Origin of the sequence: Streptococcus varani, from assembly GCF_001375655.1 — a bacterium.
Lineage (GTDB): Bacteria > Bacillota > Bacilli > Lactobacillales > Streptococcaceae > Streptococcus > Streptococcus varani.
On the sequence record NZ_CTEN01000003.1, the window covers coordinates 1 to 115,343 of the forward strand.

Sequence of the window (115,343 nt, forward strand, 5' to 3'; positions counted from 1 at the left end):
ACCAACAAAGAGATTCTTAAAAAACTACTTTCTTACTCGCAGGAACTTCGAGAACACTATGAACTTTACCAACTATTGCTTTTTCATTTTCAAAAGAAGCAAGCTGAACATTTCTTTGACCTCATTGAGGAGCTGCTTCCCAGCGTAAATCCCATCTTTCAAACTATTTTTAAAACCTTTTTGAAGGATAAGGACAAGATCATTAACGCATTAGAACTCCCCTATTCAAACGCCAAACTAGACGCTACTAACAACCTCATCAAAGTCATTAAGCGTAATGCCTTTGGTTTCCGGAACTTTGACAACTTTAAATTAAGAATTCTCATCGCTTTGAACATCAAAAAGAAGAGAACCAAGTTGGTCCTCTCCAGGTTATGACTTTTCAGCAACCCACTACAGTTGACAAAGAGCCTTTTATAATGGAAAAGAATAGAAAAAATAGAGTTTTATTCTTCCTGATCAGCCAACCATCCTTGGTAAGCTTCAACAAGGTTTACAGCCATCTGGCTTGCCATAGCAACTGAAAAAGCTTCTGTTCCTTCTGCATGGTCATCTGCAATTTCTAGCTTTGTTTCTTCGTAAATTGCCTTTAAGCTTTGTGGACTAAGTGTCTTCTTGAAGGCTTCAAATCCTTTATTCATAGTATTACCTCCTCTATAGTGCATTTTACTACCTCTATTTTACCAGATTATCGTTCAAATAGCTGAAAGATATTAAAAAACCTTAAAATTTCTTTCAAGGTTTCTATTTTCTCGATGAAGATTTGCACATTACGAGACAAAGTGACACAGGCATACCTAAAGGTCGGCAAGGAGCTTTAACAGAGTAAGGTGTGAATCTTCAAAGAAAATTAATCTACATCAATGTATTCTTTAGCCAGAGCAAGCACTTCTTCCGCTGTTCCACATTCTGTGATAGCACGGTTAGCGTATTCTTGCATCTTAGCTGTGTCCAATTTCTTCATGAGGCTACGTGTACGAAGTACAGAGGTTGCTGACATAGAGAATTCATCCAAACCAAGACCCATCAAGAGTGGAACGGCTTGTTGATCACCAGCCATCTCACCACACATACCAGCCCATTTGCCTTCTGCATGAGCAGCTTTGATCACGTTAGCAATCAAACGAAGGATAGCTGGGTTATATGGTTGGTAGAGGTATGAAACTTGTTCGTTCATACGGTCTGCAGCCATAGTGTATTGGATGAGGTCGTTTGTACCAATTGAGAAGAAGTCAACTTCTTTTGCAAATTGATCAGCAAGCATCGCTGCTGCTGGAATCTCAATCATGATACCAACTTGGATATCATCTGCTACCGCCACGCCTTCTGCGAGAAGGTTAGCTTTTTCTTCGTCAAAGACCTTCTTAGCAGCACGGAACTCTGTCAAAAGAGCAACCATTGGGAACATGATGCGGAGTTGTCCATGAACAGATGAACGAAGAAGAGCACGAATCTGTGTACGGAACATGGCATCGCCCGTTTCAGAGATAGAGATCCGCAAAGCACGGTAACCAAGGAATGGGTTCATTTCATGGGGCATATCGAAGTAAGGAAGTTCCTTATCACCACCGATGTCCATTGTACGAACCACGACAGGTTTACCGTTCATACCTTCAAGCACTGCTTTGTAAGCTTGGTATTGTTCATCTTCAGTTGGGAAGTCTTGAGAATCCATGTAAAGGAACTCAGTACGGTAGAGACCAACAGCTTCCGCACCGTTTTCATTAACACCCTCAACATCTTTTGGAGTACCGATATTGGCAGCCAATTCGAAGTGTTTGCCATCAGCAGTAACCGTTTGAGCATCTTTCAAAAGAGCCCATTCAGCTTTTTGTGCCGCATAAGCTTCACCAGCTGCTGTAAATTCTGCAATGATTTCTTCAGACGGGTTAATCACTACTTCACCTGTAATACCATTAACAGCCAAAACATCGCCGTTTTTTACGATTTCAGTGATATTGTTTGTACCAAGTACGGCAGCAATTTCAAGAGTACGTGCCATGATTGCTGAGTGACTTGTGCGACCACCAATGTTGGTAACAAAGGCTTTAACAAAGTTCTTATCCAACTGAGCTGTATCTGAAGGAGTCAAGTCATGCGCAATGACAATCGATTCTTCTGAAATAGCAGCTGGGTTTGGCAAACGTACGCCAAGCAAGTGAGCTAATACACGTTTGGTGACGTCACGGATATCTGCAGCACGTTCTTGCATGTATGGGTTGTCGTCCATACCTTCAAAAATCGCGATGAACATATCTGTTACTTCTTTCAAACCAGTTTCTGCATTGGTTTTCTTAGCACGGATTGTTTCTTTAATTTGACCAACCATTTCTGGGTCAGCCAATACCATCAAGTGAGCATCGAATACGGCTGCAGCTTCTTCGCCTAGGCTAGCTACTGCATTCTCGCGGATAACAGAAAGCTCGTCTTGCGATGCTTGTAACGCAACATCAAGGCGAGCTTCTTCTGCATTTGTATCTTCAACTGTTACAGTTTCAAATGACAAATCCGGTTGAACAAGTAGGTATGCCTTTGCAACAGCAACACCGTCCGATGCTGCGATTCCTTTGAGCATATCTGTCATGTCTTATGCCAATCCTTCTTTATCCATTGTTTCAGTGATAGCTGCGATTGCATCGTCTGCATCAGCACCTTCAGCAGTGATTGTAACGTCAGCACCTTGACCAACACCAAGGCTCATAACGCCCATGATAGATTTCAAGTTTACAGACTTGTCTTTGTAGTTCAAAGTGATGTCTGAAGCGAATTTGCTAGCTGTTTGAACGAGCAAAGTTGCTGGACGTGCGTGGATACCTGTTTCTGCCACAATGTGGAAATCTTTTGAAGCCATAGTTTGGTTTCTCCTTTGTTTTTCAAAATTATGGGTTAGTGATAACCCTTACAAAGGAGATTATACCATTTATTGAAATCATTTTCAAGAATTTTTTGCTATACTTTCAAAATCATCGATAAGATATGCAGAAAAAAACTAGGAAGTCTATCTTTCTCCAATAGAATCGATTAACCTTTGGCTAAACTGGCTGGTGGACAGGGCTTCTACCCCTTTTCCAAAGGCTAAATCAGCTGTGAAATAACCTCTAGAAAAATTTGTCTCAATCGCTTTGGTAATTAGATCTGAAACAGCTGTCCAACCGATGTAGTCAAAGAGCATGCATCCGGATAACAATACTGAACACGGATTAGCCTTATCTTGACCTGCAATATCTGGTGCGGTTCCATGAGTCGCCTCAAAGATAGCATGCCCTGTTCGGTAGTTAATATTGGCACCAGGAGCAATCCCTATACCGCCGACTTGTGCCGCTAAAGCATCACTGGCATAATCACCGTTCAGATTGGTTAGAGCGACTACGTCAAATCGATCTGGATTAAGGAGAATCTGCTGGAGAAAATTATCCGCGATGATATCCGAAATCACTAGCTGACCTGATGCTAACTCTTTGGCATATTCTCTTTGAGCCAATTCATAACCCCACTTACGAAAACCACCTTCAGTAAATTTCTGTATATTGCCCTTGTGGACAAGAGTAACATTGGTCAGTTTATTTTCCAGAGCGTAGTCAATCGCTGCTCGAATCAAGCGTTGGCTTCCTTCTATCGAAATGGGCTTAATTCCAATGCTTGACGTCTCTGGGAAACGGATTTTTTGGACACCCATGTCCTCTTGAAGGAAATTAATGATTTTTTGGACATCCTGGCTACCAGCTTCCCATTCGATACCCGCATAGATATCTTCCGTATTTTCACGGAAGATGGTGATATTGGTTTTTTCGGGATGCTTGAGCGGGCTCTCAATGCCCTTGAAATAGCGGACAGGACGGACACAGGCATAGAGGTCTAGCTCTTGGCGAAGTGCCACATTCAGTGAACGGATACCACCGCCGACTGGTGTTTCCAACGGTCCCTTGATGGCCACTAAATGATCCTTTATGGTTTCCACTGTTTCATCTGGCAACCAAGAGCCGGTTTGATCAAAGGATTTTTTCCCAGCCAAAACTTCTGTCCAAGCAACTTTCTTCTGACCAGCAAAAGCTTTTTCAACTGCTGCATCAAAGACTGACTGGGCACTCTTCCAGATGTCTTTTCCAACTCCATCCCCCTCAATAAAAGGAATAATGGGATGATCACTTACTCGTAACTGGCCATTTTCTAATACAATCTTTTCTGCCATAACAACTCCTTAGCGTTTTCCGATTGGTAAGTATTCCAAGTTCATTTGTCCCATATAATTGGAACGCGGACGTATTAATTTATTATTTTTTTGTTGCTCCTGGATATGGGCAATCCAACCAGATACCCGACTCATCGCAAAAATGAGGGTAAAAATGGAGGAATCAATTCCTAAAACATGGTAGACAGTCGCTGAATAGAAATCCACATTTGGAATCAGCCCCTTCGTATGTTTCATGTAATCTTCAATCTCACGAGATAGCTTGTACCAAACTTCATTTTCGGTCCCCAGAGTCAACTCTTTAGCCATCTGACGGAGGTATTTTTCCCTTGGATCCTGCGTTTTATAGACTCGGTGACCAAAGCCCATGATTTTTGTTTGTGAATTTAGTTTTTCCTGCAAGTAAGCCTTCGTATCTCCGTATGCACGGATTTCTTGCAGCATGTCAAAAACTTTTTCATTGGCTCCACCATGAAGAGGTCCTTTAAGGGTTCCGATGGCCGTTGTGACACAGGAATAGATATCCGAGAGCGTCGAGGCACAAACACGAGCCGCAAAGGTTGAGGCGTTGAGTTCATGATCAGCATGCAAAATCAGCGCTTTATTGAGAGCTTTCACTTCTAATTCTGTAGGCTCTCTACCATTTAGCATATAGAGGAAATTGGCTGCAAAATCCAAATCCTCACGTGGCTCAATGGGTGTTTGTCCTGTCCGCAGTCTGGCAAACGTTGCAATGATCGTCGGCATCTTGGCCATGAGCTGAATAGACTGCTCGTAGGTAGCTTCGACCGAATTGTCTTCCGCATTGACATTATATACTCCAAGGAGGCTGACAGTTGATCGCAAGACACTCATAGGATGCAGGTGTCGACGAGACTGAATAAGAATACACTGCTCTACCGCATCGCTAATAGCATAGTTAGCCCGTAGCTCCTTGGTAAAATTTTTCAATTCCATTTGCGTTGGCAAGTGCAAATTCCAAAGGAGATAGATGACCTCCTCAAAACTGGCATTATTGTCCATGAGTTCAGAAATATTGTAACCTGCATAAGCTAAATCATCATCCATGATAGAACTGATTCGGGTATTGCAGGCGATTAAATCTTTTAATCCACTTTCTTCTGCCATTTTAAGCTCCTTCTAACTTTTTACGCACTACCATTGGCAAGATTCCCCCATTTTTGTAGTAACGAATGTCTGCATCCGCATCAAATCGCACAATGGCCTGGAAGTGTTTCTCCCCACTTTTATCGCAGGCAACAATGTCCACGATATCATTGATTCCAGGATTTTCTGATAAGTGGATGTCATAGCTTTCAAAGCCTGTCAAACCTAGACTATCAGCTGTTTGCCCCTCAAGAAATTGGAGAGGAAGCAGGCCCATCATGACTAAGTTGGAACGGTGAATCCGCTCAAAACTCTCTGCTAACACTGCTTTGACACCAAGCAGATTGGATCCCTTTGCAGCCCAATCACGACTGGAGCCCATACCATAGTCTTTCCCAGCGATAATTAGAGTGCCGACATTGGTATCCTTGTAGTTCATAGCTGCGTCATAGATGGTTAAAATCTCATCTTTATACTTGGTATAGCCACCAATTTTGCCATCTGCTAATTGATTGTTGATACGGATATTGGCAAAGGTTCCACGCATCATGACCTCGTGGTTCCCACGACGGCTTCCGTAAGAATTAAAATCAAGATAGTCCACACCATGTTCATCTAAATAGCGAGCTGCTGGGCTGTTTTTGGCAATATTTCCTGCTGGAGAGATATGGTCTGTTGTAACCGTGTCCCCAAATTTCGCCAAAACTTTCAAGTTTTTCAAAGGTTTGATAGTTAAATCTTCGCCCAAAGCATCGAAGTAAGGTGGATTTTGGATATAGGTCGAATCCGCATTCCACTTGTAAATCTTGCTCTCTTCTGTTGGAATCTGGTTCCATTTTTCGCTATCTGAGAAGACATGTTCATATTCTTTTTCAAACAGTTGACGGGTCACATACTTATCCACATATTCAGCTACTTGATCATTACTTGGCATGATATCGTTGAGATATACGGCTTGTCCGTCCGTTCCAGTTCCGAGTAGTTCAGTCGTCAAATCAATATTGGTATTGCTAGCCAAGGCATAGGCCACAACCAAAGGCGGACTGGCTAAGAAATTGGCTTTAACCAGCGGGTTAATTCGTCCTTCGAAATTACGATTCCCAGATAGGACACCGGAAACCAAGAGATCTGATTCCACCACCGCTCGAGCCACTTCTGGGCGGAGATTTCCTGAGTTACCAATACAGGTGGTGCATCCATAACCAACCAGGTTGAACCCTAGTTCATCTAGATAAGCTTGGAGACCCGAATTTTCCAAATAACCCGTAACGACCTTGGATCCTGGCGCTAAGGATGTTTTAACAGTTGGTGAGACTCGCAAGCCTTTCTCCACTGCGTTTTTGGCTAGAAGACCCGCCGACATGAGGACATAGGGATTTGACGTATTGGTACAAGAAGTGATGGCTGCAATGGCCACATGGCCCGTCTTGATTTCTTCCTCACGACCTGCAATAGTAAGGGTTGCTGTCTTATCCAGTTCTCCTCTTGACAAACCAAAGCCTTGCACTCCTGCTTCACGGACGATAGCATCTTGGAAGCTTTGTTTCGCTTCTGTCAAATCAATCAAATCTTGTGGTCGCTTGGGTCCTGAAATAGATGGTGCAATAGTGGAAAGATCTAATTCGACAATTTTTGTATAAGTCGCCTGAGTATTTGGATCATAAAACAGGTGGTTTTTCTTGGCATAACTTTCCGTCAAGGCGATGTGATCTTCATCTCTGTTGGTCAAGCGCATGTAATTAAGGGTTTCCTCATCAATGGGGAAGTAACCACAGGTTGCACCGTACTCAGGTGCCATATTGGCAACAGTTGCCCGATCAGCCAAGGTTAGGTTTGCAAGACCTGGACCAAAGAACTCAACAAATTTACCAACCACCTGTTGTTGACGGAGGAGCTGCGTCACTTTGAGAGCTAAATCCGTAGCGGTTGCGATTTTCGGTAGTTTACCGGTCAGGCGAACACCGATGACTTCTGGAACAGGGAAATAAGAAGCTTCTCCTAGCATAGCTGCCTCTGCTTCGATACCACCAACTCCCCAACCAAGGACACCAATCCCATTGATCATGGTTGTATGACTATCTGTACCAAACATCGAATCTGGATAAAGAAAGCCGTTTTTTTCAATCACCACATCACTCAGAAACTCGATGTTTACTTGATGAATAATACCCGTTGCTGGTGGAACAGCCCGGTAGTTATCAAAAGATTTCTCAGCCCATTTTAGGAATTCGTAGCGCTCATTGTTGCGTTGGAATTCCAATTCAATGTTTTCTTCTAAGGCAGAATCTGTCCCATAGGCATCAACCTGAACAGAGTGGTCAATGACCAAATCGACTGGTATTTCTGGATTGATGAGGTCTGGATTGCCACCATTTTTGACGATGGCATCCCGCATAGAGGCCAAATCGACAACTACTGGTACACCGGTAAAATCTTGTAAGATAACACGACTAGGTTTAAAAGGAACTTCTCCCTTGGGAGTTGACGCAGAATAGGTCACAAGATTTTTAATGTGACTTTTAATGACATCTACCCCGTCGTATTTACGTAACAGACTTTCCAATAGAATACGAATCGTATAGGGTAATGTATGAATAGTTACAGACTCCTCTTGACATGCAGTCGCAATATCATAGTAATGATACGTTTCATTCTTGAACTTATAAGATTTACTGTGCATTTTTTCCATACAGATACCTCATCTTTCTTTGTGGATTATTATACATTAAATTTTCTGACAAATCAAGAAAAAATAAATCCAATGTTAGGTTTTATAACATCTCGTTTGTTTTTGTTTTGTAATGAAAAATACTTCTTATTTTCATGTTTTTTACAGATTGCTCGCGAAGCTCATAAGGACAGGGTTTTGCACAATATGTGGTGTTTACATAGCGAACAAAACACAAAATATTGTGCCGGATGTTTGACTTTTCTTCTCTTTCATTGTATCCTTATGGTTGATTATATTTATAAGGAGAAAATCATGGTAACTATCTACTCAAAAAACAACTGCGTTCAATGTAAGATGACAAAACGATTTTTAGAGCAACATAAGGTCACTTTTAAAGAAATTAATCTGGACGAACAACCAGAATTTATTGACCATGTCAAAGACTTGGGCTTCTCAGCCGCACCTGTCATTGAAACGGTTTCTGAAGCTTTTTCTGGTTTCCAACCTGCTAAATTAAAAGCTTTGGTCTAAAGAGTAACCTACGCGATATGAAAACTACTAGATAGAAGAAAGAAAAGTAATTATGAGTTTGAAAGATTTAGGCGACGTTTCCTACTTCCGCCTCAATAATGAGATTAACCGTCCAGTTAATGGACAAATCCCCCTCCACAAGGACCAAGAAGCCTTAGAGGCCTTTTTTAAGGAAAATGTCATCCCAAATACCCTGACGTTCGACAGTATGAACGCTAAAATTGATTACCTACTAAAAGAGAATTACATTGAAAAAGAATTTTTGGAACAATATAGTCCTGAATTCATCGAAAAACTGGCACAATTTTTGAAAGACCAAAACTTCAAATTTAAATCTTTCATGGCAGCCTATAAATTTTATAACCAGTATGCCCTAAAAACCAACGATGGCAATTTCTACTTGGAAAGTATGGAAGATCGTGTTTTCTTCAATGCTCTCTACTTTGCAGAAGGCAATGAAGAATTAGCGCTTGATTTGGCCAATGAAATGATTCATTTGCGCTACCAGCCTGCTACTCCAAGCTTCCTAAATGCTGGTCGTGCCCGCCGTGGTGAGTTAGTTTCTTGTTTCCTCCTTCAAGTAACAGATGATATGAATGCTATCGGTCGTTCTATCAACTCAGCCCTTCAGTTATCTCGTATCGGTGGTGGTGTTGGTATTTCTCTAAGCAATCTTCGTGAAGCTGGTGCTCCGATTAAAGGGTATGAGGGAGCTGCATCTGGTGTGGTTCCAGTTATGAAACTCTTTGAAGACAGCTTCTCTTACTCCAACCAACTTGGCCAACGCCAAGGAGCTGGTGTTGTGTATTTGGATGTCTTCCACCCAGATATTATTTCCTTCCTTTCTACTAAGAAAGAAAATGCTGATGAAAAAGTGCGTGTAAAAACCCTTTCTCTGGGTATCACAGTACCGGATAAGTTCTACGAACTAGCACGTAAAAACGAAGACATGTATCTCTTCAGTCCATATTCTCTCGAAAAAGAATACGGTGTCCCATATAGTTACATTGACATCACTGAAAAATACGATGAATTGGTCGCAAACCCAAGGATTCGTAAAACGAAAATCAAAGCTCGCGATTTGGAAACGGAAATCTCAAAACTCCAACAAGAATCTGGCTATCCTTACATCATCAATATTGATACTGTAAACCGCCAAAACCCAGTTGACGGTAAAGTTATCATGTCCAACCTCTGTTCAGAGATTCTCCAAGTTCAAACTCCAAGCATCATCAATGATTCCCAAGAATACTTGACCATGGGAACAGATGTTTCATGTAACCTTGGTTCAACCAACGTTGTGAACTTGATGAAGTCACCTGACTTTGGTTGTTCTGTCAAAACCATGACACGCGCATTGACTTATGTTACGGATCACTCTCATATCTCTGCTGTTCCATCTATTGAACACGGAAATGAACAAGCTCATTCTATCGGTTTAGGGGCGATGGGACTCCATTCTTACCTAGCTCAAAACCTCATGGATTATGGTTCTGCTGCTGCAGTTGAATTTACCAACATCTACTTCATGCTCCTCAACTACTGGACGTTGGTAGAATCAAACAATATTGCCCGCGAACGCAAGACCACATTCCACAATTTTGAAAAATCAAAATATGCTGACGGAACCTACTTCGATAAGTACGTAACTGGTGACTACCAACCAAGTTCAGATAAAGTAAAAGCCCTCTTTGAAGGTATCTTTATTCCGACTGGTCAAGATTGGGCAGAATTACGTAGCAAGGTTCAGGCAGATGGTCTTTATCACCAAAACCGCCTAGCTGTTGCACCAAATGGATCCATCTCTTATATCAACGACGTTTCTGCTTCAATTCATCCGATTACACAACGGATTGAAGAACGCCAGGAGAAAAAAATCGGTAAGATTTACTATCCAGCATCTGGTTTGGCAACAGAAACGATTCCTTTTTACCAATCAGCCTATGATATGGACATGCGTAAGGTTATCGATGTCTATGCAGCAGCGACTGAACACGTAGACCAAGGTTTGTCTCTTACTCTCTTCCTTCGCAGTGAATTGCCTAAAGCAATCTACGAGTGGAAAACAGAGAACAAACAAACTACACGCGACCTTTCCATCTTACGGAACTATGCTTACAACAAGGGCATCAAGTCTATCTACTACGTCCGCACCTTTACAGATGACGGTGAAGAAGTCGGCGCCAACCAATGTGAGAGTTGTGTCATTTAGGCGGTAAGTCAGCTAAAAATATCTGGGAGATATTTTTAGCTTGGAAATGAATGAAGCGAAGCTTCTGTCAAAATTGATTTCGTTTTGCCACCTACTTATTTCATAGCGTCAATCTCAAACAATCTATCCGTAGACTGTTTGAGCCCCGCAAGGCTGATGAGATCGGTGGCAAGTTCGTTGAACGCAGACAACTTTCCATCAGCTACTGCGCCTCTACACATTGGTAAAACCTCTGAAAGCTAGCCTCGTCAGCTTGGCTAGTTTTTCTTTTATGTTATAATTAGATAAAACTACTCTTAGGAGAAAAACATGTCACAAATCTACTACAAAGCCATAAACTGGAATGAAATTGAAGATGTCATTGACAAGTCAACTTGGGAAAAGTTGACGGAACAATTCTGGTTAGACACCCGTATCCCGCTTTCAAACGACTTGGATGACTGGCGCAAACTTTCTGCCGTTGAAAAAGATCTAGTCGGTAAAGTTTTCGGCGGTTTGACCCTTCTCGATACCATGCAGTCTGAATCTGGTATTGAAGCCATCCGTGCAGATGTTCGCACACCCCACGAGGAAGCTGTCCTCAACAACATCCAATTTATGGAATCTGTCCATGCCAAATCATACTCTTCTATCTTCTCAACTTTGAACACCAAGAAAGAGATTGAAGACATCTTTGAATGGACCAACACCAACGAATACTTGCAGAAAAAGGCTGAAATCATCAATGAGATTTATCTCAATGGTTCTGCTTTGCAGAAGAAAGTTGCATCTACTTACCTTGAAACTTTCCTCTTCTACTCTGGTTTCTTCACACCACTTTACTACTTGGGTAACAACAAGTTGGCCAACGTGGCTGAAATCATCAAGTTGATTATCCGTGATGAATCTGTTCACGGAACCTATATCGGTTACAAATTCCAACTTGGTTTTAATGAATTGTCAGAGCAAGAACAAGATGAAATGCGCGATTGGATGTATGACCTCCTCTACCAACTCTATGAAAATGAAGAGGGCTATACTAAGTCACTATATGACCAGGTTGGCTGGACGGAGGAAGTCTTGACTTTCTTACGTTACAATGCGAACAAAGCTCTCATGAACCTGGGGCAAGATCCGCTCTTTCCAGATTCAGCAGATGATGTGAACCCGATTGTCATGAACGGTATCTCAACTGGTACATCTAACCATGATTTCTTCTCACAAGTTGGGAATGGTTACCTGCTCGGTACTGTTGAGGCTATGCAAGAAGACGATTATAATTACGGGTTGTAATTTGTTCGAAGGCTAAAAGGGTCTAGCCCCAGATCCTTTTACACTAATTGTTACCTTCTGGGTAGTGTTGAATCCATGACCGACGATGATTATAATTATGGTCTATAAACAAAAATGGCTAGAACTTTTCGTTCTGGCCATTTTTGGGTCTATTTTTACTTTTCTAACAAAATATAGTCTTTTGAATTAACTTCAATACGTTGTCACTATCGGCCTGCCGTACTCCAGTACTGCCTGCACCTCAGTTCCTAGTCCTAAAGCTAATTCATTCGACTATACAATTCTAATTTCTCTCTGAGTACTCTAAATAGGAATTCAAATCACCACAGTTTATAAACAATTTTTCCTCAAGAGAGTATGAGGTAGAGTAAATAGAGGGCTGGTGGCAGATTGTTCAGTATATGCAAGCAGATGGAATCTTTGATATTGCCACGACGAACGTAAGCCAGGTAAAGTAGTCCTCCGATTCCAAAATACATGATAGCTTCCACAAGATTGCTAGAGTGAGGAAGAGCGAAGAGGATAGACGTCACAATTCCTGCTAGCCAAGTTTTGCCTCTAGGAAAGAGTAATTTGCTAGCTAAGCCTCGAAAAACCAATTCTTCAATAAGAGGGGCAATGAAAGAGATGGTTAGTAAAAATAGAAAAGCAAAAGGAAGAAACCCCTCTTTCATACGATCCAAAAGACCAAAAATAGCTTGGTCATTCATACTCATGGCATTTCCACTCAGCATTTGATTGACTACTGTCCCTACAACTGCTACTATCCGTCCGGCTAAATAGAGCAAAAAGACAATGCCCATATCTTTCCAGCCTATCTTCTGGTTTTTGATGTCAAGTGGTACTTTCTTTTGGTACCATTTCCAGAGCCACAGAATGACAATGATAACGAGAGCTATGTAGACAAGGACTGCCAACCATTTTAAGACAGGATTCAAGTTCTCTTCTATCCCCATTAACACAATCGAACCACTATTTATAGCCAGAACCAAGGCTATTAGTCCAAGGACAATAAGGGCATTGATCAGTATTTTTTTCATATTAGGTACTCTTTCTTCTTTAGTTAAATTTCCACACAATTACAATCAACTTACTTATAATATTCCTTAACCACTCTAAAATTCATAATCATAATATAGAAATGTACAGAAGCCACAGCTAAGTATCCAGTTAGTTCTACTCTGTGCGTTATAGCTGAAATCAATAACAAGAGGCCATAGAAACAAGGAAGAATCAAGCCACTCAAGTTCATAACAATATCAAAACTCATCTTATAATAAGCTAGCAGTTCTGCCTCATCTTGTTGTAAAATATTATTTTTCAACTCTTTTAGGGTCGGCTGGGTAGTCACATCGATTCCTCGAATTTGACCATAAAATTTCAAGAGCCTGGACTGAACGATCGCAATGAGAATAATGACAATAAATTCAATTACAGAGAAAAACAGTTCAAAGGACTGTGAGCCGTATTTTGGGTTGATTCCGATACAAAAAGCTAGGATCGCTAGAATAACAGAAACCCCTAAAAAGATACTAGCATAACCATATTTGATATTTAATGATCGATAAAGTTGGTCATTTTCGTCGCCTTCATCCAATTGATATTCTTTAAATTCCTTTTTACTTCGATAGAAATAATAAAGACCAATTCCTAACGCTAAGATAGCGGTATATCTAAAAACAGGAGCTATGAAATAGATAATCGTTTCTTGAGAAATGCCTATCCCTCCTTTATCGAGACCAAAATAGCCTACAGCCATACCAATCGGACCTCCAATCAAGGCACCAATTCCCATTTGTTTAAAAATACGTTTTAAATCTCCTTTTTTCATTCGTCAACCTCCTCTAATCGAAATACATTCTCTAGTTGCTCATTGAAAACCTGAGCAATCTTCATTGCAATAATCACTGACGGCGTATATTCACCACGTTCAATCAAACTGATGGTTTGGCGGGAGACTCCTGCTAATTTTGCCATTTCTGTCTGATTGACGCCATCTCTGGCCCGCAGTTCTTTGAGTCGATTCTTTAGTATCAGCGTCATATCCTTTCCTCCTATAGAATAATCTCTTACTTAATGATTTGTTTTTGACGAGTCAGCCAAATAACGCCTAATAGGGCGACCATTAGCCAAATAATCAGAAAGAAGAACGACTTATCCATAATTTGGTAATGACTCATTTCTTTGCTATAAGCAGAATAAGCTCCTAGATAAGTAAAATCGATTATTTTTTCAACGGTCTTATCCATCATTGCAAACATAGGAAGAAATGAACTGACCATCATAACCGGCATGGCTACAATAGATGCCCGTGCCTGAGTATCGGTCATTAGGGCAAGGGCCATAAAAATCAGGAAGACAATCAGAGAGGTTAGGAGCATGACAGGAATATATTGCCAACCTAGTTCAGATAGATTGATTCGCAAGTAAAAAGGGAGAAAGACCAGATAAATAACGGCTACCACAAATGGCAAAAGGAGACTCGCTAAGACATATTCCCAACTTTTCACCCCAGCCAAGCGCAAGCTACGTTGGTTATTTTTTTCTGCTTCTTCAGCGACTACCGTTGGTAAGAGATAACCCAAAAAAGCAGGTATCATAGGCAAGACCATAAAGAAAATCATTTTCCCAGCATCTTCCATACTTTTAAACATATATTGGTAGAGGACAACCATCAAAGCAGGTATCAGTAGATTCATCATAACCATCTTGTTGGCCATCATCATTTCTTTTCGGCTCCATAGCAAAGCCATTATTCGTTTAAGCATTTAATCGTCCTCCTGTCAGTGAGATAAAGATATCTTCTAAGGTTGGCTCGCAAGAATGAATGGTTTCAATTTCTTCTACTCTCTCCAAGCCAACTAAATCGTCATAAGCCATGACTTTTTCTTGGCCATCTTGGTAGCCAACACGGACACACTTGTCTGTATAATACTTGCTAATTAAATTAGCTGGTCGGTCAGTCTCTACTAGTTTTCCTTGATAAAGAAGGGCTACACGATCACAAAGTAGGGTCGCTTCTTGCATATCATGGGTCGTCAGAAAGATAGTAGTTCCTTGGGCTTTCAATTCTAACAGCCATTCGTGAATCATGCGTGAAGTCGCCGGGTCCAAACCGCTGGTTGGTTCATCCAGAAAAAGAAATTTAGGCTTATTGATGAGGGCGCGGGCCAAAAGCATGCGTTGCTTCATGCCTGTCGAGAGTTTTTCAGCTGGTTTTTGACGGCTTTCATAGAGCCCAACGCGGTGCAGCAATTCATCAACACGCTCATTGGAAACACCGTGCCACTTGCTGTACACCTGAACGTTCTTATATAGGCTCATCTTTTCATAAAAACCACTGGTATCACTAAGGATACCAATCTGTGCCAAATCTTCACTGGTCAGATTAGCAGCTGCTTTGCCAAAAATCTTGCTAGAACCTTCATTGGCTAAGAGCTGTCCAGTCAAAATATTAATCGTTGTGGTTTTCCCAGATCCAGATGGACCTAAGAACCCGAAAATTTCACCCTGAGCAATTTCAAATGAAATGCCATCTAAGGCTGTTTGGTCACCAAAACGTTTGACCAAGTTTTGTACTTCAATCATGTTTGTCATGTTCATCCTTCTTTCCTACAATAAATAAAGAGTCCCGTTTCTGTATCTTCTACTAAAATCTCTTCCTTATCTGATAAAGGAATAGTGAAGATTGCGATAATGAAAATCATCATATCAAAATATTGTATCTTACTTCTGCGTCTTCTTTTTACTATCTAAAACTGTGCTTGTAGCAACTAAAGAAGAAATAAGAAGTACCATGTTATCGCTATTCATTGCTCTCACTTTAAAAATATCTAGAACAAGGATAGTTAATAGAGTGGTTATAATAAGATATTCCACAGCTTTCAAGACCCCATTCCCTCTAATAAGCAACGTTTTCTTCTCTGGTTTCATATATCTATTCCTCTCTTATCCATTTTCATCTTTATTATCCATAACTCCTTTAAAGAAAGAATAAGCAAGAAATAGAGCAAGCAGGCTGAGTATAACTTCCAAAACGCTCTTGAATATAAGGTAAGCAACTAGACCGACAGTAATCCCTATAATAAATTGTTTTAATGGTTTGTTCATACTATTCCTCCACATATCATTCTGTTTCTTTCCATTTACAAAGACATTGTAACACTTCTTTTTCTTTTTGACAACTATATTTGTCAAAATTTTTATGATTTTTGTCAAAATTGCTAAGATAATAGGCAAAAAGGCAGAAAAAAACCAGCAGCTAGGCTGCTAGTTCATACTTCATAGATTAATCGTACTCAATTTTTGCTCCAAAGGGAAAAAGACTGATGACAGTCAGTTTAACTGATTGGAAGGCAAAGGGAATACCGATGATGCTGACGCAGAGAAAGAACGCTGAGGCAAGATGCATAAGGGCTAACTCCCACCCGAAGAAAAGAATCCAGAGGATGTTGAGGAGGAGACTACCAAGTCCAGTCCCGGCTTCAATTCGCTTGCCAAAAGGAAAAAGACCAAAACTGCCAATTTTAAAGCATTGCAAACCAAAAGGAATCCCTACAATGGTAATACAGAGTAAGAGCCCCGCAATGCTCCAAGCTAACCAAGACCAAAATCCTGCTAAAAGAAACCATATTATATTTCCAAGTATTCGCATCTATTTCCAAACTTTCTATTTGTCTTCTTATCCTAACATAAATGTCCAAAAAAACCAAGCTCCAGCTGGGGCATCCTTGACTACTGGAAGAGTTCAGCTTGATCTTTTAAGGCCTTTTCTCTGCTAAATAGTTTAAACAGACCAAAACCAAAGGAAAGAAATACTAAAATTTGTAGAATGGCTGTTGTCCAATAAATGATTTGGATGAAATCATCTTTTCCTACAAACAATCGTGGCAGTATGAGGAGTAAAAAGGAAGATAGATTAGCAAGAGCAACTAGCATGATGGTATTTTTGATTTTCTTCAAATAAGTGATTTTTGATTCGATATCAGAATACAGTTCAAAATCTCCCAACTCACTTTTTTGGCGGAAATAATACCAATTGTTGATCTGGGTAACATATTGAGCCCCTGCATCTTCCAGAATCTGCCTATATTCAGCGATTTGCTCCTCATCCTTATTGCCCATGTAGTCTAATCGATAAATGTATTCTCCTTTTTGACAAGGTTCAAAGCGATATTTCATCCAATGAACTGACTTGAGCGCCCAGCCTTGCTCTACCATTGCATTGAGCCAGACTTCCTCTTCATCAAAGTCTCCAAATGTGAATAGTTTATAAGCAATCTTTTCCATGTCATTTTCCTCCTAAAATCTGGCGTCCGTTTTGGCTTAACTCTTCTAAGCGAGCTAGTTCTGCTTTCAAAATTTCCAGACCAGTAGATGTAATCAGATAAGTTTTCTTATCCTTATCTTCTTCTTCTAACTCAATCCAGCCTTTCTTTTTTAGATTGGTTAAAGCTCCGTAAAGAGTCCCTGCAGCCAATTTGACACGGTTATTCGATAACTCTGCCACATGTTGCATAATACCATAACCATGCTTAGCTTCTGTTAAAGAAAGCAAGATATAAAAAATACCCTCTGTCAATGCTTGTTGCATATTTCTCTCCTTATCGTTCATCGTTATATCGTTTGACGATATAACGATTGTATCGCATGTCGATATAGTTGTCAAGAAATAATAATATTTCCCTCTTGTAAATTTTAAAAATTTTGCTATACTATTGTTAAGTTATAAATTAACAAAGGAGGTTTCTATGTTCTCAGAAAATCGTCTAAAAGAAAAAAGACTGCAAAAGGGTTACTCACAAGCCCAAATGGCCAAGTGGATGGGTATCAGTCGAACAGCCTACCACCACTGGGAATCCGGTAAAACAAAACCCAATCAAGCCAATTTACTCTTACTTTCTCAGATCTTGTCTGTTCCCAAAACCTATTTTGAATCAGAGCACAGTATTGTATCCAATTTTCTTCAGCTAAACACCAGTAATAAGTTACTAGCGGAAGAATATGTTGAAGATTTACTCTTAGGCCAACAAAGACTTGAGGAGAACGTTCTCTCTCTTTTTCCTATTCAAGTCAAGGCCGATATCGCTTTGTCTGCCGGACCTGGTAATTCTTTCTTTGACGAATTTGAAACGGAGACTGTTTATTCTGATCAAGATTGGGATGGCTTCGATGTAGCAACCTGGATAAAAGGTGATTCTATGGAGCCAACTTATCAATCTGGCCAAGTGGCTCTTATCCGTGAATCCGGCTTTGATTATGACGGAGCTGTCTATGCCATTGTTTGGAACGAGGAGGTCTTTATCAAGAAAGTCTACTTAGAAGAAGATGGTTTCCGACTAGTCTCATTAAATAAAGACTACCAAGATCGTCTTGCTCCTTTTGAAGATCAACCAAAAATTGTCGGCAAAATCATCGGTCATTTCATGCCAGTGATAGGAAACTAGTCATAGTAAAGTAAAATATAGGAGGAATTGTTTCATGGGTTATATCGATTATTCCAAAGAGCCTCGTTCAGATATTGCCTTTATTGACATGAAATCTTTTTATGCTAGTGTAGAATGCGTGGATAGGGGACTCAATCCCTTGCGAACTTCACTCTGTGTCATGAGTCGGGCAGATAATACTAGCGGACTGATTCTGGCTTCTTCTCCTCTTTTCAAAAAGGTATTTGGACGCTCCAATGTGGGCCGTGCCTATGGCCTGCCTTTTGATATCAAGACCAGAAAATTTAATTACTACAATGCGCAAGAGCAAGGAATTAAAGTTAGTCCTCAATACATTGCCTATATTGAAAATTGGGCCAAGCGAACTCTAATTGTAGCGCCACGTATGGATTATTATATCGAGAAAAATATTGAAATCCAAAACATCCTTCTCAATTATGCTAGCTCAGCAGATATTCTTCCTTATTCCATTGATGAAGGTTTTATCGACCTAACGTCTTCTCTTAACTACTTCATTCAGGAAAAAGACCTTTCCCCTGAAGTAAAATTAGATCTCTTATCTGCACGAATACAATATGATATTCACAAACAGACAGGTATTGTACCTACTATCGGTATGAGCAACAGCAATCCTCTACTAGCCAAATTAGCTTTGGATAACGAAGCCAAGAACAAGAAAAACTTCCGCGCCAACTGGTCTTACCAGGATGTAGAAAGCAAGGTCTGGACCATTCCCAAAATGACTGATTTTTGGGGTATTGGCTATCGTATGGAAAAAAGACTCCATCAACTTGGAATCACTTCCATTTGTGATTTAGCTAATTTTAATCCGGATATTCTAAAAAAAGAACTAGGGGCAAATGGCTTACAACTCTGGTTTCATGCCAATGGTGTCGACGAAAGCAACGTTCATCAACCCTATAAAGCAAAGTCGCAAGGCTTGGGTAATTCTCAAATATTGCCCCATGACTATGTCCATCAAGTTGATATTGAACTGGTTCTCAGCGAAATGGCCGAACAAGTTGCCATTCGCTTACGAAGAGCACACAAGAAGGCTAGCAAGGTGTCAATCCATGTTTCCTATTCTCGTACAGAGATGAAAAAAGCTATCCAAGGACAGGTGAAGATTGACCCAAGCAACAGCACCCGCATTCTAACCCAAGCCGTTCTTACACTCTTTCGAGATAGATATACTTCTGGTGCTGTTCGAAGAATCGGAGTTTTCTATAGTGGTTTTGTAGATGAGCATTTCAGTCTCATTTCTCTTTTTGATCAAGTAGAGATGATTGAAAAAGAAGAACAATTACAGTCTAGCATTGACCAGATTCGGGACCAATTTGGTTTTTTGGCTCTGCAAAAAGGAAGTGCTCTCTTGGACGCTTCCCGTAATATTGCCAGAAGTAAATTAGTTGGTGGACACTCAGCTGGTGGCTTGGAGGGGCTAAAATGATTGATCGCTCTTATTTACCGTTTCAATCGGCTCGCGAATACCAGGATAGCAAGATGCAAAAATGGATGGGTTTCTTTTTATCTGAGCACACGTCTGCCTTAGCTGATAATAGTCTAACAATTGATTTTTCGATGGATTTTCCCCTAGAGGAAAAATTACTTTTGCTGGGACAGGCCTATGCCAGCCAAGAAATGATTCGTATCACTATAAAGGATAGAAAGCAAGTAGGCAGCCTAGTAGGTCAAGTTAAGCAAGTCAGACAAAGAACTTGCCTTCTGAGAACAGTGGCGAGATTTGAAACGATTGAGATAAGAAAAATTGTAAGTATTGAAGCATTGGAGGAAGAAGAGGATGAATCAGATTGCATTTGACAGAAATCAATTACAGATTAATTTTCTCAGTTATAGTTATCATCAATTTGAAAGTGATTTTTATCGCTATTCGAATTTCGATATTCCTCTGGTTTTTCTAATCGATGATATCCTTTTCAGCATGGCTAAGTCACAAAAGAACTATTTTAAACTCAACAAGAAAAATACTACTGATCATCAAGATCACTACTTTCTTTTTGAAATTGAAACTCTACACGAAAGTCAATTAGTCCGGAAATATAGTTATCTCAAAACTATGACTAGCATTCCATAACCCTCATATTTCAAATAATTACTAGCCATATCTAATCAATAAAAAGGACTGACTGTGACCAGCTAGAAAACATGCTCTCATTAGTATTCGCTTTGTTTTCCTTGTCAGAAAAAGAATGATTTTTTTGGAACTTGTGCATTCTATAAGGCGAACAAATTAGGATGATGGGAGGATGGATCCTTTGATGTTCTGCCTGTTTTAGGAATGAACACCTTACCAAAAGGGGACTAATCAGTAGGATATTATAAATCAAATGATATTTTGTTAAAGCTCCTTGCCTACCACTAAGTATGCCTGCATTGCTTTACCTCATCTATTTTTGTTTTTTTTTTGAGTATTGGGCCATTGAGACAATGAAATGAGATGTCAAAAAGTCTAGAACAGCATCTTGCCCTAGACTTTTCTTCTATCTTTTTATAACATCTTAATTCATAAGTCCTAGAACAAGATTGTAAATCAATGCTCCTGCTACACCGCCAAGGATTGGACCAAGGACAGGAATCCAAGCATAAGACCAATCATTGTCTCCCTTGTTAGGAATCGGTAAGATGGCGTGCATCAAGCGTGGGCCGAGGTCACGAGCAGGATTTATAGCATAGCCAGTTGTTCCTCCTAGTGAAAAACCAATTGCGAAGACAACCAAACCAACAATAACTGGGCCAAGACCAGCGGCCACATTGTTTGGACCAATAGACATGACTGCAATGACTAAAACTGCTGTTCCCAATGCTTCACCGAAAACATTGGATGCTGTGTGACGGATAGCTGGGCCAGTAGAGAAACAAGCAAGAATAGTTCCTGCATCTTTTGTTTCTGCCCAATGTGGGTAATAGTGAATATAAAGGGCCACTGAAGCTAGCATAGCACCAAGAAATTGAGCAGCAATATAACTTGGTACCAAACTCCATGAAAAGTTACCAATCACGGCCATAGCAATGGTCACAGCAGGATTTAGGTGAGCCCCACTTAAAAATCCAGATGCATAAACCCCAATCATAACAGCCATACCCCAGCCAAGTACGATAGCGATCCAACCACTATTTTGCGCTTTTGTTTTGTTCAAGATGCAGGCTGATACTACACCATTTCCTAATAGAACCAATAGAAAGGTCCCAATGAATTCTCCTATAAAAGCTGACATATTCACTTCTCCTTATTTTGTAATTTCTAATTCGGCCAACTGGGATAGAATCGTATCCTTATCTGCACTTGCTTGTAAGAGAGCAGCGGCCGTGTAAGTCCCTTCTACAACGGGAACGTTTTGTATATGAATGACTTTGTCCGAAAAATCGGTCACCATTTCCAAATTCAAGCGTGCAGAACCTAGGTCGTAAAAAGCCAGCAATTCGTGAGCTGGATTGGCGTCTACGATATCTTGAACTTGATCAAAGCTGGTTCCGATTCCGCCATCTTCTGTTCCACCAACATAGGTGAATGCGACATCTTTTGCCACTTCAGCAATCAAATCGGCAATTCCTTGAGCTAGATTTTTTGAGTGAGATACTAATATAATTCCAAGATTGCTCATCCGATCACCTCAGCTTCTATCATGGCTTTAAATAAGAGGCCTGAAGAGAAAGAACCCGGATCAATATGACCAAGAGAGCGTTCTCCCACATAAGAGGCACGACCCTTAGTAGCTAGCAATTCTTCTGTTGCTTTAACATATTGATCAATCTTTTCTGCTGTTAAGTCATCATTCTTTAAATCTTCAATAACTGGTGACCAGACATCTACCATGGTTTTTTCACCAACTGTCGCCTTCCCACGTTTGACAATCATGTCCAAACCAGCCTGTAAAGCAGCAGCCAAATCATCATTTTCAACGCCTTTACTGATACCAACAAAAGCTGAACCATAAAGAGGACCAGATGCTCCTCCTACTTTACTCAGGAGTTGCATACTAACTGTTTTAAAGACATCAGCTAATGTTTCATAGTTTTTGCTGGACAATTCTTCCATAACGGCTGCCATGCCACGAGACATATTTCCTCCATGATCACCATCGCCAATAGGCGTGTCCAATTCACTCAGATAATCCTTTTCTTCCTGAATCTTTTCATTAAAAAGTTTCATCCATTTGATTGCATCTTTTACTTGCATTTCTTCCTCCTTACCAAGCTGGTGTTGTCACCGCAGAGTTCAAGGCTGTCAGCCAATCTTCGTTATCGAGTTTGATCAAGGTCAGAGACAAACCTGCCATATCAATAGAGGTCATATAATCGCCCAATTTTTTAAAGCTTACTTCAATGCCTTTTTCCGCTAAAAGGTTAGCAACATCATTAGCAAATACATACTGTTCCATGAGTGGAGTAGATCCCAAGCCGTTAATCAGAACACCGAATTTTTCTCCTGATTTTATCTCAAAATCAGCGACTAATTTTTCAACTAATTCAGTAGCGAGAGCAGCTGATGGTTGTAATTTTTCTTTTTTATAGCCAGGCTCACCATGGATACCTACACCATATTCAAATTCATCTTCTTCTAGAACAAAACCTGGTTTACCAACTTCAGGAACTGTAGCACCTGAAAGAGCCAAACCGATGGTTTTAATCTTGCCAACCACTTCATCGGCTAGTGCCTTAATATCAGCCAATGATTTTCCTTCACGTGCGGCATGACCAAGAATTTTATGTACCAAAATAGTACCTGCTACACCACGTTTTCCTTGTGTGTAGAGACTGTTTTCAACTGCAATATCATCGTCGACAACGACGCTTGCTACATCAATTCCTTCCATCTCAGCTAATTCTTGAGCCATTTCAAAGTTCATAATGTCGCCAGAGTAGTTCTTGATGATCATGAAAACACCAGCACCCTCATCAGCTGCTTTAATCGCCTCCAAAATTTGGTCTGGGGTTGGAGAAGTGAAAACTGCCCCACAGATAGCTGCGGATAACATTCCCTCGCCCACAAAACCAGCATGAGAAGGTTCATGTCCTGAACCACCTCCGGAAATCAAGGCAACTTTGCCTGTTTTCTCTGCCTTTCGAACAATGACATCAAAGCCATCCAGGCGTTCAACTAAATCAGAGTGGATAAAAGAAATGCCTTTGAGCATTTCGTCAACGATGTGAACAGGATTATTGATAATTTTTTTCATGATAAGAATTCCTTTCTTCATGTTCTTATTTTTTCTAATTTTAGTATAATCCATCTTTTCCCAAAAAATAAGGGACAGATTTTCTTATCTGTCCTATTTTTATATTTTAAGGCATTTTTTCTGATACAATAGAGCTATCAAGGAAGCGAGGAATCCAATGGCAACTTCGATTATTACCAAAAAAAGAATCGCCAAAGCCTTTAAAGAATTGCTCCAAGAAATGGAGTTTGATAAGATTTCTATTGTAGAGATTATGGAATTGGCTCAAATCAGAAGACAGACTTTTTATAATCATTTTTTAGATAAGTACCAACTCTTGGACTGGATTTTTGAAAATGACCTCAAGGAGCAGGTGGCTGATAACTTAGACTTTATCTCTGGACGCCAACTTTTAAAGGAACTTTTTTTCTACTTCGAGGAGCAGCACGATTTTTATGTCAAACTATTTGATATCAAAGGGCAAAATGATTTCTTCTCCTATTTTACTGATTATTGCCGTATTGTCATCCAAAAGATTTTCGATGAATATTATATAGAAAAAGAATGTCATTTCAAAGAGGAATTCATCGAATTTCATATCCAATACCATTCACATGCCTTGGCAGAAATTGTTAAAGCCTATGTCAACCATAGGACAGCCATGCCCAATCCAGATCATTTGATTATCGAAATTTCAGGAAGAAAGATTTAGGAGTTCCGACCATGACATTTATTATGAACCAAAAACGGGAAGCCATTGACAGCTACATCCAAGCTAGTGTTGCCATCCATCCTCATTTAGAAAAACATCCTAACCTACCTCTTGTTTATCTAAAAGACTGGGATGAGACTAAAGTTCCCATTTTATCCGGAGGTGGATCCGGACATGAGCCTGCCCATATTGGTTACGTGGGGCAGGGCATGCTGACTGCTGCCATCTACGGTCAACTCTTTCTGCCGCCAACTACACCAGATATTTTGGAGGCCATCCGCTTTTTGGACAAGGGAAAAGGCGTCTTTATTATTGTCAAAAATTTTGAAGCAGACCTGAAAGAATTTAGCAACGCTATCACTCAAGCAAGATTAGAAGGACACCATGTTAGGTATGTTCTTTCTCATGATGACATTTCTATTGAGCCCAAGAAGAAATTTCAAATCCGCGGTCGCGGCTTAGCTGGCACGATTCTACTTCATAAAAGGCTGGGTTATGCTTCTCAAGAGGGAGCTTCTCTTCAAGAACTTGAAAAAATTGGCTTTGATTTGGCACCTCAGATTGCAACTATTGGTTTTGCCACTAAATCAGCAACACTTTTTAATGCCGCTCTTCCACTTTTTGATTTAGGTCAGAATGAAATTTCTTACGGCATCGGTATCCATGGTGAAGAAGGTTACCGTGTTGTTCCATTTCAATACTCAGAATTGCTGGCAAATGAAATTATCAACAAACTGCGACTACACTTCCACTGGAAAAAAGGGGATGAATTTGTCCTTCTGGTTAATAACCTGGGAACAACAACTGAAATGGAGATGGGAATCTTTACTCAGGACATCTTGCAATTACTTGAAATAGAAGGCATCAAAGTCATTTTTGTCAAAAGTGGTCATTTCATGACAAGTCTAGATATGACTGGTATTTCTGTGACACTTTGTCGAAACAAATCGCTTCTCGAAGTGCTACAAGCTCCGACAAATGCCTTCGCTTGGTAAATAGTGACAGAAAAACCTCCTTATATGAGTGAAAGTATTCGACTCATAAAGAGGCTTTTCTTATTCTCAAACTTTCATTCATCCTCAAAGAAAATCAACAGTAGATAAGACAAGGACGATCACCGCTTTGAAGTTTCTTTGTTCACATCTGATTTTTATTTTGGTAAAATAAGGAATCGTATTAAAAATTAGAAATTGGATAGAATACCATGTCAGAGCAACTCTTTAAAAAATTAAAATTAGAAAAATTCCAAGAGATTTCTATGCTGAAACCTGCCAAAGAAGCTAGCCCTTTTGACCACTTTACCAATCAGCTCTTTCCAGCGGACCTTGTTCTTGCCTACGTTTATAGCTTAGAAGAAATGAAAGAAATCATTCTTGATGTTTATAAGAATAAAAAAATAAGGATGGATGGTTAACTCTTCATTCTTTATCCCAAAAATAAGAACAAGTTAGGTCACGAGCCAATCGGTCGAGACAGTATCTTTCCTTTCTTAGAGGTGGATAAAGCGACTGGCTATGTTGAAGACATGACGATCAAATTCAATCGCATGAACGCCCTAGACAGTAACTATACTCTTCTCGGCCTCAAATACACTAGTCAGATTGAAGAGCGATCTAAAACAGCAGCTAGCCAAAAATCAGCTGATTACCAAGATAAAATTTCCCTGGTAGTTGATTTCCTTTCTAGGTATCCTTCTGAAAAAGATTTCTTTATCGGTCTTACTCCAGGTTATCAGAGAGGTTGGGCCCGCTACATCTACTCTGCTAAGTCTGTGGTCACTCAGGAAAAACGCCAAAAAGAAATGGTCCATATTCTCAAGCTAGGTTTCAAATCCAGAGAATTGTATCGTTCCAGTTTAAAATAGACATCAAAAACAACTTCATTTGAAAAATAATGAAGTTGTTTTTTTGATGGTAACAAGTCAGTCCTCTAATAAGGCTCACGGAAAATCAATCCAGGTGAGACAAATTGATTTTCAGACTACAAAAGCTTCTACTCTGCCAATCCATTTCTGGAAAATTTTACAAAGGAGAAAACAGTTTAAAGGGCCAGTGATCAACCGTAATTGTCAAATCTGATGCCTTTAATCCTGACATCTCAAGAAATTTTCTTTGAAATTCCTCCATTGTATCATCCGAATGACAGATCCACTTACTACCAGAGTGTTTAAACCATTTGCCTAAGCTAGCCAATTCTTGCTCTGAGAGAATAGAAAGATCCGGTTCCGACTCAAAAGAGAGAATATAGATTTTCTTAAAGGATGCAGCATAAGCCTTTGTCAATTTTTCAAACATAATCAAACTCCTTAATATACAAAATGTTGCTTTCAAATCTCTTATCATTTCTTGAGAAGATGATAAACCTGTCTTTATCCTTTGTCAATAGATTTTTTGAATAGATTAGTCAAACCAACCTTCATCTATCAGCATCTGCAGAACCCTAGCTTCTCTTTCAAACATAACTTTATTATAAGGGCTCGTCTTTACTTGATCATTTTTCCGGATGGCTTCTCTAGGATCAACAAAGTGCAAAATATGTCCTTCTTCTGCTTCATAAGCATCTAAATTTTGGGGAAAGATATGATCTTCAACTTGACAAAAATAGTAATAATTATCCTGAATAAAACACTGATTCTCATCCCGATCGCTTTTCTGAATGCGATGGACTAGGCCAAATTCTCTGATACTATCCGGTTTGACAATGAGTCCAGTTTCCTCTAATGTTTCTCGAATCATTGCTTTCTCTGGTTTTTCTCTATTTTCAATGCCTCCACCGGGAAACTTATAATAATCATATTTTTGACTGTAGACCATGGCTACTTTGCCTTGTGACAAGATAATCGACCTCGCTGAATCGCGTTGAAAAATAGTCTTACAACTTGCGTAATCCTTGGCGTCCATTTCAAATAACAATCGCATCTACTCACTACTTTCTATCCTTGTCTTACTCAAAGGCAATTTTGGGATGTTTCTCCTCTGCTGTTTGCAGAATGATTTTTTTATCTGTGGCTTTCATCTGGCTAAAGGGTTTGATATAGGTCACTCCCTTTTCTTTGCGCCAAGTGGCAACTAACTGTCCATCTAACATAATGGTTGGTTTCAGGATACCGGTCATGGTGTAGATGTTTCGGATAAACCGAGGATCAAAAAAAGGATTGTCGCGTTTTTCCAAACTTAATAAGAGGGCATCAAAACCTGCAATAAAGAGAACTCTTGGAATAGCCACTGGATCATGAAGTTCTCCACTATAGAATCTAGTTTTGCCGTCAACTTCAATACTAGTAAGATCTAATTTTTTCATCCAAGTTTCAATGACACTGTTATTCTCCTTGAAATAGTATCTGGCATCCCTTAGGCTAACCGGTCCGAAACCTGAAAAATAACGTCTGGCGATTTCCAGTTCTGCAGCTTCTTTTGCCATAGGAGTGTAGTTTTCCAAAAGTCCAAAAACTCTCTGTCCATATTCTTGGTAAATCAAACCTTGAGCAACCAGTGAGAAAAAAATACCACCCCAAGCATTAAAAAGTGTTTTTTCCTTTTCAAGACTAAGTCCATCTTCGCGACAGATCATTTTTAAGTCTTCTCGTTTCTTATTCCCAGACTTGAAACTATGGAGAATGAGTTGAGCATAGTAGTTTTTCTCTTCCGCAGAGAGGATGCCATCCCAAGACGCTTGATGGAGGTTGGGTTTGCAATAATTTCTTCCCTCATACAAGTAGAGGGGGATTTCTTCTTTCAGATAGGCATGAACAGTCCCACGGATAGACCACTGTCTGACTAAGTTTTGGCTCCAATCACTGGCAAAATCTTCTGAACTAAGCCTCGTTTTAAATCCCTCAGTGGCATAGGTCTGGAACTGAGCCTGAACGCCGTTATGCTTTCTGCAAATCTCATTGACTGTCATGGGTTCTATCAAGCCCATTTTTTGTAAGACAATGGATTTCCATTCTAATGTATTCATCTACATACTCTCTCCATGGTATCAATTCATTTTTCCTAAAATACTCTTAAAGGTATTATATAACTTAAAGATGAAAATAGCGATTTTCTGATAGAGAGAAGTACCATAAACTCTTTGTCATGGACTAAGGTTCCTTAGCTTTGTGCTATAATATTAGTTAGAAGAGAGTTTTGAAAAGTGAAATATGTCGTCTTCTTATTATTTTGATAAAAAGAGAGCATTTTCAGAGAAAGCGGGCTTGAAAGATGAAAAAAACAAAGAAAGGCTATCTCTCCTTAAGGGATGAAAGTAAAATTTACTACGAAATAGCAGGACAGGGTGATATCCTTTTTCTACTTCATGGAAACAACAGTGACTTGACCTATTTTGATAGCCAGCTACCGGCATTTCAGGAACATTTTCAAGTTATCCGCTTTGACTACCGTGACCATGGTAAGTCACAAAATGCCCGAGACAAGTTAACTTTTTCAATTTTAGTAGAGGACTTAAAGGAGATTATGGATCATTTTGCGATTGAAAAAGCTACCCTATTGGGTTTTTCAGATGGAGCTAACTTGGCTGTTAAATTCGCTACTTCCTATCCTGAAAGAATCAACCGCTTGATTTTAAACGCACCCAATTTAAGCTTTGAAGGCTTGCATACCATAGCTCAGATAGGTTCCATCCTATGGCACGGTATCACTAAATACTTGCCTTTCATGGAGAAAGAACACCGTGTTGCTGGACTCCTAGTAGAAGACCTTAAGATTAGTAAGCGGGACCTACGTCAGATCACTGCCCCGACCTTATTCTTAGTGGGACAATTCGATGTGATTCGCCTGGAACATATTCTATTTCTGGCTCACTTGGTAAAAAACTCGACTTATCATATTTTGATAGGCCAAGGACACCAAGCCTCCCAGAAGAAACCACAATATTTTAATCGCTTGGTTTTAACTTTCTTAGAAAAATCAACCAAAGGAGGACCTGATGGAGAAAATTAGAAAATACAAATGGCTCTTGCGATTCGTACTAGCTGCTATCATTTTTATCATGGTTTTCCTTGATTCTGGTAAATTTCTTGATAACTTGTCCCTTGAAAGAGTCCGACAGTATCTAAATTCCTATGGAATTACTCAGCTTTTAGCCATTGGTCTGCTAGGGATAATAAGCACTATTCCGAGCATTGGTTATGACTTAGTCTTGAGTCGGAAAACGAAAATCAAAGAAAAGTGGAAAAAGATTATCACAATTTCTTACGCCATCAATGCGTATAACAAAACAGTCAGTCTGATTGAAACCATTTATGTTGGACTTAGGTATTTCTTCTTTTATAAAAAAGCTGAAAAAAAGGCAGAATTCCCCAAAACGATTGATAGTATTCTCCCCTTTCAAATCATCGGCTTGTCCATTCTAGCCTTTATAACTAGTCTGCTCGTCTTGTCGGGCCATTGGACAGGCTATGCAGACAGATATGTTCTCATTATCCATAGCTTTTCCCTCTACTTTATTGGACTTCTTGTTCTAGTGAATCTGACTTCTTTTAAAGTATTTGAGGGACTCTCCATGAAAGATCAACTGACCTTAGCAGCAACTTCGATACTCGAATGGGCAACGCTCTGTTCTTCTTTTCTTTTAGTTGGGCTGGTGATTGGTATTGACTTTAACCTTTTATCAGTGGCTATCTTAGTGATTGTTGCTAGTCTTATAGGTATCTTGTCCGCTGTTCCAGGAGGCTGGGGATCTTTTGATTTGGTCACTCTAGCTGGTTTGATGTCCATGGGTCTGTCAGGAGAATTGGCACTGACCTGGTTGATTGTTTATCGGCTTGGAATTTTCATTTTACCCTTCTTCTTGGCTACCGGCATCTTCTTTCAACAACTTGTTTCAGATACTAAAAATAAACTAGCTCATGATGTGGGTAATATTTTAAGAAGCTTGTTGCATAAAGCAAATGCTAGCTTTATTTATCTTTACGGTCTGATTTTTATTGCTCCTATTGTGGATCTGACTGAAGTCAAATTAGTCAATAAGATGACAAATCTATTGTTCCAAACCCATCTCAACCTAATCAATAACTTCCTATCCATTGCTATTGGTATCCTCTATGTCTTTATAGGTCGGTTGGTATTTTGCAAACAGGAGAAGGCTCTCAACATACTAATTCCGAGCTCCTTGGTTACAGTCCTTTATTTACTGGTCAATGGTGGTGGCTGGTGGTCTATTTTACCACACATTCTCATGATTGCTCTGACTTATCTAACCCAGAAGCAGCACTTCCGTATTCAATTTTTATATGCTTGGGAAGATTTGACTGTCGATTTGATTATCATTTCTTTGGTGAGTATCATCAATTTTAATCAAATTGGAAAAGACATTATGAGAAAACCACAATTATCCATTAGTATTTCTTTGATTTATATTGTCCTTTTTATCTTTTTTATGATTTTGCTTCTCAAAGCTTTGCTTAGTTATTTGAAAAGTGACCAGGATAATCTGAAATTAAAAACGGATACCCTTACTTTCATTGATTTTAAGATAAAATATGGAACAAGTTTGGAAGGTAATTTGTATTTCACTGGAGATAAGTCTATCTTTTATTATGAAAACGAAAGAGGTGAAAAAACTATTGCTTTTCAGTACGCCATTGAAGGCAACAAACTTCTAGTTTTGTCAGAGCCTTTCGGTCTGGAATCCGATCAACATGCTGCATTAGAAGCGTTCATTGAGATTAGTGATCGATTGAGTTACCAGCCTGTTTTTTATGAGGTTGGTGAAAAAACCACTTTGAAACTACATGACTATGGTTATCACTTTTTGAAGTTGGGTGAATTAGCCTTAGTAGCTGCACAAAAGTTCTCTTTACAAGGACATGGAATGAAAAATCAACGCTATGTCTTGTCTCGTTTCGAAAAAGATGGCTTGAGTTTCCAAGTTTTGAAGGCACCTCATAAGGAAGAGACCTTGGCTAAGTTAAAAGAAATCTCCGACAAATGGTTAGGGTCTCGAAAAGAAATGGGTTATTCACTTGGATTCTTTCAGAGAGATTATCTGCAAGCTTGTGATTTGGCCATCGTTACTAACTCCGATGGTAGGATCATCGCCTTCGCAAATTTGCTTCGTGATGAGCTCGGACAGAAATTGGGCATCGACCTCATGCGCTTTGATAAAAATTCTTCTCCCAATGCGACCATGGATTTCATGTTTATCAAACTCTTCTTGTATGCACAAAAAGAGGGTTACCACTTCTTCAGTCTTGGTATGGCACCTCTGTCCAATGTTGGACTCAAACCCACAGCTCCTATTCTTGAGCGCTTTGTACATCTGGTTTATAAGTATGGAAATAAATTTTATTCATTTTCTGGACTCAGGCGTTATAAAGCAAAGTACGCCAGCAAATGGCTTCCCCATTATATTTCCTATTCTCCACACAGTTGGCTAATTTACGACATCATTGCACTTCTTATCGTTTCAAAAAGACCAGTAGACAATGAGTTTTAAATTCTGCTACTTCTCTCTTTATTTTCTAGATCAGCTAGTCTTTGATCTCTGACCTACCCTATTAGATAGAATCCTTTACTTACGAATCACTTTTATTGACAAGTTAGAACAGGAAAACTTATCATTATTTTAAAAGACATAGGGAGGAAATACCTTGCCGTTCAAGAAAAAATTATCGCTTTCTATCTCAGCCAGTCTCTTGGTCCTTTTATTGGTAGCCTGTGGAGCAAAGGAATCTGAAACAAATAGTCCCGAAAGCACAACTAATCAAGTTCAAAATGAACAAGGTAGCCATGCATCATCCGCTCAGAAAGACAACCTAGTTGTTGCAAGGACAAAAGTCATTGATAATCCTAGACCGCAAACACCTAGCGATCTAGTTGAGCGCCTAAAAGAAGGAGGCCTGGTGATTTTTCATCGCTATACTGGTGCCACACGTGGCAATTCTGATGTTGAGGCTGTCCCAGGAACTTATGATGATGGACAAAGAATCAGTGAACAGAGTATTCAAGCCATGCAGGATTTAGGGTATAAATACCAAGAATTAGGCATCCCTGTCGAAACGGTTTACAGCAGTGAGTATTTCTTTGTATGGCAACACGCAATCGAAGCATTCAAGAGCCTTAATCAACCCATTCAAATTCACAGAGACTTTACTGGTTCTCTCTTCTTTACGGATCAAAATGAACTGGAAGTTTCCTTGCAAGGACTTCGTAATCGAACAGTAACTCCTCCATCTCCGCATACCAATACTGTCTTTTTCACCCATCAAGGAAAATTTGATAAGGCATTTGGTTACTATCCAGATGCCGGCTGGACCATGATTTTTCAACCAGATGGCTCGGGTATTCCAAAGGTCATCGCCAACATGCCACTGGAAGAATTTTTAATGTTACAATAAATTCTAGAATCGAGTAGAGACTAATTCCTAGCCCCTCTCACACCACCGTGCGTGCCGTTCGGCACACGGCGGTTCAACTAACTTTTAACGCATGTCGTTCAAGATAATAATCTAGGCATGAAACTAGTCCACGTTTAGCGAGGACTGGTTTTGATATAGCTCGTTTTAGAATTGACTTTTGTGCCACTAATTGATAGTGGTCACCCCAGCCAGATACCTTATCAGCTATCCATTTGGGAGTCCCTAGTTTAAGTAGTCCCCAAAGTCGCCTTGACTTCTTCTTCCATTGTTTCCAAATAATAACTCTAATTCGTGTCCTCAATCGTTTATCAATTTCTCCCATGACTGACTTCATGTTAGTCAATGCGAAGTAGTTTATCCATCTGCGAATAAGCCAGTTGAGTTTCTCAATACGGCTACCCAAGTCAGTGCTCCATTTGCGTGTTGTGAGCTTCCTAAGTTTCCTCTTGAAACTCTGGATACTCTCTTGATGTGGACGACTTTTCCAACCTTCAGCTGATTTCCAGAATCCGAATCCAAGGTACTTCAGTTGACTCGGTCTGGTAATCTTAGTCTTGGTCATATTGACTTTCAATCCCAGTCGCTTCTCAATGAATCGGCTAACTGAATACATGATACGTTTGGCAGATACTTCGCTCCCAACTGTGATGACACAGTCATCTGCGTACCGGACGAAACGAAGCCCTCGATTTTCCAATTCCTTGTCCAGCTCATTGAGCGTGATATTGGACAGGAGGGGAGATAGATTCCCACCTTGTGGTGTTCCCACCAGCGTTTTATGGCGCTGTCCATTGATAACTACACCCGAATGAAGATACCTACGAATCAGAGACTCTGTATCTCCATCTTGGATAATGTTATGGACAAGAGACATCAATCTATCTTGGGGAACTGTGTCGAAGAATTTCTCAAGGTCAATGTCCACAATCCACTCATAGCCATCATTAAGGTATTCTAGTAACTTGATGATGGCTTTTTCGCATGACCGTTTCGGTCTAAACCCATAGCTCGTTTCGGAGAAATGAGGTTCACACAGAGGGCTGATAACTTGGACGATGGCCTGTTGAATCATTCTGTCCATTACTGTTGGGATGCCAAGCTGGCGGACTCCTCCATTGGGCTTTGGGATTTCAACGCGTAGGACTGGTTGAGGTTTGTATTTTCTCTGTTTTATCAACTCTTTGGTTGGTCGCCAATATTGGCGGAGATATTCATCCATTTGGTCAATGGTAATGCCATCAATTCCAGCTGAACCCTTGTTGACTTTCACTTGATTGTAGGCTTCCACCATGTTGGAGCGAGATAGAATAGTATCTAGTAACTGTGACATGTGCGTATTCCTTTCTTGTTTCGGTGTCTGAGGGACATCTTATATTGGTGAACCTTCCTCTAGTCAATACATGACCGCATCCAGTTCTATCAGACCGCTAGTTTTACAGACACAAGTGAAGTAGGATTACTTCGGTTAATTGTTAAGCCCTTCGCTCCACTTCCATTACTCTCGTGATTTACGCATATAGGTTACGACTACCTATTTGGACTTTAGAGCTTTCAGCCCCCTCATCCGCTATATACGCCTTAATATCACGTTTCTGTTCGTAGAGCCACGATTTCGCTATCCCTTCCTCTCCCCGCTACCTCGCGATAGTCAGGCTTGGGAGTCGCTATTGGGTTCACCGGTAGCGGGTGCCCACGGAGGACTTGCACCTCAGATGTACGACATGCCCGTCGTACTGCAAAAAGTGCTTATTCTCAGGAAATAGGCACTTTTTTTGATTTTGCTTGTACATTCAAGGCTGGATGTTTATAAAATAATACGATTCCAAGAGGTAGTGCACGTGATATTTTTTGGTTAATGCATATAGGAAGGCTTTCATTTCGCTTAACTCTATTTCATCGCCAATAAAACTGTCCAGCATATTCTTGTAGATTTCTTTTTCTTCTTGTGTCGCTGTATTTTTAAAATATCCCCAAACATGATCAATAGAATTTACCTTTGTCAGACGATCGGTTTTCTCTTGGAGTGCCTGGCAGATTAAGATTAAAAATTCTTGCCCTGGAAAGGCCTGCTTATCCTTTAACAAGTGTCTAATTTGCAGATAAATCTTGTGTGAATGCTCTAAGATTAAGTATTTGTACTTAGCCCACTCTTGCTCTATCGCTTTCATTTCTCCAAGAGAGTGTATATACTGATAGGATTGTCTAATCTGTTCTTGGTAAACTTCGTCAAGATTCAAGAACAATTCTTGCTGAAATATATCCTGCTGACTCATAACTTCCCCTTCTCTACTGAAGCAATCCGATAGGGATTACAAAAATGCTATCTAAAAAAATGCCCTACTCTCTACTTGTATTATACCTTAAAAATGCTTTATTGTAAGGAGGCAATGCGATGCAAATATACCCACGTTTTCATCAATATCGTTTTGATTTGCAATAGTAAAAAGCCACACAAGACTATCATCTCATGTGGCTGCATCGATGGTTATAGTCTTTTGAATTACCTCTGATACACCGTCACTATCGGCTTGCCGTACTACAGTTGAGAGAAACTTAGTTTCTTCTATTTCCAACCTCCAACAGTCACTCCCCTGACTGTTGGAGCTACCTGCGCCTTAGTTTCTAGTCTGAAAGCGAATTTATTTGACTCTATATTGTATTTCAATTGTCCTTAAAACAATTCTTTGTAGAAGGCAATGGTTTCTTCTAGTGTTGGCATGAATGGGTTGCCTGGTGCGCAGGCATCAACCAGAGCGTTCTTAGACAGGTATTCAAAGTCAAAGTTTGCTTCCTGAATATCCAGTTCTGTCAATTTCTTAGGAATACCAACTGTTTCAGAGAGTTTTTCAATTTCAGAGATGGCATAAGTTGCGCATTCTTCATCTGATTTGCCATCAACTTGAAGTCCGAGTGCCTTGGCTACATTACGAAAGGCAGCTGGAACCCGTTTGGCATTTTCTTTTTCAATGATTGGCAATAACATGGCACAGCAAACACCATGTGGCAAGTGGTAAACCGCTCCTAATTGGTGGGCCATAGAGTGTACATAACCAAGACCAGCATTGTTGAAGGCCATACCACCGAGGAAAATCGCATTGACCATAGCTTCACGCGCTTCGGTGTCATGCCCATCTTCAACGGCACGTGGCAAATACTCCTTGATGAGCTCGATAGCACCGATAGACAGTTTTTTGGTGACCCCATAGGCACCAGGTGTTACCAAGGCTTCAATAGCATGAGTCAGAGCATCCATACCAGTTGCAGCAGTCAAGTCGGCTGGTTTAGACATCATGAGTTCCGGGTCATTGACAGACATGAGGGCTAGACTATTCTTATCCACCATGACCATCTTAACCTTGCGGTCTTCATCTGTAATCACATAGTTGATGGTAATTTCTGCTGAAGTGCCTGCGGTGGTATTGATAGCTACGACTGGCAAGCCCTTATTGACTGACTTATGGAGCCCTTCCAGTTCTTGCGGTGTCATATCGTTTGTCGCCATGACAGAGATACAACTAGCCGCATCCTGTGGAGAGCCACTAATTGATAGTGGTCACCCCAGCCAGATACCTTATCAGCTATCCATTTGGGAGTCCCTAGTTTAAGTAGTCCCCAAAGTCGCCTTGACTTCTTCTTCCATTGTTTCCAAATAATAACTCTAATTCGTGTCCTCAATCGTTTATCAATTTCTCCCATGACTGACTTCATGTTAGTCAATGCGAAGTAGTTTATCCATCCGCGAATAAGCCAGTTGAGTTTCTCAATACGGCTACCCAAGTCAGTGCTCCATTTGCGTGTTGTGAGCTTCCTAAGTTTCCTCTTGAAACTCTGGATACTCTCTTGATGTGGACGACTTTTCCACCCTTCAGCTGATTTCCAGAATCCGAATCCAAGGTACTTCAGTTGACTCGGTCTGGTAATCTTAGTCTTGGTCATATTGACTTTCAATCCCAGTCGCTTCTTAATGAATCGGCTAACTTAATACATGATACGTTTGGCAGATGCTTCGCTCCCAACTGTGATGACACAGTCATCTGCGTACCGGACGAAACGAAGCCCTCGATTTTCCAATTCCTTGTCCAGCTCATTGAGCGTGATATTGGACAGGAGGGGAGATAGATTCCCACCTTGTGGTGTTCCCACCAGCGTTTTATGGCGCTGTCCATTGATAACTACACCCGAATGAAGATACCTACGAATCAGAGACTCTGTATCTCCATCTTGGATAATGTTATGGACAAGAGACATCAATCTATCTTGGGGAACTGTGTCGAAGAATTTCTCAAGGTCAATGTCCACAATCCACTCATAGCCATCATTAAGGTATTCTAGTAACTTGATGATGGCTTTTTCGCATGACCGTTTCGGTCTAAACCCATAGCTCGTTTCGGAGAAATGAGGTTCACACAGAGGGCTGATAACTTGGACGATGGCCTGTTGAATCATTCTGTCCATTACTGTTGGGATGCCATCAATTCCAGCTGAACCCTTGTTGACTTTCACTTGATTGTAGGCTTCCACCATGTTGGAGCGAGATAGAATAGTATCTAGTAACTGTGACATGTGCGTATTCCTTTCTTGTTTCGGTGTCTGAGGGACATCTTATATTGGTGAACCTTCCTCTAGTCAATACATGACCGCATCCAGTTCTATCAGACCGCTAGTTTTACAGACACAAGTGAAGTAGGATTACTTCGGTTAATTGTTAAGCCCTTCGCTCCACTTCCATTACTCTCGTGATTTACGCATATAGGTTACGACTACCTATTTGGACTTTAGAGCTTTCAGCCCCCTCATCCGCTATATACGCCTTAATATCACGTTTCTGTTCGTAGAGCCACGATTTCGCTATCCCTTCCTCTCCCCGCTACCTCGCGATAGTCAGGCTTGGGAGTCGCTATTGGGTTCACCGGTAGCGGGTGCCCACGGAGGACTTGCACCTCAGATGTACGACATGCCCGTCGTACTGCAAAAAGTGCTTATTCTCAGGAAATAGGCACTTTTTTTGATTTTGCTTGTACATTCAAGGCTGGATGTTTATAAAATAATACGATTCCAAGAGGTAGTGCACGTGATATTTTTTGGTTAATGCATATAGGAAGGCTTTCATTTCGCTTAACTCTATTTCATCGCCAATAAAACTGTCCAGCATATTCTTGTAGATTTCTTTTTCTTCTTGTGTCGCTGTATTTTTAAAATATCCCCAAACATGATCAATAGAATTTACCTTTGTCAGACGATCGGTTTTCTCTTGGAGTGCCTGGCAGATTAAGATTAAAAATTCTTGCCCTGGAAAGGCCTGCTTATCCTTTAACAAGTGTCTAATTTGCAGATAAATCTTGTGTGAATGCTCTAAGATTAAGTATTTGTACTTAGCCCACTCTTGCTCTATCGCTTTCATTTCTCCAAGAGAGTGTATATACTGATAGGATTGTCTAATCTGTTCTTGGTAAACTTCGTCAAGATTCAAGAACAATTCTTGCTGAAATATATCCTGCTGACTCATAACTTCCCCTTCTCTACTGAAGCAATCCGATAGGGATTACAAAAATGCTATCTAAAAAAATGCCCTACTCTCTACTTGTATTATACCTTAAAAATGCTTTATTGTAAGGAGGCAATGCGATGCAAATATACCCACGTTTTCATCAATATCGTTTTGATTTGCAATAGTAAAAAGCCACACAAGACTATCATCTCATGTGGCTGCATCGATGGTTATAGTCTTTTGAATTACCTCTGATACACCGTCACTATCGGCTTGCCGTACTACAGTTGAGAGAAACTTAGTTTCTTCTATTTCCAACCTCCAACAGTCACTCCCCTGACTGTTGGAGCTACCTGCGCCTTAGTTTCTAGTCTGAAAGCGAATTTATTTGACTCTATATTGTATTTCAATTGTCCTTAAAACAATTCTTTGTAGAAGGCAATGGTTTCTTCTAGTGTTGGCATGAATGGGTTGCCTGGTGCGCAGGCATCAACCAGAGCGTTCTTAGACAGGTATTCAAAGTCAAAGTTTGCTTCCTGAATATCCAGTTCTGTCAATTTCTTAGGAATACCAACTGTTTCAGAGAGTTTTTCAATTTCAGAGATGGCATAAGTTGCGCATTCTTCATCTGATTTGCCATCAACTTGAAGTCCGAGTGCCTTGGCTACATTACGAAAGGCAGCTGGAACCCGTTTGGCATTTTCTTTTTCAATGATTGGCAATAACATGGCACAGCAAACACCATGTGGCAAGTGGTAAACCGCTCCTAATTGGTGGGCCATAGAGTGTACATAACCAAGACCAGCATTGTTGAAGGCCATACCACCGAGGAAAATCGCATTGACCATAGCTTCACGCGCTTCGGTGTCATGCCCATCTTCAACGGCACGTGGCAAATACTCCTTGATGAGCTCGATAGCACCGATAGACAGTTTTTTGGTGACCCCATAGGCACCAGGTGTTACCAAGGCTTCAATAGCATGAGTCAGAGCATCCATACCAGTTGCAGCAGTCAAGTCGGCTGGTTTAGACATCATGAGTTCCGGGTCATTGACAGACATGAGGGCTAGACTATTCTTATCCACCATGACCATCTTAACCTTGCGGTCTTCATCTGTAATCACATAGTTGATGGTAATTTCTGCTGAAGTGCCTGCGGTGGTATTGATAGCTACGACTGGCAAGCCCTTATTGACTGACTTATGGAGCCCTTCCAGTTCTTGCGGTGTCATATCGTTTGTCGCCATGACAGAGATACAACTAGCCGCATCCTGTGGAGAGCCACCACCGACAGAAACGATAAAGTCGCAGTCATTTTCCTTCAATACTGCAAGACCATCATACACATTCTTACAAGATGGGTTTGGGTCTACATCTTCAAAGACCACATACTCGATACCTGCTTGTTCAAGAGGTCCTGTCACTTTAGGTAAAATATCTGATGATGCGATAAAGTGGTCTGTCACAAGAAGAGCCTTCTTATAGCCTAATTCCTTGACATGACTCCCGATTTCATTGATCACTCCGCGACCAATCAGGTTCGTTGATGGAACATAAAATGTTGACATAATTTTCTCCTTAATTTGAGTTAATTTTTTGTGCTTACGTTAATTAGTAGTTTATATTGAAATCAACATTACCATTAGTAATAATCTTTATAGTAGTTGTTTTAGTAGTTGCATTATATTCTATTACCGGTGGTTTCATATTTGAATCTGAACTGGAAAGAATGTTCACAGTTGGTTTTTGTAGACTATTTTTCAATAAAATGACTGTTTCTTGTTGTTCAGATGCAGGTGTGTTGTGAATGTAGACTTCGTCCACCCATTTAATAGCATCTTCTTTACTTAAAGTTGGCATCAAACTAGCTGCGAGCGCACTATTTGCTGTACCCCATAAACTATCTTTGTTTATTCTGAAGTTGTTTAGTTTGATGCTGAGACCATTTTCCGTATCTGTTACAATTGCATACGAATGTGATTTAAGTGTAAGATCAAATGGTTTCCCATTTAATTCAAAGTTTCCTTTTTGATCTCTATCCTTATTGTATTCATAATTATAAACAAATAATCTATTGTCTATCTTATCTGCAAAGATATCTCCCTCGTATTCCTTTTTGTAAAGAGAATCTAATGTCGTTTTACGATTAGCTGTTGATGCCATTTCTGCTGTATTAACCCCCTCAAAGAAATGACCATTTTTATTTTGAGAATAATTTCCTCGTAAAAGGACTGCTGTATTTGCTAATACTTCATCCTTAGAAGGAGCTGGATGTTCAACAATATATTTGAAGAAATTTTTAATAACTGTGTCAAATAACGGACTAGCTTGATTTTTGACCCCATATGTATAAGCTGGGTGTTCAAAATTATAAACAGTCCCACCATTCAAATAGATATTCATAGCCTCCGCACCCAACATAGCTTCTGGTTCTGTTAACCATTGGCGATTCCCTTGAGTTTTCCCGATATTCCCATCAGCAAATAGTTTCCATTTACCTGTTTCATACCATTTCCACGTATCCATCAATCCGCCCCATTGATGTGCATAATTAGCAAGCCATAATCCTTTCATATAACTTGCTGTAGGAGCATCATTCCCTTCAGCAGCTGGGGTATTCTTGTACATGAAAATGAAATTATCTGAGTATTTCTCAACTGTTTTTTTGAAGATATCTTTTCCTTGTGTCCCTAGTGCTTTCTCAATTGAAGCTCCATTATAAGGAAATATCTGCAGCATAAGTCAGCTTACTCATCAAAAGGCAACAAGCTATTGTTACAGTCGAAAGTAGCGTATATTTAATATTCTTAATCTTCATTGATACACCTCAATAAAACCGGAGAACTCTCTTGTTATTCTCCTTAGTTAAATGTCTGCCTGTAATCATCTATAAAACTAAAAGATAGAGAATAAGTAATTAGGAACTATTCATCTGAATACCTCACGTATCTATAAAACTAAAAATGCAGAACCAATAACGCCGTTATTTCCTTCTATCTTCGAGATAACTATATTATTCAAGATATGTGCCTGCTCTTTATGCAATCTAGTTTTTAAAACAGTTAGAATACTTTCAACAAAATCTGGATTTTGAATGGCGACGCTACCTCCTAACACAATAACTTGTGGATCCAGTAAACATACCATATTTTGTATAGCATCTGCTAGACCATTTATTGTATTTTCAACAATAACAGTTGCCGAATGGTCTCCATTTCTCCAATTGTCAAAAACTTTTTCTGCGTTTATACTCTCATCAACATAAAGCTGTTGACCATATCGTGCAATAGCTGGGCCTGCACATGAAAATTCTAAAGAACTCGTTCTACCAAAGCTCCTTACTGGCATAAAACCGATTTCGCCAGCGAAGCCACTACCTCTCAAAATGTGATTGTTGATGATATTGGTTGCAGCGATTCCAGTTGACACAGTGATATAACCAAACATAGCATCTGCTGGTAATTGTAACAATCGATATTCTGCATAAGCTGCTACTTTGACATCATTATCAATCTTGATGGGTAAATCACCAAAAACTGCCCGAAATCGTTCTACAAGAGGAAATTGTTCCCAAGGGATATTGTTTTGGAATACTGCAATTCCATTTGTAACATTCACTTTTCCCGGTAAGCCAACTCCGATACCAATAATCTGTTTTATCGAGAGGTGGTTGTTTTTTAAGATCGTTTCTACTGCTTCAACTACGCAAGCAAATAGGCTTTCCGCATCGGATACATCACTAGGAACTTTCACCGTATCTGCCACTTGTCCTTCTGGTGTCACCAGACCCACTGCAACCTTAGTACCACCGATATCAATTCCAATCGCAAATTTCTTATCCATTCAACTGCCTACTTTCTCAATAGTAAAATAGAATAGGGTGGAAGTTCCATTTCATCGTGAACCAAAATATTCCCAACGCCCTTGATAATCTGATAAGACGTAAAATCGATATCCGCTAGACGAACCGCTTTCGGGGTATCAGACGGATTGCGTAATGATAGAATTTCTTCTCCACTTATTGGATGTTGGCATCTGTACCCATAAACTTCCAATTGTTCTGGATCTCCACCGATGCGATGACTGTGTTTTAGGGTTGAATAGTGTTCTTCAATCCATTTCACAGCTCTAGCATTTGCTTCCCATCTAGCTTCATCAAACATACTGTAAGAATAATGGAATTCCCAGAAGGCATTCCCACGTGTTGCAATAAACATGAGGTAGTCTTCAAATTCTTCCACTGAAGCATACATTTGATGGTCCATATACCAAGTATGGGCAGTTGTAGCATAAACCGGCTCATGATTATAGAGCGCCCAAAGTGGCAATTGAATATCTCGTTTGTCAAGGAATTCCTTGTACTGGATATCACGATAGGTAATCATGCGGTTAATGTCATTACCGGCATTTTCTGTGAAGCCCACATCTTGTGAAATCTGAATCCACAAACTATTGACCCACTGCAGGAACCAAGGACTTGGATTGACATAAGACGTCAAATTTAGCCAACAGTCTCTATCACTTCGTTCTGCTCGTAAATCCGTCAAGAGTCCGATCAAAAACTCATAGACAGGTGTCATGGTGTGCATGGCAAAGTTACCACTACAATCATTTTTATCTGGTTTAAGAAGCCACCCATCAATTTTCCAATAACTAATGTCGTACTCTTTCTGATAATCTAGCATCTTCTGCTTCATTTTCTTCAAGTAGTTGAAATCAGCAATATTGACATCATTTGATAGAGCATTTTTACTACCAAATTCTGGGTGTTCTGATAACCAGTCACTCATGATGACTTCAGTCCCATTGTAACCGCCACGAGGACCAATCCAAAGCCCCAAACTAGACCCGAGTTTATTGACTAAGTTCTTGACATTCTTCAATTCACTTGGAAATTTCTCATTAAATTCCCAAACGCTTTGATAATCGCACCAACCATCATCAACGACATAAGCATCCAAATGAACCCCGTGATCCTCGAATCCATGATAAATCTCAGAGAAACTCTTGAGAATAATATCCTCATCTATGGCTGTCATATGGTCATACCAAGAATTGTACTGCTTACGGAAATAGCTCGGTTGGGCAATCCCGTCAATATACAAGAAGAAGTCTTTTTGAATAGAAGTCTTACAACTATCCTTAGAAGCTCCAATAATGGTCGGCCAAACTCTTTTTGGTTCTGTAATCTCATGACCAATGTAGTAGCGAGAAAAATAGTGTTTATCCTGTACACGGTTCTCGCTCATAGGAAATTCCATCCCCAAAAACAGAGATTTGGCATAAACTGGCTGACCAAGTTCCACATAATAACCTGGAAAATCTGACATTTCTTTTATGTTTTCTTGCTGTTTTGGATAGAAAATGCCATCTGTCGTTTCAAAGTCCAACGTTTCAACATCTATATAATTGATGGTTTTATCACTTTGATAGATAGTGACTTCTTTGGCAATGACATCTTCACGAGCAGAATAGAGGATATTCAATTTGACATCTTCACGACAAAAATGAACAAGGAGTGTCGCATCTGTTTCTTCCACAACGTGAGCCGCAAACTCCTCCGAACCATACTCTTCTCCATCACAGAAAACCAGCTTAAATTCTTGTTGACCCAGATTAGTAATCGTCATATCTCTTTGCTTGTTTACAATATGACTGGTATAAAAGTTCTTATCTCGCAACACAAAGTAGCGAGATAAGAGTTGATTTTCAATTTTCATCTCTTCACCCTTTCAATTCAATTTTAATGACACTGTCAATCGGATTTGGTAAAGGATAGGTGAAATGAGGAACCTCCCCATATTGAGCAAAGCAGATTCCTTCATAAGCAAAGGTTGTCCAGCTCTTAGAAATCTTGACTTCGCTACCATCATGTAAAAAGCTCATTCGTTTGATATTGTCTTCTGAAAGACCTATTAGAGCTAGTGGCCCAATCGGTTGTTCCAAGACATGAGCATAGATAGTATTCCCTTTTCGACTATAATATCCCCATTCTGGCTTTGGCAATCCTGCATAGCCATTACCATAGATAGCCTCGCTATTTTTGTCCATCCATCTACCAAAATCAGCTAAAATTGACTGGCTCTCCTCATTGATACAGCCTAGAGCATCTGGTCCAACATTGAGTATCATATTCCCATTTTTGCTGACACACTCTACTAACTTACGAATCAATACGCTTGATGGTTTGTAGAGCTTGTCGGTGGGATTGTAGGCCCAATTGTTGTTCATGGTCAAACACAACTCCCAAGGGATAAATTCTCCCTTATAGTTACGGATGCCCTCATGGGGAACAATCTGCTCGGGACTGACAAAATCGCCCGAATAGAGATTAATATTGTCCGTCACGATACTGCCAAAACCTTCTCCAGATGTTTCCAAACGATTATCAACAACAACATCTGGCTGGTGCTTACGAACCATCTTAATCAGTTCCGTCGCCCGCCATTTTTCACCAAATAACGCTTCATAAGAATAATCAAACCAAAGAATATCAAGCTTGCCATAATTGGTCACAATTTCTTCTACCTGATTGTGCATAAAGGTCAAATAATTATCAAAATCAATTTCTTCATCCTTGAAATCAAGATTGTCTCTCATCGGATGATTCAAGTCCCCAAATTTTGGAAAGTCCTTGTGATACCAGTCAATCAAACTGAAATACAGACCAACTTTTAGTCCTTCTTCTCTAACTGCTTCTACAAATTCTTTCACTAAATCACGACCAGCAGGAGTGTTCGTCACCTTGTAGTCTGTATAAGCAGAGTCAAATAGACAAAAACCATCATGGTGCTTGGCCGTCAAGACGACGTATTTCATGCCTGCTTTTTTTGCTGCTTTTGCCCAGTCACGTGGATTATATTTGGTCGGGTTAAAAGATTCAAAATAAGGTTGGTAGTCTTCGATAGATAGTTTTTGGTGGCTACGAATCCATTCCCCTTTTCCTAGAATAGAATAGAGCCCCCAATGGATGAACATGCCAAAGCGTGCATCTCTAAACCACTCTGTTCGTTAATTAATAACTTCTAGTGTATTTTTCATTAGCCTTTTACTGCTCCTCCCCCTAAAGCTTCAATAAAGTACTTGCTAGAAAATGCAAATAAGATAATTGGTGGCAAGATAATCACTACAATAGCTGAGAATAAACCATTATAATTGGTATTGAAACTAGTTGTAAACTGACCCAAGAGCGCCGGAACAGTCAATTCATTCTTGTCAATAATCAGCATCGAAGCCCAGTAATACTCATTCCAGTTATTGATAAAAGCTAAAATAGCAGCAGTCAAGATACCTGGACGAGCAATCGGTAACATAATTTGCCAGAAAATTTGTGCATAACTAGCCCCATCAATTTCTGCCGCTTCTTCAAGATCTTTAGGTATAATTGCGAAGTAGTTTTTTATAATAAAGAAACTCATGGCAATACCACTACAAGAATAAACAAAAATTAAGGCTGCAGGCGTGTTATAAATCCCCAAGGCATTAACCAAGCGATAAACGGGGAAAGTCATAGCTGTCGCCGGGATAAAAAGCGTGGAGTATAGCATGGCCGTCACAATCTTTTTGCCACGGAAATCCATTCTAGCAATCACATAGGAAGACATTGAAATCATGATAATGCTCAAAGCGACTGAAACAGATACAACTTTGAAACTATTCCAGAAATAATCTAAGACATGTAATTCTGTAAAGACATTAATATATCCTTCAAAACTCCAATCTGTCGGCAAACTAATTCCGGGATTCTTCATGGGATCTGCTTTCATAGAAGATAGAAATATCCATAAGATTGGGAAAACCGAAAGCACACAAGTCAAGGCCATATAAAGATAAATGATTAGTTTTCCTGTTTTTGTTAATCCATTTAATTTACTATCCATTTCTTACCCCTTTCTAGTTTTTCTATCAGAATAGATGAGATTGATACAAAGAATAATCAACATCCCACCCAAAATTTGAATCACACCAATGGTAGTTGCTCGAGCATATTGTGTCCGAGAACTGGATACCGCCAACTCACGAATGATAAAACTGATGCTCTTGGTCCCAGCTGCACCATTGGTCAGAAAGAACACTTCATTATACAAGAGGAAACCAGATGTAGCCGCCATGACTGAAACTGTTTTGATGGTGTCTTTAATCATAGGAATAGTGATATACCATTCCCGTCTCCAACCAGTAATATTATCTAAAATAGCAGCTTCCTGTATCTCTTGGGGTATAGCAAAAATCTGGCCCAATATCATAATTGTTGCCGCACCAGCAAAGAATATGTATGCGCATGTCATGGCAATGATGTTAATACCAGGAGTTAATAGAACCGCATCTGTAAAATTAGGGTTAAAAATACGAATAAGCTGATTCACCACCCCATAGTTTGGATTATAAATTTGTAAAAAAATCAATCCCATTGCAGCACTAGAAATGATACTTGGAATAATATAAAGATTTCGTGAAATCTTCCAGCCTGGTAATTTTTTTGATAGGGCAATGGCGACTGTAACAGCCAACGGTACCTGAAACACAACACCAATAATGGCCCAAGTAACCGAGTTTTTGAGCGCTTCTTTAAAAAATGGGTATTCTTTAAAGATATACTTATAATTATCAAAAAGATGATCTAACCCTAAAAATCCTGGATTGGTCAGATTTGTATAATCCCACTTTGTAAATGACGTTGCAAAAATGGTGACTACCGAATAAAAATAAAATAGGAAGAAACAAACCAAAGTCGGCAACAAGAAGAGAAAAATAAACCGTTGTTTTTGTGCCTTCCTAGTTTTCAGGCTTGAGTTTTGTTTTTTCATAATGCAATTCGCTTTCTAACTAAGGAAAGGCTAGGGAGTAGTTCCCCAGCCCCTTTATTTTTAGCCAATGAGGGCTTTCAAGATATCTTGAGTCTCTTTGACTTTTTGATCAATATTCACACCATCAGCAGCACTTTCAGTCAAAGCATTGATAATGGCTGTACGAACATCACCACCCCATACTGATAGGACTGTTGGAACGGTCACTTTAGCATTATTAGCTTGAGAAGTTGCTTCACCAAGTAGTTTCACAGTCGCATCTGACGAACCAGAGGCAATTTTAGCTGTATCAATGGTTTGGCTAGCTGGGTTTGAACCGACTTTTTCAAAGATTGTCTTTTGCACATCATCACTAGTCATATATTTGACAAATTCAAGAGCCAATTCCTCTTCTTCTTTAGATAATTTGCTAGAAACGGTCAAACCACCACCTGCTGCACTGATTGCTATGTTACCAGCATAAAGACCTGGTTTCAAAGATTTATTATCTTTCAAACCACCTGCTGCCCAAACACCATTGAAGAAGACTGCTGATTTATTAGCTGTAAAGTCAGTTGAGTAGGTATTCGCATCTCCACCAGCATTAGCAGAGCCGTTGGCTTGAACTTCTGTCATCACCACTTTCAGTGCTTCTGCAAATTCTTTTGATTCAATGCCTTCTTTTGTCAATGGTCCATCCAACAATTTGCGTCCAGCTTCTGATGAACCTAGGACTGTATTAAAGAGTCGAATGGCTGGTTCCCCTGCACCAAATGCATAGACACCTTGTTTACGAACAAGAGCCATTGCATCTGTGAAATCGCTCCATTTTTCCCATTTATCAGGTGTTTTCGCGCCAGCCTTAGCAAAAATATCTGTATTATACCAAAGACCTAGTGTTAACAGTTGATCATGAACGGTATAAATTTTTCCATTGACATCATTTTGAGTATAGTTGAGACCAACATTCTTTTCAAGACCATTTTTATCAATATATGGTTTCAAGTCTAATACAAGACCTTGTTCAATAGCAGCTAATGACACATCATTACCAGCCAAATCAATCATGTCTGGAAATTCACCACTTGCAACTTTGTTTTTCATGACATCTGTAATGCTACCATCAACAGGAACTGCTTTAAATTCAACTTTTCCGTTAGCATGATCCTTAGCAAATTTATCATATAAATCACGCATCACTTGTGCTGCTGGCCATTCCTTCTCACTTTGGTAATAACCATGATAAAATTCTAGAACAGCTTCTTCTCCACCTTTTGCTGAACTTGTTTCAGAGGTTTTTCCTCCACAAGCAGCCAGCATAGTTGAAGCAGCAAGACAGATAAGTGCTGATGTTAAGAGACGTTTTTTCATTGTTTTTTCCTCCATTTGGATAAAAATTTTTTTATTTTTTACTTCCTTTGTCCATAGGTTTTGAATTTTTCAGCCATGAGTTCCATTTCTTCATCTGGAAGTACGACTGGTTCTCCAAAACTTTTTGCTACACAGTAGATTTTGGCACAATACTCAACTTCTTCAATGACATTGAAGGCATTTAATAAATCGTGAGCACCGGCTAAAATACCATGATTGGCTAAGAATACTGCCCTGCGATTTTCCATTGCCTTCGCTGCATTTTCAGCTAATTCTTTTGTTCCGTAAGTAGCATAATCCGCTACTCGGACATCCTTACCCGCTACAGCAATCATGTAGTGACTGGCTGGGAGCGCTTCTCTTAAAACTGCTAGTACAGTACCGTAGGTTGTATGTGCGTGAATGACCGCATCAATATCCTCGCGTTGTTGATACTGAATCAAGTGCATGTACCACTCGCTTGAAGGAAGTTTTTCGCCCTCGACAACTTTCCCTTCCAAGTCCATGATCACGATATCTTCTTCCTTGATGTCAAAGAAGTCAATCCCCGAAGGTGTGATAGCCATCAAACCTGCTTTGCGATCAAATGCGCTGAGATTGCCACCGGTCCCTTTTGTCAAGCCTTCAGTAACTAATTTTTTACCGTACTTAATCAGTTCCTTTCGTTCATTTTCCATTAACATAAGTCTTACCTCGTTTTATTTACTATAGAGCGGTCCTAATGCCTCGCACATTTTGAAATCAGCTGCTTCTAAATCTTTGGTACCCACTCCATCAAAGATACTTGGTCGGAAAATTCGTTCTCGCGGAACATTGTGTAGAGCCACTGGGATACGCAACATGCTTGCCAGCGTAATTACCTGATCCCCAATATGCCCGTGGACAAAAGCTCCGTGGTTTGAACCCCAATGATTCATAACATCATAAACGGTTTCAAAGCCAGGTTCACCAAGATTTGGCGCAAACCAAGTTGTCGGCCAAGTTTTATCAGTACGTTCGTCTAAGATCCGGTGAACATCATCATCTAACAAGCAGGTGTAGCCTTCTGCAATCTGTAGGCTTGGACCAACTCCTTTGACCAAGTTGACCCGAATAACCGTGATTGGCATTTCTGCAGCTGTTTTGAAGTGTGATGAGTACCCACCACCACGGAAGTATTCGTAATTAGCTCGGCACCAGTCTGTATTGTCTAGACAAGCCTGAATATCTTCTGGTGTCATATTCCAGAATTCTTTCATGGTTGGTTGACCGTCTGCATCTTTCGCAGCGGCTGTGCCATCCAAGGCGGAGGCCCCGGAGTTAATCAAGTGCAAGATACCATTCTTAGCATGACCCTCTAATTTCTTACCTGACACTCGTTCAACAGCTTCTGGACTCCAGTAGGTCCGAACATCTGAGAAAATCGGTGCCTTGTTGGTCAGCAAGGTTCCAAATAACATGACTGTGCCATTTAAGGTATCATTTTCAGTCGCAAAGGCTGTGACAGGTCGTGCGCCGTTCCAGTCGAAGGTAGATGCTAGGATGGCTTCTGCAAAGTCACCATTTGGTAACCAGTCTGTCCATTGACGCTGCCCTTGGAAACCACCTGAAATCGCATTTCGACCACGCGCTTCTTCTTCCCAACCGATATCGGCTAGGGCTGGATTGCCAAAGAGAATATCGCGAATAATCAGAGTCTGTTTGGCGATAAATTCCCAATCTTTTTCTGCTGGGACTACTTTTGATTTGGTAATCACATCTGGAAATTCTTTGCCAGCATTGATATCAACACCCTCTTTACAATGGGTCTTAATCCAAGTCAGGGCTTTTTCGTATTCATCTTTATCAAAAATTTCAAGTTGGATCCGACGGAGGATTTCTGTCATATCGACAAATTCAACCATCATGCCCAGATAATCTTCAAAGAAACTAGAAGTTACTTGTGAACCGGCAATCCCCATGGAAGAGGCACCGATGTTCACATAAGACTTGCCACGCATTTGACCAGCGGCAACAGCTCCTCTTGCAAAAAGAAGGATTTTCTCTGCTACATCTACTGGGATGCTATTGTCATTCAAATCTTGCACATCGTGACCATAAATCTTGAAGGCTGGATACCCTTTTTGGGCGTAGCCACTCATGGCTGCCGCTAGATAAACCGCACCCGGGCGTTCTGTTCCATTAAAGCCCCAGATGGCCTTGATAGTCTTTGGATCCATGTCCATGGTTTCGGTACCGTAGCACCAGGATGGGGTTACTGATAAGGTTGCGACGATGTTTTCCTTAGAGAACTCATCGTAAACTACACCTGCATCACCCTGACCGCCGATTGTACGACTAGCGACAATACATTGAACAGGTGTTCCATCAGCATACCGAAGATTTTTTTCAATCAATTCCTTTGCTGATAGTGCCATCTGCATCGTTTTTTCTTCCAAGGATTCACGAACGCCGCCTTGACGTCCATCAATGGTTGGTCGAATGCCAATTTTAGGATAATTTGTCATCACCCATCTCCTTATTTTTTTGTGGATAATACTGTTTACAGTCAAATGTTTGACGAACCAACTGCCTTCCTTCCTGAATGGACGTTAGCTCCCCTAAAGCGACCAATTGGATCAAGGCATTGCCAACCGATGTGGCTTCTGATAATCCGGTCACAACTGTTTTTCCAGTTGTATCGGCAATCAGTTGGGAGAAGTAGGTCGATTTTGATCCTCCGCCAATGACATGAATTTTTTCAAACCTCTCAGCAAGTATTTCTTCCAGTTGTCCAATGACTTCCTTGTATTTACTTGCTAAGCTGGTATAGGCCACCTTAAATAATTCACCCGGACTTTCAGGAATAGGCTGTTTGGTCTTTTGAGCATACTCTTTCAGCTTTTCAATCATCTGATCTGGTTCAGCAAACTCTGGACTATCCGTATCGATAATGGCTGTGGGTCTATCGACTTCGGCTACCAGTTTCGCAATCGTATCAAAATCAAATGGTTGACCTAAATGTTCAAACTCTCTTCTCAACTCCTCAACAATCCAAAGTCCCGTACAATTTTTCAAGAAAGTCGTCGTGCCACTATGACCGGCTTCATTTGTAAAGTTGTAATTTAGCGTTCTTTCATTGATGATTGGAGTGTTTAACTCTGTCCCAATTAAAGACCACGTGCCAGAAGAGATAAACAAGGTCTTGTCGTCTTCAACCGGAATGGCTGCAATCGCACTAGCTGTATCATGTTCGCAGACATTGATAACCTTAGGATTGCCTAGTTTATACTTACTGGATAATTCCCCAAGGATATTGCCTTCTTGCACCAACTCTGGTAGAAGCGTCTCAGGAATTTCAAACATCTCTAAAATGTCTTGACTCCAGGTTTGTGTATATGGATTAACCAGTTGCATGGTTGAGGCAATACTACGCTCAATCGCTTTTTGTCCTGTCAGTAGATAGTTAAGATAATCAGGAATCATCAAGAGATTTTTGGCAAGAAAGAAACTATCTGGATTTTTCGTTCTGGTTCGAATCAGTTGAAAGAGGGTATTGATCTCCATCAGCTGATTGCCTGTCTTAAAATACAAGTCTGTCAAGGAGGAACATTGGGATACTTCCTCCAACACTCCCTTGGTCCGCTTATCGCGATAGTGTGCTGAAGCTGCTACCAACTGGCCTTCGCCGTCAATCAGAGCAAAATCAACACCCCATGTATCAATCCCAAGAGATAAGAGTTCTCCTTTTTCACTAGCTAACTGAATGGCTTGTAAAATATTAGAAAACAACAGGTGTATATCCCAAGCTAGAACTCCTCGTTCTTTAATAGGAACATTTTCAAATCGCAAAATTTCTTCAGAGAATAATGTACCTTCTACAATATAATATGAGACAGCTCTTCCAGAAGTAGCACCTAAATCAATGGCGAGTACTGACTTCATGACTTACCTCCTTTTTGTTACCGCTTTCATATCTGTATTATAAATCTTGAATTTTACAAATGCAATACTTGAACAAAATATTGAAAAATGTTCAAAACATACCTGTTTTTTCTTCACAAATGTTCATTTTTTGATATAATAATATTATATAGGAGGATGCCGTAGTGAGAGATGAACGTATTAAAGAAATCACTAAAATTCTACAAACTAAAAAACGCATAGATATAAAAGAACTGGAAAGATTAACCTTTTCAAGCACTTCTACACTCAGGCGCGATTTAATGTTTTTAGAAGAACAAGGTGTTTTAAAACGCAAGCACGGACAAGTCATTTTAAGTGCCTTTAATACGGTAGAACTTTCCCACAGCATCCGAGAATCTGAACACCGCAGGGAAAAGAGAGCCATTGCTAATCTCGCAAAAGATTTCATTGGTCCAGGCATGTGTATCTACCTTGACTCTAGTACGACCGTCTATGAACTATGCCCCTATCTAAGTGAAATTGATAATCTCATTATTTTTACGAATGGGCTAAATACTGCCCATACCCTATCCACTATCGCCAATCCCACTATGAAAATTTTCATCACTGGAGGCGAGGTTAAGCACCACTCCGCATCTGTTGTGAACTATAACACGGACAATTCCCTCCTGGAACACTTCAGCATTGATTTAGCCTTTTGTTCCGCAAGAGGGATTGATGAGGAATTTGTGTACGAAGTTTCCTTCAGTCAAGCCTTGGCCAAGAAAAGCATCATCGACCGAGCAAAAGAGACCATCTTATTACTGGATCATTCGAAGTTTTATCAATCCGGCTTCTTTAAAATCAACAATATTAAACAATACAAAACCATCATTTCAGATTATCTCCCTGATGAAAATCTATTGGATGCTGCCAACCTGTATGGCATTGAGTGGATAAGCGAAGAGTGATTTTCTTCCTCCAAAAAGAAAGTTCGCTATCTTATACTCTTTGAAATGATTGAAACAATCTAAATACAAACAAAACCACCCCTTATTTACTTCTATCTTAAAAACATTAAGATGAAATAAAGAAAGGGTGGTTTTTGATTGAGGATATCCATTCTAGGAGGCTAATATTAAATATTTTTTTAAATCTTCATCTGACTCCTCATGGGGTAAAATTATTCTTACAAAATTTAAAAACTCTTCTTTAGGCATTGATAGCAAATAGATTTGGGATGGAAACAAGTTTTGGCAAATCAAATTTATAATGCCAAATTATGGTGAAATATTTCATTTATAATTTTTTTGGTTCCTATCTCATCTATTCCAAAATATTGTAGTTGCATAGCTAGTATAATTTGTTCAAGGAATACTACATCTAGCAAAGACTCATTTATAAATTCCTTATCTAAATTTCCGTGAGCAAAATTATTTCTTTGTTTGCCTATTCGCTCTCCAATTTCAGAATGATCATAAGAAACATTGTTTAATTTATACATGTAACGACCAAATATATCTAACACTGTCATCCCGTATTCTTCAAAAATTTGATTAATCTTTTGAGAAAGAGACAAATAGGAAATGGCTGATTTTTTCAAATCTTTGTAAATTTGTTTCAATTTACCTGTTGAGGTTTCAATTAAACGTTCCAATTCTTTACTGGCTTCTTCTTCCAGATTTTTTCTTTTCTCACTTTTCCATTTATCTTCTGAAAATAGTCTACTAAATTCCCATTCAAAGGCAGCTGTCCTTAATACAAAACTAGCAGCATCAATTATCCGACTATCGCTAAAACTCTTACCTAGATGTCTGAGATATAGATTATTTTCAGCTATGTCGTTTAATATCTTGCCCTCATAGCCAGCAATATATTTTTGTTGAATATATCTTCCATCTTTCAATGGCCTCATTTCAACCTCAATATCTTCTCCAATTTCAACGAATTGCCCTACTTTACCTTTACTACTTGACAATTGAATCTTAGTAAAACGAATATTTCTACGATTACAAAGAAATTGGATAAATTCCTTTGCAATACGATTTAGTTCTCGTAAAAAAGAATAATCTTGAGTTTCTTCAAAATGAAAAACCATTGACGAAGACAATGCTAGAGGTGGCTTTTCGATAGATAGACTCGTTGTTCTAGTAATACCGAAATAAACTTGAACTTCTTTTCCAAAAACGCTAAACTTCTGTTTTTCTGTCGTTGTTGAGTCAAAATCATATGTACTAATATTAATTTTTCCATCGTGTTCTTCCGGCCTATACGAAATTTCAAAGGCATGATTAATCGGATGGATATAATTAAGTTCTATTCCATTGAATGACATCCGATTAATCATAGGTCTATCAGAATGGCTAAAAAAATAAGCAAGAATTGATACAGTAATTATGCCATTATTTTCATAAAGCTGGATATATTTATTTGTTAGAAATGTAATAACTTGATTTGTTTCATTTGTCCGTCCGTAAAGAAAGTCTTCTTCTACAAATTTAGACTCCCCTGGCCAAGCTAATACCCCTGATTCTAACTTAGTATAGAACCAAGAATGTCTAATATCATCCTTCTCCTCTTCTTTAGGAATCAAGGATAGCTTCTCTTTATCAAATGTAAAGAAAAATTCATACCCCATCATCTGTAAAGTTCCTGTCAACATACACTACTAAACCTCCAAATGATTTAAAATAATTGCCACCACTTCCACCGATTCCTCAAAACTAATTTCACTAGCATATCTGAACGATTTTTGATAACGAGACCAAAGTTGATTCTGGTAGTCAGAACTACGGATTGCATCTAATTGCTTTTCCCAATTTTTCAAAATATCTAAGCTTTCTCTTTTCTTAGCAGTATTATTCAGAGCAGTTTTCAATATTGGGATATTGATTTGATCTTTTCGAAGGTGATACAATGTGTAAAGGTCATAGCGGTCACGAGGTCTAGTTGAAGCAGCTCCTCGACTTATGATGGTTTCTAGTTTTTCAGCAAGAACTGTTTCTAAATTATAAGTCCAAACTTCTAGCTTATCCTCTGAGAAAACGGATTGTAATTGGTATGTAATTTCTCGTGGCGTAATATGGTCACCTGTCGTTATATCAATAAAGACAACCTCACGTAAGGTATCAAATGTTGCATTTAGTTTAAGGGAAAAACCACCATATTCGTCACCTTGTCGAATTGGCTCTAGCATATCGATTTCAAATTGAAATCCTTCAGAAGGTCGACTGATTATTTCTTTGAAGATTATTTGAATATTTTCTTCGCTAAGAGCTCGGCCTTTCAAGGTAACATCTAAATCCATTGTTGTTCGTTTATCTATGCCTATCATCTGTCCGATAAGGAAACCACCTTTCACAATGAAAGAATCTTTATACCGACTCTCAGAGATGAGTTTTAGGACTTGTTCGATCAAATAGTTTTGCTGAACTTGTTGAGCAGGTATCTCTTTTTCTCTTGCGATATTCTTGATTTTAGCTTTGAAACTATTGGCATTTGAAAATTTCACGACAAGACCTCCACATAAGACTGTAGTTTTCCAGTTACTTTAAATAGTTGTGCATAGTGATACAACTTGGCGTAATTCATAGCTCCTTTTTTGAAGTAAGCTTTAAACGCTGGAGAAACGACTTGAATATCAACATGATAAGCCGTTCGCAAGCACTCTACCAATGTTCGTTCCACATCATAAACTGAGATAAACTGTCCAGCCTGCCGCTCCAGTTTTATAATACCGATTTCATGATAATTTCTAGAAACAATTGGTTTAACACCTGCTTCTTTTATCAGCTTCGTGTTTGTCCCAAAAGGAAAAGTCATCACAGGTTCAAATGGAACGCTAAGAGAAAGACCATGCAACCAGAGAGCTGTCTCTAAGGAATAAATTCCTCTTGGAAAACGATACTGTAAACTAAAGAAGTCATCAATATAGGTATCCGGCAGATGATAAATCCCCCTTTCAGTTGATTCAACTTTACCTTCTAAGACCAATTGATTCAGTTGTTGGTAAGAAAAGTTAAGCTCTTCCATATCACGAAAAGTTATAACTCCATGATTTTTTTTAATATAATGATAAACAGGTTTTTCTAGCGAATCCACACCGCCACCTCCTAAAAAATATGCTAACATTTCAATACAATGTTAGCATATTGTAGTGAAATAATCAACGATAAACCGAAACGATATACTAACATTCTATTATTTTGTTAGCATATTTTCACACACCTTCGTTGTATAAGCAAAACTCATGGTGCTATCCGCAGATGAAATGCTACGGAAGGTATAGTTGGAATTGTTATTCACATTAGTTTCTGAGATAAGAAAGGAACCATCTGGGTAAACTTTCTCTACGAAAATCGCATGACCGTATCCCACAGAGGAGCCCTGACTGAGGGATAACTCCAGTCGGTCCTTCAAGACTGTATAGGCAACCTTTACCTCCAATTTCATATCCTTGTACCGTTCACTCTCAAACAAGAGTTTAGGGAGCTTGTAGTAACGTTCTGACGTCTGATAGTGATTTGCCGTAATCCGTTTCATCTTAACTTTCCAAAACCAACATAGTCATATTACCAATGACATCAAACTGAACTAAGCCAGCTTCCTCCAAGTCATCGTCAATTCCAGTCGCTTATAGGAGTGGAAGCCCCATATCCAACATGAGGCTACCTATCGCGAGAACTCGTGAATCCTGTTTTTCCATACACATTTTTCCTCCGTAAACTAAAAAAACGAGAACACTCTAAAAATGTTCTCGTCTGATATAAATTTATCTGACGTGTCTATTTTTTGTCTACGCAGTCGATATCCAAACAGACGTTCACATCAATGTACTTTTTTTGCACCTTTTTTATGTCAAAATCACTCTTTTCAATAAAGACAAAATGTTTGAAAAAGTGCTTAAAATAAAGGATTTTTACCCGTTGCGTCGTTGTAGCAACACTACACACTCCACGTGTGGTGAGAGCTTTCTTCTATACTAATAGACGAAAGGTAAATAAAGTGATTTTAGAATTATACTGTGGAACGGAAGCTACAGATATTGTTCTTATAAAGTCTCTGACATTCTTTTTGTTTCATTTATATAATTTTTAATCAGACTATTTTACATACTGTATAAATCATTTCATATCTTCATATAATATTTTTAGTGTAGTAAACTCATACATATACAACTCCTCCTACCTGCTTATTAAAAATAACAATATAATTATCTTTATAAAATCTATCTTAATTTATCTTCAGCCGGATCAACGCCATACCAATGTTCTGAATTCCTTTTACACTGTAATGCAGGTACTCTCTTTGTGATTTCACGTTTTGTCTTACCATCAGAATAATGCTTATCAACCCATTCCACAGGTTTATTAAAGTATTTCATTTCTCCATTACATTTAGGGCACTTTTCGGTATGAATTTTTTCTATTGTCAGTTTTCTTCCAAAACCATTTATTGCATAATTAAAGAATAATGGATACCTAGTCTCTCTTTTAGTAATACTCCTTAACCATAGTATCATCACCAAACATAAAATTACTACAGCAAAAATAACAAAATATCCACTATTATTTGAATTCATTTTAATGCTCTTATTAGTAAATAAATTAATGATAGGTTCAAATATTTTATAAAGTGGAAAAATACCAATTAAAGAAATAAATAATCCTATCCATGAAAGTATTGCCATTGTTATAGGACTTCTCCAAATAGGTTCAGGTGTATATGTAGCAACCTTTTCTATTGCATTTTCTTTGAAATTATTATCGTCCCCTGCTATGATATTAGTTGTCCCATAAAAAACATTCCCTGAAACACTGTTAACATTAGACCTAGAATATTCGTCTCTCATGTCTAACCTCCTATAATTTATCTATCTTTGAATTATATTTCTCTTTTATATTTTACTACAAAAATGCAAAAAGGCAATGGTTTCCCACTGTTGTTCACGGCGTACGCATGAAGAAAATGGATGTAACCATTTTCAAGCTACACCCATTTTTTCAATAAATTTTCAACATTTTTCATTTTGACATGGTCAAATCCTCGTTTTCAGCTTGATTATACCATAAATTTTATAATTTATAACTGCTTCCTTATGAAAATACGCTATCTGAAAACATAAATTTCTTCATGCGTTTGGCGTGACTGTTGTTACAGCCTTTCTACCTCCTAGCAGACGGTAATAGTGATACTAGAATGATACTGTGGAACAGAAAGTTTTCCTCAGATTAGACCTAATTGGTTTAAGGTATAATAGCTACTTCTAGCAATATGCCAAGCCATAACAGGAGGAACCGCATTACCAATTGCTTTGTATGCTGACGAAGCACTCGTGACAAAGTTAAAATCATCAGGGAATGATTGTAATCGAGCACACTCACGCACACTCAATCGACGCCAACCTGCCATATCTTCTTCATCCAATAATGTGGTTCGATAATGCGCTTCAATATTCCCATGATGCTCAGCTCTAATAGTTGGAGAGGGTCTATCACCGCTAATTCGGTTATTACCTTGCATCTTCTTCCCTGGATAAAACTTAGCCTTTGAAATATCTTTAATCGTATGATTTGATATTTGAGAATTATTAACCTGGTCCCACAAGTCATCAATAGCATCTTTGGCTGTACGCCACTTTCGACCAGTCAATTCGCCAATTTCATCATATAAAGGTTGGGGATAAAATTGATCAGCCACCGTGCCCAAATCCTTTCGAATCCCCATGATAATAACTCGTCTCCTCATCTGTGGAACACCGTAGTCTGCGGCATTTAACACCTGATACTGAACATCATATCCAGAGGCATCAAAATCATCCAGGATAACACTGAGCGCCGATTTATTAACACTTTCCCCTTCCATATTTTTCTTCGAATTTCTTATGCCATCTACATTCTCTGCAATAAAAATTTTAGGTCGATAATGGTTAATCACCTTTATCATTTGAAGATACAGCTGACCTCTCTCATCGCTCAACCCTGCTCTTTTACCTGAGTAGGAAAAAGTTTGACAAGGAAAGCCCCCAAGCACAATATCAACATCAATTTTGGGTAAATCACTCTCAACATCTAAATCTACAATACTGCGACGTTCCACTTGATGGTTGAAGTTGGCTTCATAAACATCTGCAGCCTGCCTAAAAATATCATTCGCAAACACTAGATTGAAAGGATTAACCTCATATTTCTCACCTAAAAATGTAAAGCCACCCTTGAAGCCAAGATCCATACCACCCGCCCCTGAAAAAAGGCTCACTACATTTAATTTCTTATCAGATTTTATACCATCTATACTTTCTGTATTCACCGTGTTATAATTATCATGGAAATATGTTTTTGTCATTTCTAATCCTTTCATATCGGAGGTAATTTATAATGGATATTATTGAAATTCTTGAACTGTTTAAATCTAAGATAGAAGCCAGAAATCCCATAGATAAGAAGTATCTTGTCAGCAAAGGAAATCAAAACGGTTTCGAGATTCTTGTACCCGAAATAGCTGAAGAAATTAAACAGGAAATTAATGATATTTCTATTTTTGACTATAAGGTTCATCTTGGACATCATTTCCCAGACATGAACCTCATAATTAATGAAAAACGCTTTGGTCTTGAACTGAAAAGTCGTAACAATGGGAAATGGGATACCAACGGTAACTCTGTCTTCGAAAGTATTAGCGATGAAGAGTATGAAGACATCTACTTACTTTTCGGAAGTAAAGTACCCAATCATGACCAAATTCTAATAAGGTATGATAATTATTGGAAAGTTACCTCAGCCATTACTGTCACACACAGCCCAAGATTTAAAATAAACATGGATGCTACATCCAGCGTCTTTCCTTCGGCTGAAGACTACAATATGCTGAGAGAAAAGAGTGATACTGAAAAAGTCAAATTTCTTCAAGACTACTTGAAAGAAAATACTTCTGGAGTAAAATGGTTTATCTCACCAGACGATGCATCCAAATCGGTTAAGCCAACCTCACTAAATACACTGTCACATGATATTCAAAATCTTATCAAAGCTGAGGTTCTCATTTTGTTCCCTCAAGATTTAATTTCAGCTTCTAAAGCGAACTACACCAGAGCCCATGAATTTATTATCACGAACCATTTCTATTACAGTAGTTCGTTCAGAGATTTCTTTTCCGCAGGTGGTAAATGGACAAAAGAAAATGTTGATTTCCCTAAATCTATTGAAACATTCTATAGCCTCAGAAGGACTATCCTATGTATGCTAGAAGAGGCAAGTGAAGATTTTCAGTTTATTGCATATGAAAGCTGGAAAACATTAGGAAAAAATGTTCATCTCTCCAAAGACTCCTTTGTTGATGACTATAAAGCTGTTATTGACTCTATCGGTCGTGTAAATTTCTATAACGAGCTCCAAGAACTAGAGTTAGATAACTTATCTAGTCTACTATTTGAGCCTGAAGACATTATACCATAAAACAAAAAAAGACGCGATAATTACCGCGTCTTTTTTCTATAAATCTACCTCAGTCCCTTCAAGGAAGCGAACAGTGATTTCTCCATCAAGCCCTATTGTGATATGGTCTAGCACTCGACACATGTCAGAGGAATTGAAGTCTATCTGCTTCTGCCTAATCAGGTCACTCAATACCATGCTGTAGTGCTTGTCAAGCAGGTGATTCTCTGCTAAAATTTTCTCCCACTTTCCATCAAGCAAGTTAATGTTCTCGCTTAAAAGCTCCAATGCCCTTATGAAAACTTGCTCAAGTGTTCCTTCATCCAAATGGCTACTGTAACAACCTTCCACTCCCTTAATACGATAGCGGTTATTACATTGCCATACCTTACGTTTCCCTCGACTGGTCGTCCAGTTCTTTCGCCCAAAGGCTGACCCACAGGCTCCACAGAAAACTTTAGTAGTAAAAGGGTTATCCTCGTTTTGCATGATATAGGACTTGAGTTGATGCTCCTCTCGATAGGCTTTCCTTCGAGCAATTTCCAATTGAACCGTCTCCCATGTTTCTGTATCAATAATCCCCTCATGGCTAGCTTCCACATAGTATTGATTAACTTGTCCATCATTTGGAATACGTTTCTTCGTTAAAAAATCAACGGTATAAGTCTTTTGTAATAAGGCATCTCCCTTGTACTTCTCATTTTGAAGCATTTTAAGAATGCTACTAGGATACCAGTTAGCTTTACCAGACCAGCCTTTAACATCTTTGGTATTGAGCTCTTTCGCAATGTTTTCTGGACTGTGACCTTTTAGGAATTGGTTATAGATGTAACGAACAACTTCTGCTTGTTCTGTATTGATAATGAGATTGCCATGCTCATCCTTATCATAGCCCATGAATTTTGTAGTGTTAACCTGAACTACTCCACGTTCAAATTTCTTACGGATTCCCCATGTCGAATTCTCTGAAATGGAACGTGATTCATCTTGTGCAAGGGAGGAAAGAATAGTCAATAGAACTTCTCCCTTTGAATCAAGGCTGTCAATATTCTCCTTTTCAAAGGTCACACCAATCCCAAGTTCCTTGAGTTCACGGACATATTTGATACAGTCCAAGGTGTTTCTGGCAAAGCGACTAATAGACTTGACCAAAATCCTGTCCACCTTACCTTCTCTACAATCCTGTATCAGTCGGTTGAAAGCATCACGTTTTTTGGTATTGGTTGCTGAAATCCCTTCGTCCGCATAGATATCCACCAACTCATAATCTTCATGCTTTGAGATGAAGTCACGATAGTAATTTACCTGGTTCTCATAACTTGATAGCTGTTCGTCTTGGTCGGTGGATACCCGACAATAAGCGGCTACCTTGATTTTGGTTTTGACCTGATGAATGATGCTCGTCTGCACTTTCTTGGCTGGAATAACTGTAATATTTTTTGCCATATTCTATCCTTTCTATCACAGTCACTGGAGCTTTGAGTTGCCAATCAGCTATGGCTATTTCTGGAACTCTCATGCCTTGACAAGATATTTTTCCTTCTTTGATATATTTTGAACAACACCAGACAATCTGCTTCTTGTAGGAAACCTGTCGCTTGAGGGTAGAGCCGCAGTGTTGGCATTTAAGCAAACTCGTAAAACGGTAATGCTTATTGACTCCTTGTTTTCTGGACTTGCTCAAAAGTTTATCTTGAACTGCCTGCCAAGCTTCCTTTGAAACAATGGGGGCGTGGTTGTCTTCAATCAGGTATTGCTCTCGCTCTCCTTGATTTAGTTTCTTTGAACCATTAACACCATCATGAAAATATTTCTGGAGCAAGACTGCACCTTTATACTTTTCATTTTTGAGGATATTTCGAATGGTTGTATCATGCCATTTGGCTTTAGTAATGGTTGGGACTCCTTCTTGATTTAAACGTTTGGCGATACAATGCATCCCCACACCATCAAGATAGAGTTGAAAAATCCGTCTTACAATCTGTGCTTCTGCTTCATTGATAACCAATTCTCCCTTATCATCCGCATCATACCCCATGAATCTCTTGGTGTTGATAACTAGTTCACCACGTTGAAACTTTTTCTGAAAAGCCCAACGTTGGTTGGAACTCATACTGTCCAGTTCTTCTTCTGCCAAACTAGCTAGAACGGAAAGCATAACTTCGCCTTCATTGGATAGGGTATGGATGTTCTGCTCTTCAAAGTAAATCCCCACACCCAAAGCTTTTAGCTCACGACTGGTTTCAAGTACTGTCATGGTGTTCCTGGCAAAGCGAGAAATGGACTTTGTATGAATCAGATCAATCTGACCCTTACAACAAGCTTCAAGCATGGCTTGAAAACTCGGACGTTTCTCCTTTGCCCCAGATATTCCCCTGTCATAATAAACACCTAGAAAGTCAATATCCTCTCGATTGGCATAAAGGGTTTCAAAATAGACCTTCTGATTCTCAAGAGAATCAAGCTGACTACTGTTGGTAGTCGATACCCTAACATAAGCACAGACACGTTGTTTTTTCTGGTTCTCTTTTGCCTTGATTAGTCTTACTACCATGTACTTTCCTTCCTATGTTATTACACACTATATATCACTCTAAAGGGAAGATAAGTCAAGCTATCAGACCCACTATTCCCTTTAATATGTAGAGATAATTTAGGGAAAATTCATCTAAACAAATCTCCCCCTCCTACCTTACTAGGTAAATTTAAGAAGAGATTTTCCGTATTTTTAAGAAAAAAAGGACAAAAAAAATAAAGCCTGATGTTTCCACCAGGCTTGAAATCTTTTATCCTAATCTGAACCAACCGATAACTTTTCCAAGTTTGACGGTGCCAGTCGCATCATAAAGTGAGCCATCTGCCATCCAGACACGCTTCACTCGGCGAGTAATACCGCCACCTCCAATTTCCAGTTGGTCATTGATACCGTTCTTGTTGTGGTCAGTATAACCATCCACATTCTGCTCAACCCCATCAATGCTTGTACCGTCTGAATCCGTGATACAAATACCAATGTGACCATAAGGATGATGATCAGTCTTGATGACATAAAAATCACCAGCCTTGGGGTTAACGCCCCAAGCATCCTTTATGACCGTAAAGCCATTAGCTTTTGCTTTAGTCAAACAATCTATGGCATTGGTGTAAGCCATGTTCTTATCGGTCAACTCCTGCACAATCTTATCCACCAAGCTAACACATTGACCACCATAAGGATTGGTTGGAACAGTGACTTTCTGCCCAACCTTAGACAAAGCTGAAGCAACCACCCTTTGTGTCATACTGGTAGGAACAGCCTTGATGATTGAGGATATCTTGTTTATTTTTAGTACCTGTCCTACCTTAAGGACATCGGTTTTCTTCAAGCCGTTTAGAGAAAGTAAGCCATCAACTGTCAATCCAAACTTTCGTGCGATGCCCCAATAGGTATCGCCTTTTTTAGCAGTGTAGGTCTGCTCACTATGCCCCTTGGTGGAACCTTCCACATCCTGCTCCAGCACCCAAGATTGAATCCCTTCAAGCAGGTAAGCTCTCTTACTATGAGATTGATTTACGGCTTTAACTTGGAGGATTTTGTAGATACGCCCCTTGACCCAGCTCGCAACCTTCTGACCTGTTTGATAATGCGTCGCATGACCAAGTACACGGACACTATCCCCAACGTGATAAAGAGAGCTGGTGGAAGGATTGGGTTGCCTTCCTTGCTTACTGGGTGTGACAGAGACAACTGTCTTCACCTCCTCTTGGGTAATGGCAGACACCAAGCCTTTTGCCAGCTCCTCTTTTTTATTCTCAAAGATAGTCATATCCTCTTCGTTGTCGATAAAGGCAATTTCTACCAAACGATAAGCATAACCACGATTCTTCGCCTCATTGGCATTGTAGAGCCAATCCACCTTCTTGATGCCACGGTTGGTGAAATATCGGCCAAGGATGTTTAAAATGGCCAAGTCCTCCTTATCTGCCGTCAAAGAGGATTGAATAAGGACTTCCGTTCCTCGTGCGGAGCCATTAAAAGCATTGAAGTGAAGCTCGGTAATTGAATCATAGCCCTTACCAAGACTTGCCAGCGACTTATAATCATAGACGTTTTTGTCTGTGATATAATCGATAGTTTTTCCGCTGTATTTGGACATAAGTTTAGCCAACTCACGAACCTTACCTGCTTCTGTAATCCCACGTTTAGAATTAACAGCCCCTGGATCATAGACAGTTCGTCCTTGTCCATGCCCACAAATCACTAGATGTTTTCCCATATTAATCTCCTTCTTTCTCATTAAATTGTTTTAAGAACGCTTGTAATCTATCTGGTATCGGTAAACCTATCCGCACCGCATTTTCTAAAATACTCAAGCCTTCATTACCCAAGTAAAAGAAAATGACCATTGTTCGAATCGTTCCCCCTTGCTTCATGACTTTCGTATCAATAAGATGTGCAACCGAAACCAAAAAAAGAATGACAATCTTTTTAAAGATCCCTTTAAAACCAATACTACTGGAGACTTTTTTCTCCACAATAGCCGCAAAGACACCTGTCACATAGTCGATGATGAGAAAAATAAAAAGGGCATATAAAACCCCGTCAATCTCTCCAAAATGTGACCCAATCAACCCTCCAATAGTGGAAAAGAGAATCTTATTGAGCGTTAGTAATTCCTTCATCCGTAACCTCACTTTCTACAAGTTGTTCATCGACTTGGTTTGGGTCTGACCAATCTGGATTTCCCTCTTCATCAAACCGCATCAGATAAAAACAGTGACTGAAAAGATCTGTGATATTAAGCGTTAGGGTAGTGCTCCCCCACTGATTAAAGGCCCAAACTGTCTCCATCGTAATCAGCTGACGCTTGCCATTTTTAATAGCTGGTCTACGAACCTCCTCCACATACATATAGAAATCCTGCTCAGAAGTCTTACAACGGATAAACTCACCGTTCTTTCTCATGTAAGACAGTGCTGTTTCTAAATCAAATGGTTCCTTTATCTTATCAATATTGAGTAGTGCCATGTTACTTCTCTCCTTCTACTGGTTTGGTTTTCACATCAAGCAATTCAGACAATTCCTTGTTTTCTTGACGTAAACAGCTAAGTTCCTCATCCTTTTCCACCACTTGGATGGCAATGAGGTTCTTAGAGGTCATTTCATCAGAGAGCTTGGTGACAAGCTCCTGAATGGTTAATTTTAATGATTGGTTGATTTGTTCTAAATTCATAGGGTTTCTCCTTTATTTGATACTATCCCAAGTCAAGATGACATCTCCTCGACCTGTGATATTGACTAAGTGTTTAAAGTTATGATTGAATTGCTGCAGGACATCTTTTAAGCTGACATAGCTTGTGGCATTTCGGTACACACGAACATCTCCAATATTCAAAATGGAGCTAGGTCTATCTGTTGCACGATGGGCATCAATATTGAGTCGGTTAGGCAGAGTATTGATATCCCATCCATCTGGATTAGTAAAAGGTGAACTGGCTAAACGAACCTTATCCCCAACGATATCAATTTGATCATCATTAACTCCATTCCAAGCACGAATCCCAACAAAACCGCCGTCATTGGCATTCCAGTTATTCCAACGGTTCGATCCAATGATGGTGACCCCACAAGGTTTACCATTTGAAGTCCCCGTTTCAAAGGAAACCCATTGATGGGGGTAACCCGCCACTTCCCGAGAGATAGATGGAGCGTTGGTAAAGAATTTGATATTTCCTTGCGTCAAGTTTATCTTCATGGCACCATTGATGGCGGCTAGTATCCCACCAGATATTTTATTGGCGGACAAGGTGACTGCCTGTACCTGTGTGATAAAGGCAGACTTGGCAAAAAGCTGACGTAGATAGACATCATTGGCTGTTAGCTTGTTAAAGAAGGCTTGGTCTACCTTGAGCTTATCCGATGTAATGGCTTCTGCCCCTATTCGAGATGATGAAATGATGCCAGAGGTAATCTTCCCTGCATCAAGGCTAGCAATCTTGGCAGAAGAAATAACACCGTCTTGGATATAGGTTCTTCCCGTTATCTGAACCAACTTCCCATCAATTTTAACCGAACCATCCTTATTGAGATTAAGCTGATTCAATATCGTTCCTGCACTCGTTAGGTTTTTAACGGACCATGAACCTGCTAAAGTCGTCAACTGAGTTTGAATGGCAGTGACAGTCGTATTGCTTGCGCGACTTGTCTCAAGATTTCCTACCCTTGTCACCATACCATTTGCGGTCTGCACGACCTGACTGATCCGATTATGATGGTCACCAATCGTCCTAGTATGACTGGTTACGGTATCTCTTACTTCATGAAAAGCCGTAACAGTCGCATAATCCGATAAGGACGGTGTCCAATAATCTGGTGCAATATCGCCAGTTGACACCATCAAGGCTCGCCAATGAAACTGACCTGTCTTGACTCCGTCAATGCGAATCTGTAATTCAAATCCTTTAGAATTGGCATACATTTCTGGTGTCACTGTTGTCGTTAGTTTGATCAATCGATAGTTGTCGCCTGCATGTAGGGTACTTGACCACTTGTTATAAAAGGGATGATATAGATTCCAATTCGTCCAAGTCCAAACACTATTATTATCTAAGACCGGACCTTGAAGCTTCATCCCTTTATTAGCTACCGCAGGGTCCAATACAAGTTCGTCCGCAGAAACATGAACGTAAAGATGAATCTTAGAGCCTGCGTAAATACCAGAGCTATCCCCAAATTGCACCCTACCTAAACTAACAAGCCAATTTGTGCTTGAGGTAATCGTTTGAAAGGCATTCCACTTATCTGAAGTTCCAGCCATCAAATTTCTATGAGCTACAGTTCTTGGTATTTGGCTCTCCGTCTGACGAATACGCCTGGTAAAGCTATCGGTTGTCTCCCTAACTTTATTTTCTAGAACTCTTGTCGTCGCATAAGGGGTAAGGGCAGAATTGGTAATATAACCACGACCAGTGATGTTACTGTCTACCTGCGCCTTGGTTTGATAACCTTTGGTAGTAATGGCTTGTTCTACTTGAGTGGAGGTCAACCGCTTAGTGATTTCCCCAGCCTGCGTTCGAATAGATGACTCCGCACTCGTCACTCGATCGGTTAAATGATTAAAGTCGGATTTGGCCACTTTTTGAGCAATGGCATCATTGACAACAGTTAGCTCAGACTTAGTCTGACTAATCAAGCTCGCATTGCTAGTCGCTTTTGAGAGGGCGTTATCTGCCGTGGTCTTCACCCCATCCACAAAGGTCTTATCAGCTTTGAGTAAAATTGCTTGATTGGTTTGGTTGATACGAGTTGTGTGACTTTCTACCGTACGCTTGACAGTATTAAAGTCCGTTTGAGTGACCTTAGATGATACATCGTTCACTAACTGACGAATCTGTGTCTCCGCACTTGCAATCTTGCCTGCTGCTTCTGTCACTCTAGTGGAAACCTGTTCAACCCCACTAGCCGTTTGAGTGATTCTAGTTTTGACAGAATTAATTTCTTCTACCATATCGTCGGGAGCTGGAGACCAATCAGATGGAATAGTCCCTCGCTCTAGTTTTACCTGTCCATCATCATACATTCTTGCGGATACCCGCACATAACTTCCATCTGGAGGGACAATGAGTGGATTAACAATGTAGTTTTTTCCTACCTTAGAGGTATTGTATGCATTTTTACCTGTAAAACGGTTTCCAATCGGTCTCTTTCCGCTATCATAAAATTCCCAAGCATGCCAAGGCATGCCTCCTGATGGCACCGTTACCCAATAGGAAAATACTAGTTTTTCTTCTGGATTGACCTTAATGAAATCACTGGTTCGCTCCTTGGGAATACCTTGTTTTCCAAATCCACCGTTACCTGCCAACCAACCTGAATGGCTAGTTGATTCCTTATACAAGTTTCGACCACCAATTTCTGTTGGAATTTTTGCGACCGTATTTCTAATCTCAGTTGTAATACGATTACTCATTTGAACCATATTACTTTCAGCTGTATGCAATCGTTGTTTAGCTAGGTCAAACTCACTACTCTTCACTCTCTGTGCAATCTGTTCAGCCTGTAATCGGATGGATGACTCCGCACTTGTCACTCGACCTGTCAAGCTATCCACGTCTTGCTTACTGGCAAGTAATTTGAGTTCCTCTTTCGTCTGATGTAAGCTACTAGTAACTGTACCAATCTGTCCATTTAAGAGGGATTTTGCAAGGTCTACCAAACGAGTAGCTTCAGTTATGGCTTGTGATTTAGCACTAGCAATCTTGGAGTCTGTTTGGGTGCGTTCGGCTGTCGTTAAGCGGTTAGCTTCTTGGATGGCATCAAGCTTGGCTTGTTCTGCCCTTCTGAGGGCATCAGTCGCCCCAGTTTGAGCCTGCTCTGCCTTAGCCCTAGCTTCATTGACAAGACTAGTATTGACCCCTGCTTTGGCAAGAATGTCTCGTGTTGTGCGATTGTTTTCCTCTTCATGATTTTTAATCTGTTGGCTAATGACTGATAGTTCTGATTCAATCCTCGCCTTAATCCTATCTGCGTAAACTTCCCCATGACTTTGAGCTTGCTCGATGGCATCATCAATAGCTACTTGACGTTTCTCGAACTCGGCTTCAAAGGCTTTGTTGGCATTCTCCATCGCAAGCTCAACCGCTACATCTTCACTGCGCTGATTAATTTCAATGAGATTACTTGCCAGTGTTGATAAACCTCCTGTTGCTTTACTTGAACCAATACCAGCTTTGTCGTCAAAAGTTATAGTACGGTAGGTCTCAGACAGCGGATCATAATCATAAGCAATAGCTTTCTTTTTCATATCAATCCCATGTAGTTTACTTTTTAGGGTCACTGTATCCCCTAGATGAACGGTTTGTCCATCCAACTCAAAGGCTTCAACGACAATGGCATCCTTGGGTTTATCAATCCCCTCTAGGCGAAACTTGCGACTAGCCCACTCTATCAGCTCCTGACGAGTTTTGAGGTTATTATTGGTATATGTCACTTCGTTGATGAAAGGATAAGAGTTAATTAGGGGACTATCAACGGTGACCCTTAGAACAGTCTCTTTTTCCTGCCCCTCCTGCTTAAAGGATGAAGTGGCATGAATCCGAGTGATAACCTGAGAACTTTCCTTGGTGCGTTGATACTTTTTCAAGTTGTAGTGGGTCGAGATAATCACACCACGGTCTTGTCCTCGCTCTGCCTTCACTGACATGGCTAGATTATCTCGAACTAACTCCCCTTCCCAAGTTCCTACGATAGAATGTTTACCATCTAGTAGGGCAGAATAAAGGGTCTGTTCTTTATCGCTGGTGTAAGTTCTATTCTTGGCAATATCGCTGGTAAAGGAATAATCACCCAATGCAGACTTGCTTGCCATAACGAGACTAGAGAGTGCTGTCGCACATGGGACTTGGTCACACCTAAATGGTGCTACTAGTCTAGTCATGATGTCATCTGAAATATGATATGCGGTCACTTCAAGGTTGGTATCCCCTTCAATGACTTTCTTAATCCGAAATAACTGATGACCTAGCACCGGAACAGGACTACGAACCAAGTAATCCTCCTTGAGGTCTCGGTACAAGCCACTGTCCGTGAGTGGATAGGTAAAGGTCAGAACAAAATCGCCATTTATGGTTTCCTTGACGCTTGCCTTAATGGTTCCTGGGAGTGGCTTCCCATGCCATTTTGCCGTACGTACTGTTTTGTCTAATAATGATAGCACTAAGCCCACCCCCAATTCGTTTCAATGGTTAATGATGTGATACCAGGACCAAGGACAACTCCGACAGAGTCCCTTTTCCCTGCATCTATGGCAATAAAATCGCCAGCCCACTTGATGAGCTGACCTCGTTGTGTTTTAAAACTTGGCTGACTAGGATTGTTATCCATGACAACCATCTCCTGCAATCGCTCTAAGCGAATGACATCGTCTCCGATGGTAAAGCTGGTCTCACTACTCGAATTGCCAGTTATTGTAATTTTAGGATATGCAATTGCTGAACCTTGACAGCGTAAGGTTCCACTGATTCTAAAAACCTGTGGGCTGGTCGATTTAAACCACTTAGTAGGGTGGCACGAAAAAGTAACCTTGGTCTCATAGACACCTAGTTTATCCTTTTGGACAGGCGTATGGCTGGCTTTATAACACCACCAGCGAGTGGTTTTGAAACTGGAATTTTCCAGCCAGAACCCCTCTTTCAAAAAGAGTTTGAGAAAGCTATACAACTGCTCCTCACTGGGCTTGACCAAGTATAGGGTGTAACTCAAGTCCATGACACTACGGTGAGGATTACTTTGGAGAACGGCTCCTGACAAGCCCTGATGCTCAATCAAGATGGTCTTGCTTTCACTAACCGTAATCGAGGGACTATCCTCCACGATAACCTTAAAGGGAAAAGAGCTGGTGGAAACACCATCAATCGTTAAGGCATTCTGTCTTATCATAGTCTTACTCCTTTCAATCCTTGTTGACGTTCTAACTCGTACAACAACTTCTCGCCAACTAAATCCGCAAGCCGATGAAGATCAGCCTCTTCTCTCACGGTATTGCCTATAATAGTAATCTGAATAGATGAGAGGTTACTTGTCATGGTTTTAGCTATGCCTCGACCAATAGCACCAAGTGTCTGTTCATTCAATGGCAATACAGCCTCTTTTCCAGCCTCACCACCAACCATCAAGCGATTACCATTCATTCCAAAAGCTGTCGGCTTGGTTAAAATACCACCCTTGGCATACCAATCAATGGAAATGGATGGCAAACCACCCTTCAACCAATCAAGAGGATTGGCTGAACCTGACACTCTAAAATGTGGTAGGGGAATATGCGGCCACCGAATTTGGAAGTTAAAGAGATTTTTGATGGCATTGATCGCGTTACTCACGGCATCTCTTGCGGCATTGATGGCATTGGAAATGGTATTTTTTACTCCATTCCAAACGGATGAAACCGTGCTTGAAATGCCATTCAAGATATTAGACACAGTGTTTCGGATACCATTCCAACTATTTGAGACAGTTGCCCCTATATTAGCTAAAATAATAGAAATAGTTGATTGAATGGCTGTCCAAATAGATGAAACAAGGGAACTAATCGCTGTTAATAAATTCGAGAGGGTATTCTTAATTCCCGTCCAAGAACTTGTGATGTACTGGATAATGAAGTTCAGTGCTAAGGAAATAAGGGATTTAATTCCCTCCCAAGCCATCGATAAGACCTGTTTGATGGTTTCCCAGGCTCCAGACCAATCACCAGTAATGACTTGCATGACCGCTTTAATGATGCCAAGCACCACATTGATGGCAGTCTCGACCACACTCTTAATCATCTCCCAAGCAGTTGTAATGATGAGTTTGATATTCTCCCAGCCTGCTTTAAGGAAAGGTCCAAGAATTTGCATGATGGTCTGAATGACTGTCGAAATAGCTGTCCAAACGGTATGAGCAGCATTCAAAATCAAGTCTTGGTTTTCTGTCCACCAAGTTGTCAGCGTTCCCCAAATAGCCATGATAAAAGTTGAAATCTCTTGAATGACAGTCGATAGGAAGGTTGAAATGGCATTCCAAATTTCGGTTACCGCTGTACGAAAACCTTCGTTATGTTGCCAGAGTTGCTGGATTCCAACAACCAGTAAGGCAATGACGGCAATGATACCAAGAATGATTCCTACAATTGGAGCTGCCATAGTGATCATACCCATGATAGTCGTCCCCATTGCCATGGCGGCTGCTTGCAAGGCAAGAAATACAGGAAGTAATAAACCCAATCCAGCAACTAGCAGACCAACAATGACAAGAAACTGTTTCACTGGTTCTGAGAGTCCTGAGAACCAATTCGCAATATTTTGTAAAAGAGTCGCCAAAACTTCTAGAATAGGGGCTAGCGTTCCTGCTATGGCATCACCAATCTCAGCCATGGCTAACTTGGCGGAGTTTTGAGCGGTCGTGAATTGATCAATGGGGTCCAGTGTTCCCTCATAGGTCTGTTTCACAATCCCAGAAGCTTTCTCTGCAGTTCCTGCAAGGTCATCAAAAGATAAAGCCCCACGCTTGATGGCATCTACCATGCGAGGGGCGGCCTTACTACCAAATACCTCAGATGCTAAGGATAGCGCTTCGGTTTCACTGGTCGATTGCTTGATTTGCTCAACGGTTCCAGCCAGACCTTCTTTCAAGGTCAATCCGTCTTTGGCATATGCAACTGCTGCTTTGGATAAGGATGATAGGGCTGCCGATGAATCAACACCAGCTTTTTCAAAGCGACCCATTAGGGTCACACCATCATCAAAAGATAAGCCGAGTGACTTAATTTGTGGTGCTCCAGCTACAGCTTTATCCATCAATTCTTGAACACCGACTCCAGTTTGTTGGCTAGTGTAAGTGACGGTATCTAAAACTCTTCCTAAATCAATCGCTTCAAGCCCATAGGCTTCAATGGCTTGTTTGGCTGAAATGGCAGAGTTCGTCACATCGCTCCCATTAATTTCAGAGAACTGAATCAACTGGGTAGATGCACTTTTTAAGGCATCTCCTGTTAACCCAAATTGCGTATTCAATTCTCCGACAGCACTTCCTGCTGTATTAAAATCTGTTGGTAGTTCGGTTGCTAGATTTTTGGCAATGTCTGTCATCTCTTCAAGAGCAGAACCTGTCGCCCCGGTCTTGGTGACAATAATATCCATCCCCTCATCAACTTCAAGAAAAGCGTCAAGCGATTGCTTACCGAAGTCAATCAACTTCTGTGACGCCTCTCCTAATTTATCGCCAAACTCCATGAGAAGGTCAGCTTTTAAGAGGTTATTTGTCTCCTCTAAAGAAGCCTTGGAACTTTCAGAACTAGACGCCAACTCCTCCATCTCATTTTGAAGATTGTTGTAAGCTGTCTTTGTCTCATTGAGGGTTTTCTCAAGCTTATTAGCTTCAACCGAATTCTCCCCATATTCCCTCTTCGTCAAAGAGAGCTGTTGTTCCAGATTATGAATCTGTTTCTCAAGGATCTCTGAATGAGCAGCTACCTTTTGTTGGGCGAGTGCTAACTTATCAGCCTCACTTGCGGTCGAACCTAAACTTGATTCTTGTAGCTTAAAGGAACTATTGAGTTTCTCACTCTCTGACACCAATTGTGCCTGCTCATTTTGGAGATGATTGAGTTTTGAACGATTAGTTTCAACCTGTGCTCCATTTTCTGAAAGGGTTTTGTTTACACTTTCTAGCTTTGATTCATAACCCTTTAAGACCGCTTGAGTGCTCTCCACCTCCCGCTGAAAGGCACGGTACTGGTCTGCACCGATGTTTCCAGCCTTAAACTGAGCTTCGACTTGAGATTGAGCTTGACGAAGCGTAGCTAGCTTCTCCTTGGTGATCTCAACTTGTTTGGCTAAGACTTCCTGCTTTTGGGTCAGGAGAGTAACATTACCAGTGTCAAACTTAAGCGCCTTGTCAATCTGACGCAGTTCTTTTGTGGCCTCAGAAGCTTGTTTGTTCACACCCTTTAAGGCATTTTGTAAGGGTTGGGTATCCCCACCAATCTCAATGGTAATCCCTTTGATGTTACCAGCCATGGTCACTCCTCCTTCCATCAAGATACAAAGGGCGTCAAAAGCAAGGTAAAAATAGGAGAGGGATGAATGGTGCTTGCAACAAAGTTCCTCTCTCTCTTTTTTACACAGCTTTTAGCCCGTGTTCAGTTCCTACTAGAAATTGTCAAAGTCAGCTTGGGTTGCTCGTCGTTCATTGACCTGTTCTTTTGTACGCAGTTCGACATAATCCGTCTGATAGTCTAAAGCCATGCCAATTGAGATATGTTTTAAGTCATCAATGGATAATCCTGTCTCTTTACAGCATGACAGGTAACTTTCTACTGTGAAAATTTCTTCACTCGCTGCTTCTGAGTCATCTGCTTTTTTCGAGTGCTCATCCCATGATTTAACATCTCCATCAAGACTGGGGCGACTTCCTGTACTGGGAACTCCTCCATGTCCATGAAGAAATCCATAAATGGCTTGATACGAGGATTGGCGGATTTGGCAAAGACCCAAAAAATACGGTGGAAAAAGGTCATATCAAAATCAGATAAGATAGACAGATCAATCTGATTGCTCTTTAGTTCTTCTCCTTCCTCCAATTGATCGAGCTTTTCCAATATGGCTTGACTATTGACCATAGAAAAGAGATCCTGAAAATAATCTTTCCCAAACTGCTCCTTGTAAGCAATGGGGGTGTAGGCATTGGTAGCCAATTCATAGTGATTGTCACTGATAGTAATACTTGTACGCATAAGTGACTCCTTTATTTACGAGGTTCAAAGACTGCCTTGAACCAATTTTGACGGACTTCATCGCTTGTCTCTTCAGTAGTTCTACGACGGACAATCTTATCTAGTGGTCGTGGACTGGCAGTAAAATTCAGTTCGACTTCGTTGATATCAGCCCCTGACTTGGTTTTAGACCCAACAGTGGGCCGTGACGCATAACAGTAATAAAGCACATGAAGCGTCTCTTTCTTGTCCCCTTCAAATCGGAACATGAGGGCAAAGTTTCTCTTCTCGCTATTTGCGATCTCTGAGATGGTATTGGTGCCTTCATCCAATTGTTCACCAAGAACTCGAGTCAGAAACTCCTGCGTTAATAGGGCAACTTTCAATGTCCCCTCGTAGCCATCGTTGGATTCTGAGGTATAGAAATTGATATTGTCCGCCTTATAAGAACCCTTGTCTCCAGTGGGTTCAAGGGTTAATTCTGCAGCACCACGAAGACGCTCAACATTACCATAGGTTAAGGCTCCGTCTGCTCCCTCATTGGTGACTTCTGCCCAGTGGACATCTTGTAGGCCAAAGGTGACCTTGTTTTTTTCTGCCATGATTATCCTCCTAATAGTGTGATGGAATAAATGGTTTGGTAGAGTTTCTCACTAGCGATGTAAGTCTCTACCTTGTCAAAATAAAGACGGTGATCATCAAGAACTGATTCCACCGTTTCTTCTGTTGCTAAGTCTTTCTTTGTCGTGTAAAGTTCAATCTGAACGTTAAGTCTTTTGTGATAAGCCCAGTTATCTGCCCCTTGATTATCTGAATCAGTGACCAGATAAACCATAAAGGGAGGACTGGGACTGTGCCCTTCCTCAAAATGGTGATAGGCTACTGGAAGTTTGGTCTCTTTTAGGACACGAAAGAGGTTGTCAAAACGCATAAACCACCTCACAGTTTCTGTCTCAGCCTATCTTCAAAAGATGCAATCGCCTTTTTCTCGACAGGAGCAATGTGCTTTCGCCCTTCAACCCGACCACCGTTTTGTTTGGCATGCCCATCTTCGAGCAAATGCGTCAGTCCTGGGGTTCGGTTGTGAATGGTCTTAGTCAGAGCTGTATTGGTGTCAGTCGTTGCCCTACTCGTCCAACCTTTGGCATACTTCCCACGACGTTTGGGCGACGTGACGGTTAAGGTCTCAACGGCATCATTTGTGACTTCCTCAACCACCTCACGCATAGTGTCTGTGGTGCCTTTGACATAGGTGGTCAGCTCCTTTTCAATAACAGAAGCTAAATCATCAAGTCCAATCTTAGTCATAAGGTTCCTCCCTAGTCGCAACAACATAAATCAAGCTTCGAGCCACAGTATCACCATCGATGGACTCAATGGTATAGGTCTGACCTCGGAATTGAAGTCGTGCAGTCAAGGTGTTCAACGCAAGCACTGCTTTGTCATAACGCAGGGTAAACTGCACCTTGTTGTGAATCAACTTGGTCACACTTCCATCCCTCTCAGTTAAAGCGATAGGGCGACAGGAACACCAACGTTCAAAGAGAGGTATCCAAGTAGATGATTCGTTGCCTATCTCATCCTGAATAATCTGCCGAATTTGGAAAATCATCTTTTCACGTAAAGGAGCAATTTTCATTAGAACACATCCTTTCGTTCTGCCAGAAGCAAGTGATAAAGGGTCTCCTTCAACTCTTTGTGATTGGCGGTCTCACGGTGTTCATAAAGATAGGCAACCCCAAAAAGGATTGCCGTCTTTAGAACCTCAGACTGACTTGCCTGTCGTAAAATATCTTTACAGAGTTGATAACTGGTTTCAATCAAGTGCTCAATCAACTCGTCCTCATCGTCATGATCTACCTTTAGATAGAGTTTGGCATCATCGAGTTTGATCATGATGCTTTAGCCTTCACCGTCAAGGTTTTTACGGCTTCTGGCAAGACCAACTTACCATCGACACGTTGCGAAGCCAAGAAACCAATCTGCCCATTATTGGCGTAGAGCTCATTGAGTCGCTTGAAGGTACGCCCTTGTCGGTCTGCGATCCAATAGTATGAGATGTCCCCAAAGGCAATGGCTTTATTGCCTGCTTCAGGTAGTGGCGCAAAGGTCGACGTATAGTATGGACGATTGAGAATCAAATCTGGCTGTCCAGCTTGAGTGGAGGGTTGCCAGATGTAATTTCCGTTATTATCCTTGAGTTTACGGATTGCTTTGACGGTCGTATCATGCAAAATCCATACCGCATTCTTACGATATGGAGCTGGAAGAGAATGGTATAACTCAATCATGTCATCAAAAGTGATATCCTTGGTTGAGGTTGTTGGTCCAGTCACTTCTGCCTGCGTGAAGATCCCAGTTGGTTTCTTAGAGCCGTCTCCGATGAGAAAGGCTTTTTCTTCTTCTGCCCCAATACGACGGGCAAACTCTGTCGTCATGTAGGACTCAAGGTCAAAGACTGAATCATTCAACAACTCTTCAGAAACGCGAATGGCAGTCCCAATCTTATGAGAATCCAGAGTCACTTGACCAAATGTTTCATCCGTTTCAGGGTAGAGACCATTTTCATCCATCCATGACGCTGTACCGTGACCAGTCACAACGGGAATCTTACGCTCACCACTTGAGGTTTTAATAACGGTTGCAAGGCTACGGAAGAAATTTTCTTCCTGAAGACCTTGAACCAATTTTTTCTCGTATTCATCAGGAACAAGATGACCACCTTCGGTGTCCTCGCCAACACGCAAGGCATTGTTCAGATCCAAGTAGTTTCGCTTACGGACATTGGTCCAGAAGGTTTTGGTATAGATATCTGAAGCGATGCCTTTCTTCTCGTCCTCTACGACTATGTCTTTCAAAACTGTCGTTGGTTGAGTGGTGAGGGCTTGAGAGGTTGGTTGAGCCAGTTCAAGGTCAATTTTTTCTTGACGCTCCAAGCGAGCAATCTCTTGATTGTAGAGATTGATTTTGGATTCCATCTCTTCATAGCGTTTGGAATCTTCTTCTGAGACCAAGCCATCTTCAGTACGTACAGAGTCAAGAAAGGCTTTAGCTTGTTGCCAAGCCTGGTTACATTTTTCTTTCAATTCAAGTAATTTAGACATAGGGTTTCTCCTTTTATTTCAATAAATTCAATCGTTTTTCCAACTGATTGAGGGGGATGGTGTTCTTTGGTTTAGGTGGTTGAAGACTCGATTGTAGTTTCACCACTAAATCATGAACCGCAGTTACTCTGCTAAAGGTGTAGCTATTTTGATGATTCTGCTCTGATGTTTCCTCTTTCTCAAAGAGAACCTTATCCGCAAAGCCAAGCTCCACGGCCTTCTTGGCATTGAACCACGATTCCGAATCCATGAGATGTGAAATCTTGGTTCTGGAAAGTCCTGTTCGCAACTCGTAGGCGTTAATGATAGACTCCTTAATTTCACCAAGCATGTCAATGACCTTAGCCATATCCTTAGCTTCACCTTGTGCAAATGTCCATGGGTTATGAATCATCATCATGGAAACAGGACTCATGGAAACCGTCGTCCCTGCCATGGCAATGACACTAGCGGCACTTGCGGCTAGACCATCAATGATGACATGGACATCGCCCTTATAATCCATAAGCATGTTATAGATTTGGGCTGCCGCAAAAACATCACCCCCTGGACTGTTAATCCAGAGGGTGATATCGCCTATTCCAGAAGTCAAGTCATTCTTAAAGAGCTGTGGGGTAACTTCATCCCCAAACCAAGTCTCGTCCGCAATCTGTCCTTCAATCCGAAGAGTGCGGACATCTCCTTCATCGGTAAAGTTCCAAAATTTACGCATCTTCTTCCTCCTCTGATGGGTCTTCTTCTGGTTCCGTTTCTGACGGTTGCTTCATGAAACCACCAGCATCTTTTAATTTGGTCATGTTGCCATTAATCAAGTAAAGGTTTCCACCTTCTTCATCAGATAACAAATTCAAATCTTCCAACTCACGGATATCATTAGTCGAAAGCCAACCATTTTGACGTGCAATGGCATAACCATTCATACGGCTTTGGTAATCACCACGAAGCAGACCATCCACATTGAATTTGATGAGATAGCGTTTCTTTTCTTCGGGTAAAAAAAGAGACCGCTTGAAGGCTTGTTACAGACGAACCACCCAAGGGTCTAAAGTATATTTGACAAACTCCAAGGACTGTTGTTCGATGTTTGAAAAAGAAGATTTCTCCAAATCTCCCACCATGTGAGGTGGCACTCGGTAGAGCCTTGCAATCTCATTGATTTGAAACTTTCTTGTCTGCAAGAACTGGGCTTCCTCTGGTGGGATACCTACCTGCGTGTACTTCATCCCTTCTTCAAGTACCGCTACCCTATGGGCATTAGTCACCCCATTGTAGACCGCATTCCAAGAATCTCGGACTCGTTTGGGGTCTTTGAGAATGCCCGGGTGCTCCAAAACTCCTCCTGGATTTGCCCCATTTTTGAAAAATGAAGCCCCATAGTTTTCCGTTGCCAAGGTCATCCCTATCGCGTTTTTGGCAAGGGCAATAGGAGAGTAACCAATCAAACCATCAAATCCAAGCCCAGGGATGTGAAGGACATCTTCCTGTTTTAAGATGACAGCACCCTTTTCTTTAAAGTTTGGATTCTCCTCAGTTTGACGTTGGTATTTGTAGTAGAGTTTGCCACTATCATCACGATGCACTGACATCTTGTCAGGCAAGAGGGGGTAGAGGCTAATTACCTGCGCACTTCTGTCACGAATAATCTGAACATAGGCATTTCCCCAAATCAAGAGATGGGTCATCAAGGTTTCTCGAAAGACAAAAGACGACATCTCTGGATTGGGTTCATCATGGAGTAAGAAATACAAGGGATGGTCCACCTTCTTTTCCTTACCAGTAAGCGTACGTTCATAGACATGAACAGGTAGTGAAGCCACTGCTTCAGCCAAGATACGAACACAGGCATAGACTGCCGTCGTCTGCATGGCTTTAAATTCATCCACGTTCTCCCCACTGGTTGTTCGCCCAAAGAGGTAGGAGAAATCCTGACCTTCATAACTGTTTTGGGGCTTGTCTCTAGCCCTTTTTCTTCCAAGTATATCAAGTAGTCCCATAAGCCCTCCTTATTTTTGGGTACGAAAAAAGCACCTCATTTTGAAGTGCTTTCAGTCTTTTTTACAAACCATACCATTTAATTGATTAGCTCGAACAACAAGATAATGTTTGGCAAGCCATTCTGATTTTTCATCCTCATTCGGAATTTCTTTCACCCGATCAACCACTGAATCTTCCAAAGTAGTCACAAAGCCTAAATAGTCTGTTACTAAATCCTCTATCTCCACACCAGATTTAGCACAAATTTCTCGGGCGCTTGAAACAAGTTCGTAATCCATTTTTATAGGTAAAATTGTATTCGCCACATTTACCACCTCACTAATAAAATTTAATGGTTGTTGTTCTATTTTTACTCTAAATATCAAGTTTTAGAGTAGAAGATTTAGAACTATTTATTGAATAATTTAGCCCAGTTTTGCTTTGAATTCATGATACGGGCAACGTTAACGGTGTGTTGCTCTATGAAATAAAAAGCAATATAGTTTTCGATAGGCATATAGCGATAGATTTTACCATCATCAGTCAATTGACCATAACCACGACTTGATACCAAAGGACAGGCCTCAGGAAAAGTTTCTAAGGTTTCAAGAGCAGATAATATTAAATCAATCTTCCCATCTGCAGATTGTTGGCTATAAAAGTTCACTAAGATATATTCATGGATATCCCTCAAGTCTTGCTTTGCATGGTCTGCAAGAAGAACATGGTAACGGTTGTGATTAGTCAAGGCCAAATTCCTTTCTTACATCAGAGAGTGCAATCACCTTGCCCTCCATGATATCTTGATGCCCAAGCAAAATCTCCTTTTTCAAATCTTCAAAAGCAATTTGATACTGTGATTCTGTTAAATCGCTAGAAACGAATTCTTTTGCATCGACTGCCCCTGTCGCAATTTTACGGAGAGCCGCATTGAAAACATCAGAAAGCGTTAACTTTTCATCTGCTAGAATTGCTTTGGTTTGTTGGTAAAAGACAGAATCTGCTCTAAAATTGACTGGTTGAGTATTTGCCATAATAAAGACCTCTTTTGTAAAGATGATTTGTATTTACATTTTATCAAACTTCTCTTTATACTTCAACTAAAAACTCAATATGCCTCGCTCATCATAAATACTTCCCTCATTACCTTGATGGCGAATACAACGGTCAAGTCCCATAATGAGAGCCACAATACCATCAATCTTCTCAACTGATTTCTCCTTATCAGGCTTGATATTACCAGCTGGGTCTTGTCGCATGACCACGTTTTGTCCCATCCATTTAAGAACTGGATGACCTCCGTGTTGAACTTTCCCCTCCATCATGAGTTTGTAGAGTTCTTTAGAAGGTGGACTCATATCCTTGTAGCCTTGTCCAAATGGCACCATGGTTAATCCCATCCCCTCAAGGTTCTGCACCATCTGCGTCGCATTCCAACGGTCGTAGGCAATTTCCTTGATGTGATAGGTATCAGAGAGTTGTTCAATGAATTTCTCGATGAAACCATAGTGAACAACATTCCCTTCAGTTGTCTTGATATAGCCTTGTCTTTCCCAGACATCATAGAGCACATGGTCACGACGGCAACGGAGCTCCAATGTATCTTCTGGTAACCAGAAAAAGGGCAAAATGATATAGTTTTCTTCCTCATATCGAGGAGGAAAGACCAAAACAAAAGCTGTAATGTCAGAGGTACTTGAGAGGTCAAGCCCTGCGTAACAATCACGACCTTTGAGAGCTCCATAGTCAATTGGGGCATTTCCTTTGGCATAAACGTGTTCAGGTATCCAAGCCACACTGGAACTTGTCCACATATTGAGACGGAGCTGCTTAAAGACATTCTCCTCTGCTGGGTTATCAAGAGCCTGTTGATAGGCTTCACGAACACGGTCAATCCCAATGGTATGACCAAGTGATGGATTAGCTTTCAGCCAGTTGGCTTCATCATTCCAGTCATCTTCATCAGAAAGACCATAAACTACAGGATAGAAGGACGTGTCCTTCTTTCGTCCTTTAAGAATATCAAGAGCCTTGGTATGGAGTTCATAACAAATGGAGTTTTTATCTGTCCCTGCTGTCGTAATGATAAAAAAGAGGGGCTGTTCCCTCGCATCCCCAGAACCCTTGGTCAAAACATCATAGAGATGGCGATTGGGTTGGGCATGAATTTCATCAAAGACCAATCCCGACACGTTCAGCCCATGCTTGGTTCCTGTCTCGGCAGACAGAACTTGATAAAACCCAGCGTTTGAATAATTGACAATTCGCTTGGTAGCTCCCATTATCTTAGAACGCTTTTCCAAAGGGCGACTCATGAGTACCATTTGTTTTGCCACATCAAAAACAATAGAGGCTTGGTTACGATCACAAGCTGCTCCATAAACTTCTGCACTAGCTTCATTATCGGCATAAAGTAGATAGAGGGCAATAGCTGCCGCCAACTCACTTTTACCGTTCTTCTTTGGAATTTCAATGTAAGCAGTTAAGAACTGACGATTACCATCCTCTTTCACTATTCCAAATAGATCTCGGACAATCTGTTCCTGCCACGGCAACAAGTCAAACTTCTTGCCTGCCCACTTCCCTTTGGTATGACAGAGATTCTGGATAAAGGTCACTGCCCTATCTGCCTTTGCCTTGTCGTAATGTGAAGTCGAAAGCATAAAGGGAGTTGGTTTATAACGATAGGTCATAAAATACCTCCTAACAAATCTTCCATCTCATCACCTGTACCAACTTCTGCGTCCATAGTCGCCAAGCGGTTACGAGCTGATGGCGTCAAACCAAACTGCTCACAGAACTTGAGCATAATCTTCAGATTGGTCTGACTGATAGACACCTGTGGCACTTGTTGGAGATAGCCGTTTGGGGTCTTGATGATGGAGCCATGTTTAGAGAGAAACTCCTCTGCTTCCTTCCACCTTGCATAAGCTTGGCAATACCCTGCAAAGGCCGTCATGTCCATCTCCGTTAACAAGCCCATCTGCTCAAGAATTTTCCCCACTCGCTTCCATTCCTTCTTGGCATCATCTTCCAGCCACTGGGGGCAACGTGGGGCTTTCTGCTTAGGCTTAACCTCGTTGGTAGGTAGAGGTCGTTTCCCAGGATTACCTTCAAGTAGTTTCAAATTGGTCGGCTTTGGTTTTCGCCCTCTAACTGCCACAGTCTCACCTCCTTTTTGGTACAAGAAAAGGCTTCATCTGAAACCTTTTACATCTTTTCAAGTCAACTGAATAGAACGTAGAATATTATGATTCATCTCTTTCTCCGATCATTTCGAAGGCCCATTTTATGGCATGACCTGAATCTTCAAAACGGTCTTCTGAAGTATGGATTAATTTTACTGCGGTATCCGATTCCTCACACCAATTACTTGTAGGATAGAGTTTAAAAATATCAACAGAAACATCTCCTACTAACACATCTTCAAGTACAATCACCCAATCATTAAAATGAATCACTTGCATACTCTGATCATTTTCTAGACTCTTTAAAGTTGTAAGGTACATTTTTGGCTCCTTTTCGTCATGTTATTGTGTCCATATTAACTCTAACACAAAGAGTTATCCAGTTATTTCTACTTAGGTTTTGAGATTTATTTTGAGAAAGTTTGCGACACTTCCTCCCATAATTGGGTCGTATCATCATTGATACAGGTCACTTCTATATCGATAAAATACCCTCTATCAATTCCAGTCTGGATAGCAAAAAGCAATTCATTAATCTGTTCCAAATTAGCTTTTTCAATGATATCCAGTTCAAATTCTCTTGTCTTTTCATAATGGTGTTTCATCACCATCAAGTGGACATAACAACAATCAATTATCTGATTTGCTTCAGCTCTGGTCATTCGTTGACTCCTTTATCTTTTGGTAGTCGTATAGTACCGTAATAACGAATAGATATCCAGTTATAAGCTATTTGATAGGGAAGAAAGGATTGCTTTCCCAATGGCATAAACAACCGTTACTGTCACACCATTACCTGCCTGTTTATAGAGTTGATTATCTGAGTTGACTGCTTGTGCCTTTTCAAATAACTCATCTGAAAAACCTTGCAGTCTGAAACACTCTCGTGGGGTTAACCGTCTGATTTTCACCACTCGACCATTCCAGACTACCGCTCCCATTTGGCCACTACAAGAAAGATTATGTGCCATTCCTTTTCCAACTCTTGCTCTACGAGTAGCTGAGTTGGGATAAGAAAGGTCAACAGAATCACCGACCTCTGCAACCTGGTAACCTTGTTTTGTCCCATTTCTGACCTTGATGCCTTCAAGAACACCATGACGGTCTTGGGAGGTTAGAGTAAACATGACTTCACCAGCTTCCTTCATCCGTCTGCCGTTTTGACGTTTGGTCACTCTGTCTGGTGTCAGAATGGGTTGAACCTCAAGAACACCAGAGTTCATCGCTGTTCTCTTTGTAGCTCCTGCCGTGTAGCGAGCAGTGATGCACCGTACTTCTTCCGTCAGCTTAGGTGCCGTCAAAGACTGGTCAATCAGATAAAGACCTGTCTTAGCTCCTAGTCCCCCACCCTCACCAACGAGGGTTGTGGCAATGCCACTGGGGTCGTAGACACGATAGCTTTGCATACCGCCTATAAGTTGCTTAAGATAGCGACCGCCTTCTCCGCTGAGAGGTAATACTTGTCGTCGACCTCGACTTCTAAGATGTCCGAGAGTGTAGATGCGTTCTCGGTTTTGGGGAACTCTGTAGTCTTTTGAGTTGAACACTTGCCATTCAAGGTCATACCCTGCTTCATCCAAGATAGAGAGATAGTCGAGATAATCTCGTCCGGAGCTACTTGATAGAAGTCCCTTAACATTTTCAAGGAGAACCCATTCGGGTTTATTTTCTTCCTTTTGGCTTTGGAGGAGATTAACAAATGTAAAAAAGAGTCCACTTCGTTCACCTCGTAGGCCGGCTCGCTTTCCTGCGATAGACACATTTTGACAAGGGCTTCCCGCACACCAGAGATCTGCTTTTGGAAGTCCTGTTGGGTCAATCGTTGTGATGTTGTCATGAAACCATCCTCCTTTCGTATCATACATTGCTTCATAAGATTTTCTGGCAAACTTATCCTTTTCACAATAGCCAAGGCAGGTCAACCCTGCCAACTCTAAGCCACGACGAAAGCCACCAATACCCGCAAAGAAATCAAGAAAGGTTAAAGTCATACATCTTCCTCCATCAATTCTACGGCTTGGTCATAGGTCAAAGTCTCACCATTTCGGAGTACCTTCACGTCAGCATTTCCAGTTGACTCCATGTAGCGTTTGACAATCACATCCACAAACTTCTCATCCAGCTCAATGCCGTAACACACTCGACCTGTTTGGTCTGCCGCTAGTAAGGTTGAACCTGAACCAAGAAATGGATCAAAGACTAGCGTTCCTCGCATAGAAGAGTTTTGGATGGGATAAGCCATGAGCTGAATCGGCTTCATGGTTGGGTGGTCTTTACTAGACTTGGGACGGTCATATTCCCAGATGGTAGTCTGCTTACGATCACTGAACCATTGGTGTTTTCCTTTTTGTCGCCACCCGTACAAAATCGGCTCATGTCGCCATTGGTAGGGACTACGGCCAAGGACAAGAGAGTTCTTTTTCCAAATACAACAACCGCTCAAATAGAAACCAGCGTCCTTGAAAGCCTTACGGAAGTTTAATCCTTCTGTATCCGCATGGAAAACATAGATAGATGCATCAGCTTCCATGTGGCTTTCCACTTGGGTAAACATGTCGTAGAGGAACCGGTAGAAATCCCCATCCGACATATTGTCGTTTTGAATTTTCCCAGCGGTTTTTTCAACATCACAATTATATGGGGGATCCGTCACAACAAGGTTGGCTTTCTTATCCCCTAGTAATTGCTCATAAGTTTCTGCCTTGGTGGAGTCCCCACAAATCACTCGGTGCTTTCCAAGCTGCCAGATGTCTCCATATCTTGCGACTGTTGGTTTCTTCAGCTCCTCTTCCACATCAAAGTCGTCTTCAGACAAGTTCTTGTCGTGGACGTTGGAGAGAATATCATCAATCTCTGGGAGTTCAAACCCCGTCAAATCAAGATTGAAATCAGACTCTTGCAAATCCAAAAGCAAGTCCGCTAGAAGCTCTTCATCCCACTGACCAGTGATTTTGTTTAGGGCAATGTTCAGTGCCTTTTCATCATCCTTAGAAAGAGAAACAATGACACATTTTGCCGTCTCATACTTGAGGTCTTTGAGAATCGTCAAGCGTTGGTGACCACCGATGACCGTCATATCTTCGTTCACAATAATGGGGTCAACGTAGCCAAACTTGAGTAAGCTTTGTTTAATCTTTTCGTATTCCTTATCCCCCTTCTTCAATTTCTTTCGAGGATTATAAGAGGCTGGCTTTAAATCACTCAAAGAGAGTTCCTTAATCTCCATGGTTGGTTGAGTTGTCATTATGACCTCCTTTGTAAAATCGTGATTGAATGTAACACGAATGGCTACAAAATTTTCTATTCGGATTGGCATAGGACAAAAAAGACCCACCACAGTTCTGGCAAGTCAGTTCATCGTATGCAGTTTTGGTTTTATCATGTTGGTCTTGGTGTGTAGCCCAGTGAATTTTACGACACCTATCAGAGCAGAATTTTTTTGGACGTCCTGTCTTTTTATGGTCAAGTTTTATCCCACAAGTTAAACAGTTATCATACCCCAGTTCTGCAATCATCTGCTGGACAACATGAGCGTAACCTTTTAACTCAGGTCTACGACTACAAAATTTTCTAACCGCATCTTTTGGGAGATGAACCGTTTGTGCAATCGTTCCATAACCGTTCCCTTGACTTCGCATCGCCCATATTTGTTTGCGTTGACTTTCGTTCAATGATGTTCCTCCTCATCTAAAATCACACTGTTTTAATCCTTTTTACATTATTTTTTGCCAAAATTCCCCCACAAAATCAAACCAAAAAACGAAACGACCTCTCCCAACAAACCTTATAATGATTAGGGTTCAGCATAGCTTTAACCCATTTTCAAGTCCCCCTTAACGAATTTTGCGAAAATGCACGTTTGAGGGGGCGTCGGTCTTTGGGGGACAAGGATTTAGAGATTTATACTCCCCTGCCCCAAAAGATGGAAAATGGGATACTTTTATAACGAAACTCCAAATTTAGAACCGATAAGTATATTCCACATATCGATCAGTCGTCTTGGTCTTTCGGTCGTGACAAGATTTACAGAGAGCTTGCCAGTTGGATTGATTCCAAAATAGTTCGTGGTCTCCTCGATGAGGTGTGATATGGTCAACCACCGTTGCCTTGGTCAGTCGTCCTTCTCTGTGACAGTAAGCACAGAGAGGGTTGAGCTTGAGGTAACAAAGCCTTGCTTTATTCCACCGTGCGTTGTAACCTTTAGCTTTGGTTGACTTAACGTCAAGTGCGTGGTTAGCCTTGTGGGCATCGCAGTACTTGTTTCCATAAGTCACAAGGTTGGGACAACCATTCTGCTTGCAAGGGGTGTTGGGGCGTTTTGGCATTGTCTCTCCTTTCCACAAGAAAAGCCCAACCCTTCTGGGCTAGGCTTTGGTTTATTTTACTGAATTTCTGCCTGCTTCATAGGCTCGCTCGAGTGCGTTTTTTATGCCCCAAACCGGAATGTCGTAAAAATCGAGGTTGTCGCTCCAACGTTGTTCCAAGGTTTCTACTTGCAATTCTTCTTGAGCAACCCTTGTAAAAATCGCATCCAGCTTTTCTTGTTGGCGTTTTGTCACTTTAATGACCTCCTCTTGTTTTGTATGTGTATATTACTGTACAAGCAAAAGGATATCCAGTCATTACTGAGAGATTTTTTATCTTTTTTGACACTTACAATTCTACCACAAATTTTTACAAAAGGAGGTCAATGTTAGGTCACACTTAGTTCAGGAGTAGGTCAGGGGTAGTGCAAGGGGAGGTTACTTTTCCAAAGAATAGCCCATTTTCAGATAAACTCCCCTAACGTGATCCAATATCTTGCGACGCCAGTTTCTAACCGTACTACGGCTAATGTGAAACTCCCTCATCAAACTATCCCAATTGCACCCTGGCTTTAACATTGCTTGTGCAAACTCAGCTAGGTCATCCTTGAGAAATCGAATAGCCATATCAAAATTATCAAGATCATTTGCCAAACGTATATATCGCTGAGTCAAGTCCGCCAAGAACTCCTCGTTCTCCTGAATCATCTTCTCACGAAAACTTAAGGCTATCATCTCTGAACGTTGGTTTGTCGGAGTTGAAGTGACTTTAGGCTCATCAGACCGTTCAAAGACAAGTGACCCAATCACTTCATTCTCAGTTACCGGCTTAAAGTTCTCCAAGCGATACTTCAACATTTCCAAGTCTCCCTTGAGTTCATTGTAATGCGTCAGTATGTATTCTGCCTTATCCATCCCTACCTCCTATCTCTGCTCTAACCGCTTCAATCAACCGTGACTGTTGAGCATCCTTGTTTTCCAGTGCCTTGAGAATTTCCTCGTCAATGGTTCCTTCCGTCACAATGTGCTGGATGACTACCGTCTCCGCTTGTTGCCCTTGTCGCCAGAGACGTGCATTGGTTTGTTGGTATAGCTCCAAGGACCAAGTCAAACCAAACCATACCAAATGATGTCCACCCTTTTGAAGATTAAGACCGTGGCCTGCACTTGCTGGATGGAGCAAACCGACTGTGATATTCCCCTTGTTCCACTCACGAATGTCATCCTCCGTTTTGAGAACTGTACTCTTAATCTTTAGTTTTGCCAAGCGTTCCTCAATACGCTGAAGGTCGTGCTTGAACCAATAAGCAACAAGAACTGGCTCATCGTTGGCGGCTTCAAGAATATCTTCCAAAGCATCCAGCTTTTGGTCATGAAGACTCACCACTTCATGGTCATCTGAGTATACAGCACCATTAGCCATCTGCACTAACTTATTTGAAAGGCTAGCCGCATTGGCCGCTGTCACCTCACTATTTTCAAGGTCAGAAAGGACATACTCTTTCTTGAACTGAATATAGCATGCCTTTTCTTTGTCCGTTAGTTTCACTGATTTCTTGGTTGAAATCAACTCTGGCATCTCCAAATAATCCATAGCCTTCATGGAAATGGTAATGTCATCAATCTTGTCATAGATTTGGCACTCCGCATAGTCCATTGGGATGTACTCGTAGATAATGTTTCCATTCCTACGGCCCTCGTCAAAGTACCGACTACGGTATTCTCCAATGAAACGACCTAGACGCTCTCCACCATCAATGACCTTGAACTCCGCAAACAAGTCCATGAGTCCGTTTGAGCTTGGTGTCCCAGTCAATCCCACTACACGTTTCATGTAGGGACGCATAGCCATAAAGGACTTAAAGCGTTTGGATTGCCAAGATTTGAAAGAAGAGAGTTCATCAATGATCACCATGTCCCACTTGAAATAGGGGTTGCACTGTTCCACCAGCCAGGGGAGGTTTTCACGATTGACAATATAGATGTCCACATCCTTTTCGAGAGCTGCTTTTCGCTGTTTAGGAGTTCCCACAATCTTAGAATAGCGGAGGTGCTTCAATTCCTCCCATTGCTCAATCTCATCACTCCATACCGTATTTGCGACACGAAGGGGTGCAATCACCAAGACCTTGGATACCTCGTAGCGATCAAACATCAGATTGTTGATGGCTGATAGGGTCGTGGCAGTTTTCCCCATCCCCATGTCTAGGATGACTGCTACATAAGGGGTTCTTATGATGAAGTCCTTGGTGACTTCCTGATAATCATGTAGTTTCAATTGCATCTAACACTTCTCCAATCTTCTCAACACTATCCAGCACATAAACTTCAAAGCCTAAACTTTCAAACATCTTGTGTCTAGATACCTGTAACTTCCGTGGTTTTTCATGGGGAGCCTTTACTTCCACCAGACCAAACTTGCCTTTGGGTAAAAATACCAACCTATCTGGCACACCTGCAAAGGAAGGTGATACCCATTTGGGACAAATCCCACCACGATCTTTAACAGCTTTCACCAATCCTTGTTCAATGTATTTTTCTCTCATCTTGTTTAACCTCCGATTATGTCGCCAGTGAGGGGTGCACTTTTTTAGGTTGGTGCAAGTCGTGACACTCAATAACTAAACCCTCTCCTTTGTTTCAAGACAGAGTAATAGTGACAACTATGAATGACTTTTGTTTCTGACTTTCACGACTGTCACCCACTCTCTTTGGTAAGCAAGCCGACTTGCACCGACCATCACCATTAATCCAAGAAATCATCATCAGCTTTCAACTGTAAACCTTGAGCAATCATTCCCTTTTTAGTCTTTTTCTTGGTGAACCCAGCATTGGCTAAAGCCGTATAAAAGTCTGTAGTGCTGCGTGTGTACTCATTGACCTTCACGCAATAGGAACGATAAGCGGAATAGAGTTCTCCTGATTTCTCAGTCAATTGGTCGCCAATCTCACAACAATCACCAAGGAATTGTCCCAGCCAATCATTGGCTTCACGATAAGCCGAAACTGAGTCTGATACCACTTGTGGTAAGGTAAGTTTGAAATTTGCTTTGATGGCTTTTTCTGCACCCTCAATAATCCAAGACATAATGGCTGGTGCTGCTTCATCGTAAAGGTAGTCCGCAAAGTTTTTGATGTCTGACCGATCTGTGATTTTGGCATTAAAAGGAATGACAATCAGACGTCGCCAAATCCCATCATCGTTCGCACCTACTTTAGGCAAATGGTTAGTGTAAAGAACCAGCGTGTGAGATGGCACGAAATGGAAAGGTGCTTTATACTTCTTCTCAGCTAATATTTCATCTGTTGAACAGAGCTGTTTGACCATGGCAGTATTCAGTCGCATCCCTTCGCTCATCTCTGAAGCAATAATAAGACGCTTTCCCTTAAGCTCCGCCATCTCTGGACTGACATTCCGTCTGACACTCATGGTCAAGGCTTCTGCCGATAGCTTTCCAGAGTAGTTACCAAGAACTCTTGCAATGGTATTCCAAAAGGTAGATTTGCCATTTGCCCCGCTTCCATAAGCAATAATCATGTGTTCTTGATAGACTTTTCCAATAGCTGCCATGCCAACAATTTCTTGGACATAAGTGACGAGCTCATTGTCTCCACAGAAGAAGGTATCTAGAGTCTCCTGCCAGAGTTCTTTTCCTTTATCACTTGGAGAAGCGGTGGTCATTTTAGTTAGGTAGTCAGCTGAATCATGGTCTTTAACGCCGGACAATCCTTGTGACAAATCGATAGTGGCCTCAGGGGTATTCAGTAAGAGTTCATTCTTATCTAAATCCGACACACTCAAACGAACCATATGCTTGGCCGTTTTAGCGATAGCTGATAGATTTCGGTAGTCACGATATTTCATGACAAATTTATAGAACTCAAGTGCTTTCTTATATTCTTGATAGGCAACCAGTTGGATTGGTGTCTCAATAGCATTTTCTAGCTTTTTGCCACCTTGTTGTATAATCATTTCAGGAATACCAGATTGCTTAAGTTTTTGAGCAGCATTGTTAAGTTTAGTTACTGCAACTTCCAGTTGCATATCAAGGAACTGATGAATTTGACACATGGCCAATTGCTCGTCTTCTACCCAGTGCTTACCATCGTAAGCGAGGTAGTCTGTCTCCCTAGTAAAAGCAATCTTGTCGCCGAATTCCCTTGCTAGGAGACCTGCTTCTCCGATGTCTGAATAATCATCCGGTTGCATCTCTCCACGTTGAAACTCTTCTGGAGACTTATAATCTTTGGAGTTTTTGATGGTTTTGTTATAAAACCGAACAGCGCTTCCCCAGATGGTGTCAAGCTCTGCCTTCTCAAGAGGAGGGACACATTTGAGAGATTGTTCATTGAAGCCGTCTCGTGCTTCTTTGGTCACACCCAGACGTTTGAGGATTTTAGCCGCAAACACTGACATGGTTGAATTACGACTACCTTCAGTAATCGGACCAGTAGGTGGCGTGTAGAAATCTGCATCAAAGTCTTCCTCGTCTACTTCTTCCAATAAATCCTCATCAATGGTTAACCATGAATCATGCCAAAGGGCTTGTGCAGTTGGATTTCCAAAAAAGAAACGTGCCGCATCCTTGGCCTTATCGTCAAAGAAACCATAGCGGTTGACCAGTTCTTCTTTCATCGCAACATAGACATCTTTATCTGTGACTTCATTTATTTGGAAGTAAATATGGAATTTTGGTCTAGCTGATTTGTTTCCCTTTTGAACCATATGGTTTCGACTGGTCACCAAAGCAAAGTTGTAATCCGCAAAAATTTCTTTCAGTCTTTCTTCAGTCATCCACTCTTCTGAATTGTCAGAGTAATCATTGTCAATATCCATAACCAGTACATCTGACTTAATGAAGTTGGTATTGGATCGAGTATTATTTAAAAATACCCCAGTCACATGGTCAAACTGTGTATTTAATTGTAGGGTTGTTTCATCCATAATCGTTACTTGATGAGGATAAACTGTTGTCGTTTGAACACCAGTTTGTCCAGAGTGAGATAAGGTAAATTGCATTGAGCTTTTCCTCCAATAATAGTTTTTAACGAGGAATTTGATTCCTCCTATCTTACTAGGTATCATTCAGATGGATTTTTCCGCTTTTCGAACAAAAAAATTTCAAAAAAAAATAATCTTCCTTTATATGCACACAAGGAAGATTTTTTCATTTCTAAAAAAGTTAAAGTTTTTTTCTCAAAAAGCGGAAAATTTGCTTCAAACAGTACCTAGATAGGTGTAAGGTGAAGAATTTCTCCAGTTTTCAAAATAATATTTTTGAAAAACCGGAATTTCAACCGAAAACCTTACCTAGAAAGATAGGAGGTCACAACATGACTAAGGAAACCATAATGGAATACGAGGATGACTTAGTGGATACCTTAACCGCCATCAGCATCATCTCAAAGCAACTAGTTCGCAAGATAAAGGAGGAAGAAATCAATGAGCAAAATGAAACAACTAATTGATCTCATCAATGAGATGGAATCAACTGCCAACTATTACCTTCGTTTAGTAGATGAGTTCAAGAAACTTCTCTCTACTGAGGAAGAAGCAACATCTGAAACGGTTGAAACGAAGACTGAACCACCAAAAGAACTCAAGCTGGAAGATGTTCGAGCTGTCCTTGCGACCAAAGCCAAAGATGGTTACAAGAATGAAGTTCGTGCTCTTCTCAATAAATACGGAGCAGAGTCCCTTTCAGCCTTAGCAACTGAGCACTACGCAGCTGTCCTTGAAGAAGCTGGAGGAATTGGACAATGACAAAACACGCAGTCCTCTCTGCTTCAGCCTCTCACCGCTGGCTCAACTGTCCTCCTTCTTCTCGACTGACCGAGAACATGCCTGATGTGACCTCAGAGTTTGCGCTTGAGGGAACTGATGCTCATGAACTTTGTGCCTATCTTGTCGAGAAAGCATTGGGGATAAAAGCCAGAGACCCAACTGAAAGTCTAACTTACTACAACGAAGAGATGCAAACCTGTGCTGAGGAGTACCGCAACTACGTCATGAAGCAGGTTGAGAAAGCCAAAGTCTACTCTCGAGACCCAACAGTTCTGGTCGAACAGCGACTGGACTTCTCCAAATGGGTACCTGAAGGTTGCGGAACTGGAGACTGCCTGATTGTGGCTGATGGTCTACTTCAAGTTATCGACTACAAGCACGGACTGGGAGTTTTGGTTGATGCAGACCACAACCCTCAAATGATGTGCTATGCCTTAGGTAGCCTTGAGATGTTCGATGGACTGTACGACTTTGATAAGATTACCATGACCATCTTTCAACCACGAAAGAACAACATTTCCACCTTTGAAATGGATAAGTCTGAACTGCTTGAATGGGCGGAAAACGAACTCTCACCCAAAGCAGCACTCGCCTTTAAGGGAGAGGGGGAGATAACCTCTGGTAAACACTGTCAGTTCTGCAAGCTCAAGAATGTTTGTCGCAAACGTGCGGAGAATAATTTGGCACTCGCCAAGATGGAGTTTGCGGATCCAGCTACCCTTGATTACGCAGATATTGCAGAGATACTGCCTAAGTTAGACTTACTGATTTCATGGGCAAATGATGTCAAAGCGTACGCTCTTCAAAAAGCAACTGAAGGAAATAAAATCCCAGGCTATAAACTGGTAGAGGGGCGTTCGGTTCGTAAGTTTTCAGACGAAGTAGCCGTCAGTCAAGCGGTGATGGAAGCAGGCTTTGACCCTTACGAGAAGAAACTCTTGACTATCACTGCCATGACCAAACTCCTTGGCAAGAAAACCTTTAATGACCTACTTGGTGGTCTGATTATCAAACCAAGCGGTAAACCAACACTCGTTCCTCTTGACGATAGTCGTCAAGAGATGACCCTAGCAACAAATGAATTTAAAGAGGATTAAACTGATGACAATGAAAGCAAACACAACAAAAGTAATTACTGGTAAAAACACACGCTTCAGCTACCTGAACGCTAATGAACCTAAATCCATCAATGGCAGCCTACCTAAGTACAGCGTCTCCCTCATCATTCCAAAAGATGATGTGGAAACTATTGATAAAATCAAGGCAGCTATTGAGTTAGCCTATAAGGAAGGTGAGTCCAAACTCAAAGGGAATGGAAAAACAGTACCAGCACTTTCTCTCCTTAAAACACCACTGCGTGACGGTGACCTAGAACGTCCAGATGATGAAGCCTATCAAAACGCCTATTTTGTGAACGCCAACTCACCACATAAACCAGGAGTGGTGGATGGTAATCGCCAAGAGATTATCGATACTTCTGAACTCTACTCAGGTATCTACGGGCGTGCCTCCATCACTTTCTACGCTTTTAACTCAAATGGGAATAAAGGAATCGCCTGTGGACTTAACAACCTGCAAAAACTCCGTGACGGAGAACCACTTGGTGGTCGTACTCGTGCTGAAGATGATTTTGCGACTGAAGACGATGATGATTTTTTGAACTAAGGAAAGGAAAGGAAATAAATGACTATGATTGAAACAATTTTATTCTACATTTTATGGGGAGTGCTTCTTTCTTGGGGACTTTACCTCAACTACATGATTATACGTGATGACATCCGCAGAGAAAAAGAGTGTAAAGCGGAGAAAAAACGCGAAAAAGAAAACACAACACCGCTACGACGTAGCCGATAATAGACTGGGTGGCAGCACTCCTGCCACCTTTTATGAAAGGACAAGAAATGACAATAAAAGAACTATCCGTGGATTTGGAAACCTACTGCGAGGTGGACTTAAGAAAATCTGGTGTCTACCGCTATGCGGAGGATGATTCTTTTGAAATCCTTCTCCTTGCCGTATCAATCGACAATGGTCCTGTAACTGTTTATGACTTAACCAAAGAGGAACTGCCCATCGAGATTATTCAAGCCTTAGTCGATGACACTGTTACCAAGTGGGCATTCAACGCCTCTTTTGAACGTGTTTGTCTCTCCAATTGGCTGAAGAAACATCACTCTGAATTATTGTCTGATGGATTTCTCTCCCCTACTTCATGGCGATGTAGCATGATTTGGTCAGCCTATCTTGGACTCCCACTCTCTCTTGAAGGAGTTGGAGCTGTCCTAAAACTCAAAGACCAAAAACTAACTGAAGGGAAAGACTTGATTCGCTACTTCTGCTTACCTTGTAAATCAACAAAAGTCAATGGTGGACGCACTCGGAATCTCCCCAATCATGCGCCTGACAAGTGGGCTATCTTTATCGACTACAACAAGCGTGACGTTGAAGTGGAATTGGCTATTAAAGAACGGCTGAAGAACTTCCCTGTTCCAGACTTTGTTTGGGAAGAATACCACCAGGATCAAATCATCAATGACCAAGGAATTGGTATTGATATCAATTTTGTCAAAGCAGCAATTGTCATTGATACAGAAAGTAAAGCCAAAATCCAAGAGGAATTGAAAGAACTCACTGGACTTGAAAATCCCAACTCAGTCCTTCAGATGGTTGGTTGGCTACGAGAACATGGAGTAACTACTGATTCTCTTAATAAGAAAGCTGTCAAAGAACTCCTCAAAACGGTTGATGATAAGACTGCTCAAGTTCTCAAACTCCGTCAGAAAGCCGCCAAATCCAGCGTTTCCAAATACAACGCCATGATGAACTGTGTCTGTAAGGACTGTAGAGCCAGAGGGATGTTTCAATTCTATGGAGCAAATCGAACTGGGCGATGGGCTGGTCGTCTAGTACAACTTCAAAACCTCCCACAGAACCATCTAGCTGACCTCAAGGAGGCCAGAGAATTATTCAAAATGGGTGACTTAGAAGTCACTGAACTCCTTTACGATACACAGGACACCTTATCCCAACTTATCCGCACTGCTTTTGTACCAAATCAAGGGAAAAAGTTCATTGTCTGTGATTTCTCTGCCATCGAAGCACGTGTCTTATTCCATCTTGCAGGAGAGAAATGGCGAAGCAAGGTCTTTGAACAAGGCAAGGACATCTACTGCATGTCTGCCTCTCAGATGTTTGGAGTAACTGTTGAGAAACATGGAGTCAATTCACACCTAAGACAGAAAGGGAAATTAACCGAGCTTGGATGTGGCTATGGCGGATCAGTAGGTGCACTTAAAGCTATGGGCGCTATTGACATGGGACTAAAAGAAGATGAGTTACAGCCTCTTGTAGATTCTTGGCGACAAGCCAACCCCAATATTGTACTTTTCTGGTGGGACCTGGATAGGGCTGTGAAGACTGCCGTCAAGAAGCTAAGTCAAACTGAAATTCATGGGATTCAATTTGAAGCTACTAAAGGGATGTTATTTATCACTCTTCCTTCTGGAAGAAAACTAGCCTATGTCAAACCCAAAATGGGAGAGAACCAATTTGGTGGGGAGTCTGTCACCTATGAAGGGACTAATGCTGCCAAATGTTGGGAAAGACTTGAGAGCTACGGTCCAAAGTTTGTCGAGAATATCGTCCAAGCCATTAGCCGAGACATTCTTGCCTACTCTATGAATCAATTGAAAGAGTTCAAGATTGTCGGTCATGTTCATGATGAAGTCATCATTGAGTGCGACCAAGACCAAAGTCTGGAAGAAATTGCCTCCTTAATGGGAATTGCCCCAAACTGGATTCCTGACATCAATCTTCGAGCAGATGGATACGAATGCCTCTTCTATCAAAAAGACTAATCGAAAAAACACCGCCACCTCACACTCGAGATGGCGATGTTCAATTATTGATTCAGTTCTTTATAAACATCTTTAGCCATAGCCTGTGCCTTATGGATATTAACATATCCTTGAGTTTTTTTCATACCTAGTTTAGCAATAATTTCTTGCTTTGTAATGTTCACATCTTGGTAAATCAACTTCAAGATTTTACCGTATTTCTCATTACGTTGGAAAACAACTTCAATCAATTCTTCTAGTGTTTCCAATAACATCAGTTTCTCCTCATGAGATGGAATACCATTTGGGTCATAACTTACTTCTTCGGCACTATTCATTTTTTCAAGCATTTCATCCAATGATAAAGTGTTAAATCTCCCCTTAGAGTACCGATTAAGATACTCATTTACGTGCATATTGAAAATACGGAGAGTGTTCTCGAAATTCTCGACAGGCACAGGAACAAATCCTACAAGTACTGACTTTCCATAAAACTTAAATGTCTTGAGATTACTAGGATTGATATCATTATTCTGTCGCATAGTCTCATCACGAATCACCATAGGAGCGAGAACTTGATTGTTCTCACAAGGTACATCGTTATAAGGTTTTTCATTCTTATAGCGTAATGGAGTGAATTTTGATGAGTAGTTGTTGTCTTGTGTTGTCATGTGATTTTGGCTTTCCAGTTAATACCGAAAGCACACATGAGAAATCAAGGCATGCAAAAAATATTCTTGACCGCATAGTTACTTTCCTCTATGTTATCGGTCAGCTAATTTCACAAGCTGAAAAAGTAGCTATCATCTCCACATCTGAAATTATGGTCACCGTCATGACTCCGCTTTGATGGTAGGGGTTCTTTATAATCTAAGTATAGTACCTTTGAACGAAAAACAACACAGCAAAAAATGAGGGGGTAGAACAGCTTCTCTCATTTAGAGAACCTTATAAATCCAATATTTTCAAGCTATCCTATAAGATACCTTTCCTAACCACCAGTCAATAATCTAACCACGACAAGCAAAAAGCACCCGTCAAAAAGTGACGGGTACATTCAAAAATTATTTCTCCCAAAATTCAGGTATTTTCATCTCTATCAACTTCTGGTTGCATTCATAAGCTCCCAAGTGGTAGCAATGCCACAACAACATCTTATAAGCACAATGAGTTGGCATATCGTCTCTAAAAGTAGTGCCACTCTTTTCAATCAATTTAAAGCTAAAGTCAGGATATAACTTCATTCCAAGGGTAATTCCCATCATCTTTTCTAACTTCCGACTCGCATCCTTTTTGGTTTCAAAACGCTGGATGGTCGTAAGACTGACACCGGATGCCTCAACAAGTTGTTCTTGGGTGATGCCTTTACGTTCACGGTGATAAACTAACATTCCACAAAAGCCACTCGGCATCTCCTCATTGATTCTAGCGACCTCTTCAAATATTCTTCCACCGTCTGAAATGATTGTACCATTGACAATATTAGTAAACTCAGAGAAATCCACTTCTATTTCAACTGTTGCTTTCCCTCGGTACATGACATACTCATTGAAGATAGTAATAGATATGGATCTATTTTTATCTGTCTTATAAGAGATATCAAATAGTAGGCAACACTCATCCATGTGCTGATAGGCATAGTCGGTCATTTCATAAACACCATACTCCACCATATTCACATACTTAGGGTCATTCAGGCAGAAATGATTATCAACATAAACATATCGTCCTGAATCCATCAACTCTCTGAACTGTTTATTCTTCCAGTTTAATAAACAAGCATTAGGAAAGGAAATCGTAAAACTCTTGTTTTCAGTCATGACCCGAAGTTCACAACCATAACTTCGTAAATATTCATTCCCAACAAAATTGTAAATACCTTCAAACTCATGGTAACCAAGTTGTTGTAAGCGAATTTTAGCAGCTAAACGCGAGACTTGAAAGAATTCTGCTAAATCATCTATGATTCTTTCGAACATAGTCAACTTTTCATCACTAGCATATGTTAAGGAATAATCTGTAAAGAGTTGGTTAACCTTCTGCTTTGTCGTAGACTTAGGCATCAGAATCCTAGCAGCTATACCATTTGCCTGCCACTCCATCCAATCATAATCACTCCACTCAAGCGAGGTGGAAGAAGAATTATCTTTTAAACTACTACTTCGCCTATGGTTCTCATCAAAAAGCATCTTATACTCGTTATGATAACGATGAAGTAGCCAGTGCACTGATTCATGAACAACAGTATTATTATAACTCCCTTGATTGCGTAAGCAGATTACTTCTGGATCAACTAGAATAGTCTTTTTCTTCACTAGTCGTGATACAAGATCTTTCTCATCATAAAATAAAACTTCTGTATCTTTGAAGACCATTTCTCCAAAAATGGAACTATCCTCCGTTAACTTACCTTCTATTTTAGTTAAGCCAATATTAGAAAGATAGACATCAATTGGTAAAGCCATGGGAGATTCAAGAGCAGCAGGATAATACTGTCTCAAAATCTCCTCAGCAATTCCATCCATCTCCTTGGCTTTAATATACGGAACAAACTTTGGACTGAGACCTAATTCACTATTATCATAATCTTTAGGATCAAAGGGGATAACCTGAAGAACTGTAAAATCATGTATTCCTCCATTCAACTCATACTCAACTGTAACTCTCAACCATAGATTGGCACTATCTGTCTCATAGCCGTATTTAGTCTTCCCTTTAATTTCAAGAGAAGCAATCACCTGTAATTCAGAAACAATAAACTTGTCTCTAAGTTTACGAGATAGGACTTTCTTTATCGTAAAATCATCCAGTTTCTTAAAGTTTGAATATTCAACAGTATGTGACTTGACCGATATCTCTGAGCTATTACGGTAAATATAGTTATCTACTGCTTCGAAAATATCGTTATAGTAGTTCGACTGAAGTAATTTATCAAAGGAATCATATGCCATATCTTTTTCTCATAAAATATATTAATATCTCTATCAATATTTGAGTTACCAGCAAAAATATTCGTTACTCTTGCTTTATATTATACACTATGATATGATTATGTCAAGTTATTATTTGACATAATTAAGGAGAAAGTCATGTTCTCACCCAGCAAATTAAAAGAATACAGAACAGCTCAAAAATTAACCCAAACAGCTATCGCCAAAGAGTTAGGTGTCACCAGATCCACTCTTTCAGCTTGGGAGACAAGGAAAAGTGTCCCTAATAAAAAACACCTCCAAGAACTGGCTCAAATCCTCCATATCAAGTCCAGTGATTTACAGGAGGAACACCCTCATCTAACCCTCTATAAACAACTCAACAAAGCCAACAAAAAGAAGGTCGATGAGTTGACTCATGACCTACTTAAGACACAAAAGGTTGTGCCTCTCTTTAGTATACAAGTTCTAGACAATGTCTCCCTCTCTGCAGGACACGGCTCAAGCTTCTATGATGAATATGAAACTAGAGAAGTCTTTACCGATAAAGACTACCTTTACGATGTAGCAACTTGGATTGATGGACACTCCTTGGAACCTGTCTATCAAGATGGAGAGGTCGCCCTAATCCGTGAAGGTAGCTTTGACTACGACGGAGCAGTCTACGCAGTTACGTGGAATGAGCAACTCTACATCAAAAAAGTCTATCTGGAAGAAAATGGCTTCCGCCTCGTCTCCATCAACAAAGACTATCCAGATAAATTTGCCCCAGCAGAAGATGAACCAAGGATTGTGGGGAAGATTGTAGGGAACTTTATGCCTATGGAACATAAAAAGCCCTTGAAGAAATAAATTCTTCAAAGGCTTTTTGAATACTAAGCAAGACAGGTATATTTCTTAATCAATTACTAATTTTATGAAAATATTTTCCCCCTTCAATTGTTCCGAAACTTTTTTTAAATAAGTATTCGCAACATCATTTGGAGCATATTTAAAATATATAATTATCATAAACTCCTTAATACCTGACCAATTACTCAAATATTGTTTGGATTTTATATAGTTATAATAATTGTTTAGTTTATCGGTAAGAATTTCTAAATGGATATCGTACTCCACCCAGTCAAGATTATCTGCAATCATTAAATTTAGTCTATCCGATTTTTCATTATCGATACCTGCACCATCTATTTTTTCTAAATCAGTAATACTCATCCTTTCTCCTTTTCCAAACAATACTCAACAACATAATCATATATATACTTATTGCCTTGGGCAAAACGCCCTTTTTCATGAGACACTATTTTTTCTTCTGCTATTCTTCTAGCTGCACTATATTCTAAATTATGGATTTTAATTAGCATATGCATCAAATTGATATCATAAAACCCTGGATTTAATACATTTTTAGAATAGGAACAAAACTCTTCTAATGTTTTATATTTTGATGCAATATCATTAGCAATATCAATAATTATTCTTATTTCACTATCAATATAGGGTATAACTTGGTCTCCTTCTTCAATATATGTTGAACGGTCATAAAAACGTAAAGAATCAAATTTAAACGCTCCTACAGCTTTTAAACTAAGTGGTTGACTTTTATTATCTTCCATATTGAAAACATCCCAAAATAAATCATCTATTATTGAAGGTTTTATATAAGCTTTTACTGATAATTTAGGAGTATCAAAACCGGAAACAGATATATTGATGCTTAAAAAGTACTGTTCAACCATTTTAAATAGTACACCAATTTTACTATTGAATCCATATTCTTTTTTCATGAGTTTAATAGTGTTATTTACATATATTTTAGTTTCTTTTTTACTAATCATGGTCTAATCACCTGCACTCTCGTTCCCGCAGATATTAAGAAACCTCCAGTAAAGTCTCCCTTGCCCTTACCAACTACATGGCCCCCATTTTCAAATAGTTGTTCGAATCCATCTTCTTGATTCTTAGTTAACCTAGCAGTTGCTGATGATTTATACTCTTGAAGAATTAAATCTCCTGTTGCACTATCATGTCCAATTGCATCCGTCCTAAACTTAGTTCCATCTTTTGTAACAATAGTTATCTGTTCTTGAGCATTGCTTGATATTTGCTTAAATTCATCAAATTTTTCGATTTCAAAAGCTCTACCTTTGGCTTTATTAGCCTCTAAAACTTGCTGCTTTCTAATATCTTGTTTTACCTTGGCTTCACGACGAAGATGTTCATCAAAATTAGAATTATCTCTAGCTTTTTTACTTGCTTCAATGTTCTCAAGAACTCTCTGACGCATATCATCAGATGATTCCACATTAGTAGATGATTTAGTCTTCTTAACTTGGACATCTCCACCTTTAGGCTTACTAGTATTGACATCTGCCTTGGCACCTTTTGCACTTCGTGCTGGGATACCTTCCGACACCGCATTAATGGCAAGACTGGTCGCAATACTTGCTGGGGTGACTTTACCACCTTGTGCCGCATCCACAATGGTATCAACGGCGGTTTCCCCAAGAGTATCGACCGCATAGCGTGCTGCTGAACCGCTGACGGATGACGTTGCTACGCCGAAACCTCCAAGCAGACCACCTGTCATAGCGCCTGATATAGCGCCATTCCAAGCTCCGCTCAAAGTGTTCTTGATAATATCTTTAGGTTTGTCCCCTGAAAGAACGCTTGTGGTGAGACCGCTAACTGCTCCTCCTGCTGCTCCGGCTGTTGCTCCGACCGCTGCCGCTGTCACAACAGTTGCTGCTGCACCACTTAAACCTAGACCACTAACGCCTGCCGCAATAAGTGGACCTGCCGCACCAGCTGTCGCAACGGTAACTGCTGTCGCCGCAACGGCTGCCACTGCCACAATCGCAACCTTCTTCCAGTCAATCTTCTTAGCTGCTTTTACAATTTGCTTACCAACCCTCTTGGCTGTCGTACACACATGCTTCAAGGTCTTGGCAAGGGCTGCACCCCAGTTACGAAATAGATTCGTACCTTCTCGACTTTTCGGTGTTCCCTTAATGCCAGTTGCTTGCGCATACTCATTTCGAACGGCTTGTTGGCGCTGGGCTTGAACTTGTGCCTGCACTTGCTGGTACTGAGCTTGGACATAGTTGCTTGCACTATGATAAGCTTGTTGCCCTGCATGGTAAATCTTATTGACTTGTTGGCCAACCCAGTTTGTGGCCTTATTCCACTGCTGACCTACCCACTGCTTGGCTTGATTCACCTTGTTACCAACCCAATGAACTGCTTTGTTATAGGCACTCTTAGCCGCATTCCAGGTATTCGTCGCAGCTCGTTTCACCGTATTCCAAGTGTTGCTGGCTACCTTCTTAACACCGTTCCAAGCCTTGCTTGCCGCCTTCTTAATACTCTTCCAGAAGTGTCCACTTGGGTCGGTGTAGTTGACAGGGTTATTGTGGACATAACTGTAGAGATTCTGACTCAGTGGATCCGTCAACTCACCTTGGTAGGAATCCTCAGTGAGGAAAGTTCCAGCACTGCTATCATAATACCTTGCTCGTAAATAGTCAAGTCCTGTGACATCACGGGCTTCGCCATTGTAGGCAAACGGGTTTCCTGTATCATCTGTCGTTTTTGTGGTAGAACCATAGAGACTGTAGCTACTTGAGGCAACTGAACTGCCGTCTTGGGTCAAACCTGTCACAGAACCTGCTTGATTGGTCAGGTAGTGATAGTGTTTGCCTGTCTCATTATTGAGGTAGGAAGATCGACCATAACCATAGGAGTAGGTTTCTCTTGCCTTTAGCTCACGGTCATAGGTCTGAAGAACCTCGGTGTGCTCCCGATTGACATCGTTGATATAGTTACGCTCTTCGTAATAGTTAAAGGTATCTTCTCTCGTAGTGTATGGGATGAGGACATCTTTCACCTCTGACGCATAGGTCACTTCCCCCTCACCCGGGAGATTCCCTATGTCTGGTGGGTTGACCACTAAGCCTTCGTCGTTGGCTCTGTCCTTGGCCACTTTCTTGTGATAGGCAGTTGAGACATCGTCAAAAATGTGATGCCAGATAGAGCCTACCGTCTGTGGGAAGCTTGATAAAGCTTGAAGGACATTCTGGCTAAAACCATACCAGAAGAGAGATGGCTCTTCCCCATTTGGAGACGTTTGTGGCGATTTCTTCTTCTCTTTTCGTCTAAAGAGTTGATAGGTGTTCTTACCTTCCTTACGGCTAGCGGTAAAGACCCGATTATCATCACCGTCATAGAGGGCTGCCATGAGAAGACCCTCCTTGTCCTTAACCGCAAGCAGGCGGTTCTCCGTGTCGTAGATGTAATCTAGCTTCTCATCATTCTTCTTGGAAGAAATCCGATTGCCATTCTTATCGTAAGTATAGGTCGTTATGGCATCCTTGTTCTCCAGCTTGGTCAGACGGTTATTATCATCATAAGTGAAGCGGGTCTCTTCTTTCTTCCCGTCCACTTCTTCTGTGCTGGTCAGCTTGTTTCCTGCGAAGTCGTAGGTGTAGGTGAGCGTAGACAGTTCCTTACCAGCCTTGTCAGATACTGTCATGGTCTCAATCTGACCTAGGGTATCGTAGGTATAGGCTTGAACAAGGGTTTCCCCATCTTGCGTGATCGTTTCCTTGGTGATGTAGTTGCCATCGTCGTACTCGTAGGTGTAGCTAGAAATCAGCTTATTCTTCTTGTCCACATGACGGAGTTCGGTCACTCGGTGCGCCTTGTCATAGATCAAGAAGTTCTTGGTCCCATCCCCACGTTTGACTTCCGTCATGTCTCCTGCTTCATTGTAGCTATAGGTCGTTTTCTTCCCTTTAACATCGGTCACTGAGGTCAAGCGGTCTAGCTCGTCATAGGTGTAGGAAACGGTGCTGCCGTCTGGGTAGGTCATCTGGCTGATATTACCAAAGTCGTCGTAGTCGTATTGAATCAGACTACCGTCTCCCTGACGGACACCTGTAATCTCCCCTTCATCGTTGGTCTCGTAGTTGGTCGTACCTGTCAGGTCACTCATAGAGACACGGCGACCATCGCTATCATAAGTATAGAGGACTTGACCATCTTCTTTCTTCGAGTAGTCTACCTTGAGCAGTTGATCCAGCTTATTATAGTCATAGCTGATCGTCTGACCGTCTGCCTTGGTGACTTTCTCTAGCTGATTATTGATATTGTAGCTATAGGTCTCCTTATCTCCAAGAGCGGTCATACGCTCCACCACATTGGAGAGCTGGTCGTAAGTGTATTTTGTAACCTTACCGTTTCCGTTGGTAATAGAGGTGACATTCCCCACACTATCATAGGTGTAGGTTGAGGTAGACGCCTTATCCCCAGTCCCTTGGGTAGCTGAAAGTAACTGGTCCTTGAGGTCATAGGTGTAAGTCTTGATGCGCTCACTACCAGATAGGACACTAGTTAAATTCCCATTGCCGTCATAGGTCATGGTCGCTTGACCACCTGCTTCATTCATGACCTTGGTGACATTGTTGTCATGGTCATAGGTGTAGAGGGTTAGTTGACCTGCCGTATCACTTTCACTGGTCAAGCGATTGAGACTATCATAGGTCCGCTTGGTTATTTGACCCAGTGGATTGATTTCTTCTAAGAGATTCCCATTCGGGTCATAGGTATAGCTGGTCTCCCGCTTGCCGTTAACGGTACGCTTGGTCACTTGACCAACTGGGTCATAGCTTGAGGCAATCTCTCGACCTGTCGGACTCTTGATGGTCTTAAGCTGATCAAGAGTGGTGTAGCTAAAGCTGGTGGTTGCTCCCGATGGACTGGTCAACTTCTCAAGGTTACCCGCCTCATCATAACTATATTTCGTTTCAAGGTCAAGGGCATTCTTGGCGGTTAAGAGACGTCCCACCTTGTCATAGGTATAGCTATTCGTTCTGTCTGACTGGTCGGTTTCCTTGGTCAGGTTACCAGCTAGGTCGTAGGTATAGCTCTTCGCTAGACCTTGTGGACCTGTCTGCTGGGATAGGCGACCCAGTGCGTCATAGGCATAGGTGTAGATCGCCTCATTTGGCAAGATCCGCTTGGTGGTGCGACCGTAGAGGTCATTGGTGTAGGTTGTAGTATGTCCGTTTGCGTCGATCTCACTAGAAAGGCTACCTGTCCTGTCATAAGCATAGGTCGTCTCGCCACCTGTTGGGCGTTTGAGACTGGACAGACGGTTCATCGCATCATAGATAAAGGTGGTCGTGTGCCCTTCTCCTGTGGTTTCAGTGAGACGGTTACCGACCGCATCATAGGTGAAGCTTTGTTTGGCGCCAGTCGGTGCGACTGTCTCCACCACCCGTCCCAATGGGTCATAGGTGAAGGCTGTTACCTGTCCATTTGGATCGGTGTAGAGCACCAAGCGTTGGTTGGCATCATAGCCATAGCTGGAGCTATTCCCATTGGCATCTGTCAGCTTGGACAGGTTGCCAAGCACATCATACTCATAGGTTGATTGGTGGCCTTCTGCATCGGTCTCTGTCACCACACGGTTGAGGACGTCATAAGTATAGGTTGTCTCCCGCTTGAGGTGATCGACGATCTTGGTCAGATTGCCATTCTCATCGTAATGATAGATCTTGGTCTTGCCCTCTTGGTCGGTTGACGTTGCGACATGCCCCATGACATCGTAGGTAAAGGTTTCGCTGGTCCCGTCCGCATAGGTGACCTTGCTTAGTTGATTGTCACTATCATAGCTATAGGTCGTTACCTCTCCAAGGCTATTGGTCAAGGTCAGGCGATTGCCAGCCTTGTCATAGGTGTAGGACTCATTCAGGTCTTGGTTATCTTTCTTAGTCACCACACGGTTGGCGGCGTCATAGCTGTATTCTGTCACTAGACCGCTGGAATGTGTTTGCTTAATCAGACGATCCAAAGCGTCATACTCTTGGGTAATGGTCGAACCATCTGGCAGGGTCACTTCCTTGAGTTGAGCAGTCTCTGTATAGCGCATCTTGGTCACATGACCATTGGCATCTGTCTGCTCAATCGGATATCCCAACTCATTATAGACATAAGTCGTCTTACCACCTAAGGCATCCACAATCTCTTTTGGCTGCTCCATCTGGTTGTAAGATGTGGTGGTCGTGTTACCAAGACCGTCTGTAATACTAGCAATTTGATTTTGACCGGTATAGGTTGTTGTCGCCGTATAGCCTGCCGCATCAGTGACACTATTCTGGTTACTATTGGCGTCATAGGTCATGCTTGTCTTGTGACCTAAGGCATTGGTGGTCGCAATGAGACGACCTGCTGGACTGTACTCATAGGTGGTTTCACGACCGAGGCTATCTGTCATAGACAGGATATTGCCCATAGAATCCAAGGTGTAAGACACACTCGTTTTATCTGGGTAGGTAATAGATGTCACATTACCAGACTGATCATAACTATAGCTAGTTGTCTTATCACCTTTGGTTTCTGTCAGTTTATTTCCTACTGCGTCATAGGTGTAAGAGACGGTCTGACCTGATTCATCGGTATAAGATAGGACACGACCCATAACATCGTATGTCGTGTTGGTCTTTGTTCCAATTGGGTAAGTCACATCCGTCAGGTAACCAGAGGCATCATAGGTGTTTTCTGTGACCTGCCCCAAAGCATCTGTCACAGTCTTGATGGCATTGTACCTGTCATCATAGGTCAAGCTATTAGTATGACCTGCTTCGTTTGTACGATTAAGAACACGGCCCAAAGCATCACGGACAAAGGTGATTGTCTTACCTGTCGCATCGGTTTCTGTTAAAAGACGACCACGGCTGTCATAGGTATAGGTGGTGGTATGGCCTTCCGCATCTGTCACAGAAAGTTGGTTACCCACACCGTCATAGGAATAGCTATAGTTGCCTCCTTCTCCATTTGAAGCTCCAATCTTACGACCAAAGGCATCATAGGTAAAGGTCGTTGTGTTGCCATTGCCTTCCGTCACACCTGTAACTTGACCTGCTTGGTCAAAAGTATGGATTGTTCCAACACCATCCGCATCTTTCTCACTGAGCTGACGGCCTTCCGCATCGTAGGTAAAGGTCGTTGTACCGCCACGAGGGTTGGTGATGCCTGTCACTTGGTTGTGGGCATTGTAGGTCAAGGTGCTTTCCCCACCCAGTGGGTTGGTGACTTTGACCAGATTAGCCCCCTCGTAGACAAAAGTCGTCTTAGCCCCTAGCGCATCTGTCGTAGACAGGATACGACCTTGCTTGTCATGCGTATAGGAAATAATTGTTCCATCTGGAAGGGTTGTCTTTGTGAGGTTACTCTTACTGTCATACTCATTAGTGGTGGTATCTCCACCAAAGTCTGTGATAGACAAGAGGTTGTTCTTCTCATCATAGGTAGAGGTCTTGGTCGCACCGTCAAAGCGGGTTTCGGTCAAGACATTTCCATTTTCATCATAAGTGTAGCTAGTGGTGTGACCCAGTTCATTGGTCTCACTTGCGAGACGGTTATTAGCATCATAGGTTTTAGAAACACTTGTCCCATCTGGGTAGGTGATACCTGTTGTCCGGTATTGGTCATCATAGGTATAGGTGGTCTGGTTGCCATTGGCATCTGTGGTGACGGTTTGACCATCGCTATAAGCTAAGGTTGAGACCGCTCCTGTACCGTCCGTCTGCTTGGTTACACGGTTTTGGTCATCATACTCATTCTGAATGACTTTGGTGCCATTGCCGTCATACCAGGCTGTCATTCGTCCCCTGTCATCGTACTCATAGCGAGTCGGCACACCCGTCGCATCGGTATAGGTGGTCAGGTAGCCATTGTCATCATATTCATAGGATAGGGTAGACCCATTTGGGATTTGGATAGCACCGATGTAGCCTGCTTCATTATAGGTAATGCCATAGACAAGACCAGTTGGCGAGGTCACCTTGGTTAACTGGAAGTTTTCATTGTACTCAAATTGAGTTGTATTCCCCTTTTCATCTGTCTGACTGGTTAAGAGACCGTGGAAATTAAAGACTTTTTCTTGGTTGTCTGTATCAGTAATGCGGTACTCTTTGACCTCATACTTTTCCTTTTCTTCACCGCCAAAGTCCCCGTCTTTGGTGTCAATGGTGTTGACTTGGAGGGTTAGGTCATAGCCTGCTGGAGCCTTGTAGCTATCGCCGTCTTTGGTGAATGGAACAACTGAACCATCAGTACGAGTATAGTAAAGATTTTGGTTCTCATCACTTGAAATCTGCTCGTTAAAGGCAAAACTCCAGCCACGACCAAAGAGACTATTGATACCTGCAGCCTTCGAGTTGTAAGAACGGGCAATTTCAAAGTCGCCATCAATATCAGGGATAGACACATCCACCCGTTCTAGATAGAAGTTACCTGTGTTCAGGTTAATCGGTTCAAAGCCAAACTCACAGTGGAGACCCCGTCCCATCAAAAGCTTATCCACATCTGCTTTTACATCATCATTTAAGGCAGGTGGATTATAGGGCTTATTGGCATTCTTTCTCGGATTGCGGATAAAGAGGGTGTTGTTTTTGACCACCAACATATCCTGAATCCGGTTGTCATAGGCAATTTGATTAAGGGGGACACCGTAGTAGGATGCGATCTTAGGAAGCGTGTCATACTGGGTGACCTTGTAAATCAGGAAGGTATCACTGGATTTCTTCCCGCTTGTTTGATTATCCTTCTTACTTTCCGCATCAATCGTATAAACCACATTCAGTTCTGGTTCTGTGAAAGGAACTGTCGTCTGCCAGTTGGATAGTTTATCACGGTACTCGGTTGTACCAGCTTCAAAGACAGACTCAAAGGTACTGGTATTGGGATATTTATAGGAGAAGCTAGCGGTGCTGTCTCCTTTATAATCCTTAGAAGCATCACTCAAACCATAGCTAACAGTTGCCCCTGGTGTGGTCAAACCGTCCGCAAAGACACCTTGGAATTCAAGGCGACCTTTTTTATCGGTCTTGACCATCGTTCTGAGGTTAATCGTCGTGTTGCCTATCAGGTAATTCACATCTACAGGGTCTGGCACAGACCAGTTAATCGTCAGACTAGGTGCCTTGTCGGGGGTGAAGCCAATTTGACCCGCATTTTCTGCGGTGGCTTCGGTCGTATAGAAAGCACCGCCGTCTGCCCCTTCATCAGTCGCAGCGACCACCAAGCCATGGTTAGGAAAGGTGCCTTGAACCCAGCCATTCACAGTCTCACGAATGTCAAAGCGATGCATTTTCTTATAGTCTTCTGCTGGTGTCGCTTTGGCACTAATGGCATTCTCACCCGCAATCTCACGACCAATCGTCACAGAAGAATCCCACGTAATCGTATGAATATCAAAATCTTCTGTTAAACGGTAGGCACCAAACTGTGTCCCCGTGTTACCAGGGGAGGTGTATTGATAGAGGTTGAGGGTTGCACTATCAATACGAGCTTCGGAAGGAATGTTCTGTTTAAAATCATAGTTAATCTTAAAGTAGATCCGAGAGCGACCGATGTCCTTAGCAGCTGGAACCCCAATCATCAAATTGGTCATATAGCCGACATAGCCATAGCCAAGTCCTAAGTACCGCCCATGGACTGTACTGGTTACCGCATTTAAAATCTTCTCCCGCGGAACGGTGACTGTCGGGTCAATCCGTACAGGGTACTGGCGCTCTTTGGAAGAAAGCCAGTCTTTACCTGCGACGACGGTCACTTGGTATTTCCCAGATTTTTCACTCAACTCTAGGGTCACATCTTGACTGGTCTCACCAGCTGCGTCCACCATGATAGGGGCTGTCAGGACAAAGAGAATCTTGGTTTTTCCTTTCTCACGAACCAGCACTTGATTGTTTTCAAGGTGGACATCGTAGCTTCCAGCGTCTAGCCCATAGGTAAAGCGGTTCTTGCCTCTCCACTCGGCAAGGACGATTTCTTCTTTGACTCCGTTAGACTGAACCGTGTACTGGACATCGGTCTTGCCTTCGACATTGTTATACAAAATCGCATTTTGTTCAACCGTTGCCTTGTCATAGGTTGTCTCAAGAGGATAGAGGGAGATTTTCTCATCTTGATGAATGACATCAATCGGCGTCTCTTCCTTGACCTCACTTGGTAGCACCACTCCAACTGGGGATTCTTTAGGCAGATAGTAGTGGTTGCCGTTGGCATGATAGGAATACAGGGACAAGTCAACGGGGACTTCTACCCCGTCTTGGTCCACATAGGTCTTGATGTCACTACCAATATGGGTCACAAAATGGGTCTCATCCACACGGTAGAGCTGTTCTTGTCCACTGACCGCTACAGGTTCTCCATATTTCTGTTTGAGTTCTACTTCCGCATCACTCTCTCCTGTCACAACTTTCGGTTGTTGGATGGCATCGCCCTCATCTTTGGAAGATTCGGGTGTTGCACTAGAGGCATCAGCCGTTTCCTTATTAGCATTCTCAGAACCAACGGTTTGGCTCTTGGCTTCTTCTACCGCCTCCTGATGAGCTTGTTCTGCTTGAGATTGTTCAATAGCCTGACCGATTTCCTCGGCATACATAATTGGGCTATTGGAAACAAGCAGGGCCAGTAACACAAGGGCATTCATTAACTTATGAAGTCGTTTCATCTGGATGTCTCCTTTACGAGGTAACTAAAATAATACAAGGTGACAATCAGTACGATCGCATCAATGACTGACGCAAGGACTGAACCAACAGTCGGTAGCCAATAGTTGAGAAGAACGATACAAATAGATTCCATGAGCACTCCTACTAATGGTAGCCATAGGCAGTTCCGTCTTTCCCTAATAGGCAAATTCTTATGAATACTGACTAGGCCAAAGCACAAAATGACCTTTAGGACACTTTGAACGATGGTACTCATTGTCCAAACACCTATCCGCACAGCATCGTAGGCAAAGCTGGTATGGTCATACAACAGTTGACCGAATCCACCAATGATGAAACCTAAAGTAACAGCAGTTAGAAGATAGGCTAAGATCAGCTTGGGCAATCGCTTATCAGACCGATGGAGCTTGTAAAACCAAACAAGCAAAGGAAGGAGCAACGCTATCCCTAAGACAAGGGCAACTAGGCTTAGTACTAGTAGAAGGACGGGCAAGCCCCTGTCTCTAGCCCAAGGAGAGACCACTCCTGTATACATCAGTCGCTGACCTATTCCTAACAGCAGTAAACTCAGAGACAGCCTCCAAAATCTGGAAAGTTTCATCTTGTGTATCATGTATCTGTCCTTTCTGTAATCGTTCTTAAACGAGCAGTAACGACATAGCGTTGATTATTGTTCACAGCATCACATGTCGAAAGGATTAAAAATCTGTCCTTGTCTTTTTCAATCGGCAAGAATCTGTAAGAGCCACCATTGGTCTCTACTCGTTCCTTTAGGGTGTCAAGGTAGTGGGTTAAGCCACTTCTCGTCCCTAGCTGGAAACTTTGAAAGAGGTGGTCATCTACATAAGGGTGTGCGGCTACGATGTCATATTCATAGTGATGATCTATAGTATCAATCGTTATCAGGGTATGGTCTTTGAAAAACTGTCGATCCGCAAAATAATCCAAGGAGCCAAACATAGAATCATCAACCATGGCATGACCGTAAATAATCGTTACAGAATCATTGAAGGTCTTGGTATTCACCAACTCTGTAAAAATCGCACCATAGTAAGTCTCATTTCTGTCCAAATCATGAGACAGGTAATAGCTATCCTCTGTCGGGTGTTGGGCAACAGGATAGTCAATCTTTGTGCCTTCAACCCTTAACCAAGCATAGACATCTGGATTTTGATGAAAAAGCTCTGTTTTCTTATCATGATAAGTCCTCTCGCCAACATCCTCTTCAAAACGTGATAGATAATAAAAGCCGTATGAGAGTAGAGCGAATAGAACTACCACTCCTAAACATTTAAACAACCGTTTCATAGTACTCTCCTATATGTACAATTATAGCAGAAGATAATCGCATTTGTAAACGAAGTATAAGTTTATTTCGTGATAAGACTTGTTATATCATATACACAGTTAATGTCTTCCATTTCTCTCCAGACCAGAGCAGTGATTGAAGGGGGTACGTTTATTCCCACAAACCCTTATCAATGGAAACAAACACGTACCCCCTTAGGGTTTATGGAAATAGATTCTACGTCACCCAAGTTATCAAGCCTACTCATTCAACTTGTACTCTCACTCTGATACTTACCCCTCTATACGACAAAAAGCCTTGATACCAAGGCTTTTCACTATCCCTTTCGTTCAAAGGTTTCTAGGCTTTTACGAGCAAAGCAACACACTCCACGTGATGAGTCATCGGAAACAAGTCAACTGGCTGTACCTTCTCCAACTGATATCCCAACTCTTCATAGAGTTTGATATCACGCGCCATGGTGGCTGGGTTACAAGAAACATAGGTAATTTTAGCTGGTTGCATGGCTACACATGCTTTGATGAAGCTTTCTGTCAAGCCTTTACGTGGTGGATCCACTAAGATGACACTTGGCTTGATTCCTTGCTTGCTCCACTCTGCCATGGCATTTTCAGCTGTATCAGCAACAAAGTGGGCATTGGTGATACCATTGCGTTCAGCATTTTTTTTCGCATCTGCTACGGCTTGTTCAAGGACTTCTACACCATAAACTGCCTTAACCGACTTGGCAAAAGACAGCCCAATGGTTCCAATGCCAGAATAAGCATCAATAACCACATCCTCTGCTGTCAACTCTGAAAAATCGATAGCTGTCTGGTAGAGTTTCTCCGCCATAAGGGTATTGACTTGATAGAAAGATTGGGCTGAAATGGCATAGGTATTGCCCAACATAGTGTCCTCAATCTTGTCAGAGCCATATAGGGTACTAAATTCTGAACCAAAAATAGCATTGGTATTCTTGTCGTTGATATTCTGGATAATCGATGTGACCGCTGGAAATTCAGCGACTATCTTCTCAATCATCTGCTCCATACGAAAAACTTTTGGACGTGTTGTTACCAAGACCAGCATGATTTGACCGGAGTAATGGCCACGACGGACCACCAAATTTCGGATGAGCCCTGTCTGTTCCACCTCATCATAAGGCTTGATGTCAAAACGACGCAGTAAATCACGGACAAATAGAATCAGCCTATCAATCTCCTTATCCTGGATATAAAAATCTTCAATGGGCATAAGATCATGGGAATTTTTACGGAAAAATCCCGTCTCCAGCTGACCATTGACACGGCGAACTGGTACCTGAGCCTTATTGCGATAAGCCAAAGGATTTTCCATGCCGATAGTCTCAGCCACTTCGACATTGGCAATCCCTGCTGTCTTGTAGAGATTATCTACCACTTGCTTACGCTTAAACTTGAGTTGCTCGCTATATACCAAATGCCCAAAATCAGCAATCCCTGTTCGTAAATAAGCCGCATCCACATCCTCATTGCGATAAGCTGACTTAGTCAGGTATTCTTCCACCTTACCAAAACCAATTGTTTTCTTCAATTTGAGCACCCGCATACGGATGGTCTCACCAGGAAGGGCATTTTCAACAAAGAAGACAAAACCATCTACCTTGGCAACCCCAGCCCCATCATGGCTCAAGTCTGCTATTTCAACTTCTACAATATCATTTTTTTGTAACATATTTTTCCTCATTCTAGCGAATCAATTTCTCTTTTCCCAAAAGGAAAAGGAGTGATTCCATCACTCCATTATATCATATTTAAGACTAGTTTTAGCGGAAACCAAGTTCTGCCAGTCGCTCTTTGTACTTGACAAAATCAACTTCCAATCCTAATCCAACATAGACATCATAAGCATCGACCCAATCACCCATCTCAGGGACCGTCGTTTGGACAACACCATTTGAAGCATCAAGTGCTGCCGGAAGGCCATTTGTAATCATAAAAAGTGGTGAAATGGTAGTTGGCGTTAAAGCATAAACTTTTCCCAGAGCTTCCGAACCCGTAAAGAGTTTGGTTGCATCTTTGACCTGTGTCATGATGGCTGCCATCACTTCTTGCTGGCGACGAGTACGACCAAAATCTCCCTCATCATCTGACCGAAAACGAGCATAGTTGAGGAGAGTCTTACCATTCATCTGCTGTTTTCCAACTTGAATCGTTTGATAGGGTTTACCTCCTGAAGCAAAGCCCAAATCATCAGGGACTTCAACCGAGGAGACCGCTTGACCAGCAATCGTAGAGAATTTGGCATCCATGGCAACACCATTTGGGAACACGGTATCAATAGCCGTTGCAAAGGTTGAGAAGTCTATCATGACATAGTGTTGAATTTCAATACCATAAAATTCCTCCAAAACCTCTCTCAGATTCTCCGCACCCTTATTGCCATTTTGCTGACCAAGTTCATAAGCCAAATTGAGCTTATAATCATTGCCTTGAATATTAATCAGAGTATCCCGCATAAAGCTAACCATCTTGATTTTTTTATCTGAATTATTGATGTTAACCACCATGATAGAATCTGTT

General features: G+C 41.0%; 108 protein-coding genes and 5 pseudogenes (1 of these 113 running past the window's edge). 25 read left to right on the forward strand and 88 right to left on the reverse strand.

Features of this window, described 5'->3' with window-relative positions:
* The coding region (locus BN1356_RS06095) for a transposase (protein ID WP_141651830.1) at positions 1-378 on the forward strand (378 nt) is incomplete at its 5' end.
* A gap of 68 nt (positions 379-446) precedes the next feature.
* Here the strand turns inward: BN1356_RS06095 and BN1356_RS06100 are convergent.
* The 6 genes from BN1356_RS06100 to acnA form a co-directional block, all read right to left on the reverse strand.
* The gene (locus BN1356_RS06100; RefSeq protein ID WP_093650531.1) at positions 447-641 is read right to left on the reverse strand and encodes a hypothetical protein; all 195 of its coding nucleotides are present in this window, start codon (positions 639-641) and stop codon (positions 447-449) included.
* A gap of 209 nt (positions 642-850) precedes the next feature.
* Positions 851-2,584: a phosphoenolpyruvate--protein phosphotransferase gene (gene ptsP, locus BN1356_RS06105; RefSeq protein ID WP_093650532.1), complete on the reverse strand. Its 1,734-nt coding sequence runs from the start codon at positions 2,582-2,584 to the stop codon at positions 851-853.
* 3 nt (positions 2,585-2,587) lie between these two features.
* Positions 2,588-2,851, reverse strand: coding sequence for a phosphocarrier protein HPr (locus tag BN1356_RS06110; RefSeq protein WP_018378296.1), 264 nt, complete (start codon positions 2,849-2,851; stop codon positions 2,588-2,590).
* A 147-nt stretch (positions 2,852-2,998) separates the two neighbouring features.
* Positions 2,999-4,189, reverse strand: coding sequence for an NADP-dependent isocitrate dehydrogenase (gene icd / locus BN1356_RS06115; RefSeq protein WP_093650533.1), 1,191 nt, complete (start codon positions 4,187-4,189; stop codon positions 2,999-3,001).
* Between the two features lie 9 nt (positions 4,190-4,198).
* On the reverse strand, positions 4,199-5,317 hold the full coding sequence (locus BN1356_RS06120; RefSeq protein WP_093650534.1) for a citrate synthase: 1,119 nt from the start codon (positions 5,315-5,317) through the stop codon (positions 4,199-4,201).
* 1 nt (position 5,318) lies between these two features.
* Positions 5,319-7,985 carry an aconitate hydratase AcnA gene (acnA, locus tag BN1356_RS06125; RefSeq protein ID WP_093650535.1) on the reverse strand — a complete coding sequence of 889 codons (2,667 nt, stop codon included), beginning with the start codon at positions 7,983-7,985 and terminating at the stop codon, positions 5,319-5,321.
* A 294-nt stretch (positions 7,986-8,279) separates the two neighbouring features.
* Here acnA and nrdH point away from each other — a divergent pair, with 294 nt between their 5' ends.
* From nrdH to nrdF, 3 genes are all read left to right on the forward strand, one after another.
* Positions 8,280-8,498 carry a glutaredoxin-like protein NrdH gene (gene nrdH / locus BN1356_RS06130; RefSeq protein ID WP_093650536.1) on the forward strand — a complete coding sequence of 73 codons (219 nt, stop codon included), beginning with the start codon at positions 8,280-8,282 and terminating at the stop codon, positions 8,496-8,498.
* Positions 8,499-8,550: 52 nt separating this feature from the next.
* A complete protein-coding gene (gene nrdE, locus BN1356_RS06135; protein WP_093650537.1) occupies positions 8,551-10,710 on the forward strand; it encodes a class 1b ribonucleoside-diphosphate reductase subunit alpha in 2,160 nt (719 codons plus the stop codon).
* Positions 10,711-11,019: 309 nt separating this feature from the next.
* Positions 11,020-11,982, forward strand: coding sequence for a class 1b ribonucleoside-diphosphate reductase subunit beta (gene nrdF / locus BN1356_RS06140; RefSeq protein WP_093650538.1), 963 nt, complete (start codon positions 11,020-11,022; stop codon positions 11,980-11,982).
* A gap of 347 nt (positions 11,983-12,329) precedes the next feature.
* On the opposite strand, the gene BN1356_RS06145 is transcribed toward nrdF, so the two are convergent.
* From BN1356_RS06145 to BN1356_RS06185, 10 genes are all read right to left on the reverse strand, one after another.
* Positions 12,330-13,022 carry a CPBP family intramembrane glutamic endopeptidase gene (locus tag BN1356_RS06145; RefSeq protein ID WP_093650539.1) on the reverse strand — a complete coding sequence of 231 codons (693 nt, stop codon included), beginning with the start codon at positions 13,020-13,022 and terminating at the stop codon, positions 12,330-12,332.
* Between the two features lie 50 nt (positions 13,023-13,072).
* Positions 13,073-13,813, reverse strand: coding sequence for a DUF3169 family protein (locus tag BN1356_RS06150; protein ID WP_093650540.1), 741 nt, complete (start codon positions 13,811-13,813; stop codon positions 13,073-13,075).
* Positions 13,810-14,025: a helix-turn-helix transcriptional regulator gene (locus tag BN1356_RS06155; protein WP_093650541.1), complete on the reverse strand. Its 216-nt coding sequence runs from the start codon at positions 14,023-14,025 to the stop codon at positions 13,810-13,812. The genes BN1356_RS06150 and BN1356_RS06155 overlap by 4 nt, the downstream gene beginning before the upstream one ends.
* Positions 14,026-14,051: 26 nt before the next feature.
* Positions 14,052-14,750: an ABC transporter permease gene (locus tag BN1356_RS06160; protein WP_093650542.1), complete on the reverse strand. Its 699-nt coding sequence runs from the start codon at positions 14,748-14,750 to the stop codon at positions 14,052-14,054.
* Positions 14,743-15,579: an ABC transporter ATP-binding protein gene (locus tag BN1356_RS06165; protein WP_093650974.1), complete on the reverse strand. Its 837-nt coding sequence runs from the start codon at positions 15,577-15,579 to the stop codon at positions 14,743-14,745. Before BN1356_RS06165 ends, BN1356_RS06160 begins: the two co-directional genes overlap by 8 nt.
* A gap of 129 nt (positions 15,580-15,708) precedes the next feature.
* Complete coding sequence (locus tag BN1356_RS06170; RefSeq protein WP_093650543.1) at positions 15,709-15,915, reverse strand: hypothetical protein; 207 nt, start codon at positions 15,913-15,915, stop codon at positions 15,709-15,711.
* 15 nt (positions 15,916-15,930) lie between these two features.
* Positions 15,931-16,092: a hypothetical protein gene (locus tag BN1356_RS12615; protein WP_176694244.1), complete on the reverse strand. Its 162-nt coding sequence runs from the start codon at positions 16,090-16,092 to the stop codon at positions 15,931-15,933.
* A gap of 178 nt (positions 16,093-16,270) precedes the next feature.
* The gene (locus tag BN1356_RS06175; protein WP_093650544.1) at positions 16,271-16,636 is read right to left on the reverse strand and encodes a YccF domain-containing protein; all 366 of its coding nucleotides are present in this window, start codon (positions 16,634-16,636) and stop codon (positions 16,271-16,273) included.
* Between the two features lie 80 nt (positions 16,637-16,716).
* On the reverse strand, positions 16,717-17,271 hold the full coding sequence (locus BN1356_RS06180) for a DUF2812 domain-containing protein (protein WP_093650545.1): 555 nt from the start codon (positions 17,269-17,271) through the stop codon (positions 16,717-16,719).
* A gap of 1 nt (position 17,272) precedes the next feature.
* On the reverse strand, positions 17,273-17,575 hold the full coding sequence (locus BN1356_RS06185) for a PadR family transcriptional regulator (protein ID WP_093650546.1): 303 nt from the start codon (positions 17,573-17,575) through the stop codon (positions 17,273-17,275).
* Positions 17,576-17,732: 157 nt separating this feature from the next.
* Here BN1356_RS06185 and BN1356_RS06190 point away from each other — a divergent pair, with 157 nt between their 5' ends.
* From BN1356_RS06190 to BN1356_RS06205, 4 genes are read left to right on the forward strand one after another with little or no spacing between them, the layout of a single operon-like run.
* The gene (locus tag BN1356_RS06190; protein WP_093650547.1) at positions 17,733-18,428 is read left to right on the forward strand and encodes a LexA family transcriptional regulator; all 696 of its coding nucleotides are present in this window, start codon (positions 17,733-17,735) and stop codon (positions 18,426-18,428) included.
* A gap of 34 nt (positions 18,429-18,462) precedes the next feature.
* Positions 18,463-19,878 (forward strand): Y-family DNA polymerase, encoded by a 1,416-nt coding sequence (locus tag BN1356_RS06195; protein WP_093650548.1) that lies wholly within the window; start codon positions 18,463-18,465, stop codon positions 19,876-19,878.
* Positions 19,875-20,249, forward strand: coding sequence for a hypothetical protein (locus BN1356_RS06200; protein WP_093650549.1), 375 nt, complete (start codon positions 19,875-19,877; stop codon positions 20,247-20,249). The genes BN1356_RS06195 and BN1356_RS06200 overlap by 4 nt, the downstream gene beginning before the upstream one ends.
* Positions 20,230-20,523 (forward strand): DUF5960 family protein, encoded by a 294-nt coding sequence (locus BN1356_RS06205; RefSeq protein WP_093650550.1) that lies wholly within the window; start codon positions 20,230-20,232, stop codon positions 20,521-20,523. The genes BN1356_RS06200 and BN1356_RS06205 overlap by 20 nt, the downstream gene beginning before the upstream one ends.
* 424 nt (positions 20,524-20,947) lie before the next feature.
* On the opposite strand, the gene BN1356_RS06210 is transcribed toward BN1356_RS06205, so the two are convergent.
* The 4 genes from BN1356_RS06210 to dhaK are packed head-to-tail and all read right to left on the reverse strand — an operon-like array spanning position 20,948 to position 23,626.
* Positions 20,948-21,664, reverse strand: coding sequence for an MIP/aquaporin family protein (locus BN1356_RS06210; protein WP_093650551.1), 717 nt, complete (start codon positions 21,662-21,664; stop codon positions 20,948-20,950).
* Positions 21,665-21,676: 12 nt separating this feature from the next.
* Positions 21,677-22,051, reverse strand: a complete 375-nt coding sequence (dhaM, locus tag BN1356_RS06215) for a dihydroxyacetone kinase phosphoryl donor subunit DhaM (protein WP_093650552.1) — start codon at positions 22,049-22,051, stop codon at positions 21,677-21,679.
* A complete protein-coding gene (gene dhaL / locus BN1356_RS06220; RefSeq protein ID WP_093650553.1) occupies positions 22,048-22,626 on the reverse strand; it encodes a dihydroxyacetone kinase subunit DhaL in 579 nt (192 codons plus the stop codon). The genes dhaM and dhaL overlap by 4 nt, the downstream gene beginning before the upstream one ends.
* Before the next feature lie 10 nt (positions 22,627-22,636).
* Complete coding sequence (dhaK, locus tag BN1356_RS06225) at positions 22,637-23,626, reverse strand: dihydroxyacetone kinase subunit DhaK (protein ID WP_093650975.1); 990 nt, start codon at positions 23,624-23,626, stop codon at positions 22,637-22,639.
* Between the two features lie 157 nt (positions 23,627-23,783).
* Here dhaK and dhaS point away from each other — a divergent pair, with 157 nt between their 5' ends.
* From dhaS to BN1356_RS12875, 4 genes are all read left to right on the forward strand, one after another.
* Positions 23,784-24,317 (forward strand): dihydroxyacetone kinase transcriptional activator DhaS, encoded by a 534-nt coding sequence (gene dhaS, locus BN1356_RS06230; protein WP_093650554.1) that lies wholly within the window; start codon positions 23,784-23,786, stop codon positions 24,315-24,317.
* An 11-nt stretch (positions 24,318-24,328) separates the two neighbouring features.
* Positions 24,329-25,312, forward strand: a complete 984-nt coding sequence (gene dhaQ, locus BN1356_RS06235; RefSeq protein WP_093650555.1) for a DhaKLM operon coactivator DhaQ — start codon at positions 24,329-24,331, stop codon at positions 25,310-25,312.
* Positions 25,313-25,521: 209 nt separating this feature from the next.
* On the forward strand, positions 25,522-25,731 hold the full coding sequence (locus tag BN1356_RS12870) for a hypothetical protein (RefSeq protein ID WP_245620312.1): 210 nt from the start codon (positions 25,522-25,524) through the stop codon (positions 25,729-25,731).
* Between the two features lie 111 nt (positions 25,732-25,842).
* Positions 25,843-26,181, forward strand: coding sequence for a YdeI/OmpD-associated family protein (locus tag BN1356_RS12875; RefSeq protein ID WP_245620313.1), 339 nt, complete (start codon positions 25,843-25,845; stop codon positions 26,179-26,181).
* Positions 26,182-26,338: 157 nt separating this feature from the next.
* Here BN1356_RS12875 and BN1356_RS06245 read toward each other — a convergent pair whose 3' ends face one another.
* The 3 genes from BN1356_RS06245 to BN1356_RS06255 all read right to left on the reverse strand — a co-directional run bounded on the left by BN1356_RS06245 (position 26,339) and on the right by BN1356_RS06255 (position 28,277).
* Positions 26,339-26,611, reverse strand: a complete 273-nt coding sequence (locus BN1356_RS06245) for a DUF3884 family protein (RefSeq protein WP_176694245.1) — start codon at positions 26,609-26,611, stop codon at positions 26,339-26,341.
* A gap of 105 nt (positions 26,612-26,716) precedes the next feature.
* Entirely contained in the window at positions 26,717-27,235 is a 519-nt protein-coding gene (locus tag BN1356_RS06250) for an NUDIX hydrolase (protein WP_093650557.1), read from the reverse strand.
* Between the two features lie 25 nt (positions 27,236-27,260).
* On the reverse strand, positions 27,261-28,277 hold the full coding sequence (locus BN1356_RS06255; RefSeq protein ID WP_093650558.1) for a DNA glycosylase AlkZ-like family protein: 1,017 nt from the start codon (positions 28,275-28,277) through the stop codon (positions 27,261-27,263).
* A 245-nt stretch (positions 28,278-28,522) separates the two neighbouring features.
* Between BN1356_RS06255 and BN1356_RS06260 the strand changes: the two genes are divergently transcribed.
* From BN1356_RS06260 to BN1356_RS06270, 3 genes are all read left to right on the forward strand, one after another.
* Positions 28,523-29,260 carry an alpha/beta fold hydrolase gene (locus tag BN1356_RS06260; RefSeq protein WP_093650559.1) on the forward strand — a complete coding sequence of 246 codons (738 nt, stop codon included), beginning with the start codon at positions 28,523-28,525 and terminating at the stop codon, positions 29,258-29,260.
* Entirely contained in the window at positions 29,247-31,757 is a 2,511-nt protein-coding gene (gene mprF / locus BN1356_RS06265) for a bifunctional lysylphosphatidylglycerol flippase/synthetase MprF (protein WP_093650560.1), read from the forward strand. Before BN1356_RS06260 ends, mprF begins: the two co-directional genes overlap by 14 nt.
* A gap of 154 nt (positions 31,758-31,911) precedes the next feature.
* The gene (locus tag BN1356_RS06270) at positions 31,912-32,658 is read left to right on the forward strand and encodes a histidine phosphatase family protein (protein ID WP_093650561.1); all 747 of its coding nucleotides are present in this window, start codon (positions 31,912-31,914) and stop codon (positions 32,656-32,658) included.
* 73 nt (positions 32,659-32,731) lie between these two features.
* Here BN1356_RS06270 and ltrA (BN1356_RS06275) read toward each other — a convergent pair whose 3' ends face one another.
* From ltrA (BN1356_RS06275) to BN1356_RS06350, 16 genes and pseudogenes are all read right to left on the reverse strand, one after another.
* Entirely contained in the window at positions 32,732-34,009 is a 1,278-nt protein-coding gene (gene ltrA / locus BN1356_RS06275; RefSeq protein WP_093650562.1) for a group II intron reverse transcriptase/maturase, read from the reverse strand.
* 460 nt (positions 34,010-34,469) lie between these two features.
* Positions 34,470-34,952 carry a YbgA family protein gene (locus BN1356_RS06280; RefSeq protein WP_093650563.1) on the reverse strand — a complete coding sequence of 161 codons (483 nt, stop codon included), beginning with the start codon at positions 34,950-34,952 and terminating at the stop codon, positions 34,470-34,472.
* A gap of 398 nt (positions 34,953-35,350) precedes the next feature.
* Positions 35,351-36,217, reverse strand: a pseudogene (locus BN1356_RS06285) (iron-containing alcohol dehydrogenase); the annotation flags it as partial.
* A pseudogene (gene ltrA / locus BN1356_RS06290) lies at positions 36,214-37,242 on the reverse strand (group II intron reverse transcriptase/maturase); the annotation flags it as partial. The pseudogenes ltrA (BN1356_RS06290) and BN1356_RS06285, both read right to left, overlap by 4 nt.
* Before the next feature lie 460 nt (positions 37,243-37,702).
* Positions 37,703-38,185: a YbgA family protein gene (locus BN1356_RS06295; protein WP_093650563.1), complete on the reverse strand. Its 483-nt coding sequence runs from the start codon at positions 38,183-38,185 to the stop codon at positions 37,703-37,705.
* 398 nt (positions 38,186-38,583) lie between these two features.
* Positions 38,584-39,735 carry an iron-containing alcohol dehydrogenase gene (locus BN1356_RS06300; RefSeq protein ID WP_093650564.1) on the reverse strand — a complete coding sequence of 384 codons (1,152 nt, stop codon included), beginning with the start codon at positions 39,733-39,735 and terminating at the stop codon, positions 38,584-38,586.
* A 43-nt stretch (positions 39,736-39,778) separates the two neighbouring features.
* Positions 39,779-40,906: a glycoside hydrolase family 98 domain-containing protein gene (locus BN1356_RS06305; RefSeq protein WP_093650565.1), complete on the reverse strand. Its 1,128-nt coding sequence runs from the start codon at positions 40,904-40,906 to the stop codon at positions 39,779-39,781.
* Positions 40,907-41,116: 210 nt separating this feature from the next.
* Complete coding sequence (locus BN1356_RS06310) at positions 41,117-42,010, reverse strand: ROK family protein (protein WP_093650566.1); 894 nt, start codon at positions 42,008-42,010, stop codon at positions 41,117-41,119.
* 8 nt (positions 42,011-42,018) lie between these two features.
* Positions 42,019-43,887 carry an alpha-galactosidase gene (locus BN1356_RS06315; protein ID WP_093650567.1) on the reverse strand — a complete coding sequence of 623 codons (1,869 nt, stop codon included), beginning with the start codon at positions 43,885-43,887 and terminating at the stop codon, positions 42,019-42,021.
* 4 nt (positions 43,888-43,891) lie between these two features.
* Positions 43,892-45,208: pseudogene (locus BN1356_RS06320) on the reverse strand (alpha-L-fucosidase).
* The gene (locus tag BN1356_RS06325; protein ID WP_093650568.1) at positions 45,208-46,047 is read right to left on the reverse strand and encodes a carbohydrate ABC transporter permease; all 840 of its coding nucleotides are present in this window, start codon (positions 46,045-46,047) and stop codon (positions 45,208-45,210) included. The pseudogene BN1356_RS06320 and the gene BN1356_RS06325 overlap by 1 nt, the downstream one beginning before the upstream one ends.
* A gap of 3 nt (positions 46,048-46,050) precedes the next feature.
* Positions 46,051-46,974 (reverse strand): carbohydrate ABC transporter permease, encoded by a 924-nt coding sequence (locus tag BN1356_RS06330; protein WP_093650569.1) that lies wholly within the window; start codon positions 46,972-46,974, stop codon positions 46,051-46,053.
* Between the two features lie 60 nt (positions 46,975-47,034).
* The gene (locus tag BN1356_RS06335; RefSeq protein ID WP_093650976.1) at positions 47,035-48,324 is read right to left on the reverse strand and encodes an ABC transporter substrate-binding protein; all 1,290 of its coding nucleotides are present in this window, start codon (positions 48,322-48,324) and stop codon (positions 47,035-47,037) included.
* A 38-nt stretch (positions 48,325-48,362) separates the two neighbouring features.
* Positions 48,363-49,007: an L-fuculose-phosphate aldolase gene (locus BN1356_RS06340; protein WP_425423522.1), complete on the reverse strand. Its 645-nt coding sequence runs from the start codon at positions 49,005-49,007 to the stop codon at positions 48,363-48,365.
* A 15-nt stretch (positions 49,008-49,022) separates the two neighbouring features.
* Positions 49,023-50,810, reverse strand: a complete 1,788-nt coding sequence (locus BN1356_RS06345) for an L-fucose isomerase (protein WP_093650570.1) — start codon at positions 50,808-50,810, stop codon at positions 49,023-49,025.
* Positions 50,794-52,227, reverse strand: a complete 1,434-nt coding sequence (locus BN1356_RS06350) for a rhamnulokinase (protein ID WP_093650571.1) — start codon at positions 52,225-52,227, stop codon at positions 50,794-50,796. The genes BN1356_RS06345 and BN1356_RS06350 overlap by 17 nt, the downstream gene beginning before the upstream one ends.
* A 164-nt stretch (positions 52,228-52,391) precedes the next feature.
* Here BN1356_RS06350 and BN1356_RS06355 point away from each other — a divergent pair, with 164 nt between their 5' ends.
* Positions 52,392-53,159: a DeoR/GlpR family DNA-binding transcription regulator gene (locus BN1356_RS06355; protein ID WP_093650572.1), complete on the forward strand. Its 768-nt coding sequence runs from the start codon at positions 52,392-52,394 to the stop codon at positions 53,157-53,159.
* 296 nt (positions 53,160-53,455) lie between these two features.
* Here BN1356_RS06355 and BN1356_RS06360 read toward each other — a convergent pair whose 3' ends face one another.
* The 6 genes and pseudogenes from BN1356_RS06360 to BN1356_RS06390 form a co-directional block, all read right to left on the reverse strand.
* The gene (locus tag BN1356_RS06360; RefSeq protein WP_093650573.1) at positions 53,456-54,850 is read right to left on the reverse strand and encodes a HEPN domain-containing protein; all 1,395 of its coding nucleotides are present in this window, start codon (positions 54,848-54,850) and stop codon (positions 53,456-53,458) included.
* A 6-nt stretch (positions 54,851-54,856) separates the two neighbouring features.
* Complete coding sequence (locus tag BN1356_RS06365) at positions 54,857-55,699, reverse strand: nucleotidyl transferase AbiEii/AbiGii toxin family protein (RefSeq protein WP_093650574.1); 843 nt, start codon at positions 55,697-55,699, stop codon at positions 54,857-54,859.
* The gene (locus BN1356_RS06370) at positions 55,696-56,289 is read right to left on the reverse strand and encodes a type IV toxin-antitoxin system AbiEi family antitoxin domain-containing protein (protein WP_093650575.1); all 594 of its coding nucleotides are present in this window, start codon (positions 56,287-56,289) and stop codon (positions 55,696-55,698) included. Before BN1356_RS06370 ends, BN1356_RS06365 begins: the two co-directional genes overlap by 4 nt.
* A gap of 282 nt (positions 56,290-56,571) precedes the next feature.
* Positions 56,572-56,730 (reverse strand): annotated as a pseudogene (locus BN1356_RS12620) (replication initiator protein A); the annotation flags it as partial.
* Between the two features lie 685 nt (positions 56,731-57,415).
* Positions 57,416-58,039 carry a hypothetical protein gene (locus tag BN1356_RS06385; protein ID WP_093650578.1) on the reverse strand — a complete coding sequence of 208 codons (624 nt, stop codon included), beginning with the start codon at positions 58,037-58,039 and terminating at the stop codon, positions 57,416-57,418.
* Positions 58,040-58,413: 374 nt separating this feature from the next.
* A complete protein-coding gene (locus BN1356_RS06390; RefSeq protein WP_093650579.1) occupies positions 58,414-59,532 on the reverse strand; it encodes a DNA cytosine methyltransferase in 1,119 nt (372 codons plus the stop codon).
* A 32-nt stretch (positions 59,533-59,564) separates the two neighbouring features.
* Between BN1356_RS06390 and BN1356_RS06395 the strand changes: the two genes are divergently transcribed.
* The gene (locus tag BN1356_RS06395) at positions 59,565-60,641 is read left to right on the forward strand and encodes a hypothetical protein (protein WP_093650580.1); all 1,077 of its coding nucleotides are present in this window, start codon (positions 59,565-59,567) and stop codon (positions 60,639-60,641) included.
* A 36-nt stretch (positions 60,642-60,677) separates the two neighbouring features.
* Here BN1356_RS06395 and BN1356_RS06400 read toward each other — a convergent pair whose 3' ends face one another.
* From BN1356_RS06400 to BN1356_RS06565, 34 genes and pseudogenes are all read right to left on the reverse strand, one after another.
* Positions 60,678-62,030, reverse strand: coding sequence for a recombinase family protein (locus BN1356_RS06400; protein ID WP_176694261.1), 1,353 nt, complete (start codon positions 62,028-62,030; stop codon positions 60,678-60,680).
* Entirely contained in the window at positions 61,933-63,174 is a 1,242-nt protein-coding gene (locus BN1356_RS06405) for a recombinase family protein (RefSeq protein WP_093650581.1), read from the reverse strand. The genes BN1356_RS06400 and BN1356_RS06405 overlap by 98 nt, the downstream gene beginning before the upstream one ends.
* 232 nt (positions 63,175-63,406) lie before the next feature.
* Positions 63,407-64,876: a LysM peptidoglycan-binding domain-containing protein gene (locus tag BN1356_RS06410; RefSeq protein ID WP_093650582.1), complete on the reverse strand. Its 1,470-nt coding sequence runs from the start codon at positions 64,874-64,876 to the stop codon at positions 63,407-63,409.
* A gap of 1 nt (position 64,877) precedes the next feature.
* Positions 64,878-65,282 (reverse strand): phage holin family protein, encoded by a 405-nt coding sequence (locus BN1356_RS06415; protein ID WP_093650583.1) that lies wholly within the window; start codon positions 65,280-65,282, stop codon positions 64,878-64,880.
* Positions 65,257-65,628 carry a hypothetical protein gene (locus BN1356_RS06420; protein ID WP_093650584.1) on the reverse strand — a complete coding sequence of 124 codons (372 nt, stop codon included), beginning with the start codon at positions 65,626-65,628 and terminating at the stop codon, positions 65,257-65,259. Before BN1356_RS06420 ends, BN1356_RS06415 begins: the two co-directional genes overlap by 26 nt.
* A 1-nt stretch (position 65,629) precedes the next feature.
* Positions 65,630-65,833 (reverse strand): hypothetical protein, encoded by a 204-nt coding sequence (locus tag BN1356_RS06425; RefSeq protein WP_093650585.1) that lies wholly within the window; start codon positions 65,831-65,833, stop codon positions 65,630-65,632.
* 12 nt (positions 65,834-65,845) lie between these two features.
* Entirely contained in the window at positions 65,846-70,315 is a 4,470-nt protein-coding gene (locus BN1356_RS06430; protein ID WP_093650586.1) for a phage tail spike protein, read from the reverse strand.
* Positions 70,315-71,037, reverse strand: coding sequence for a phage tail protein (locus BN1356_RS06435; RefSeq protein ID WP_093650587.1), 723 nt, complete (start codon positions 71,035-71,037; stop codon positions 70,315-70,317). Before BN1356_RS06435 ends, BN1356_RS06430 begins: the two co-directional genes overlap by 1 nt.
* A complete protein-coding gene (locus BN1356_RS06440) occupies positions 71,034-74,153 on the reverse strand; it encodes a phage tail tape measure protein (protein ID WP_093650588.1) in 3,120 nt (1,039 codons plus the stop codon). The genes BN1356_RS06435 and BN1356_RS06440 overlap by 4 nt, the downstream gene beginning before the upstream one ends.
* A 296-nt stretch (positions 74,154-74,449) precedes the next feature.
* Positions 74,450-74,869, reverse strand: coding sequence for a hypothetical protein (locus BN1356_RS06445; protein ID WP_093650589.1), 420 nt, complete (start codon positions 74,867-74,869; stop codon positions 74,450-74,452).
* A gap of 11 nt (positions 74,870-74,880) precedes the next feature.
* Entirely contained in the window at positions 74,881-75,450 is a 570-nt protein-coding gene (locus BN1356_RS06450) for a major tail protein (protein WP_093650590.1), read from the reverse strand.
* A 2-nt stretch (positions 75,451-75,452) separates the two neighbouring features.
* The gene (locus BN1356_RS06455) at positions 75,453-75,779 is read right to left on the reverse strand and encodes a hypothetical protein (protein WP_093650591.1); all 327 of its coding nucleotides are present in this window, start codon (positions 75,777-75,779) and stop codon (positions 75,453-75,455) included.
* Positions 75,780-75,787: 8 nt separating this feature from the next.
* Entirely contained in the window at positions 75,788-76,156 is a 369-nt protein-coding gene (locus BN1356_RS06460) for an HK97 gp10 family phage protein (RefSeq protein ID WP_093650592.1), read from the reverse strand.
* Complete coding sequence (locus BN1356_RS06465) at positions 76,149-76,487, reverse strand: phage head completion protein (RefSeq protein ID WP_093650593.1); 339 nt, start codon at positions 76,485-76,487, stop codon at positions 76,149-76,151. Before BN1356_RS06465 ends, BN1356_RS06460 begins: the two co-directional genes overlap by 8 nt.
* Positions 76,487-76,744, reverse strand: a complete 258-nt coding sequence (locus BN1356_RS06470; protein ID WP_093650594.1) for a head-tail connector protein — start codon at positions 76,742-76,744, stop codon at positions 76,487-76,489. Before BN1356_RS06470 ends, BN1356_RS06465 begins: the two co-directional genes overlap by 1 nt.
* A complete protein-coding gene (locus BN1356_RS06475) occupies positions 76,741-77,952 on the reverse strand; it encodes a phage major capsid protein (RefSeq protein WP_093650595.1) in 1,212 nt (403 codons plus the stop codon). Before BN1356_RS06475 ends, BN1356_RS06470 begins: the two co-directional genes overlap by 4 nt.
* 13 nt (positions 77,953-77,965) lie before the next feature.
* A complete protein-coding gene (locus BN1356_RS06480) occupies positions 77,966-78,664 on the reverse strand; it encodes a head maturation protease, ClpP-related (RefSeq protein WP_093650596.1) in 699 nt (232 codons plus the stop codon).
* Positions 78,657-79,946: pseudogene (locus BN1356_RS06485) on the reverse strand (phage portal protein). The gene BN1356_RS06480 and the pseudogene BN1356_RS06485 overlap by 8 nt, the downstream one beginning before the upstream one ends.
* 51 nt (positions 79,947-79,997) lie before the next feature.
* Positions 79,998-80,252, reverse strand: a complete 255-nt coding sequence (locus tag BN1356_RS06490; protein ID WP_093650597.1) for a hypothetical protein — start codon at positions 80,250-80,252, stop codon at positions 79,998-80,000.
* 83 nt (positions 80,253-80,335) lie between these two features.
* Entirely contained in the window at positions 80,336-80,674 is a 339-nt protein-coding gene (locus tag BN1356_RS06495) for a type II toxin-antitoxin system RelE/ParE family toxin (protein ID WP_093650979.1), read from the reverse strand.
* Positions 80,667-80,960 (reverse strand): type II toxin-antitoxin system RelB/ParD family antitoxin, encoded by a 294-nt coding sequence (relB, locus tag BN1356_RS06500; protein WP_093650598.1) that lies wholly within the window; start codon positions 80,958-80,960, stop codon positions 80,667-80,669. The genes BN1356_RS06495 and relB overlap by 8 nt, the downstream gene beginning before the upstream one ends.
* A 66-nt stretch (positions 80,961-81,026) precedes the next feature.
* The gene (locus tag BN1356_RS06505) at positions 81,027-82,619 is read right to left on the reverse strand and encodes a terminase large subunit (protein ID WP_093650599.1); all 1,593 of its coding nucleotides are present in this window, start codon (positions 82,617-82,619) and stop codon (positions 81,027-81,029) included.
* Complete coding sequence (locus BN1356_RS06510; protein ID WP_093650600.1) at positions 82,616-83,089, reverse strand: phage terminase small subunit P27 family; 474 nt, start codon at positions 83,087-83,089, stop codon at positions 82,616-82,618. Before BN1356_RS06510 ends, BN1356_RS06505 begins: the two co-directional genes overlap by 4 nt.
* 85 nt (positions 83,090-83,174) lie before the next feature.
* The gene (locus tag BN1356_RS06515; protein WP_093650601.1) at positions 83,175-83,435 is read right to left on the reverse strand and encodes an Nmad4 family putative nucleotide modification protein; all 261 of its coding nucleotides are present in this window, start codon (positions 83,433-83,435) and stop codon (positions 83,175-83,177) included.
* Positions 83,436-83,521: 86 nt separating this feature from the next.
* A complete protein-coding gene (locus BN1356_RS06520; protein ID WP_093650602.1) occupies positions 83,522-83,776 on the reverse strand; it encodes a hypothetical protein in 255 nt (84 codons plus the stop codon).
* Positions 83,777-83,836: 60 nt separating this feature from the next.
* Complete coding sequence (locus tag BN1356_RS06525; RefSeq protein ID WP_093650603.1) at positions 83,837-85,105, reverse strand: DNA cytosine methyltransferase; 1,269 nt, start codon at positions 85,103-85,105, stop codon at positions 83,837-83,839.
* Positions 85,102-86,358: a site-specific DNA-methyltransferase gene (locus tag BN1356_RS06530; RefSeq protein WP_093650604.1), complete on the reverse strand. Its 1,257-nt coding sequence runs from the start codon at positions 86,356-86,358 to the stop codon at positions 85,102-85,104. Before BN1356_RS06530 ends, BN1356_RS06525 begins: the two co-directional genes overlap by 4 nt.
* On the reverse strand, positions 86,330-86,785 hold the full coding sequence (locus BN1356_RS06535; RefSeq protein ID WP_093650605.1) for a hypothetical protein: 456 nt from the start codon (positions 86,783-86,785) through the stop codon (positions 86,330-86,332). The genes BN1356_RS06530 and BN1356_RS06535 overlap by 29 nt, the downstream gene beginning before the upstream one ends.
* Positions 86,786-87,073: 288 nt before the next feature.
* A complete protein-coding gene (locus tag BN1356_RS06540) occupies positions 87,074-87,439 on the reverse strand; it encodes an HNH endonuclease (RefSeq protein WP_093650606.1) in 366 nt (121 codons plus the stop codon).
* A 51-nt stretch (positions 87,440-87,490) separates the two neighbouring features.
* Positions 87,491-87,673 carry a DUF6900 domain-containing protein gene (locus tag BN1356_RS06545; RefSeq protein WP_093650607.1) on the reverse strand — a complete coding sequence of 61 codons (183 nt, stop codon included), beginning with the start codon at positions 87,671-87,673 and terminating at the stop codon, positions 87,491-87,493.
* A gap of 183 nt (positions 87,674-87,856) precedes the next feature.
* Positions 87,857-88,333: a hypothetical protein gene (locus tag BN1356_RS06550; protein WP_093650608.1), complete on the reverse strand. Its 477-nt coding sequence runs from the start codon at positions 88,331-88,333 to the stop codon at positions 87,857-87,859.
* Complete coding sequence (locus BN1356_RS06555) at positions 88,326-89,702, reverse strand: DEAD/DEAH box helicase (protein WP_093650609.1); 1,377 nt, start codon at positions 89,700-89,702, stop codon at positions 88,326-88,328. The genes BN1356_RS06550 and BN1356_RS06555 overlap by 8 nt, the downstream gene beginning before the upstream one ends.
* Complete coding sequence (locus BN1356_RS06560; protein WP_093650610.1) at positions 89,683-89,964, reverse strand: VRR-NUC domain-containing protein; 282 nt, start codon at positions 89,962-89,964, stop codon at positions 89,683-89,685. The genes BN1356_RS06555 and BN1356_RS06560 overlap by 20 nt, the downstream gene beginning before the upstream one ends.
* 200 nt (positions 89,965-90,164) lie before the next feature.
* Positions 90,165-92,438, reverse strand: a complete 2,274-nt coding sequence (locus tag BN1356_RS06565; RefSeq protein ID WP_093650611.1) for a phage/plasmid primase, P4 family — start codon at positions 92,436-92,438, stop codon at positions 90,165-90,167.
* Between the two features lie 314 nt (positions 92,439-92,752).
* Between BN1356_RS06565 and BN1356_RS12980 the strand changes: the two genes are divergently transcribed.
* Genes BN1356_RS12980 through BN1356_RS06590 form a run of 6 tightly spaced genes read left to right on the forward strand, consistent with a single transcriptional unit; the run spans position 92,753 to position 97,060 of the window.
* Positions 92,753-92,887 (forward strand): hypothetical protein, encoded by a 135-nt coding sequence (locus BN1356_RS12980; protein WP_281175831.1) that lies wholly within the window; start codon positions 92,753-92,755, stop codon positions 92,885-92,887.
* Positions 92,862-93,182, forward strand: a complete 321-nt coding sequence (locus BN1356_RS06575; RefSeq protein WP_093650613.1) for a hypothetical protein — start codon at positions 92,862-92,864, stop codon at positions 93,180-93,182. Before BN1356_RS12980 ends, BN1356_RS06575 begins: the two co-directional genes overlap by 26 nt.
* A complete protein-coding gene (locus BN1356_RS06580; protein ID WP_093650614.1) occupies positions 93,179-94,300 on the forward strand; it encodes a DUF2800 domain-containing protein in 1,122 nt (373 codons plus the stop codon). The genes BN1356_RS06575 and BN1356_RS06580 overlap by 4 nt, the downstream gene beginning before the upstream one ends.
* Before the next feature lie 4 nt (positions 94,301-94,304).
* On the forward strand, positions 94,305-94,868 hold the full coding sequence (locus BN1356_RS06585) for a DUF2815 family protein (RefSeq protein ID WP_093650615.1): 564 nt from the start codon (positions 94,305-94,307) through the stop codon (positions 94,866-94,868).
* 24 nt (positions 94,869-94,892) lie between these two features.
* Positions 94,893-95,057 (forward strand): hypothetical protein, encoded by a 165-nt coding sequence (locus BN1356_RS12625; RefSeq protein WP_176694246.1) that lies wholly within the window; start codon positions 94,893-94,895, stop codon positions 95,055-95,057.
* Positions 95,058-95,104: 47 nt separating this feature from the next.
* Positions 95,105-97,060, forward strand: coding sequence for a DNA polymerase (locus BN1356_RS06590; protein WP_093650980.1), 1,956 nt, complete (start codon positions 95,105-95,107; stop codon positions 97,058-97,060).
* 44 nt (positions 97,061-97,104) lie between these two features.
* Here the strand turns inward: BN1356_RS06590 and BN1356_RS06595 are convergent, their stop codons facing one another.
* Complete coding sequence (locus BN1356_RS06595; RefSeq protein ID WP_093650616.1) at positions 97,105-97,710, reverse strand: hypothetical protein; 606 nt, start codon at positions 97,708-97,710, stop codon at positions 97,105-97,107.
* Between BN1356_RS06595 and BN1356_RS12465 the strand changes: the two genes are divergently transcribed.
* Positions 97,701-97,889 carry a hypothetical protein gene (locus tag BN1356_RS12465; RefSeq protein WP_141651832.1) on the forward strand — a complete coding sequence of 63 codons (189 nt, stop codon included), beginning with the start codon at positions 97,701-97,703 and terminating at the stop codon, positions 97,887-97,889. The two genes, BN1356_RS06595 and BN1356_RS12465, sit on opposite strands and share 10 nt — an antisense overlap.
* A gap of 214 nt (positions 97,890-98,103) precedes the next feature.
* Here BN1356_RS12465 and BN1356_RS06600 read toward each other — a convergent pair whose 3' ends face one another.
* Positions 98,104-99,990 (reverse strand): ImmA/IrrE family metallo-endopeptidase, encoded by a 1,887-nt coding sequence (locus BN1356_RS06600; protein ID WP_093650617.1) that lies wholly within the window; start codon positions 99,988-99,990, stop codon positions 98,104-98,106.
* A gap of 138 nt (positions 99,991-100,128) precedes the next feature.
* On the opposite strand from BN1356_RS06600, the gene BN1356_RS06605 reads away from it, so the two are divergent.
* The gene (locus BN1356_RS06605; protein ID WP_093650618.1) at positions 100,129-100,821 is read left to right on the forward strand and encodes an XRE family transcriptional regulator; all 693 of its coding nucleotides are present in this window, start codon (positions 100,129-100,131) and stop codon (positions 100,819-100,821) included.
* Between the two features lie 45 nt (positions 100,822-100,866).
* On the opposite strand, the gene BN1356_RS06610 is transcribed toward BN1356_RS06605, so the two are convergent.
* The 7 genes from BN1356_RS06610 to BN1356_RS06640 all read right to left on the reverse strand — a co-directional run.
* The gene (locus BN1356_RS06610) at positions 100,867-101,184 is read right to left on the reverse strand and encodes a DUF6572 domain-containing protein (protein WP_093650619.1); all 318 of its coding nucleotides are present in this window, start codon (positions 101,182-101,184) and stop codon (positions 100,867-100,869) included.
* On the reverse strand, positions 101,181-101,807 hold the full coding sequence (locus BN1356_RS06615) for a hypothetical protein (RefSeq protein WP_093650620.1): 627 nt from the start codon (positions 101,805-101,807) through the stop codon (positions 101,181-101,183). The genes BN1356_RS06610 and BN1356_RS06615 overlap by 4 nt, the downstream gene beginning before the upstream one ends.
* Positions 101,804-111,490, reverse strand: coding sequence for a DNRLRE domain-containing protein (locus BN1356_RS06620; protein ID WP_093650621.1), 9,687 nt, complete (start codon positions 111,488-111,490; stop codon positions 101,804-101,806). Before BN1356_RS06620 ends, BN1356_RS06615 begins: the two co-directional genes overlap by 4 nt.
* On the reverse strand, positions 111,487-111,918 hold the full coding sequence (locus tag BN1356_RS06625) for a hypothetical protein (protein WP_245620315.1): 432 nt from the start codon (positions 111,916-111,918) through the stop codon (positions 111,487-111,489). Before BN1356_RS06625 ends, BN1356_RS06620 begins: the two co-directional genes overlap by 4 nt.
* A gap of 182 nt (positions 111,919-112,100) precedes the next feature.
* Positions 112,101-112,799, reverse strand: a complete 699-nt coding sequence (locus BN1356_RS06630) for a class B sortase (RefSeq protein ID WP_093650623.1) — start codon at positions 112,797-112,799, stop codon at positions 112,101-112,103.
* Positions 112,800-113,139: 340 nt separating this feature from the next.
* Positions 113,140-114,495: a 23S rRNA (uracil(1939)-C(5))-methyltransferase RlmD gene (rlmD, locus tag BN1356_RS06635; protein ID WP_093650624.1), complete on the reverse strand. Its 1,356-nt coding sequence runs from the start codon at positions 114,493-114,495 to the stop codon at positions 113,140-113,142.
* Between the two features lie 91 nt (positions 114,496-114,586).
* Positions 114,587-115,343, reverse strand: the 3' portion of a protein-coding gene (locus BN1356_RS06640) for an LCP family protein (protein ID WP_093650625.1). Its footprint extends 617 nt past the window's final position; the window shows 757 of its 1,374 coding nt (coding positions 618-1,374); the start codon falls outside the window, past its right edge; the stop codon is at positions 114,587-114,589.

Bases quoted from the DNA above. Each gene is read 5' to 3' on its own strand.
- BN1356_RS06160 (WP_093650542.1), bottom strand. From the start codon at position 14,750: ATGCTTAAACGAATAATGGCTTTGCTATGGAGCCGAAAAGAAATGATG.
- BN1356_RS06560 (WP_093650610.1), bottom strand. From the start codon at position 89,964: ATGAGAGAAAAATACATTGAACAAGGATTGGTGAAAGCTGTTAAAGAT.
- BN1356_RS06425 (WP_093650585.1), bottom strand. From the start codon at position 65,833: ATGAATTTAGAACAAATCAACCAATCATTAAAATTAACCATTCAGGAG.
- BN1356_RS06350 (WP_093650571.1), bottom strand. From the start codon at position 52,227: ATGAAGTCAGTACTCGCCATTGATTTAGGTGCTACTTCTGGAAGAGCT.
- BN1356_RS06525 (WP_093650603.1), bottom strand. From the start codon at position 85,105: ATGACTTTAACCTTTCTTGATTTCTTTGCGGGTATTGGTGGCTTTCGT.
- BN1356_RS06420 (WP_093650584.1), bottom strand. From the start codon at position 65,628: ATGGCACTACTCAATATTGATAAGATAAAGGAACCATTTGATTTAGAA.
- BN1356_RS06445 (WP_093650589.1), bottom strand. From the start codon at position 74,869: ATGCGTACAAGTATTACTATCAGTGACAATCACTATGAATTGGCTACC.
- BN1356_RS06170 (WP_093650543.1), bottom strand. From the start codon at position 15,915: ATGAAACCAGAGAAGAAAACGTTGCTTATTAGAGGGAATGGGGTCTTG.
- BN1356_RS06540 (WP_093650606.1), bottom strand. From the start codon at position 87,439: ATGCCAAAACGCCCCAACACCCCTTGCAAGCAGAATGGTTGTCCCAAC.
- BN1356_RS06480 (WP_093650596.1), bottom strand. From the start codon at position 78,664: ATGCGTAAATTTTGGAACTTTACCGATGAAGGAGATGTCCGCACTCTT.
- BN1356_RS06340 (WP_425423522.1), bottom strand. From the start codon at position 49,007: ATGTTAATGGAAAATGAACGAAAGGAACTGATTAAGTACGGTAAAAAA.
- BN1356_RS06595 (WP_093650616.1), bottom strand. From the start codon at position 97,710: ATGACAACACAAGACAACAACTACTCATCAAAATTCACTCCATTACGC.
- BN1356_RS06520 (WP_093650602.1), bottom strand. From the start codon at position 83,776: ATGACCAGAGCTGAAGCAAATCAGATAATTGATTGTTGTTATGTCCAC.
- BN1356_RS06575 (WP_093650613.1), top strand. From the start codon at position 92,862: ATGAGCAAAATGAAACAACTAATTGATCTCATCAATGAGATGGAATCA.
- BN1356_RS06505 (WP_093650599.1), bottom strand. From the start codon at position 82,619: ATGACCTATCGTTATAAACCAACTCCCTTTATGCTTTCGACTTCACAT.
- BN1356_RS06335 (WP_093650976.1), bottom strand. From the start codon at position 48,324: ATGAAAAAACGTCTCTTAACATCAGCACTTATCTGTCTTGCTGCTTCA.
- BN1356_RS06475 (WP_093650595.1), bottom strand. From the start codon at position 77,952: ATGTCTAAATTACTTGAATTGAAAGAAAAATGTAACCAGGCTTGGCAA.
- dhaQ (WP_093650555.1), top strand. From the start codon at position 24,329: ATGACATTTATTATGAACCAAAAACGGGAAGCCATTGACAGCTACATC.
- dhaS (WP_093650554.1), top strand. From the start codon at position 23,784: ATGGCAACTTCGATTATTACCAAAAAAAGAATCGCCAAAGCCTTTAAA.
- BN1356_RS06465 (WP_093650593.1), bottom strand. From the start codon at position 76,487: ATGAAAATTGCTCCTTTACGTGAAAAGATGATTTTCCAAATTCGGCAG.
- BN1356_RS06395 (WP_093650580.1), top strand. From the start codon at position 59,565: ATGGATATTATTGAAATTCTTGAACTGTTTAAATCTAAGATAGAAGCC.
- ptsP (WP_093650532.1), bottom strand. From the start codon at position 2,584: ATGACAGATATGCTCAAAGGAATCGCAGCATCGGACGGTGTTGCTGTT.
- BN1356_RS06390 (WP_093650579.1), bottom strand. From the start codon at position 59,532: ATGACAAAAACATATTTCCATGATAATTATAACACGGTGAATACAGAA.
- BN1356_RS06300 (WP_093650564.1), bottom strand. From the start codon at position 39,735: ATGTCAACATTTTATGTTCCATCAACGAACCTGATTGGTCGCGGAGTG.
- BN1356_RS06580 (WP_093650614.1), top strand. From the start codon at position 93,179: ATGACAAAACACGCAGTCCTCTCTGCTTCAGCCTCTCACCGCTGGCTC.
- BN1356_RS06260 (WP_093650559.1), top strand. From the start codon at position 28,523: ATGAAAAAAACAAAGAAAGGCTATCTCTCCTTAAGGGATGAAAGTAAA.
- BN1356_RS06310 (WP_093650566.1), bottom strand. From the start codon at position 42,010: ATGGATAAGAAATTTGCGATTGGAATTGATATCGGTGGTACTAAGGTT.
- BN1356_RS06200 (WP_093650549.1), top strand. From the start codon at position 19,875: ATGATTGATCGCTCTTATTTACCGTTTCAATCGGCTCGCGAATACCAG.
- BN1356_RS06190 (WP_093650547.1), top strand. From the start codon at position 17,733: ATGTTCTCAGAAAATCGTCTAAAAGAAAAAAGACTGCAAAAGGGTTAC.
- rlmD (WP_093650624.1), bottom strand. From the start codon at position 114,495: ATGTTACAAAAAAATGATATTGTAGAAGTTGAAATAGCAGACTTGAGC.
- BN1356_RS06155 (WP_093650541.1), bottom strand. From the start codon at position 14,025: ATGACGCTGATACTAAAGAATCGACTCAAAGAACTGCGGGCCAGAGAT.
- nrdH (WP_093650536.1), top strand. From the start codon at position 8,280: ATGGTAACTATCTACTCAAAAAACAACTGCGTTCAATGTAAGATGACA.
- BN1356_RS06590 (WP_093650980.1), top strand. From the start codon at position 95,105: ATGACAATAAAAGAACTATCCGTGGATTTGGAAACCTACTGCGAGGTG.
- BN1356_RS06245 (WP_176694245.1), bottom strand. From the start codon at position 26,611: ATGTTTGAAAAATTGACAAAGGCTTATGCTGCATCCTTTAAGAAAATC.
- BN1356_RS06565 (WP_093650611.1), bottom strand. From the start codon at position 92,438: ATGCAATTTACCTTATCTCACTCTGGACAAACTGGTGTTCAAACGACA.
- BN1356_RS06440 (WP_093650588.1), bottom strand. From the start codon at position 74,153: ATGGCTGGTAACATCAAAGGGATTACCATTGAGATTGGTGGGGATACC.
- BN1356_RS12615 (WP_176694244.1), bottom strand. From the start codon at position 16,092: ATGAACAAACCATTAAAACAATTTATTATAGGGATTACTGTCGGTCTA.
- BN1356_RS06450 (WP_093650590.1), bottom strand. From the start codon at position 75,450: ATGGCAGAAAAAAACAAGGTCACCTTTGGCCTACAAGATGTCCACTGG.
- BN1356_RS06250 (WP_093650557.1), bottom strand. From the start codon at position 27,235: ATGCGATTGTTATTTGAAATGGACGCCAAGGATTACGCAAGTTGTAAG.
- nrdE (WP_093650537.1), top strand. From the start codon at position 8,551: ATGAGTTTGAAAGATTTAGGCGACGTTTCCTACTTCCGCCTCAATAAT.
- BN1356_RS06620 (WP_093650621.1), bottom strand. From the start codon at position 111,490: ATGAAACGACTTCATAAGTTAATGAATGCCCTTGTGTTACTGGCCCTG.
- BN1356_RS06205 (WP_093650550.1), top strand. From the start codon at position 20,230: ATGAATCAGATTGCATTTGACAGAAATCAATTACAGATTAATTTTCTC.
- BN1356_RS06630 (WP_093650623.1), bottom strand. From the start codon at position 112,799: ATGAAACGGTTGTTTAAATGTTTAGGAGTGGTAGTTCTATTCGCTCTA.
- BN1356_RS06180 (WP_093650545.1), bottom strand. From the start codon at position 17,271: ATGGAAAAGATTGCTTATAAACTATTCACATTTGGAGACTTTGATGAA.
- BN1356_RS06210 (WP_093650551.1), bottom strand. From the start codon at position 21,664: ATGTCAGCTTTTATAGGAGAATTCATTGGGACCTTTCTATTGGTTCTA.
- BN1356_RS06295 (WP_093650563.1), bottom strand. From the start codon at position 38,185: ATGAGTCAGCAGGATATATTTCAGCAAGAATTGTTCTTGAATCTTGAC.
- dhaM (WP_093650552.1), bottom strand. From the start codon at position 22,051: ATGAGCAATCTTGGAATTATATTAGTATCTCACTCAAAAAATCTAGCT.
- acnA (WP_093650535.1), bottom strand. From the start codon at position 7,985: ATGGAAAAAATGCACAGTAAATCTTATAAGTTCAAGAATGAAACGTAT.
- BN1356_RS06605 (WP_093650618.1), top strand. From the start codon at position 100,129: ATGTTCTCACCCAGCAAATTAAAAGAATACAGAACAGCTCAAAAATTA.
- BN1356_RS06165 (WP_093650974.1), bottom strand. From the start codon at position 15,579: ATGACAAACATGATTGAAGTACAAAACTTGGTCAAACGTTTTGGTGAC.
- BN1356_RS12980 (WP_281175831.1), top strand. From the start codon at position 92,753: ATGACTAAGGAAACCATAATGGAATACGAGGATGACTTAGTGGATACC.
- BN1356_RS06195 (WP_093650548.1), top strand. From the start codon at position 18,463: ATGGGTTATATCGATTATTCCAAAGAGCCTCGTTCAGATATTGCCTTT.
- BN1356_RS06530 (WP_093650604.1), bottom strand. From the start codon at position 86,358: ATGACAACTCAACCAACCATGGAGATTAAGGAACTCTCTTTGAGTGAT.
- BN1356_RS06615 (WP_093650620.1), bottom strand. From the start codon at position 101,807: ATGATTAGTAAAAAAGAAACTAAAATATATGTAAATAACACTATTAAA.
- BN1356_RS06315 (WP_093650567.1), bottom strand. From the start codon at position 43,887: ATGAAAATTGAAAATCAACTCTTATCTCGCTACTTTGTGTTGCGAGAT.
- BN1356_RS12870 (WP_245620312.1), top strand. From the start codon at position 25,522: ATGTCAGAGCAACTCTTTAAAAAATTAAAATTAGAAAAATTCCAAGAG.
- BN1356_RS06325 (WP_093650568.1), bottom strand. From the start codon at position 46,047: ATGGATAGTAAATTAAATGGATTAACAAAAACAGGAAAACTAATCATT.
- nrdF (WP_093650538.1), top strand. From the start codon at position 11,020: ATGTCACAAATCTACTACAAAGCCATAAACTGGAATGAAATTGAAGAT.
- BN1356_RS06110 (WP_018378296.1), bottom strand. From the start codon at position 2,851: ATGGCTTCAAAAGATTTCCACATTGTGGCAGAAACAGGTATCCACGCA.
- BN1356_RS06330 (WP_093650569.1), bottom strand. From the start codon at position 46,974: ATGAAAAAACAAAACTCAAGCCTGAAAACTAGGAAGGCACAAAAACAA.
- BN1356_RS06255 (WP_093650558.1), bottom strand. From the start codon at position 28,277: ATGAATACATTAGAATGGAAATCCATTGTCTTACAAAAAATGGGCTTG.
- relB (WP_093650598.1), bottom strand. From the start codon at position 80,960: ATGGCAAATACTCAACCAGTCAATTTTAGAGCAGATTCTGTCTTTTAC.
- BN1356_RS06345 (WP_093650570.1), bottom strand. From the start codon at position 50,810: ATGACAAATTATCCTAAAATTGGCATTCGACCAACCATTGATGGACGT.
- BN1356_RS06385 (WP_093650578.1), bottom strand. From the start codon at position 58,039: ATGAGAGACGAATATTCTAGGTCTAATGTTAACAGTGTTTCAGGGAAT.
- mprF (WP_093650560.1), top strand. From the start codon at position 29,247: ATGGAGAAAATTAGAAAATACAAATGGCTCTTGCGATTCGTACTAGCT.
- BN1356_RS06360 (WP_093650573.1), bottom strand. From the start codon at position 54,850: ATGTTGACAGGAACTTTACAGATGATGGGGTATGAATTTTTCTTTACA.
- BN1356_RS06145 (WP_093650539.1), bottom strand. From the start codon at position 13,022: ATGAAAAAAATACTGATCAATGCCCTTATTGTCCTTGGACTAATAGCC.
- BN1356_RS06470 (WP_093650594.1), bottom strand. From the start codon at position 76,744: ATGATCAAACTCGATGATGCCAAACTCTATCTAAAGGTAGATCATGAC.
- BN1356_RS12625 (WP_176694246.1), top strand. From the start codon at position 94,893: ATGATTGAAACAATTTTATTCTACATTTTATGGGGAGTGCTTCTTTCT.
- BN1356_RS06415 (WP_093650583.1), bottom strand. From the start codon at position 65,282: ATGAAGGAATTACTAACGCTCAATAAGATTCTCTTTTCCACTATTGGA.
- BN1356_RS06610 (WP_093650619.1), bottom strand. From the start codon at position 101,184: ATGAGTATTACTGATTTAGAAAAAATAGATGGTGCAGGTATCGATAAT.
- BN1356_RS06100 (WP_093650531.1), bottom strand. From the start codon at position 641: ATGAATAAAGGATTTGAAGCCTTCAAGAAGACACTTAGTCCACAAAGC.
- BN1356_RS06280 (WP_093650563.1), bottom strand. From the start codon at position 34,952: ATGAGTCAGCAGGATATATTTCAGCAAGAATTGTTCTTGAATCTTGAC.
- BN1356_RS06515 (WP_093650601.1), bottom strand. From the start codon at position 83,435: ATGTACCTTACAACTTTAAAGAGTCTAGAAAATGATCAGAGTATGCAA.
- BN1356_RS06405 (WP_093650581.1), bottom strand. From the start codon at position 63,174: ATGGTAGTAAGACTAATCAAGGCAAAAGAGAACCAGAAAAAACAACGT.
- BN1356_RS06175 (WP_093650544.1), bottom strand. From the start codon at position 16,636: ATGCGAATACTTGGAAATATAATATGGTTTCTTTTAGCAGGATTTTGG.
- icd (WP_093650533.1), bottom strand. From the start codon at position 4,189: ATGGCAGAAAAGATTGTATTAGAAAATGGCCAGTTACGAGTAAGTGAT.
- BN1356_RS06150 (WP_093650540.1), bottom strand. From the start codon at position 13,813: ATGAAAAAAGGAGATTTAAAACGTATTTTTAAACAAATGGGAATTGGT.
- BN1356_RS06550 (WP_093650608.1), bottom strand. From the start codon at position 88,333: ATGGATAAGGCAGAATACATACTGACGCATTACAATGAACTCAAGGGA.
- BN1356_RS06435 (WP_093650587.1), bottom strand. From the start codon at position 71,037: ATGATAAGACAGAATGCCTTAACGATTGATGGTGTTTCCACCAGCTCT.
- BN1356_RS06555 (WP_093650609.1), bottom strand. From the start codon at position 89,702: ATGCAATTGAAACTACATGATTATCAGGAAGTCACCAAGGACTTCATC.
- BN1356_RS06120 (WP_093650534.1), bottom strand. From the start codon at position 5,317: ATGGCAGAAGAAAGTGGATTAAAAGATTTAATCGCCTGCAATACCCGA.
- BN1356_RS06460 (WP_093650592.1), bottom strand. From the start codon at position 76,156: ATGACTAAGATTGGACTTGATGATTTAGCTTCTGTTATTGAAAAGGAG.
- BN1356_RS06185 (WP_093650546.1), bottom strand. From the start codon at position 17,575: ATGCAACAAGCATTGACAGAGGGTATTTTTTATATCTTGCTTTCTTTA.
- ltrA (WP_093650562.1), bottom strand. From the start codon at position 34,009: ATGTCACAGTTACTAGATACTATTCTATCTCGCTCCAACATGGTGGAA.
- dhaK (WP_093650975.1), bottom strand. From the start codon at position 23,626: ATGAAAAAAATTATCAATAATCCTGTTCACATCGTTGACGAAATGCTC.
- BN1356_RS06600 (WP_093650617.1), bottom strand. From the start codon at position 99,990: ATGGCATATGATTCCTTTGATAAATTACTTCAGTCGAACTACTATAAC.
- BN1356_RS12875 (WP_245620313.1), top strand. From the start codon at position 25,843: ATGACGATCAAATTCAATCGCATGAACGCCCTAGACAGTAACTATACT.
- dhaL (WP_093650553.1), bottom strand. From the start codon at position 22,626: ATGCAAGTAAAAGATGCAATCAAATGGATGAAACTTTTTAATGAAAAG.
- BN1356_RS06410 (WP_093650582.1), bottom strand. From the start codon at position 64,876: ATGGGAAAACATCTAGTGATTTGTGGGCATGGACAAGGACGAACTGTC.
- BN1356_RS06305 (WP_093650565.1), bottom strand. From the start codon at position 40,906: ATGCTGCAGATATTTCCTTATAATGGAGCTTCAATTGAGAAAGCACTA.
- BN1356_RS06455 (WP_093650591.1), bottom strand. From the start codon at position 75,779: ATGCGTTTTGACAACCTCTTTCGTGTCCTAAAAGAGACCAAACTTCCA.
- BN1356_RS06585 (WP_093650615.1), top strand. From the start codon at position 94,305: ATGACAATGAAAGCAAACACAACAAAAGTAATTACTGGTAAAAACACA.